At 71.7% G+C, this 113,568-nt stretch carries 114 protein-coding genes and 2 tRNA genes (2 of these 116 cut by a window edge); 57 read left to right on the top strand and 59 right to left on the bottom strand.

What is annotated here, in order from left to right; all coding sequences use genetic code 11:
* The 3 genes from HP445_RS16195 to HP445_RS16205 all read left to right on the top strand — a co-directional run.
* Positions 1–45, top strand: a tRNA-Val gene (locus HP445_RS16195); it begins 30 nt to the left of the window's first position.
* A 123-nt stretch (positions 46–168) separates the two neighbouring features.
* Positions 169–549 (top strand): hypothetical protein, encoded by a 381-nt coding sequence (locus HP445_RS16200; RefSeq protein ID WP_128779876.1) that lies wholly within the window; start codon positions 169–171, stop codon positions 547–549.
* 139 nt (positions 550–688) lie between these two features.
* Positions 689–1,873 carry an MFS transporter gene (locus HP445_RS16205; RefSeq protein ID WP_164941104.1) on the top strand — a complete coding sequence of 395 codons (1,185 nt, stop codon included), beginning with the start codon at positions 689–691 and terminating at the stop codon, positions 1,871–1,873.
* A gap of 24 nt (positions 1,874–1,897) precedes the next feature.
* Here the strand turns inward: HP445_RS16205 and HP445_RS16210 are convergent, their stop codons facing one another.
* Positions 1,898–2,365, bottom strand: coding sequence for a hypothetical protein (locus tag HP445_RS16210; protein WP_128779877.1), 468 nt, complete (start codon positions 2,363–2,365; stop codon positions 1,898–1,900).
* Between the two features lie 152 nt (positions 2,366–2,517).
* On the opposite strand from HP445_RS16210, the gene HP445_RS16215 reads away from it, so the two are divergent.
* From HP445_RS16215 to HP445_RS16230, 4 genes are all read left to right on the top strand, one after another.
* Complete coding sequence (locus HP445_RS16215; protein ID WP_164941105.1) at positions 2,518–2,664, top strand: hypothetical protein; 147 nt, start codon at positions 2,518–2,520, stop codon at positions 2,662–2,664.
* A gap of 34 nt (positions 2,665–2,698) precedes the next feature.
* Positions 2,699–2,962, top strand: coding sequence for a hypothetical protein (locus tag HP445_RS16220; RefSeq protein ID WP_128779878.1), 264 nt, complete (start codon positions 2,699–2,701; stop codon positions 2,960–2,962).
* Positions 2,963–3,004: 42 nt separating this feature from the next.
* Positions 3,005–3,499, top strand: a complete 495-nt coding sequence (locus HP445_RS16225; protein ID WP_128779879.1) for a hypothetical protein — start codon at positions 3,005–3,007, stop codon at positions 3,497–3,499.
* A gap of 246 nt (positions 3,500–3,745) precedes the next feature.
* Positions 3,746–4,798 carry a BLUF domain-containing protein gene (locus HP445_RS16230; protein WP_128779880.1) on the top strand — a complete coding sequence of 351 codons (1,053 nt, stop codon included), beginning with the start codon at positions 3,746–3,748 and terminating at the stop codon, positions 4,796–4,798.
* 3 nt (positions 4,799–4,801) lie between these two features.
* Here HP445_RS16230 and HP445_RS16235 read toward each other — a convergent pair whose 3' ends face one another.
* The 7 genes from HP445_RS16235 to HP445_RS16265 all read right to left on the bottom strand — a co-directional run bounded on the left by HP445_RS16235 (position 4,802) and on the right by HP445_RS16265 (position 10,809).
* Positions 4,802–5,302, bottom strand: coding sequence for a GNAT family N-acetyltransferase (locus HP445_RS16235; protein ID WP_241660356.1), 501 nt, complete (start codon positions 5,300–5,302; stop codon positions 4,802–4,804).
* A gap of 30 nt (positions 5,303–5,332) precedes the next feature.
* Positions 5,333–5,635, bottom strand: coding sequence for a DUF4190 domain-containing protein (locus HP445_RS16240; protein WP_111039568.1), 303 nt, complete (start codon positions 5,633–5,635; stop codon positions 5,333–5,335).
* A gap of 35 nt (positions 5,636–5,670) precedes the next feature.
* Positions 5,671–6,309, bottom strand: coding sequence for a DUF1345 domain-containing protein (locus HP445_RS16245; RefSeq protein ID WP_128779881.1), 639 nt, complete (start codon positions 6,307–6,309; stop codon positions 5,671–5,673).
* A 51-nt stretch (positions 6,310–6,360) separates the two neighbouring features.
* Entirely contained in the window at positions 6,361–7,536 is a 1,176-nt protein-coding gene (locus HP445_RS16250) for a zinc-dependent alcohol dehydrogenase (protein ID WP_128779882.1), read from the bottom strand.
* Entirely contained in the window at positions 7,533–7,985 is a 453-nt protein-coding gene (locus HP445_RS16255) for a hypothetical protein (protein WP_128779883.1), read from the bottom strand. The genes HP445_RS16250 and HP445_RS16255 overlap by 4 nt, the downstream gene beginning before the upstream one ends.
* A gap of 303 nt (positions 7,986–8,288) precedes the next feature.
* Complete coding sequence (locus HP445_RS16260; protein WP_128779884.1) at positions 8,289–9,944, bottom strand: catalase; 1,656 nt, start codon at positions 9,942–9,944, stop codon at positions 8,289–8,291.
* Between the two features lie 121 nt (positions 9,945–10,065).
* Positions 10,066–10,809 (bottom strand): HpcH/HpaI aldolase family protein, encoded by a 744-nt coding sequence (locus tag HP445_RS16265; protein ID WP_164941106.1) that lies wholly within the window; start codon positions 10,807–10,809, stop codon positions 10,066–10,068.
* Positions 10,810–11,090: 281 nt separating this feature from the next.
* Between HP445_RS16265 and HP445_RS16270 the strand changes: the two genes are divergently transcribed.
* Positions 11,091–11,684: an HdeD family acid-resistance protein gene (locus HP445_RS16270; RefSeq protein WP_128779886.1), complete on the top strand. Its 594-nt coding sequence runs from the start codon at positions 11,091–11,093 to the stop codon at positions 11,682–11,684.
* On the top strand, positions 11,684–11,974 hold the full coding sequence (locus HP445_RS16275; RefSeq protein WP_128779887.1) for a hypothetical protein: 291 nt from the start codon (positions 11,684–11,686) through the stop codon (positions 11,972–11,974). Before HP445_RS16270 ends, HP445_RS16275 begins: the two co-directional genes overlap by 1 nt.
* Positions 11,975–11,989: 15 nt before the next feature.
* On the opposite strand, the gene HP445_RS16280 is transcribed toward HP445_RS16275, so the two are convergent.
* The gene (locus HP445_RS16280) at positions 11,990–12,871 is read right to left on the bottom strand and encodes an alpha/beta fold hydrolase (RefSeq protein WP_128779888.1); all 882 of its coding nucleotides are present in this window, start codon (positions 12,869–12,871) and stop codon (positions 11,990–11,992) included.
* 56 nt (positions 12,872–12,927) lie between these two features.
* Between HP445_RS16280 and HP445_RS19030 the strand changes: the two genes are divergently transcribed.
* Together HP445_RS19030 and HP445_RS16290 are read left to right on the top strand one after the other, a co-directional pair.
* Positions 12,928–13,341, top strand: a complete 414-nt coding sequence (locus tag HP445_RS19030; RefSeq protein WP_111046070.1) for a MerR family transcriptional regulator — start codon at positions 12,928–12,930, stop codon at positions 13,339–13,341.
* Positions 13,338–14,720 (top strand): hypothetical protein, encoded by a 1,383-nt coding sequence (locus HP445_RS16290; protein WP_128779889.1) that lies wholly within the window; start codon positions 13,338–13,340, stop codon positions 14,718–14,720. The genes HP445_RS19030 and HP445_RS16290 overlap by 4 nt, the downstream gene beginning before the upstream one ends.
* A gap of 19 nt (positions 14,721–14,739) precedes the next feature.
* Here the strand turns inward: HP445_RS16290 and HP445_RS16295 are convergent, their stop codons facing one another.
* Positions 14,740–14,946, bottom strand: coding sequence for a hypothetical protein (locus tag HP445_RS16295; protein ID WP_027465565.1), 207 nt, complete (start codon positions 14,944–14,946; stop codon positions 14,740–14,742).
* 133 nt (positions 14,947–15,079) lie between these two features.
* On the opposite strand from HP445_RS16295, the gene HP445_RS16300 reads away from it, so the two are divergent.
* Positions 15,080–15,151 (top strand) — tRNA-Gly (locus tag HP445_RS16300).
* Positions 15,152–15,435: 284 nt separating this feature from the next.
* On the opposite strand, the gene HP445_RS16305 is transcribed toward HP445_RS16300, so the two are convergent.
* Genes HP445_RS16305 through HP445_RS16315 form a run of 3 tightly spaced genes read right to left on the bottom strand, consistent with a single transcriptional unit; the run spans position 15,436 to position 17,086 of the window.
* Positions 15,436–15,705: a DUF6510 family protein gene (locus HP445_RS16305; protein WP_128779890.1), complete on the bottom strand. Its 270-nt coding sequence runs from the start codon at positions 15,703–15,705 to the stop codon at positions 15,436–15,438.
* Positions 15,705–16,496 carry a ferredoxin reductase gene (locus HP445_RS16310; protein ID WP_128779891.1) on the bottom strand — a complete coding sequence of 264 codons (792 nt, stop codon included), beginning with the start codon at positions 16,494–16,496 and terminating at the stop codon, positions 15,705–15,707. The genes HP445_RS16305 and HP445_RS16310 overlap by 1 nt, the downstream gene beginning before the upstream one ends.
* Positions 16,493–17,086: a molybdopterin-dependent oxidoreductase gene (locus HP445_RS16315; protein ID WP_128779892.1), complete on the bottom strand. Its 594-nt coding sequence runs from the start codon at positions 17,084–17,086 to the stop codon at positions 16,493–16,495. Before HP445_RS16315 ends, HP445_RS16310 begins: the two co-directional genes overlap by 4 nt.
* A gap of 235 nt (positions 17,087–17,321) precedes the next feature.
* Between HP445_RS16315 and HP445_RS16320 the strand changes: the two genes are divergently transcribed.
* From HP445_RS16320 to HP445_RS16355, 8 genes are read left to right on the top strand one after another with little or no spacing between them, the layout of a single operon-like run.
* Complete coding sequence (locus HP445_RS16320) at positions 17,322–18,923, top strand: ABC transporter substrate-binding protein (protein ID WP_128779893.1); 1,602 nt, start codon at positions 17,322–17,324, stop codon at positions 18,921–18,923.
* The gene (locus HP445_RS16325; protein ID WP_128779894.1) at positions 18,920–19,948 is read left to right on the top strand and encodes an ABC transporter permease; all 1,029 of its coding nucleotides are present in this window, start codon (positions 18,920–18,922) and stop codon (positions 19,946–19,948) included. Before HP445_RS16320 ends, HP445_RS16325 begins: the two co-directional genes overlap by 4 nt.
* Positions 19,945–20,832: an ABC transporter permease gene (locus HP445_RS16330; RefSeq protein WP_071244656.1), complete on the top strand. Its 888-nt coding sequence runs from the start codon at positions 19,945–19,947 to the stop codon at positions 20,830–20,832. The genes HP445_RS16325 and HP445_RS16330 overlap by 4 nt, the downstream gene beginning before the upstream one ends.
* On the top strand, positions 20,829–22,616 hold the full coding sequence (locus HP445_RS16335; protein WP_128779895.1) for a dipeptide ABC transporter ATP-binding protein: 1,788 nt from the start codon (positions 20,829–20,831) through the stop codon (positions 22,614–22,616). Before HP445_RS16330 ends, HP445_RS16335 begins: the two co-directional genes overlap by 4 nt.
* Positions 22,613–24,709 carry a CocE/NonD family hydrolase gene (locus HP445_RS16340; protein WP_128779896.1) on the top strand — a complete coding sequence of 699 codons (2,097 nt, stop codon included), beginning with the start codon at positions 22,613–22,615 and terminating at the stop codon, positions 24,707–24,709. Before HP445_RS16335 ends, HP445_RS16340 begins: the two co-directional genes overlap by 4 nt.
* Entirely contained in the window at positions 24,706–25,380 is a 675-nt protein-coding gene (locus HP445_RS16345; RefSeq protein WP_071403870.1) for a TetR/AcrR family transcriptional regulator, read from the top strand. Before HP445_RS16340 ends, HP445_RS16345 begins: the two co-directional genes overlap by 4 nt.
* A 29-nt stretch (positions 25,381–25,409) precedes the next feature.
* Positions 25,410–25,832 carry an SIP domain-containing protein gene (locus HP445_RS16350; protein ID WP_111022884.1) on the top strand — a complete coding sequence of 141 codons (423 nt, stop codon included), beginning with the start codon at positions 25,410–25,412 and terminating at the stop codon, positions 25,830–25,832.
* 52 nt (positions 25,833–25,884) lie between these two features.
* Complete coding sequence (locus tag HP445_RS16355) at positions 25,885–26,388, top strand: Dps family protein (protein ID WP_071244661.1); 504 nt, start codon at positions 25,885–25,887, stop codon at positions 26,386–26,388.
* Positions 26,389–26,474: 86 nt separating this feature from the next.
* Here HP445_RS16355 and HP445_RS16360 read toward each other — a convergent pair whose 3' ends face one another.
* From HP445_RS16360 to HP445_RS16385, 6 genes are all read right to left on the bottom strand, one after another.
* On the bottom strand, positions 26,475–27,137 hold the full coding sequence (locus HP445_RS16360) for a response regulator (RefSeq protein WP_128779897.1): 663 nt from the start codon (positions 27,135–27,137) through the stop codon (positions 26,475–26,477).
* Positions 27,134–28,381, bottom strand: a complete 1,248-nt coding sequence (locus tag HP445_RS19035) for a sensor histidine kinase (RefSeq protein WP_164941107.1) — start codon at positions 28,379–28,381, stop codon at positions 27,134–27,136. The genes HP445_RS16360 and HP445_RS19035 overlap by 4 nt, the downstream gene beginning before the upstream one ends.
* Positions 28,378–29,103: a DedA family protein gene (locus HP445_RS16370; protein ID WP_128779899.1), complete on the bottom strand. Its 726-nt coding sequence runs from the start codon at positions 29,101–29,103 to the stop codon at positions 28,378–28,380. The genes HP445_RS19035 and HP445_RS16370 overlap by 4 nt, the downstream gene beginning before the upstream one ends.
* Positions 29,104–29,196: 93 nt before the next feature.
* Positions 29,197–30,081: a glycosyltransferase family 2 protein gene (locus tag HP445_RS16375; RefSeq protein ID WP_128779900.1), complete on the bottom strand. Its 885-nt coding sequence runs from the start codon at positions 30,079–30,081 to the stop codon at positions 29,197–29,199.
* Entirely contained in the window at positions 30,078–31,571 is a 1,494-nt protein-coding gene (gene rfaE2 / locus HP445_RS16380; RefSeq protein WP_128779901.1) for a D-glycero-beta-D-manno-heptose 1-phosphate adenylyltransferase, read from the bottom strand. The genes HP445_RS16375 and rfaE2 overlap by 4 nt, the downstream gene beginning before the upstream one ends.
* The gene (locus HP445_RS16385) at positions 31,568–33,094 is read right to left on the bottom strand and encodes an aldehyde dehydrogenase family protein (protein ID WP_128779902.1); all 1,527 of its coding nucleotides are present in this window, start codon (positions 33,092–33,094) and stop codon (positions 31,568–31,570) included. The genes rfaE2 and HP445_RS16385 overlap by 4 nt, the downstream gene beginning before the upstream one ends.
* 134 nt (positions 33,095–33,228) lie before the next feature.
* Between HP445_RS16385 and HP445_RS16390 the strand changes: the two genes are divergently transcribed.
* Entirely contained in the window at positions 33,229–34,317 is a 1,089-nt protein-coding gene (locus tag HP445_RS16390; RefSeq protein ID WP_128779903.1) for a glycosyltransferase family 9 protein, read from the top strand.
* A gap of 325 nt (positions 34,318–34,642) precedes the next feature.
* On the opposite strand, the gene HP445_RS16395 is transcribed toward HP445_RS16390, so the two are convergent.
* The 7 genes from HP445_RS16395 to HP445_RS16425 form a co-directional block, all read right to left on the bottom strand.
* Positions 34,643–35,347, bottom strand: a complete 705-nt coding sequence (locus HP445_RS16395) for an SDR family oxidoreductase (protein ID WP_027465581.1) — start codon at positions 35,345–35,347, stop codon at positions 34,643–34,645.
* A gap of 62 nt (positions 35,348–35,409) precedes the next feature.
* On the bottom strand, positions 35,410–36,843 hold the full coding sequence (locus HP445_RS16400; protein ID WP_217499965.1) for a PfkB family carbohydrate kinase: 1,434 nt from the start codon (positions 36,841–36,843) through the stop codon (positions 35,410–35,412).
* Complete coding sequence (locus tag HP445_RS16405; protein ID WP_111022892.1) at positions 36,840–37,463, bottom strand: D-sedoheptulose-7-phosphate isomerase; 624 nt, start codon at positions 37,461–37,463, stop codon at positions 36,840–36,842. The genes HP445_RS16400 and HP445_RS16405 overlap by 4 nt, the downstream gene beginning before the upstream one ends.
* Positions 37,460–38,788 carry a glycosyltransferase gene (locus tag HP445_RS16410; protein WP_128779904.1) on the bottom strand — a complete coding sequence of 443 codons (1,329 nt, stop codon included), beginning with the start codon at positions 38,786–38,788 and terminating at the stop codon, positions 37,460–37,462. The genes HP445_RS16405 and HP445_RS16410 overlap by 4 nt, the downstream gene beginning before the upstream one ends.
* Positions 38,785–39,786, bottom strand: coding sequence for a glycosyltransferase (locus HP445_RS16415; protein ID WP_128779905.1), 1,002 nt, complete (start codon positions 39,784–39,786; stop codon positions 38,785–38,787). Before HP445_RS16415 ends, HP445_RS16410 begins: the two co-directional genes overlap by 4 nt.
* A gap of 87 nt (positions 39,787–39,873) precedes the next feature.
* Positions 39,874–40,953: a glycosyltransferase family 9 protein gene (locus tag HP445_RS16420; RefSeq protein ID WP_128779906.1), complete on the bottom strand. Its 1,080-nt coding sequence runs from the start codon at positions 40,951–40,953 to the stop codon at positions 39,874–39,876.
* Entirely contained in the window at positions 40,950–41,507 is a 558-nt protein-coding gene (locus HP445_RS16425) for a D-glycero-alpha-D-manno-heptose-1,7-bisphosphate 7-phosphatase (protein WP_128779907.1), read from the bottom strand. Before HP445_RS16425 ends, HP445_RS16420 begins: the two co-directional genes overlap by 4 nt.
* Positions 41,508–41,607: 100 nt before the next feature.
* Between HP445_RS16425 and HP445_RS16430 the strand changes: the two genes are divergently transcribed.
* The 3 genes from HP445_RS16430 (at position 41,608) to HP445_RS16440 (ending at position 44,141) form a co-directional block, all read left to right on the top strand.
* Positions 41,608–42,591, top strand: a complete 984-nt coding sequence (locus HP445_RS16430; protein ID WP_111031743.1) for a glycosyltransferase family 9 protein — start codon at positions 41,608–41,610, stop codon at positions 42,589–42,591.
* Between the two features lie 50 nt (positions 42,592–42,641).
* A complete protein-coding gene (locus HP445_RS16435) occupies positions 42,642–42,998 on the top strand; it encodes a PRC-barrel domain-containing protein (protein WP_027465587.1) in 357 nt (118 codons plus the stop codon).
* 105 nt (positions 42,999–43,103) lie between these two features.
* Entirely contained in the window at positions 43,104–44,141 is a 1,038-nt protein-coding gene (locus tag HP445_RS16440; RefSeq protein WP_128779908.1) for an SGNH/GDSL hydrolase family protein, read from the top strand.
* On the opposite strand, the gene HP445_RS16445 is transcribed toward HP445_RS16440, so the two are convergent.
* Positions 44,098–44,967 carry a universal stress protein gene (locus tag HP445_RS16445; RefSeq protein WP_164941108.1) on the bottom strand — a complete coding sequence of 290 codons (870 nt, stop codon included), beginning with the start codon at positions 44,965–44,967 and terminating at the stop codon, positions 44,098–44,100. The two genes, HP445_RS16440 and HP445_RS16445, sit on opposite strands and share 44 nt — an antisense overlap.
* A 181-nt stretch (positions 44,968–45,148) precedes the next feature.
* Between HP445_RS16445 and HP445_RS16450 the strand changes: the two genes are divergently transcribed.
* Both HP445_RS16450 and HP445_RS16455 read left to right on the top strand, forming a co-directional pair.
* Positions 45,149–45,607 (top strand): NUDIX hydrolase, encoded by a 459-nt coding sequence (locus HP445_RS16450; RefSeq protein WP_241660357.1) that lies wholly within the window; start codon positions 45,149–45,151, stop codon positions 45,605–45,607.
* A gap of 208 nt (positions 45,608–45,815) precedes the next feature.
* Positions 45,816–47,897, top strand: a complete 2,082-nt coding sequence (locus HP445_RS16455) for an MSCRAMM family protein (protein ID WP_128779911.1) — start codon at positions 45,816–45,818, stop codon at positions 47,895–47,897.
* A 576-nt stretch (positions 47,898–48,473) separates the two neighbouring features.
* Here HP445_RS16455 and HP445_RS16460 read toward each other — a convergent pair.
* Entirely contained in the window at positions 48,474–49,835 is a 1,362-nt protein-coding gene (locus tag HP445_RS16460) for an MFS transporter (RefSeq protein ID WP_128779912.1), read from the bottom strand.
* 229 nt (positions 49,836–50,064) lie between these two features.
* On the bottom strand, positions 50,065–50,697 hold the full coding sequence (locus HP445_RS16465) for a hypothetical protein (RefSeq protein WP_128779913.1): 633 nt from the start codon (positions 50,695–50,697) through the stop codon (positions 50,065–50,067).
* 375 nt (positions 50,698–51,072) lie between these two features.
* Here HP445_RS16465 and HP445_RS16470 point away from each other — a divergent pair, with 375 nt between their 5' ends.
* Entirely contained in the window at positions 51,073–51,288 is a 216-nt protein-coding gene (locus HP445_RS16470) for a hypothetical protein (protein WP_027465592.1), read from the top strand.
* Here the strand turns inward: HP445_RS16470 and HP445_RS16475 are convergent.
* Both HP445_RS16475 and HP445_RS16480 read right to left on the bottom strand, forming a co-directional pair.
* On the bottom strand, positions 51,285–52,022 hold the full coding sequence (locus HP445_RS16475; RefSeq protein WP_128779914.1) for a YidC/Oxa1 family membrane protein insertase: 738 nt from the start codon (positions 52,020–52,022) through the stop codon (positions 51,285–51,287). The two genes, HP445_RS16470 and HP445_RS16475, sit on opposite strands and share 4 nt — an antisense overlap.
* A gap of 61 nt (positions 52,023–52,083) precedes the next feature.
* Complete coding sequence (locus tag HP445_RS16480; protein WP_110863747.1) at positions 52,084–52,377, bottom strand: hypothetical protein; 294 nt, start codon at positions 52,375–52,377, stop codon at positions 52,084–52,086.
* Positions 52,378–52,443: 66 nt separating this feature from the next.
* Between HP445_RS16480 and ybaK the strand changes: the two genes are divergently transcribed.
* The 17 genes from ybaK to HP445_RS16565 all read left to right on the top strand — a co-directional run bounded on the left by ybaK (position 52,444) and on the right by HP445_RS16565 (position 71,016).
* Positions 52,444–52,929, top strand: coding sequence for a Cys-tRNA(Pro) deacylase (gene ybaK, locus HP445_RS16485; protein ID WP_071244681.1), 486 nt, complete (start codon positions 52,444–52,446; stop codon positions 52,927–52,929).
* A gap of 96 nt (positions 52,930–53,025) precedes the next feature.
* The gene (locus HP445_RS16490) at positions 53,026–55,632 is read left to right on the top strand and encodes an ATP-dependent Clp protease ATP-binding subunit (protein ID WP_128779915.1); all 2,607 of its coding nucleotides are present in this window, start codon (positions 53,026–53,028) and stop codon (positions 55,630–55,632) included.
* 829 nt (positions 55,633–56,461) lie between these two features.
* The gene (locus tag HP445_RS16495) at positions 56,462–56,695 is read left to right on the top strand and encodes a hypothetical protein (RefSeq protein WP_128779916.1); all 234 of its coding nucleotides are present in this window, start codon (positions 56,462–56,464) and stop codon (positions 56,693–56,695) included.
* A 171-nt stretch (positions 56,696–56,866) separates the two neighbouring features.
* Positions 56,867–57,409: an adenine phosphoribosyltransferase gene (locus tag HP445_RS16500; RefSeq protein WP_017887364.1), complete on the top strand. Its 543-nt coding sequence runs from the start codon at positions 56,867–56,869 to the stop codon at positions 57,407–57,409.
* Between the two features lie 123 nt (positions 57,410–57,532).
* Positions 57,533–59,554, top strand: coding sequence for a threonine--tRNA ligase (gene thrS / locus HP445_RS16505; RefSeq protein WP_110863745.1), 2,022 nt, complete (start codon positions 57,533–57,535; stop codon positions 59,552–59,554).
* On the top strand, positions 59,554–60,207 hold the full coding sequence (locus HP445_RS16510) for an HIT family protein (RefSeq protein ID WP_241660358.1): 654 nt from the start codon (positions 59,554–59,556) through the stop codon (positions 60,205–60,207). Before thrS ends, HP445_RS16510 begins: the two co-directional genes overlap by 1 nt.
* A gap of 13 nt (positions 60,208–60,220) precedes the next feature.
* The gene (gene pdxS / locus HP445_RS16515; RefSeq protein ID WP_017887361.1) at positions 60,221–61,141 is read left to right on the top strand and encodes a pyridoxal 5'-phosphate synthase lyase subunit PdxS; all 921 of its coding nucleotides are present in this window, start codon (positions 60,221–60,223) and stop codon (positions 61,139–61,141) included.
* Positions 61,131–61,742, top strand: coding sequence for a pyridoxal 5'-phosphate synthase glutaminase subunit PdxT (gene pdxT / locus HP445_RS16520; RefSeq protein ID WP_111030092.1), 612 nt, complete (start codon positions 61,131–61,133; stop codon positions 61,740–61,742). Before pdxS ends, pdxT begins: the two co-directional genes overlap by 11 nt.
* 119 nt (positions 61,743–61,861) lie before the next feature.
* Complete coding sequence (locus HP445_RS16525; protein WP_017887357.1) at positions 61,862–62,629, top strand: YebC/PmpR family DNA-binding transcriptional regulator; 768 nt, start codon at positions 61,862–61,864, stop codon at positions 62,627–62,629.
* 2 nt (positions 62,630–62,631) lie between these two features.
* The gene (gene ruvC, locus HP445_RS16530; RefSeq protein WP_035808297.1) at positions 62,632–63,279 is read left to right on the top strand and encodes a crossover junction endodeoxyribonuclease RuvC; all 648 of its coding nucleotides are present in this window, start codon (positions 62,632–62,634) and stop codon (positions 63,277–63,279) included.
* Positions 63,276–63,896 carry a Holliday junction branch migration protein RuvA gene (ruvA, locus tag HP445_RS16535; protein WP_128779918.1) on the top strand — a complete coding sequence of 207 codons (621 nt, stop codon included), beginning with the start codon at positions 63,276–63,278 and terminating at the stop codon, positions 63,894–63,896. The genes ruvC and ruvA overlap by 4 nt, the downstream gene beginning before the upstream one ends.
* On the top strand, positions 63,893–64,936 hold the full coding sequence (ruvB, locus tag HP445_RS16540) for a Holliday junction branch migration DNA helicase RuvB (RefSeq protein WP_071403843.1): 1,044 nt from the start codon (positions 63,893–63,895) through the stop codon (positions 64,934–64,936). Before ruvA ends, ruvB begins: the two co-directional genes overlap by 4 nt.
* A 90-nt stretch (positions 64,937–65,026) precedes the next feature.
* Positions 65,027–65,428 carry a preprotein translocase subunit YajC gene (locus HP445_RS16545; RefSeq protein ID WP_111024399.1) on the top strand — a complete coding sequence of 134 codons (402 nt, stop codon included), beginning with the start codon at positions 65,027–65,029 and terminating at the stop codon, positions 65,426–65,428.
* A 91-nt stretch (positions 65,429–65,519) separates the two neighbouring features.
* Positions 65,520–67,271 (top strand): protein translocase subunit SecD, encoded by a 1,752-nt coding sequence (secD, locus tag HP445_RS16550; protein ID WP_110860016.1) that lies wholly within the window; start codon positions 65,520–65,522, stop codon positions 67,269–67,271.
* On the top strand, positions 67,271–68,275 hold the full coding sequence (secF, locus tag HP445_RS16555) for a protein translocase subunit SecF (protein ID WP_071403841.1): 1,005 nt from the start codon (positions 67,271–67,273) through the stop codon (positions 68,273–68,275). The genes secD and secF overlap by 1 nt, the downstream gene beginning before the upstream one ends.
* Positions 68,275–68,622 (top strand): rhodanese-like domain-containing protein, encoded by a 348-nt coding sequence (locus HP445_RS16560; protein WP_071403840.1) that lies wholly within the window; start codon positions 68,275–68,277, stop codon positions 68,620–68,622. The genes secF and HP445_RS16560 overlap by 1 nt, the downstream gene beginning before the upstream one ends.
* A gap of 69 nt (positions 68,623–68,691) precedes the next feature.
* Positions 68,692–71,016 (top strand): RelA/SpoT family protein, encoded by a 2,325-nt coding sequence (locus tag HP445_RS16565; protein ID WP_228513657.1) that lies wholly within the window; start codon positions 68,692–68,694, stop codon positions 71,014–71,016.
* Between the two features lie 313 nt (positions 71,017–71,329).
* Here HP445_RS16565 and HP445_RS16570 read toward each other — a convergent pair whose 3' ends face one another.
* The 3 genes from HP445_RS16570 to deoC all read right to left on the bottom strand — a co-directional run bounded on the left by HP445_RS16570 (position 71,330) and on the right by deoC (position 73,930).
* Positions 71,330–71,902, bottom strand: coding sequence for a type IV toxin-antitoxin system AbiEi family antitoxin (locus tag HP445_RS16570; RefSeq protein WP_164941109.1), 573 nt, complete (start codon positions 71,900–71,902; stop codon positions 71,330–71,332).
* Positions 71,903–72,098: 196 nt separating this feature from the next.
* On the bottom strand, positions 72,099–73,052 hold the full coding sequence (locus HP445_RS16575) for an ROK family protein (RefSeq protein WP_128779920.1): 954 nt from the start codon (positions 73,050–73,052) through the stop codon (positions 72,099–72,101).
* A 146-nt stretch (positions 73,053–73,198) separates the two neighbouring features.
* The gene (deoC, locus tag HP445_RS16580; protein ID WP_111223670.1) at positions 73,199–73,930 is read right to left on the bottom strand and encodes a deoxyribose-phosphate aldolase; all 732 of its coding nucleotides are present in this window, start codon (positions 73,928–73,930) and stop codon (positions 73,199–73,201) included.
* A gap of 43 nt (positions 73,931–73,973) precedes the next feature.
* Between deoC and HP445_RS16585 the strand changes: the two genes are divergently transcribed.
* From HP445_RS16585 to HP445_RS16600, 4 genes are read left to right on the top strand one after another with little or no spacing between them, the layout of a single operon-like run.
* Positions 73,974–75,506, top strand: a complete 1,533-nt coding sequence (locus tag HP445_RS16585) for an SDR family oxidoreductase (RefSeq protein WP_175330830.1) — start codon at positions 73,974–73,976, stop codon at positions 75,504–75,506.
* The gene (locus tag HP445_RS16590) at positions 75,503–76,087 is read left to right on the top strand and encodes a GDSL-type esterase/lipase family protein (RefSeq protein ID WP_071403838.1); all 585 of its coding nucleotides are present in this window, start codon (positions 75,503–75,505) and stop codon (positions 76,085–76,087) included. The genes HP445_RS16585 and HP445_RS16590 overlap by 4 nt, the downstream gene beginning before the upstream one ends.
* Complete coding sequence (locus HP445_RS16595) at positions 76,087–76,518, top strand: DUF6804 family protein (RefSeq protein WP_128779921.1); 432 nt, start codon at positions 76,087–76,089, stop codon at positions 76,516–76,518. Before HP445_RS16590 ends, HP445_RS16595 begins: the two co-directional genes overlap by 1 nt.
* A gap of 48 nt (positions 76,519–76,566) precedes the next feature.
* Complete coding sequence (locus HP445_RS16600; protein WP_071403837.1) at positions 76,567–78,120, top strand: stealth conserved region 3 domain-containing protein; 1,554 nt, start codon at positions 76,567–76,569, stop codon at positions 78,118–78,120.
* A gap of 471 nt (positions 78,121–78,591) precedes the next feature.
* On the opposite strand, the gene HP445_RS16605 is transcribed toward HP445_RS16600, so the two are convergent.
* The 5 genes from HP445_RS16605 to ctaE form a co-directional block, all read right to left on the bottom strand.
* Positions 78,592–79,551 (bottom strand): phosphodiesterase, encoded by a 960-nt coding sequence (locus HP445_RS16605; protein WP_128779922.1) that lies wholly within the window; start codon positions 79,549–79,551, stop codon positions 78,592–78,594.
* A gap of 167 nt (positions 79,552–79,718) precedes the next feature.
* Positions 79,719–81,407 (bottom strand): cytochrome bc1 complex cytochrome b subunit, encoded by a 1,689-nt coding sequence (gene qcrB / locus HP445_RS16610; RefSeq protein WP_071403835.1) that lies wholly within the window; start codon positions 81,405–81,407, stop codon positions 79,719–79,721.
* Entirely contained in the window at positions 81,407–82,471 is a 1,065-nt protein-coding gene (qcrA, locus tag HP445_RS16615) for a cytochrome bc1 complex Rieske iron-sulfur subunit (protein WP_128779923.1), read from the bottom strand. The genes qcrB and qcrA overlap by 1 nt, the downstream gene beginning before the upstream one ends.
* A gap of 33 nt (positions 82,472–82,504) precedes the next feature.
* Complete coding sequence (gene qcrC / locus HP445_RS16620) at positions 82,505–83,314, bottom strand: cytochrome bc1 complex diheme cytochrome c subunit (RefSeq protein WP_071403834.1); 810 nt, start codon at positions 83,312–83,314, stop codon at positions 82,505–82,507.
* A gap of 21 nt (positions 83,315–83,335) precedes the next feature.
* Positions 83,336–83,974: an aa3-type cytochrome oxidase subunit III gene (ctaE, locus tag HP445_RS16625; RefSeq protein ID WP_027465617.1), complete on the bottom strand. Its 639-nt coding sequence runs from the start codon at positions 83,972–83,974 to the stop codon at positions 83,336–83,338.
* A 70-nt stretch (positions 83,975–84,044) separates the two neighbouring features.
* On the opposite strand from ctaE, the gene trpD reads away from it, so the two are divergent.
* The gene (gene trpD / locus HP445_RS16630; RefSeq protein ID WP_128779924.1) at positions 84,045–85,100 is read left to right on the top strand and encodes an anthranilate phosphoribosyltransferase; all 1,056 of its coding nucleotides are present in this window, start codon (positions 84,045–84,047) and stop codon (positions 85,098–85,100) included.
* A gap of 499 nt (positions 85,101–85,599) precedes the next feature.
* Here the strand turns inward: trpD and glpK are convergent, their stop codons facing one another.
* Both glpK and HP445_RS16640 read right to left on the bottom strand, forming a co-directional pair.
* Positions 85,600–87,111, bottom strand: coding sequence for a glycerol kinase GlpK (glpK, locus tag HP445_RS16635; RefSeq protein ID WP_017887334.1), 1,512 nt, complete (start codon positions 87,109–87,111; stop codon positions 85,600–85,602).
* Positions 87,112–87,195: 84 nt separating this feature from the next.
* Positions 87,196–87,921 (bottom strand): MIP/aquaporin family protein, encoded by a 726-nt coding sequence (locus tag HP445_RS16640; RefSeq protein ID WP_071244695.1) that lies wholly within the window; start codon positions 87,919–87,921, stop codon positions 87,196–87,198.
* Between the two features lie 316 nt (positions 87,922–88,237).
* Here HP445_RS16640 and dhaK point away from each other — a divergent pair, with 316 nt between their 5' ends.
* The 3 genes from dhaK (at position 88,238) to dhaM (ending at position 90,715) form a co-directional block, all read left to right on the top strand.
* A complete protein-coding gene (dhaK, locus tag HP445_RS16645) occupies positions 88,238–89,239 on the top strand; it encodes a dihydroxyacetone kinase subunit DhaK (protein WP_071403831.1) in 1,002 nt (333 codons plus the stop codon).
* A 118-nt stretch (positions 89,240–89,357) separates the two neighbouring features.
* Positions 89,358–89,984: a dihydroxyacetone kinase subunit DhaL gene (gene dhaL, locus HP445_RS16650; protein WP_128779925.1), complete on the top strand. Its 627-nt coding sequence runs from the start codon at positions 89,358–89,360 to the stop codon at positions 89,982–89,984.
* On the top strand, positions 89,981–90,715 hold the full coding sequence (gene dhaM, locus HP445_RS16655; RefSeq protein WP_128779926.1) for a dihydroxyacetone kinase phosphoryl donor subunit DhaM: 735 nt from the start codon (positions 89,981–89,983) through the stop codon (positions 90,713–90,715). The genes dhaL and dhaM overlap by 4 nt, the downstream gene beginning before the upstream one ends.
* 71 nt (positions 90,716–90,786) lie before the next feature.
* Here dhaM and HP445_RS16660 read toward each other — a convergent pair whose 3' ends face one another.
* A complete protein-coding gene (locus tag HP445_RS16660) occupies positions 90,787–91,365 on the bottom strand; it encodes a TetR/AcrR family transcriptional regulator (protein WP_128779927.1) in 579 nt (192 codons plus the stop codon).
* A gap of 54 nt (positions 91,366–91,419) precedes the next feature.
* On the opposite strand from HP445_RS16660, the gene HP445_RS16665 reads away from it, so the two are divergent.
* Positions 91,420–92,640, top strand: a complete 1,221-nt coding sequence (locus tag HP445_RS16665; RefSeq protein WP_128779928.1) for a beta-ketoacyl-[acyl-carrier-protein] synthase family protein — start codon at positions 91,420–91,422, stop codon at positions 92,638–92,640.
* On the opposite strand, the gene HP445_RS16670 is transcribed toward HP445_RS16665, so the two are convergent.
* Complete coding sequence (locus HP445_RS16670) at positions 92,627–93,460, bottom strand: helix-turn-helix domain-containing protein (RefSeq protein ID WP_164941110.1); 834 nt, start codon at positions 93,458–93,460, stop codon at positions 92,627–92,629. The two genes, HP445_RS16665 and HP445_RS16670, sit on opposite strands and share 14 nt — an antisense overlap.
* A 102-nt stretch (positions 93,461–93,562) precedes the next feature.
* On the opposite strand from HP445_RS16670, the gene HP445_RS16675 reads away from it, so the two are divergent.
* Positions 93,563–94,243 (top strand): SDR family NAD(P)-dependent oxidoreductase, encoded by a 681-nt coding sequence (locus HP445_RS16675; protein WP_128779929.1) that lies wholly within the window; start codon positions 93,563–93,565, stop codon positions 94,241–94,243.
* Positions 94,244–94,273: 30 nt separating this feature from the next.
* On the opposite strand, the gene HP445_RS16680 is transcribed toward HP445_RS16675, so the two are convergent.
* Positions 94,274–94,714, bottom strand: a complete 441-nt coding sequence (locus HP445_RS16680; RefSeq protein WP_111103591.1) for a GNAT family N-acetyltransferase — start codon at positions 94,712–94,714, stop codon at positions 94,274–94,276.
* A gap of 204 nt (positions 94,715–94,918) precedes the next feature.
* On the opposite strand from HP445_RS16680, the gene HP445_RS16685 reads away from it, so the two are divergent.
* Positions 94,919–95,950, top strand: coding sequence for an alcohol dehydrogenase catalytic domain-containing protein (locus tag HP445_RS16685; protein ID WP_128779930.1), 1,032 nt, complete (start codon positions 94,919–94,921; stop codon positions 95,948–95,950).
* A gap of 15 nt (positions 95,951–95,965) precedes the next feature.
* Here the strand turns inward: HP445_RS16685 and HP445_RS16690 are convergent, their stop codons facing one another.
* The 6 genes from HP445_RS16690 to HP445_RS16715 form a co-directional block, all read right to left on the bottom strand.
* On the bottom strand, positions 95,966–96,607 hold the full coding sequence (locus HP445_RS16690) for a copper resistance CopC family protein (RefSeq protein WP_128779931.1): 642 nt from the start codon (positions 96,605–96,607) through the stop codon (positions 95,966–95,968).
* Positions 96,608–96,782: 175 nt separating this feature from the next.
* Positions 96,783–96,938 carry a hypothetical protein gene (locus HP445_RS16695; protein ID WP_163343611.1) on the bottom strand — a complete coding sequence of 52 codons (156 nt, stop codon included), beginning with the start codon at positions 96,936–96,938 and terminating at the stop codon, positions 96,783–96,785.
* A 108-nt stretch (positions 96,939–97,046) separates the two neighbouring features.
* Positions 97,047–97,331 (bottom strand): DUF4190 domain-containing protein, encoded by a 285-nt coding sequence (locus tag HP445_RS16700; RefSeq protein ID WP_017887321.1) that lies wholly within the window; start codon positions 97,329–97,331, stop codon positions 97,047–97,049.
* A gap of 123 nt (positions 97,332–97,454) precedes the next feature.
* Complete coding sequence (locus HP445_RS16705; RefSeq protein WP_175330831.1) at positions 97,455–99,848, bottom strand: ATP-binding cassette domain-containing protein; 2,394 nt, start codon at positions 99,846–99,848, stop codon at positions 97,455–97,457.
* Positions 99,849–99,938: 90 nt separating this feature from the next.
* Positions 99,939–100,391, bottom strand: a complete 453-nt coding sequence (locus HP445_RS16710; protein WP_128779932.1) for an NUDIX hydrolase — start codon at positions 100,389–100,391, stop codon at positions 99,939–99,941.
* A gap of 10 nt (positions 100,392–100,401) precedes the next feature.
* Positions 100,402–101,163 carry an SDR family oxidoreductase gene (locus tag HP445_RS16715; protein WP_111024422.1) on the bottom strand — a complete coding sequence of 254 codons (762 nt, stop codon included), beginning with the start codon at positions 101,161–101,163 and terminating at the stop codon, positions 100,402–100,404.
* Positions 101,164–101,317: 154 nt separating this feature from the next.
* Here HP445_RS16715 and HP445_RS16720 point away from each other — a divergent pair, with 154 nt between their 5' ends.
* Both HP445_RS16720 and HP445_RS16725 read left to right on the top strand, forming a co-directional pair.
* Positions 101,318–101,791: an NfeD family protein gene (locus HP445_RS16720; protein ID WP_071244706.1), complete on the top strand. Its 474-nt coding sequence runs from the start codon at positions 101,318–101,320 to the stop codon at positions 101,789–101,791.
* Entirely contained in the window at positions 101,788–102,990 is a 1,203-nt protein-coding gene (locus HP445_RS16725; protein ID WP_111024423.1) for an SPFH domain-containing protein, read from the top strand. Before HP445_RS16720 ends, HP445_RS16725 begins: the two co-directional genes overlap by 4 nt.
* Positions 102,991–103,062: 72 nt before the next feature.
* Here HP445_RS16725 and HP445_RS16730 read toward each other — a convergent pair whose 3' ends face one another.
* The 9 genes from HP445_RS16730 to HP445_RS16770 all read right to left on the bottom strand — a co-directional run.
* Positions 103,063–103,413 (bottom strand): RNA polymerase-binding protein RbpA, encoded by a 351-nt coding sequence (locus tag HP445_RS16730; protein ID WP_027465636.1) that lies wholly within the window; start codon positions 103,411–103,413, stop codon positions 103,063–103,065.
* Between the two features lie 110 nt (positions 103,414–103,523).
* Positions 103,524–105,116 (bottom strand): apolipoprotein N-acyltransferase, encoded by a 1,593-nt coding sequence (gene lnt, locus HP445_RS16735; RefSeq protein WP_241660359.1) that lies wholly within the window; start codon positions 105,114–105,116, stop codon positions 103,524–103,526.
* Positions 105,117–105,127: 11 nt separating this feature from the next.
* The gene (locus tag HP445_RS16740) at positions 105,128–107,566 is read right to left on the bottom strand and encodes a DEAD/DEAH box helicase (protein ID WP_128779933.1); all 2,439 of its coding nucleotides are present in this window, start codon (positions 107,564–107,566) and stop codon (positions 105,128–105,130) included.
* Positions 107,563–108,315: a twin-arginine translocase subunit TatC gene (gene tatC / locus HP445_RS16745; protein ID WP_111054254.1), complete on the bottom strand. Its 753-nt coding sequence runs from the start codon at positions 108,313–108,315 to the stop codon at positions 107,563–107,565. Before tatC ends, HP445_RS16740 begins: the two co-directional genes overlap by 4 nt.
* A gap of 635 nt (positions 108,316–108,950) precedes the next feature.
* Positions 108,951–109,922 carry a helix-turn-helix transcriptional regulator gene (locus HP445_RS16750; RefSeq protein WP_111030116.1) on the bottom strand — a complete coding sequence of 324 codons (972 nt, stop codon included), beginning with the start codon at positions 109,920–109,922 and terminating at the stop codon, positions 108,951–108,953.
* The gene (locus tag HP445_RS16755; RefSeq protein ID WP_071403785.1) at positions 109,915–110,967 is read right to left on the bottom strand and encodes a helix-turn-helix transcriptional regulator; all 1,053 of its coding nucleotides are present in this window, start codon (positions 110,965–110,967) and stop codon (positions 109,915–109,917) included. Before HP445_RS16755 ends, HP445_RS16750 begins: the two co-directional genes overlap by 8 nt.
* 71 nt (positions 110,968–111,038) lie before the next feature.
* The gene (locus HP445_RS16760; RefSeq protein ID WP_084740364.1) at positions 111,039–111,959 is read right to left on the bottom strand and encodes an FKBP-type peptidyl-prolyl cis-trans isomerase; all 921 of its coding nucleotides are present in this window, start codon (positions 111,957–111,959) and stop codon (positions 111,039–111,041) included.
* Between the two features lie 42 nt (positions 111,960–112,001).
* Positions 112,002–113,138 (bottom strand): tRNA (adenine-N1)-methyltransferase, encoded by a 1,137-nt coding sequence (locus tag HP445_RS16765; RefSeq protein ID WP_128779934.1) that lies wholly within the window; start codon positions 113,136–113,138, stop codon positions 112,002–112,004.
* Positions 113,135–113,568 carry the 3' portion of an HAD family hydrolase gene (locus HP445_RS16770; RefSeq protein WP_232750091.1) on the bottom strand. It continues 316 nt past the right edge of the window, so only the last 434 of its 750 coding nucleotides appear in the window; the start codon falls outside the window, past its right edge; the stop codon is at positions 113,135–113,137. Before HP445_RS16770 ends, HP445_RS16765 begins: the two co-directional genes overlap by 4 nt.

A 113,568-nucleotide genomic window follows, 5' to 3' on the forward strand; every position in this document is an offset into this window, starting at 1 on the left:
CTGACACGGAAGAGGTCACTGGTTCGATCCCAGTATCGCCCACCACGACGAAGCCCCCGGCAGGACCACCAGGTCCGGCCGGGGGCTTTCTTCGTTCCGGTCTGCTCGCCGTTCCCAGTCCGCCAGGACCGCGATGTTCCGTGGACCCCGCCCGGTACGGTGGTGGTCATGCAGATCGGCCGGAGGCGGAAGCGTGCCCGACGCGGCACCACGCCGGTGCTGTTCCACAAGGTCTGCGAGTGGCAGCGGGACGATCGGGACCCCGGTGACGTCGTCGTCGAACGAGGAGTCTGGCTGGCGTTCACCGCGCGCCGAGTCGCGGTCTACGAGTTCGACGGCCGTGACACCCACGCTGCCGTGCTCGAACTGGACGAAGTGCTCGGTCCGACGTGGCAGGAAATGATCGACGAGGCGCCGGCAGACTGGCTCCTGACACACCTGGAACGATTCGCGAGCGGTGTGGACGTCCGCCGGGCGGTGTTGGACGACTACGCCCTCCGACACGGCGGCGGAGCACCGCCGACCATCGAGTGGGCGATCCGGCTGTAGCGACGGAGTTCCCTCGACGGCGACTGGAATGGCCCAGATCGAGTCAGCCGGCCTCGTCGCAGGGCGCGCGGCGTTCGCTGGCCCGCGTGTCGACCACGAGGGGCTGGTGGACCAGTGCGCGGTCGGCCAAGGTGAGCACGTGACCGCCTCGTCGACGACCACTGCCCCTCGGCTCGCTCCGCTGTACGCCGCGGGGTTCGTGACCGCCTTCGGGGCGAACGGCGTCGCCGCGGCGGTCGGCGGCGAGCACCTCGAACTGGGCCTGACGCTCGCGTGGCTCGGGCTCTTCCTGGCGCTCTACGACGTCGCCGAACTCGTCCTCAAGCCGGTCTTCGGCGCACTGTCCGACCGCATCGGCCCGCGACCGGTGATCGTCGGCGGACTCATCGTCTTCGCGGCGGCTTCACTCATTGGCGTCTTCGGGACCGGTCCGTTCTGGCTCGGGCTCGCCCGCCTGCTGCAGGGTGCCGGCGCCTCCGCGTTCTCGCCGGCATCGTCCGCCGCAGTTGCCCGCCTCGTGCCGGCGCACCGCCGCGGGACGTACTTCGGTCGGTACGGCTCGTGGAAGGGTCTCGGCTACGCCGGGGGACCGGTCATCGGTGCAGTCGTGGTGCAGTTCGGCAGCACGCAGTGGCTCTTCGGGATCCTCGTCGTGATGGCCCTCGTGACGGCAGTGGCGGTGCTCGTCGCCGTCGAACCGATCGTGCCCCTGCCCCGGCAGCGGGCCACGCTCGCCGTGATGGTCCGAGCGGCCACGGACCGCCAGTTCCTGATCCCGGTCGTCGTCCTGGCCGTCGGCAGCGCTGCGATCGGCGCGCTGACCGGGATGCTCCCCGCGCTCGGTACCGAGCTCGGCATCCCGCTCCTGGTGTCGACGCTCGCGGTCGCCGTCCTCGCGGTGACGTCGTCGCTCGTGCAGCCCGTCGCCGGGCGGCTGCACGACGCCGGGCGCCTCGGTACCGGGGTGGCGGGTGTGGCCGGGACGGCCGCGGTGGCCGCTGCGTTCCTGGTGGTCGCCGTCGCACCCTCGGCGGTGGCCGTCTTCATCGCGGCGCTGCTCGCCGGGGCCGGTGTCGCCACGCTGACACCCGTCGCGTTCGCGCACCTCGCCGGGACGACTCCGCCGGATCGGCTCGGTCGCACCATGGGTTCAGCGGAGCTCGGGCGTGAGACCGGGGACGCCGTCGGGCCACTCGTCGTCGGTGGTGTCGGCAGCGCGATCGGGCTGCCGTTCGGGTTCGCGGCCTTCGCGGTGGTGGCGCTCGTCGGGACGCTCGTGGCATCGCGGTTGCCGTCGAAGACCAACTCGGCACAGGACGCGTAGGGGATCGACGAACCCCATCGAGAGCTACGCGTACGGGTCAGCCGACACCGTCCCGTAGGCATTCGTCCGACGTCGACGATCGCGGTGCGCAGCGACCCAGCGAGCCGCCGCGAGCGCGAGCAGCGCGGCGGACACCCCGGCGAGCAGCCACAACCACCCGTCGTCGTCCTCGATGAGCAGGCGCAGGGCCAGCACTCCGAGCGGTGCTGCTACCAGGATGCGTCGGAGCTCACGCCACGACGGCTTCCAGAGCGTGGTGAGGCCCTTCCTCCACCGACCGACCACGACGTACGCGATCACACATCCTGGGATGCAGAGGGCGAGCCAGTTCGCGACCGCCCGCACCCCGTCGTCGTAGAACGGATGCGCCACTTCGCGGAGGACGCCGCCAGCAGCAGCCGCGACGAGCAGCACCCACATCCGCGCCTCCCAGCGGCGAGGGTGCCACCAGGGTGTGCGCCACAACAGCACTCGCTCACGGACCACCGGCATCGCGACTCCTCCCCGGTCGGGCGTCCAGCCTATGCGCGACGTCGATCGACGACGGGACCGAGAGGCTGCCGTCCCTGGCGGGAATCCGGCCCTCCGCGTACGGTGTGACGGGACGAGACCGACACCGCAGGTCGGTCCGACGAGGGGGCACCATGAAGATCTTGAGCATCGTGGCACGGGGGCTCGGAGCGTTGCTCACGACGGTCGCCAAGACGATGGGCGGGATGCTGGGCGCGAAGCCGTACATCGATTCCCACGCGGCGGAGCTCTTGCCGCGTCGCAAGGACTACCGCCCCTAGATCGTGCGCGCCGGGCCACTGGTTGGATGGCTGCATGACGATCGCTCCCGGGACGGCTCCGCACCGGGGCGCAGTGGTCCTGCTCACCGTGCTGGTGATCGCGTCCTGGACGGCGACTGTCGTACTCCCGCTCCTGGTGCTGCATTTGCTCCTCGGCGTCGACGCACCCGCCGACAGGGCGTTGCCGATCGCGCTCGGGTGGTTCGTGGCCCCAGCACTGACAGCAGCCGGGCTGACCGTGGGACTGGTCATCCTCCGCCGATCGCGGAAGTCCGGAGCGCGTCAGCCGTCACCGTAGGATCGTCGAGCCGCATGCAGCGGAACGACGGGGGAGCACCTGATGGAACAGCACACTGAACAGCGCACGCGACCGCGGGTCGTCACGATCGCCGTGGCGCTCTGGTGGGCGTCCGTCATCATCAGCCTCGTGGCCGCCGCGCCCGGCATGGTCGTGTCCATGCGCGAAGCCGGCGGCGCGATCATCGGGGCGTCGCTCGGGCTCGTCATCGTCCTCGCCTGGTCGGCACTGTTCGTGTGGCTGGCGACGCGGATGGGACGAGGCTCCGGGAACGCGCGTCTCTGGCTCGCGATCATCGCCGGGCTGAGTGCCTGCAGCACAGTGTTCGCCATCGCCACCGACGGCGTGGACTGGAGCTTCATCGAGGCCGTCTGCGTCGTCGTCGCCGCGGTTCTCAGCTACCTGCCCAGCGCCCGTCCGTTCTTCCCGCGGGACGAACGACGCCCGCGATCAGCGGAACCCCGCACCATCGGGTGGGACCCGACGACGGGCGAGCGCATCTTCGAGACGCCCCCGTCGGGCGACCGCGCGCACTGACGCGGACCCCGAGGTACGTTCGGAGAACGTACGTTCCCCGTAGTGGGGGTACCGCCGACGAGCGCTGGATGGTTCCATTCAGAGGTCGGCATCCTCCGGGTGCCGAACAGCCACGGACCGTCTTGCGTCGCAGTGAAGGTGGTCGCCGCTGGTTACGGTGACCACGAGGTGCCGTCGAGTCGATTCGGGTTCGACACGGCGGCGCCTCCCACACACCGGGGGACCGTCCGACCAGGAAGCAGCACCATGCGATCGCTCGTCTACACCAGCACCCAGACCCGTCCGATCACGGATTCCGAACTCGCCCAGATCCTGGCGGTCGGTCGCGAGAAGAACACCCGGCTCGGCATCACCGGCATGCTCGCGCACCGCGATGACAACTGCATCGGGATCATCGAGGGCGAGGACGACGTCGTCCGGGAGCGCTTCGACCAGGTCCGGGCCGACCCGCGGCACACGAACGTCCGGGTGCTGCTCGACGAGCCGATCGCCCAGCGCTCGTTCCCGGACTGGTCGATGGCGTTCCAGTCCCTCGACCCGCTGATGCACGAAGTTCCGGGGTTCAGCGACCTGTTCAGCCCGGGTCGCCCGACTGATCCGGCGTTCGGGGCCTCCCGCGCTCGCGCCCTCCTGGACTGGTTCCGGAAGCACCCGCTGGCACCACTGACGAACCAGAACGCCGCCGACGAGGAAGTCCCGCGCACGCGGGCGATCAACGGTGCGATCGCGGTCATCCACGACGGGGGACTGTCACGCTTCTCGCTCGAGGGCGTCGCGTCCCGGTCGGGGATGCGGCAGGCCGAGATCCTCGAGCTCTTCCCCTCCGAGCACGCACTGCTGGCCGCCGCGGTGATGCGGTGGACCCGCGCGGTGTCGGCACCGCTGCTGCCGCTCGCCGGTGAGAAGGGCACGGTGGCGTTCCTGCACGCGCTGCTCTCCGCCCACGCCGAGGACCCGTCCCTCATGCGTCTGATCGCCGCGACGCTGGCCATCTCGACCGACCCGTCGACCGACGGCGCCGACTACTACCGGTCCGCGTACCTGCAGTTCCGCGAGACCGTCCGCACCGCGCTGCAGGAAGACGTCCGCACCGGCCGCGAACCGGCGACGATGGACCCGATCCGCGGGGCACAGCAGCTGCTCGCCCTCTACGACGGCATCCGCCTGCAGGCGCTGCTGACGCCGGACACCGACGTCGTCGACGCGTTCGACCGTGCCGCCGCCCGCATGCGCCGCGGCTGGTCCGAGCAGTACGAGGAGACCACCGTGTGGGACATCTCCGCGCCGGCCGTGGACTGACGTTCAGCGCACCAGACGCACGGTCCGGGGGATGGGTCCGAACGCCGACTCGGCACCGTCGGGCGTGAAGCCGTTCCGCCGGTAGAAGGCGTGCGCCCGCGGGTTGTCCGCGGCCACCCACAGCGACGCCGGACGATCGGCGAGCACGGTGTCGAGGAGTGCCTGGCCGGCTCCGGTCTCGTGCGCACGTGCCAGGACGTAGAGCGTCGTCAGCTCCTCGGGGCGGACGGCATCCGGCTCTGGGGTCGTCTGCGCCGCGGCGAAGCCCACGACGCCGGTGCTGTCGAGGGCGACCTGGACGGCTTCTCGGACGTCGGGACTCTCGAGCGTCGACCGCCACATGTCGACCCGGCGACCCGCGTCGAACCACGGGCTCGTGTCCGGGTCGTCGACGAACCGGCCGTACGTCTCTCGCCACGACACCGTGTGCACGTGGGCGATCGCATCCGCATCAGCGAGCGTGGCCGGGCGGATCAGCGTCGAGACATCAGCATCGTTCCCCACTCGATCAGGGTAACGACCGGCGTCCGGTGCTCAGAGCTGGAGGTCCAGGTCGAAGAACCCGGCACCGCCGAGGAACAGCGGCACGATGACCCCGAACAACGTCAGCGTCGCCCCGATCAGGATCGCCGCGAACGCGATGCCGTCACCCCGCTCACCGGTCAGTCGCACGTCCCGGCGCGCGATGAACCCGACGACGAGACCGCCGATCGGTGCCACGAACGCGAGGGCGATCGCCACCACCGCGAGCAGGCTGAGGGGCGGGAGCGGCACGGCTGCCGATGCGGGGGACCCGGCGGCGCTCGGCGCGGTCTGGTCAGGAGCGAGGTCGGTCACGTCGGCCAGCCTAGGGTCGACGAGGATCCCTCTGCTCACCCCTGACCGAGGTTCGTCACCAGGTTGATGGCGACCGCGATCAGCACCGTCCCGAAGAAGTACGACAGCAGCGCGTGCGGCAACGCCTTCCGCCGGGTCTCGCTGTCGTCCGGCTCGACCTCTGGTGCCGCGTACGACATGCCGATCGTGAAGGCGAAGTAGGCGAAGTCGCTGTAGGTCGGCCGCCCGTCCTGCTTGACGTCGAACCCACCGCCCCGGTGGTCGAGGAAGAACATCCGGGCGTACTTCAAGGCGTAGACCGTGTTGACCAACGCCCACGCCACCATCGTGCCGAGCACGCCCAGGATGACCGCCGCGACGGAGGCCGGATCTCGCGCCTGGCTGGCTTCGCTCAGCGCCAGGACGACGGCGGCGAGACTCGCGAAACAGGCCACGATGAGCGCGTTGTCACTGACCCGTGTCTCGGACTCCTCGCGTGCGAGACGCTCGGTGCCGTCGGCGTCCTGGCGCCAGCACTTGTGCCAGACCTGGACCAGCGCGATCAGGCCGGCCGTGCACCAGGCCGCGAGCGGCCCGAGGGACGGAGCCCCGGTGAAGGTCAACGCGACCCCGACCAGGACCCCGACCCCCACGATGAGGAGCGCCCGGCGCGTGGAGAGTATCCGATCGTTCATCGTCGTGCCTTCACGATCGTTCCTTCCTCCTGTCCGCTGCGTGGTCGGTCGTCACACGCCGGGGGCGAAGACGGCCCTGACGCAGCCGTCGTCCTTGTTCTTGAACATCTCGTACCCGCGCGGCCCTTGCGACAGTGGCATCACGTGCGTGGCGAGGTGCTCGGTGCTGATCTCTCCCGCGGCGATGCGGTCGAGGATCATCGGGATGTAGCGGTGCCCGTGCTGCTGGGCGCCGCGGACCGTCATGCCCTTGTTCATGATCGCGCCGAACGGGAACTTGTCGACGAGCCCACCGAAGACCCCGAGCGAGAACAGGCTGCCGCCCTTCCGGCAGGCGTAGATCGCCTCGCGCAGGGCGGTCGGCCGGTCGGTCTGCAACCGCAGCTGCTGCTTGGCCTGGTCGTACAGGTACAGCGGTCCGGTGCCGTGCGCTTCCATGCCGACGGCCTCGATGCACACGTCGGGACCCCGACCGCCGGTGCGTTCCTTGAGTTCCGGGAGCACGGCGTCGCCGGTGTAGTCGAGCGTCTCGGCACCGATGTGCTCGCGCACCTGTCGCAGCCGCTCGGGCAGACGGTCGATCACGATCACCTGCTCGGCGCCGAGGAGCATCGCCGCACGAGCGGCCATCTGGCCGACGCCACCGGCGCCCCACACTGCGACGGTGTCACCCGGTGTGATCCCGGCCAGGTCGGCTCCGGTCCACCCGGTGGGTGCGGCATCGGAGGCGAACAGGGCGGCCGTGTCGGACACGCCGTCGGGGACCGTGAACGCCCCCTGGTCGGCGTAGGGCACGCGGACGTACTCGGCGTGGCTGCCTGCGAACCCGCCGAGCGCGTGGCTGTAGGCGAAGCAGCCGCCGATCGACGACCCCCACATCGCCTCGGTCAAGCCCGGGTTCGGGTTGCCGTTGTCGCAGAGTGAGAACTGTCCGTGGGTGCAGTACCAGCACTGCCCGCAGGCGATGAACGAGCAGACGACGACCCGGTCGCCCACCTTGTGCTTCGTGACGGCCGATCCCGTCTCGACGACTTCTCCCATGAACTCGTGCCCCAGGACGTCACCGGAGCGCATGCTCGGGATGTACCCGCCGAGCAGGTGCAGGTCCGAGCCGCAGGTGGTGCTCAGACGCACCTTCAGGATCACGTCGTGATCGTTGAGGATCTTCGGGTCCTCCACCGTCTCCACCGCGGTCTCGTTGACCCCGGTCCAACAGAGCGCCTTCACAGCACACCCTCCTCGTTGCTCCGTTTCGTCGCCACGTCCACCAACGCGCCGGTGGGTGTGGCCTTCCGTCGGCCGTGGGGGACCGGATCCACCCGGAGCACCTCGCCGACCTCGATGAGTTGCTTCGCTTCACGTAGAGCGGCCCGCAGCCGACCCTGAGAATCCGGGCCGCCGCCACGGAACCGGGCACGGAGCTCGGTGCCACGATCGCCGGGCGCGGGACGGGCCTCCACCTCGACGTCCAGCCCGAACGCCGTGAGCGGCGCGGGGATCCGCCCGCCTGGCAGCACCGCGTCCTGCCCGCGGTTCACCGTGACCGCATGCCAGCCGGAACGCGGTTCGGCCAGCACCTTCCGTACGGGCCCGGGTGCGCCGCGTCGGCGGCGCGAGACGACGATGCCGACGGCAGCCGTGACCATCGCAGCGGCGGCGAGGTTCCGGGCCCTCATCGTGGTGTCCCAGCGAGGAGTCGGTGGGCAGCGGACGCGTTCGCGTCACACCGCCGGGGATTCGTGTGTTCCATCGCGGCCTCCTTGAGTCGCATCGGTGCGGATCAACGGGACGGGAGCGACGACCGCGCGATCGTGCCGGTCGGGACCACGGAGTCGCTCCTGTCGATTCACCTTGAGCGTGGCTGCCCTGGTGCCGTCCCGGGTTGTCCGCGATGCGCTGCGGCAGGTGACGGCAGCGAGACGGACGGGAGGCCCGGTGCCAGCTGGCACCGGGCCTCCCGTCCGTCCTGGGGTCGCGTCTCAGACTCGCACGGCGCGTTCGTCGGGGACGCAGTGCGTCATCATCAGGCCCTCGACGTCGCGGGAGCCGTTGTGACCGAGGTTCGCGAGGCGGGCGAGCTCGTCGTCGCTGAGCGTCTGGGACTGCAGCGGGGGCAGGTCCTTGACCTCGTCGAGGGCGATGCCGAGCCCCTCGCCGACACGACGACCCAGGTCGTCCTCGACCATGTAGAAGTGCCAGAGCATGCGCTCCTGCACCGGACGGGCCGCCTGCGAGATGAGGTCGACGAAGTTCGCGACGAGGTCGTCGCGCTCCCAGTCCTGCAGGAGCAGGTACCGCTGGCCGGCCTGGGTGTAGTCGTTCGTCCGGGGGATCCGCTTGCGGGTGAGACGCCCGACGATCTCCGGTCCCTGGTCGTCGTGGGTCGGGTACTCCGCCTCGCGCAGGCCGCCGGTGATCGACGGCTCGTAGTTGACGTGCGGGTTCTCGCCGCCGTGGTCCTGGTGGTACGCCATCTGCCCGTCGCGCTGGTTGGTCGCGACGGCGCCGTTCTTCGGGGCGTTCACCGGCAGCTGCAGGTAGTTCGGGCCGACGCGGTAGCGCTGCGTGTCCGAGTACGAGAACGTGCGGCCGACGAGCATCTTGTCGTCGGAGAAGTCGAGGCCGTCGACGAGCACGCCGGTGCCGAAGGACAGCTGCTCGTTCTCGGCGAAGTGGTTCGTGACGTTGCGGTCCAGGACCATCTTGCCGACGGGCTTCGGCGGGAACTCGTTCTCCGGCCACACCTTCGTGTCGTCGAGCGGGTCGAAGTCGAGCTCCGGGTGCTCGTGGTCGTCCATGAGCTGCACACGGAGCTCCCACTCGGGGTACTCACCACGCTCGATCGCCTCGTACAGGTCCTTCGACGCGTGCCCGAGGTCGCCGGCCTGCACCGCGGCGGCGTCGGCCTCGGTCATCGAGGACACGCCCACCGACGGGATCCAGTGGTACTTGACGAGCTTGGTGTCACCGTCCGCGTTCACCCACTTGTAGGTGTTCACGCCGAAGCCCTGCTGCGTGCGGTAGTTCGCGGGGATGCCACGTGGACTGAACAGGTTGACGAGCATGTGCATCGACTCGGGGGTCTGCGACATGAAGTCGAAGATGCGCGCGGGCTCCTGGCGGAAGGTCACGGGGTCGGGCTTGAGGGAGTGGATGACGTCGGGGAACTTGATGGCGTCGCGGATGAAGAAGACGCCGAGGTTGTTGCCGACGAGGTCCCAGTTGCCGTCCTCGGTGTAGAACTTCACGGCGAAGCCGCGCGGGTCGCGGGCAGCCTCGGAGGAGTCTCTGCCGCCGATCACGGTGGAGAACCGGATCGCCAGGTCGGTGCGCTTGCCGGCCTCCTGGAACAGCTTCGCGCGGGTGTACTGCGCGATGGGTTCGTCACCCCACGTGCCGGTGGCCTCGAAGTACCCGAAGGCGACGGCACCGCGGGCGTGCACGACGCGCTCCGGGATCCGTTCGCGGTCGAAGTGGCTGATCTTCTCGAGGAACTGGTAGTTCTCGAGCGTCGCCGGGCCACGGGCCCCTACGGTGCGCTGGTTCTGGTTGTCGGAGACGGGGTGGCCCTGGCGGTTCGTCAGGATGCGGCGGTCGTCGCCCTCGGCGGGCGGTTGGCTGGAGACGTCGGTCATGTCTCGTCCTCTCTGCGGTCGCGGTCGGCTCGGGTTCCCGACCGAGTGTGGACCGGGCGCGGGCACGCCCTCTCAGCGGCGTCGAGGACGCGGACGAGGACCGGTCGCCGCTGACGACCCGTCAGTACGAGGTGCGACCGGTGGCTGCTTCGCCGAGCACCGTGGCCGCTCCGTGGGCCAGCAGGGTCCCGTCGGTGACGACGGCGACGCGGTCGAAGCCGAGTGCGCGGAGACGTTCGGCGCGGGCCAGGTCGCCGGCGAAGGCGCCGGTGTGCTTGCCAGCGCGGCCGGCTGCGGAGACGATCGCGGGGAGTGCGCCGTCGTCGTGCAGCAGTACGTCCAGCTCGATGCCCAGTCCGATCGACAGGTCGAAGGGACCGACGAACACCGCCGAGACGCCCGGGACCGCCAGGATCTCCTCGGCGGCACGGAGGCCCTCGGGTGTCTCGAGCATCACCCACACCTCGGGGTCGGCAGCGACGGCGGACGGTGCCGAACCGCCCCAGAGTCCCGCCATCGGCCCCCAGCTCCGCCGGCCCCGCGGTGGGTAGTGCGCGGCACGGACGGCGTGCTCGGCCTGCTCGACGGTCTCGATCATCGGGACGATCACGATGTCCGCGCCGAGGTCGAGCGCACGGCCGATGGCCGCGTCCGAGCCCTCGGCGACCCGGACGGCCACGGGGACCTGCGGTGCGACCGCGGCGAGCGCCGGCATCGTCGCCAGGAGCGTGGCGTCGTCGAAGGCGCCGTGCTGGGCGTCGAGGCCGAGCCAGGCGAACCCGTTCTGGGCGATCTGCGCGGTGGTCCGGGGTTCGCCGAGCGTGCACCACACGCCGTCGGCGCGGCCGTCTCCGAGTGCTGGCACCGTGGTCCTCCATCTGGTCTGCCGTCGCGGGCGTCGGCGTTCGGTCGTCCGGCGCGTCAGGCTACCGCCCACGGGGAACTCGACGCGCACGCGGCGGCGCCGGGGACGGGCCGGGCCGGGCCGGGCCGGGGGATGGCCTCATGCGCACGCATGGGACATGGACAAGTGCTCACCTTCGGGTGTAGTCCTGTGCGCAGGACGCACTGCACGGGCGATCACAGGTCGCCAACACCCACCAGCACCGCAGCACCAGCCGGGACCTGCAGGGAGGTCGGACGGACATGCGTGACGAACGTGACGTCGGCCAGCGGACGGGCTCGCGTCCGCCGGCCGGCGACGGGATCCGGGTGGCGTTCGGGATCGTCGGCGCGGTGGGCGTGCTCGCCGGGCTCGCTGCGATCGTCCTGCCCCACGCGACGCTGTTCGCGGTGTCGTGGGTCTTCGGGACCTACCTGGTCGTGTCGGGGGCGGCGCTGGTCGTCCGGGGACTCCAGGTGCACCCTCGGGTCTGGTGGCGTCAGATCGGGCTGGTGGTCCTCGGGGCGCTGGTCGCCGCTGGCGGTGTCGTCGCGATCGTGTTCCCGCCGATCGGGGCGCGATGGGTGGCACTGCTGCTCGGGTTCGCCTGGATCCTCGAGGGCATCGCACTCATCTACGCACCGTGGGTGGGCCGCCGTGCGCTGACCGTGGTGCTCGCCGTGCTCAGTGTGCTGAGCGGCATCCTGGTGATGAACCTTCCGGGTCTCGGCGCGCTCGTGACGGTGGCCGCTGTGGGGAGCGTGCTCATCGTGTTCGGTGTCGTCCAGCTCGTCGTCGCGTTCAGCTGGCCGCGTGGGGTGGGGGAGCGGGCCGGCCTGCCGGTCCCGGGCCCCTGATGCTCGCCGTCCGCTGGGAGCAGCAGGGACCGAAGTCGTGGGTGGCGCGCGACCACGGGACCAGCCTGGGGATCGTGCTGCACGTCCGTGAGCGGTTCCTGGCGTTCGACCAGGACGACCGCCCGCTCGGGAGCGCGGCGTCCCTGGCGGCGGCCCAGCAGCTCGTCGCCGGTGCCGTCCGCGCGAGCGCCCCGGCCCGGCGGGACACCGTCGCGGTGGTGCTGTCGGTGCTCGCGGCGCTGACCGTCGGGGGAGCGGCCGTCGTGCTCGCCGCCCGCGCCCTGATCTGAACGGCGCCGTGCGGGTCACTCCGAGCCCACCGGACGGTGTACCCACTGCCGGAGTGCGGCCGTGACCGCGACGTGGTCCTCCCACGGCGCGAGGTGCCCGACGTCGTCGAGCACGACGACCTCGGGGTGCCCCGGCAGCGCCGTCTGCAGGTCGTACGCCTGGTGCAGGGGGATCCAGGGGTCCTGCCGCCCCCACCCGATCCGTGTCCGGCACCGCACGGAGCCCAACAGCTCGGCGACCGCGCGGGTGTCGTCGGGGGTCAGCGCGGCGATCTGGAGTGAGAACGCGACCTGCCCCTCGGGGCCGGCCCAGGGCCGCGCCAGGGCCTCGAGGTCCGCCGGCGAGAAGCCCCGCGCCGAGGCACCGTCGATGTACTGCCGCACCAGGGCGGCGTGCAGGTCGCCGGGGAGTCGGTCGAAGACGTCACGGTGCTCCGCCACCAGCCGGAAGAACGGAGAGCCCCACGGGTCGAGCACGACGGCGTCCCAGAGGAACAGGCTCGCGTACTCGGCACCGTGCAGCAGGTGTGCCCGGAGCGCCACGGCGCCGCCCAGGTCGTGTGCGACCAGGTGGGGTCGATCGAGGCCCCACCGGTCGAGGAGCGCGCCGAGACGGGTCGCCTGCGCTCGGAGCGTGGCGTCCACGGTCGGCCCGCGGTCCGAGTCGCCGTACCCGGGCATGTCCCAGAGGAACACCCGGTGGTCCTGCGCGAGTGCCCGGCCGACATCGGCCCAGACCGCGGACGACCAGGGGGTGCCGTGGCACAGGACGACGTCGCCGCGTGCCGGTCCTGCCGGCTCGAGGACCCTCGTGGCGATGGTGGTGCCGTCCACGACGACCGGGACCGGAGCGGGGAGGAGGACGGGTACGGGGAGGGGCGCTCGGCGTGGCAGCATGGTCGCACGCTAGGACCTCAGGTCGACCTGAGGTCAAGAGGAACGAACGGGGCGCGGTGCGGATCGGTGCAGCAGCTCGGCGGGTCGGCGTCGAGGTCCACGTGCTGCGGCACTGGCACGACACGGGGGTCGTCGTCCCCGATCGAGCGCCGTCGGGTCACCGGGAGTACTCCGAGGAAGACGTCCGTCGCCTGCAGGTCGTCCGGGCCTGCCAGGGCGTCGGCATGAGCCTGGCGGAGATCCGGCTGGTGCTCCGACGGAGTGCACCCGACCGGTCCGGCGTGATCACCGAGCGTCTCCGCCAGATCCGGGCGCAGCGTGACCAGCTGGCCGATGCCGAGCGGTTCCTCGAGCACGTGATCGACTGCACCCACGACCTGCTGACGCGGTGCCCGTCGTGCTCCGCCTACGCCTCCTCGGGCACGCGGCTCCGGTCGGGGCCCTCCGCACCGGTACCGTTGCGTCCGTGAACGACGACCCCGATGCCGCCATCGCCCAGCACGTCCACGACGCCTGGGACGGTTCCCTGCGCCTGGTGCACATCACGATCTCGGACGAGGACGGTGACGCCTACCCCGGGCAGGACGTCGACCGGTGGGTGATCGACGTCCGCGTCCCGATCACCGACGACGACGAGACCGAGGCGGTCTCCGTCGCCGAGGTCACCGCCTTCACGAGCCGTGCACCGGAGTCGCTCGAGGCCCTGGTGCTCGGCTACCAGGTCTCCGACGTCGCGGGGTCCTTCGCGTCCGCCGTCGCCGCACAGGACGCGACGGGGGAGACGTTCTTCTCGCTACAGACCCACGCCGCCGAGATGCTCGGCAAGCCCGACCTGCTCGCCGTCGACCGACTCACGGTCCGTCCCGCCTACCGAGCGCTGCCCGGACTGGTGCCGGCGATCGTCGACGCGGTCCGCCACGGTCCGGCCGGTCGCACCGCATCGTGGGTGCTCACGGACCCGACGGTGTGGGACGTGCCGTTCGGCGAGGACGACCGTTCCGCCGGCGGGTTCGTGCAGTGGGCCGACACCGCGGTGCTCACCTCGATGAACGCCGCGCCGGACGACCTGGAACACCTGTCGCTCGCGCCGCCGACCGGTGGCATCGTGATGGGGTCCCGGGCGGACGAGGTGCACCTCGGCGACGCGATCGACCACGCGATGACGCAACCCGCGATCGCGGTGCCGTTCGACCTGCCGCCGAAGCTCCCCGCCAGCATCTGGGCCGCCGCGCCCGAGGACGTCCACGGCGTGCACCCGGACGAGACCACCGGGTCGATCACGGTGGAGACGCACGACGAACAGCTCGAGGTCGTCGGTTCGCCCGGCACCGCACCGCAGCTCGTGGGGATCTCGGCCTCGGCCGACGCCGCGACCCAGGAGTGGCTGCGCACCGTGCACCAGCGCTGGTGGCAGTACGAGCCGGACCTGCACGCCCGCATCCACGACGTCGTCGACGAGTACCTGTCCACCGGACACATCGAGTCGGCGTCGGACGAGCTCGCCGGGCACCTGCACGCACCCGACCTGCCGCCGTACCGGACGGAGTGGCCGGGCACCGGCACCGTCCTGCTCGAGGAACTCGGTGAGGACACCGAGCCGATCGTCTTCGACGCCGTGCTCGAGGACGGCACCCGGCACGAGCACATCGGCGTGGTCGTCGTGCACGAGTCCGGACACGTCCGCGCGTTCCTGCACGACGAGTGGGAGCCCGGGTTCCCGGCCGCCGAGGCCGCGGTCGCGCACCTCATCAGCCTCGGTGCCGGCGAGTTCTTCGCGGACGCCCTGCACGACGAGCTGTCAGCGGGTGTCGAGCACGCGATCCTGACGGGAGACGTCCGCGGACACTGACGGGCCGCCCTGGGTCGGCTCAGACCGGGCGGTAGATCGCGATCGGCGGGGTGTCGTCGTCGCCCGCGTCGTGGGCGTCGCCCGTCGCGAGCCAGGTGCGGCCCTCGTGCTCGATCGTGGTCGGCAGGTCGCCGTGCACCAGGATCCGGATCGCGGGGGCGTCGCCGTCGACCAGGTCGACGCCGTGGGCCTCGGTCCCGCCGGGATTGTCGTGCACGTAGCTCATGGTCTGATCGAACTCCGTCGACCTGACGGACCGCCCGCGCCGCGCCGGACACGCCCGGAACCTCCACCGGAACCGGTGCTGCCGCCCTTCTTCGGGTAGAGTCATCTCCGCACGGCCAGGACGGCGTGTGAATGCGGATGTGGCGCAGTGGTAGCGCATCACCTTGCCAAGGTGAGGGTCGCGAGTTCGAATCTCGTCATCCGCTCAGAACAGGAAGACCGGAACCCCCGTCGCTCGGAAGAGCGGCGGGGGTTCCGTCGTTGCGGGGCGTCGCGGCACCGAAGGCGTGGGGGCCCAGCGGGCGCAGGCTTCGGGTTCCCGCGCCCACCGGGCGCGGAGGCGACCCTGCCCCCACTGGCACGCGCCGGGTGGGTGGCCCGGCGCAGTTCCGAGGATGTATCCGGAGCCGTCCCCCGTTCGGGTGGGAACCGGATCCAGGGTTGCGGGAACCCGCAAGAAACCCGCACGACCCGCCGCGCGAGCCTTGTGCTACTCGATGCCGTCCGGTATCGGCGCCGACATCGTGCGGGCGCCGGGCAACCCGACCCACCGCCGGGCCCCGGATTCCACGACCGTGACGAGCGCCGTGTCGCACCCGCGGCAGCGCGCCACCGACCCCATGGCGGTGCGGTAGACGGTGGTCTGCCCGAGCACCCCGAGCGACCCGCACCCGGCGCACAGCAGGGCGACCACGGTCGGCTCGGGCCCCAGGCTGTCGGCCAGCGTCCCCGCCAGCGCGTTGCCGTCCACGACGACCATCAGTTGCCCCCGAACCGTTCGGCGCGCACGTCGCTGGTGTCGTGCCCGAGCTCGGTGAGCCAGCGCAGCACCTGCTCGACGAACGGCGTCGACCCGCACACGTAGACCAGGGCACCCGCGTCCGGCGGGAACACCGCGGCAGCGAGCGTGTCCCGCGTCAGCCGGCCGGCCGGCACGGACGAGCCTGGAGGCACGGTGCGGCTGTACACGTGGGTCACCTCGAGCGGTGCCCGGCTCGCGAGCGCCTGGTCGAGTTCCGGACGGAAGAAGACGTCGTCCGGTGTGCGGACGGCCGCGAGGAGCCGGAAGGGCGCCGGGTCGTCCGCCTCGGCGTGGGCGGTCACCATCGCGACGAGCGGCACGATGCCGGAGCCGCCGGCGATGAGCTGCACCGGACGGGTGGACTCGCCCGGCCGCCAGACGAACCAGCCACCCAGGGGTCCGTGGACCTCGAGCGCGTCGCCGACCTCGACGGCATCGACGAGGAACGGGGAGACCTCGCCGCCGTCCACCCGGTCGACCGCGAGCACGACGTCGGTCGCGGGGCCGGCCGACGCGATCGAGTACGAACGCTGTGCCTGGTAGCCGTCCTCGGCGGTCAGCCGCAGGTCCAGGTGCTGCCCGGGGTCGTTGCCCGGCCAGGTGGGGACGTCGAGGACGATCCGCCGCGCGTTCGTCGTCTCGCGGCCGACGGACGCGACGGTGGCGGCGTGCCAGGCCGGCCGCCTGCGGGTGGCGGGACGAGCGACGGGGGTGATCCGTGCCTCCAGGCCGGTGTCGGGGAGCGTCACCAGTACCGCTCTTCCTTCCACGGGTCGCCGTGCAGGTTGTAGCCCGCGTTCTCCCAGAAGCCGGGCTCGTCGTCGGACTGCATGACGATGCCGCGCACCCACTTGGCGCTCTTCCAGAAGTACAGGTGGGGCACCAGCAGGCGGGCGGGCCCACCGTGCTCGGGCGTCAGGGGCTCGCCGTCGGCCTCGAACGCGATCCAGGACTTCCCGTCGAGCAGCTCGTCGAGCGGGACGTTGGTCGTGTAGCCGCCGTAGCTGTGCACCATGCAGTAGTCGAGTTCGGTCTCGACGTCCTCGAACAGGCGGTCGAGCGGGACACCCCGCCACGGCATGTCGAGCTTGGTCCAGTGCGTGACGCAGTGGATGTCGACGGTGACGTCCTCGACGCCGAGTGCGTGCACCTCGTCCCAGGTCCACTGGTGGAGGCCGGACTCGGTGCGGATCGAGAAGGCCCAGTCGGTCGACTCGATGTCGGGCGTCGCCCCGGCGGACAGGACGGGCCAGTCGCGGACCAGGGTCTGACCGGGCGGGATGCGGGTGTCGTCGCGGTCGTCGCGGCGACCGCCGAACCCGCGGGTGAACGTGGCCATGGTCCTCCTCGGGGACGTCGGTGCGTTCCCGATCATGCCGTGTGCCGGGCGGTGCCGTGTAACGGGTTGGTAAACGTTCCACCCGTGTACGGAACGGTCGTGCGCGGCGGCGGATCCGCGCAGGCTCGCCGATCGGGTCGGACGCGGTGGTGATCCGCGCGTCAGGAGCGGGCTTGGGGGATCGGCCCGGGACCTCTATCGTTCACCGGAACGATTACAGGAGGGGTCACCCCGAATGCAGCCCATCGTCCCCGAACCCCGCAATGCCCACGGTCCGAGCCGTCGGGCGCTCATCACCGGCGCCGCCGGTCTGGCCGGCCTCGGCCTGCTCACGCTCGCCGGATGCAGCTCCGGTGCGACCGCCGGCACCCCCACGATCCCCGAGGCCGCGGCCACGGGCGTCGCCCGTCGCGGCGGACGCCTGCGCATCGCACGGCCCGCCGCGTCCGCCGCCGAGACCCTCGACTCCGCGAGCTCGCTGTCGGCCTACGAGTACCTCGGCGCGCTGTACAACCGGCTCGTCAAGCTCGACCAGCAGGGCACCCCGGTGCCGGACCTGGCCGAGGAGTGGTCCGCGAACGCCGACGGCACCGAGTGGACGTTCGCGCTCCGCCGGGGCGTGACCTTCCACGACGGGTCCCGGTTCACCGCCGACGACGCCATCGCGAGCATCCGGCACATCCTCGACGAGAAGACCGGCAGCCCGCAGGCCGGGGTGCTCGGCGAGGTCATGGACGCCGACTCGATGCGCGCCGTCGACCCGTACACGCTGCGCTTCTCGCTGACCAAGCCCAACGCCGAGTTCCCGTCGCTGCTCACCGCCTACCAGTGCTACATCGTGCCGGCCGACGCCGTCGCCGACATCGGCCGCACCGGGATCGGGACGGGGCCGTTCCGGCTGTCGTCGTTCACCCCCGCCGGTGCCGGCAGCGTCGAGGCGTTCCCGGACCACTTCGCCGGCCGCCCGGCGCTCGACGGCATCGACTTCTACTCGATCCAGGACACCACCGCGCGGGTGAACGCCCTGCTCGCCGGACAGATCGACCTCATCTCGCAGACCAACCTGGACTTCGCAACCGCCCGGGTGGTCTCGGCGTCCGACCGCGCCACCGTCGCCCGGTCGAAGAACGCCCAGTGGTACACGATCCCGATGCTGGCCACGAGCGACGAGTTCAGCGACCCGCGGGTGCGCCAGGCGATGAAGCTCGCCTACGACCCCCGGAAGATCGTCGACACCGCACTGCAGGGCACCGGTTCGGCGGGTTGGGACAACCCCGTGCCGCCGCAGCTCGCCGCGTTCGTCGACGACCACCGCGAGTACGACCCGGACAAGGCCCGGGCGCTGCTCAAGCAGGCCGGGCGCGAGGACTTCCGCGCCGCGATCTACACGTCGAGCTACGAGTCGGTGTTCACCCCGATGGCCGTCGCCTACCGCGACGCCGTCGCCGACGCGGGCATCCGCCTGACCGTCCGCAACGCGAGTTCGGACTCGTACTACACGCAGATCTGGATGCAGAAGCCGCTCATGGTGAGCTACTGGTTCACGGGGCGGCCGATCGACCAGCTGCTCAACCAGATCTTCCGCTCTGGGTCGTCGTACAACGAGAGCGCCTGGTCGAACGAGACCTTCGACGGGCTGCTCGACGACGCCCGCGCCGAGATGGACGACGCCAAGCGGCTCACCCTGTACCAGGACGCCCAGCGGCTCGTCGTCGAGGACGGTGCCGACATGACGCCGATGTTCGGCGACCGGCTCGTGGGGTTGTCCCGCGACGTCGTGAACTACTCGGAGTACGGCTTCGAGTTCGACTACCTGCGGATCGGACTGCGCCGATGACGACCACGAACACGCCGTCGGACGTCCTCGTCCCCGTCCTCCGCCGCGTCGGCATCGCCGTGCTGACCGTGGTGCTCGCCTCGCTCTTCGTGTTCCTCGCGGTGCAGGCACTCCCCGGTGACGTCGCCCAGCAGCTGCTCGGGCAGAACGCCACCCCCGACGCCGTCAAGCAACTGCGCGAGACCCTCGGCCTCGACCAGAACGTCTGGCTCCGCTACCTGCATTGGCTCGGCGGCGCGGTGCACGGCGACTTCGGCACCTCGCTCGTCAGCGGCGAACCGGTCGCCCCGACGCTGTTCACGGCCTTCCGGAACAGCATGCTCATCGCCGTGCCCGCGATGCTCGTCGGCGTCACGGTGTCCCTGACGCTCGGTGTCGTCGCCGGTGTCCGCCGCGGCCGTCCGAGCGACAAGGTGATCTCGATCGTCAGCCTGGTCGTGATGAGCGTGCCGGAGTTCATGGTCGCCACCGTGCTGGTGCTGCTATTCGCGATCGGCCTGCCGGTGTTCCCCGCCGTCGTGCTGCGGGGGAGCGACGCCACCGTGGCCGAGCTGCTGCCCACCATCTGGCTGCCGATCATCGTGCTGACCCTCGCGATGGCCGCCTACATCGTGCGGACGGCCCGCTCGTCGACCATCGACGTGATGGCGTCGGAGTTCGTCACGACTGCCGAGCTCAAGGGCCTGACGATGCGCCGGGTGGTGTGGAAGCACGCGGTCCCGAGCGCTCTGCTGCCGACGCTCAACGTCGTCGCGCTCAACGTCGCGTGGCTGCTCGGCGGTGTCGTGGTGGTCGAGAACGTCTTCAACTACCCGGGGATGGGCAAGCTCATGCTCGAGTCGGTGTTCAACCGCGACCTGCCCACCATCGAGGCGATCGCCCTGCTGAGCGCCCTGATCTACGTCGTGTGCAACCTGGCCGCCGACCTCGTCGCGCTCGCACTCGACCCGAAGCTGCGGACCCGCCAGCGACGACCGCGCACGCGCACCCGCAGCGCCCGCAGCACCAGGAAGGCCGCCGCATGACCGCCACCGCACCCCGCCGCCGCGTCGGACGCGACGTGCTCGCCGGCGCGCTCGCACCCCTGCGCGGGTCGACGGCGCTGAGCATCGGCCTCGGCCTCATCGCCCTGCACGTCGTCCTCGCCCTGCTCGCGCCGGTCATCGCCGGGCACGACCCGGTCGCCACGAACGCCGGCGACGTGCTCGCCGGTCCGACGTGGACGCACTGGCTCGGCACCGACCAGTACGGGCGTGACGTCCTCTCCCGCACCCTGAACGGCGGCCGGTACGCGCTGTCCGTGACCTTCCTGGCCACCACGATCGCCGTCGCGGTCGGCACCGTGCTCGGCTGCGTCACCGCCTACGCCGACAACTGGTTCGACGAGGTCGTCATGCGCGTCGTCGACGCCCTGCTCAGCGTGCCGTCGATCCTCGCGCTCCTGGTCGTCGTGACCGTCTTCGACGCCGGCCTCTGGGTCATCGTCCTCGCCGTCACGGTCGTCTACGCCCCCGCGGTGACCCGGGTCGTCCGCGGCGCCGCCCGCACCGTGATCACCCAGGACTACGTCACCGCGGCCCGCGCCCGGGGCGAGCGGCCGCTGTCGATCGTGTTCCGCGAGATCCTGCCGAACGTGCTCGACGTCGTGCTCGTCGAGTACGCGATGCGGGCCTCGTGGATCGTGCTGCTCGTCGCGTCGCTGTCCTTCCTGGGCTTCGGCGCGAACCCGCCGACCCCGGACTGGGGCCTGATGGTGCAGGAGAACCGCACCGCGCTCACCGTGGTGCCGCTCGGCACGCTCGCCCCGATCGTGGCCCTCGCCACGCTGGTGATCGGACTGAACCTCGCGGCCGACGGCCTGAGCAAGTCGCTCGGCGTCGACCGCGCCAAGCAGGGAGTCAGCGCATGACCCGCACCGACACCGGCACGACGTCCGCCGCGACGGCGACCGTGCCCGACGCGATCGTCCGCGTGGACGACCTGTCCATCTCGTACGCCGCCGGCAAACGGCGCGTCCCCGTCGTCCGGGGTGTCTCGTTCGCGATCGAGGCCGGTCGCACCCTCGGCCTGGTCGGCGAGTCCGGCAGCGGCAAGTCCACCGTCGCGCGGACGCTCCTCGCACACCTGCGCGCCGGGTCGGCGATCGACGGCGGGACGGTCCGCGTCGACGGCGCCGACGTGTTCGCCCTGTCGCCGGCCGGCCGCCGGGCGCTCCGCGGCGGCACCGCCTCGGTCGTCGCCCAGAACGCCGGGCAGGCACTCACCCCGTCGATGCGCGTCGGCGAGCAGATCCGCGAGGCCCTCCGCGCCCACGGCGAGCCCGACGGCCCCGAACGCGTCGCCGAGCTGGTGCGCATGGTCCGGCTGCCGGACCCCGACGCGATCGTCCGTCGGTACCCGCACCAGTTGTCCGGCGGGCAGCAGCAGCGCATCGCCATCGCGATGGCCGTCGCCGCCCGACCGCGCGTGCTCGTCCTCGACGAACCGACCACCGCCCTCGACGTGGTCACGCAAGCCGCGGTCCTCGACCTGGTCGCCGACCTCGGTCGGCAGCTCGGCATGGCCGTCCTGCTCGTCAGCCACGACCTCGGGGTGGTGTCCGCCATGGCGGACGAGATCGCCGTGATGCGCGACGGCGAGGTCGTCGAGCACGCCGCCACCGCGGCGCTCTTCGCCGCGCCGCAGCACGAGTACACGCGCGCCCTGCTGGCCGCGGTGCCGGACGGGCGGCGGCCTGGAGGCGCGGGGCACGTGTCCGACGACGCGACCGTCCCCGGGACGGTCAGCTCCACGGCCACCGGCACCGTGCCTCCCGGAAGTCCCGCCCGCCCCGTGGTGACCGCGGACGACCTGGTGATCCGCTACGGCCGCGGCCTGCCGGCCGCCGTCGACGGCGTCTCGTTCACGATCGCCGCGCACGAGACGCTCGCCGTCGTCGGCGAGTCCGGCAGCGGCAAGTCGACGCTCGCGACGGCGCTGGCCGGCCTGGTGCCGGCCGAGTCGGGGACGTTCACGTACGACGACGGCACGACCCGCGGCGACCTGCGCGAGCCGATCGCCGGCCGCGCGCCCGACCTGCGGCGCGCCGTGCAGCTCGTGTTCCAGAACGCGGACACGTCGCTCAACCCGCGGCGCACCGTGGGTGCAGCCGTCGCGCGGCCGCTCCGGCTGTTCAGCGGCTCGTCCTCGCGCGAGCGCGTGGGCGCCCTGCTCAGCCAGGTCGGGCTCGGGCCGGAGTTCGCCGACCGCCTGCCCGCGCAGCTGTCCGGTGGGCAGCGCCAGCGCGTCGGGATCGCGCGCGCACTCGCGGCCGAGCCGTCGCTCGTGATCGCCGACGAGATCACCACCGCGCTCGACGTGCAGGTGCAGGCGGGGATCCTCGCGCTGCTGGCCGACCTGCAGCGCGAACGAGGGCTCGCCTGCCTGTTCATCAGCCACGACCTCGCCGTGGTGCGGGGCGTGGCGGACCGGGTCGCGGTGATGACCGGTGGTCGGATCGTCGAGATCGGACCGACCGAGCGGGTGTTCACCGGCCCGAACCACCCGTACACGTCGACGTTGCTCGCGGCGACGCTCGAACCCGGCAGCACGACCCTGCCCGACGTCGGTGACGGGGTGCCGCGCTGGCGGCACGCCGACGGCTGGACCGACCACGGCGACGGACACCGCACCCGCAACTGGGAGGACGCATGACCACCGACGACGGCACCGACCACGGCACCGCCGCCACCACCTTCACCGCCATCGGCGACCCTGGCTCGCTGCCCGCGGGCGTGACGGTCCGCGACGAGTGGATCCCGATGCCCGACGGCGTGCGGCTGCACGCCCGGATCTGGGCACCGTCGCAGTCGCCGACGCAGCCGGGTGCGCCCAGCGACCCGACGCCGGTGCTGCTCGAGTACCTGCCGTACCGGCTCGACGACTGGACCGCACCGCGCGACTCGGAGCGGCACCCCTGGTACGCCCAGCACGGCTATGCCTCGGTGCGGGTCGACATCCGCGGCACCGGGTCGTCCGACGGGTTCTTCGACGACGAGTACAGCGAGCAGGAGCTGCTCGACGGCGAGACCGTGATCGCCTGGCTCGCCGAGCAGCCGTGGTCGACCGGTGCCGTCGGCATGTTCGGCATCTCGTGGGGCGGCTTCAACGCCCTGCAGCTCGCAGCCCGGGCACCCGCCGCCCTCAAGGCCATCGTGACGGTCTGCTCGACGGACGACCGGTACGACAACGACGTGCACTACGTCGGCGGCGCCGTGCTCGGCATCGACATGGCGGCCTGGGGCGCGACGATGTTCGCCTTCAACTCGCGGCCGCCCCGGCCCGAGGTCGTCGGTGCCGGGTGGATCGACCGGTGGCGGGAACGCCTCGAGGCGAACCGCCCGATGACGCCGGTGTGGCTCGCGCACCAGGAGCGCGACGACTACTGGCGGCACGGCAGCGCGGCCGAGGACTACGACGGCATCCGCGCCGCGGTGCTCGCCGTCGGCGGGTGGGCGGACCCGTACCGGGACGCCGTGCTCCGGCTCGTCGACCACGTCAGCGCCCCCGTGAAGGGCATCGTCGGCCCGTGGTCGCACCAGTACCCGGACCGTGGACTCGCGCCGGGGCCGTCGATCGGGTTCCTGCAGGAGACCCTGCGGTGGTGGGACCGCTGGCTGCGCGGGGTCGACACCGGCGTCGAGGACGACCCCGCACTGCGGGCCTGGATCAACGAGGGCGAAGCCCCCGCGCCCTACTACGCCGGTCGCCGCGGTCGCTGGATCGGTGCCGAGGCGTGGCCCTCCGCCGCGACCCACGAGCGTGTCCTGCCCCTCGCCGCCCTGCGCGGCGGTGACCTCGGGCCGGTCGTTGTGCGGTCGCCGCAGCACACCGGGGTGGACGCCGGTCGGTTCTTCCCGTTCGGCAACGCCACCGACCTGCCGACGGACCAGCGCGCCGAGGACGGCCGGTCGGTCACCTTCGACCTGCCCGTCGGCAAGGCGTTCGACCTGCTCGGCAACGTGCTCGTGCGGCTGTCCGTCACGAGCGACCAGCCCCGGGCCACCCTGACCGTGCGGCTCTGCGACGTCGCACCGGACGGCTCGTCGACGCTCGTCACGCGCGGGGTGCTGAACGCCGCGAAGCGCGACGGGATGGACCGCGACGACGTGCTCGTGCCCGGGACACCCGCCGACCTGCCCGTGCGCCTGGTCTCGACCGGACACCGGTTCGCCGCCGGACACCGGCTGCGCATCGCGGTCTCGTCGTCGTACTGGCCGTGGGTGTGGCCGCACGGCGTCGAGGCCACCGTGACGATCGACCCGACCGCCTCGAGCGTCACCCTGCCCACCTGGACCCGGTCGGCCGACGACGGGGTGGTCTTCGCCGAGCCCGAACGGTCCGAGCCCCTCGTGATCGAGCGCGTCGCGCCGGCCGACCCGCTGCCGCAGCGCACGGTGACGCACGACGTCGAGACGGGGGAGTGGACGCTCGACGTCGACCCCGGGTACGGAGGCGGACGCGTCTACCCGGACGGCCTCGTGTTCACCGAGGACGCTCGCGAGACGTACCGGATCCGCTCCGACGACCCGACCAGCGCACGGGCGAGTTCCCGCTGGGCGATCGGGCTGACGAAGCCGGAGTGGGCCGCGCGCCTCGAGACGACGTCCGAGGTCACCGCCGACGCCGACACCTTCCACGTCGTCAACACCGTGCGCGCCTGGGCCCGCGACGGCGGACCCGACGAACCCGAGGTGCTCGTCACCGAGCGGACCTTCGTCGACGACGTCCCACGGACCTCGGCGTGACCGCGGCGGCACGCGTCCGGCAGCGGCCGGAGGTCCGACGCGCGATGATCGTCGAGGCCGCCCGCGCGGTGATCGTCCGGAACGGCGTCGGCGCCACCGGGCTGCGTGACATCGCGGCCGAGGCCGGCGTCTCCGTCGGCACCGTGACGTACCACTTCGGCAGCGTCGCGGAGATCCTCAACGAGGTCGTGGTGCTCGAGACGGAGCGCTTCTACGGCGCCATCGTCGCAGCGGTCGACGCCGAACCCGACGTGCTGGTGGGGCTTCGGATGCTCGTCGCCCCGCTGTTCGGCGACACCGAGCAGGTCCGGCAGCACTGGCGGATCTGGTCCGACTACTGGACCGCGGTGGTCCGGCGGCCCGAGGTCGCCGCCGAGTACGCCGAACGCATCCGCGTCTGGGAGGCCTGCCTGGTGCGGGTCATCCGGCGCGGGGTGGACGCCGGGGTGTTCGGTGGCACACGCCAGGGCAGCGACGGCGGCGACCCCGTCGACGCCGACACCGTCGCGCTGCAGCTCGCCGCGTACAGCGACGGCGTCGCGACCCAGATCGCCCAGGGCGTCCCGGGGCTGACGAACACGGTCGCCCTGTCGTGGATGTGGCGGTTCCTGTCGCACGAACTCGGTGTGCCCGCTGTGGACATCGCCGGAACCGGTCGTTCCCCCTTGTGATGAGGTAAGGCTTCCCTTACCGTTGCCACATGGCACGGACCCGGCGACAGCCCAGCGAACGCATCCTCATCGCGGGCGGTGCCGAGGACCTCGTCGAGATCCACCGCCAGCTCGAGGAACTCCCCGAGAACACGTACGGGCAGGTCTTCGTCGAGGTCGCCCTCGACGAGCAGATCCGCATCCTGCCGGCCCCGCCGCGCGTCACCGTGACCTGGCTGGTCCGGAGCGCCCGCAGCTCGGCCGTCGCCCCGCTGGTCTTCGCCGACCACGGCGAAGCCCTCGCACACGCCTTGACCGGGTGGGCCGCCGAGTGGTGCGTGACGGGCTGCGAGCCCCGCACCTCGGTGTGGATCGGGTGCGCGGACAGCCCGTGGATCGAGCGCGCTCGGTCCATGGTGCAGCTCGAACTCACCGACGCCGGCCAGCAGGTCCAGGTCGAGTACGGCGGGTAAGGGCAGCCTGCTCTTCCTTGCAATGTGCAAAAGACGGGGGCATGGTTGTGCCATGACCACGCAGAGCAGCACCACCACCCCGAGCACCACGTCCCCGTTCTCGACCACGCCGGAGCTCGCAGCCGGGGTCGCCCAGTTCCTCGCCCCCGTCGTCATCGACCTCGAGGCGCTCGTCGTCAACGGCAAGCAGGCCCACTGGCACGTCCGTGGCCGCAACTTCGTCGGCGTGCACGAGCTCCTCGACGAGATCGTCGAGCACGCGCAGGACTACGCGGACAAGGCTGCGGAGCGCATCGTCGCCCTCGGCCTGCCGGTCGACTCGCGCATCGCGACCGTCGCCGCGAACACCACCCTGCCGCCGCTGTCGCAGGGCTTCCAGAACTCCGACGTCACCATCACCGAGGTGATCGCCCAGATCGACGCCGCGCTGCTGCAGGTCCGCCGTGCGGTCGACGGCCTCGACGAGGTCGACCTCAACAGCCAGGACGTCGCGATCGAGATCGAGCGCGCGCTGACGAAGGACCGCTGGTTCCTGCAGGCGCACCTCGCCGCCTGAGTCGCGACCACCCCGCTGACGGGAGGCCCGGTGCCAGCTGGCACCGGGCCTCCCGTCCGTCTCGGGTCGCGCTCCGGGCCCGCACCTCACGCGGACGGCGTGACCAGCCCGCTCTCGTAGGCCAGCACCACGGCGTGCACCCGGTCCCGCAGCTGCAGCTTCGCCAGGACGCGGCCGACGTGGGTCTTCACGGTCTGTTCGGCGATGAACAGCTCCGCCGCGATCTCCCCGTTCGACCGCCCCCGCGCCATCAGCAGGAACACGTCACGCTCCCGGTCGGTCAGCACGTCGAGCACCTCGGTCCGCGGGGCCGCCGGCTGCGGACCGGCGACGAAGGCCTCGACGAGGCGCCGGGTCACCCTCGGTGCGAGCAGGGAGTCGCCGGCCGCGACGGTCCGCACGGCCTGCACGAGCTCCTCGGCGCTCGCGTCCTTGAGCAGGAACCCGCTCGCCCCGGCACGGAGCGCGTCGAACACGTAGTCGTCGATGTCGAACGTCGTGAGCATCACCACGCGGACGGGCGACTCCGCGGGCGCCGCGGTGATCCGCCGGGTCGCCTCGATCCCGTCGAGCTCCGGCATCCGGACGTCCATCAGGATCACGTCCGGCCGGAGCCGGATCGCCATGACGACCGCGTCGGCACCGTTCGCGGCCTCGCCGACGACCTCGACGTCGTCCTGGGCCTGGAGGATCGCCCGCAGTCCGACACGGAACATCTGCTGGTCGTCGACCACCATCACCCGCGTCATCGGCTTGCCCCGTCGGCCGTCGGCTGCGACGTGGTCGCGGTGGGCCGGGTGGGCAGACTGACGGCGACGCGGAAGCCGCCGTCCGGGTCCGGTCCGTGGTCGATGGTGCCGCGGAGCGCGGCGACCCGCTCGCGCATGCCCGCCAGACCGAAGCCGCCGTCGTCCGGCGGCGCACCGGGCACGCTGCCGGCCGGTGGCGCGGCGTTGGCGACCTCGACCGTGAGGGCCGACCCGTGCCTCCCGACCGTCACGACGGTGGTCGCACCGGGCGCGTGCCGGGCGACGTTGCCGAGCGCCTCCTGCACGACCCGGTACACGGCGAGCTGTGCGAGCCGGTCGACGTCGTCGAGGTCCGGGTCGAGCCCCTCGTCGAGTCGGAGCTCGACGGGGATGCCGGCCGCGCGGGTGGCCTGCACCAGTGCGGGCAGGTCGGCGAGCCGCGGCTGCGGCGCACGCTCGGCGTCGGCGTCGCCACGCAGGGTGCCGAGCAGCTGCCGCATCTCCCGCAGGGCCGTGCGCGAGGTCTCGGCGATCGCGGCGAACTCGGTGCGGGCGTCCGGCGGCAGGTCCGCGACGCGGTACGGGGCGGACTCGGCCTGCATGTGCACGACGGACATGCTGTGGGCGACGACGTCGTGGAGCTCGCGGGCGATCCGGGAGCGCTCCTCGACCGTCCGGCGTCGGGCCTGCTCGAGCTCGGTGTCCCGGCGGGCGGCGGCGAGTTCCTCGCGCACGGTCCGGCGCTGCCCGATGACGACCGCCGCGGCGGCCACGACGAGGGTGTCGCCGGCGCTCACCACGAAGCTCGTCGCCCAGACGTCGACCTGCCCCCACCGGTCGGGGGTCACGCCGATGAGCAGCAGGGTGAGCAGTGTCGCCGCGACCCAGACCACCGCGGTGAGCCGCCAGGTGGTGCGGACACCCAGCACGACGAGCAGCACGCTGAGGCCGACGATGCTCGTGACCGAGACCGGCCAGGGCCCGATGGTGCCCGGTGCCGTCAGGACCCCGAGGCCGGCGAGGGCGACGAGGTGCGCGACCGACGCCGTGCGGGGGAAGAGCGGTGCGAGGCCGATGCTCGCCGAAAGGACGGCGGTCACGAGCAACGCGAGCGGCACGGGGACGCCGTAGAACACCGCGGTCACGGGTGCCGCGACGGCGAACAGGGACACCGCGACGACGACGAAGCCGATCTGCACGGCGGGCCGGACCCAGGTGGGTCGGGGCTTCGGGACGACGGTCACTGGCGGGCGGTCTCTCCGGTCCGGGCGAGGCAGGGTTCGGGGGCGATGGCGATGGCGGTGGCTGTGGCGGGTGTGGCTGCGGTGGCTGTGGCTGCGGCTGCGGCTGCGGCGCGGGCGTCACGGGCTTCGCGCCTGCGGCTGATGGTACCGAGCACCCGGTCGACCGCGATCCCGAGCCCGGCGGCGACCACCATCGACACCAGGGCGGCGACGATCGGTTCGTGCAGCACGCTCGACGCGGCCAGGGCGATGCCGATCGACACTGCCGACCACGCCAGCCCCGCGATCGCGCTGATCGCCAGGAACCGGCGGTAGGGCAGGCCGGTCGCGCCGGCGGTCATGTTGACCGCGACCCGGCCGACCGGGATGAAGCGCCCGGTCAGGATGAGGCTGGCGGAGCGGCGCTGCATCTGCCGCTCGGCGAACGCGAAGGCCGCCGCGATCCGTGGTCGCTTCGAACGGGCCAGCCGGGCGAACCCGATCCGGCGTCCGATCCAGTACGCGATCGAGTCGCCGGCGATCGCTCCCAGGGCGGCGGCGACGAGCACCACGGCGAGGACGGGCTGTCCGGACGTCGCGGCGATCGCGGCGACCGCGACCAGGGCGGACTCGCTCGGCACCGGCGGGAAGAAGCCGTCCACCAGGCACAGGACGAAGAGGACGACGTAGACGAGCGGACTCGCGGCCAGCTCGACGACGAGCGGGGTGATCTGGTCGAACACGGGGTGCTCCCTCCCGCCGACGGAACTCGCCGACGAGGACGACGCTACGGAGCCGACGCGCGCTGGCCATCCCGCGGCGGTCTCGACCACCCCCTACCGCGGTATGACGTTCCCGTCCGCGAAGACCACGTCGGGTGCGTCGACACGGCGGTCGAGGACGGTGGTCGGGGCTTCCAGGTGCACGGCACCCGAGGGCATGATGCCCGCACCGCCGAACCGTTCCATCACCCGCCACTGCGCGACGACGTCCTCGCCGGCGTGGTCGGGCGGCAGGGTGTCCCAGAACCGGAAGCCGCCGACCTCCTCGAGCGCACGGCGGTCGTACAGCGCGCAGGCGCCGACCCATGCGACGCGGTAGGGCACCCACTCGCCGGGGTGCAGGTCGAGGTCGGCGGCGACGTGCGTCGGGTTCGCGGCGTTGTGCAGTGACCAGCGGTCGAAGCCGGGGGTCCCGCGGCGCACCACCTCGGGCACGACGGGGCCGTCCCACCGTTCGAACACCGAGGTCTCGTGCGGGCGGCGGTCCTGCAGGTACGACAGGCCCTGCACGGCGCTGCCGACGAACCCGCAGCCCAGGGTGCGGAGCGCGTCGAGCATCCGCGCGATCGACCCCGGCTCGAGCCAGACGTCGTCGTCGAGGAACAGCACCGCAGGTGCCTGGGCGTGGTTGAGCAGGAACTGCCGGTGCTCTGCCAGGCCACGCCGTTCCGGGTGGGTGAGGAGCGTGACGGGGCGGCCCTGCGCCTCCAGGACGCGGAGCATCGCGGCGACCGCCGGCGCGCTGGCGGCGTCTCCGTCCGCGGACTGGTCGCTCAGCACGACGCGCAGGTCGACGTCGGTCTGGGCGGCGAGGCCGGCGAGCGTCGTGGCGAGCTCGGCCGGCCTGCCGACGGTCGGGATGAGCACGTCGACGTCGACCGTGCTCGTGTCCGCTGGATCGGGGGCCTTCGCCCAGGACCCGGACCAGCGGGCGGTCACGGTGCCGGGTCCGGTTCGGGCCGCGCAGCGGCTTCGCGGATCCGGCGCACGACGGCGCTGGTGGAGTGCTCGGGCACGTAGTCGACCATGACGACCTCGCCGCCGTAGCCGCGCACGACCTCGGTCTCGGTCAGCATCTCGGGGGAGTAGTCGCCGCCCTTGACGTAGACCTCGGGGCGCAACCGTTCGATGAGCGGGATGGGGGTGTCCGTCGCGAACACCGTCACCAGGTCGACGCAGGCCAGCGCGGCGAGCACGCCGGCGCGGTCCTCGGCCGGGTTGATCGGCCGCTCCGGGCCCTTCAGCCGGCGCACCGAGTCGTCGTCGTTCAGCGCGACGACGAGCAGGTCGCCCAGGTCACGGGCCTGGCGCAGGTACGTGGTGTGCCCGCGGTGCACGACGTCGAAGCAGCCGTTCGTGAAGACGACGCGGCGGCCCGCCTGGCGAGCGGCCTCGACGGCGGTGGCGAGCTCGTCGTGGTCGACGACGGTCGCCGCCGGCGCGGTCACCGAGTCGAGCAGGGCCGCGGCGCTGCAGACGGACGTGCCGGCCTCGCGGACCACGACGTCGGCAGCGGCCTGGGCGACGGTGACGGCATCGCGGAGGGGTGCCTGCACGGCGAGGGCGACGGTTGCGGCGGCACAGAAGGTGTCACCGGCGCCGGAGGCCTGCTGCTCCGAGGCGGGCGTCGCACGCGTGCGGAACCCCTGGTCGGAGCCGGGCTCGAGCAGCACGGTGCCGTCGCGGTCGAGCGTGACCACCGCGGCACGGGCGCCACTGCGGGCGAGCACGTCGGCGCGGGCTGCGACGACGGTGCCGACGCGGTCGGAACCGGTGCCGAGCTCCGTGCCGAGCAGTGCGGCGGTCTCACCGGCGTTCGGCGTGACGAGGTCGGGGTGCAGCGCGGCCCAGCGGGTCAGGTCGTGCGCGTCGACCACGACGGCGCCGGGGCGGTCACGGTCGAGCATCGGCACGACGTCCTCGGCGCGGACGCCCAGGCCGTAGTCGCACACGACGGCGGCGTCGGCGCACCGGACGGCACGGGCCACCGAGCGGGCGAGGCGTTCGCCGTGCTCGGCGGTCGGGGTCGCGGCGAGCTCGTCGACCCGGACCACGACGCGGTCACCGCCGACCACGCGCGACTTCGTCGTGGTGCGGGCACCGGGGATCTCGACCAGGAACGACGTGTCGACGCCGGCAGCCTCGAGCCGCTGGCGCAGGACCTCACCGGCCTCGTCGTCACCGATGAGCCCCACCATGCGGACCCGGGCGCCGAGGGCGCGGGCGTTCACGGCCGTGTTCGCCGCGCCGCCCGGCACCGCGATGGTCTCGGTGACGCGGACGACGGGGGCCGGCGCCTCGCGGGAGACCCGCTCGGCCTCGCCGACGGTCCAGCGGTCCAGGATGCAGTCGCCGATGACGACGACGAGGGGTTCGCGGTCGTCGATCGTGGCGACGAGGTCACGGACCAGCCGGACGTCGGCGGTCATCGGGTGCCTCCCACGGTGTCGGCGCTGCCGGCGGTGGCGCCGGCAGCGGCTGCGGGGCCGGCGGTGCCTGCTGCGGCGCCGGTGCTGCTGGTGGCTGCGCTGCTGCTGTCTGCTGCCGTCGACGGCTCGGCGGTGCGGCGCGGCGGGGCTGCCTCGAGGTGCACCACCGTCGTGGTCGTCATCTCGTCGAGCAGGTGCGGGCCGTACCCGAACCCGGCGCCCGAGGCACCGCGGGGCTGGGCGCTGCCGCCCGGAGCGCCACCGAACACGGCGTTCACCTTGACGGTGCCCACGGGCAGTTCGGCCGCGGCGCGGAGCGCGTGCGCGGTGTCGTTCGTGAGCACCGTGGCCGCGAGGCCGTAGCGGTCGGCCGCGGCGAGCCGGAGGCCCTCCGCGAAGTCCGACACGATGCGCACCGGAGCGATCGGGCCGAAGGTCTCCTCGGTCAGCACGAGCATGTCGTCCGTGCAGTCGGTCAGGACGGTCGCCGGGTAGAACGATCCGAGCCCGCCGGGCGTGACGCCGCCGGTCCGGGCCGAGGCGCCGCGGGCGATCGCGTCATCGACGTGGTGCTGCACGAGCTCGCGCAGCCGGTCGTCCACGAGCGGCCCGAACTCGGCGGCGGGTGCGGCCGTGCGGCGCTCCGCCTCGGCGACGAGCGCGGCGACGAAGGGCTCGGCGACGTCCTGGTGCACGTACACCCGCTCGACGCTGGTGCAGATCTGGCCGGTGTTCGCGAACGCGCCGAGGGCGACCTGTGCGGCGGCCCACTCCGGGTCGACGTCGGCGTCGACGATGACCGGGTCGTTGCCGCCGTTCTCGCGGATGACGTGGGCGCGGGTGGTCGCGGCCACCTCGCTCAGGCGGTCGCCGGTCGCGGTCGACCCGACGTGCGCGTAGACGTCGGTGCCCTCCTGCGCCAGGAGCAGCTCGCCGGTGGTCGCGTCGCCGTCGACACCGATGAGCACGCCGTCCGGCAGGACCTCGGCGAGCAGCGCGTTGAGTCGGGCGAAGGTCGCCGGGCAGCGTTCGCTGCCCTTGTGCACGACGGTGTTGCCCGTGACGATCGCTGCGCCGAGGATCCCGCAGGCCACGGCGACCGGGTCGTTCCACGGCGTCAGGGCGAGCACCACGCCGCGCGGGTGCGGCACCGACCAGTCGGCGGCACCGAACTGCCCGCGCAGGGCCTCACCGCGGTGCACCGGCCCGAGCTCGGCGTACTGCACGAGCGTGCCGATGCCGGCCTCGACCCCACCGAGGGCGTCGCCGGGCACCTTGCCGGTCTCGCGGGTGTTCAGGTCCGCCAGCTCCTGCGCGTGCGCACGGAGGTGTTCGGCTGCGGCGTGCAGCAGAGCACCGCGCTCGGCCGGCGCGGTCCGAGCCCAGGCACCGGCAGCGGCACGGGCGCGGGCGACGGCGTTGCGGACGTCGTCCTCGGTCGAGCGGCGCACGGTGGACGCGATCGATCCGTTCACGGGGTCGGTCACCACGAGGTCGTCGGCGGCGGGGGGTGCGATCGTCATGGGGTCCTTCCGGAGGCGGGCGGGGCCTCACACGGTGCTCGTGCTCCGCTGTGTGCGGTCACGGCATCGCGCTTCTCGTCCATACGGGGGCGCTGCTGGGCGTCCGGACGGGTCCGACCGGTAGACGTGGAGCTGTGCAACAGATCGGTGTGGGCGGAGAACGGTTCGACGGTGTCAGCGAGATCGCGGTGCTCCGCGGCGGGGGACTGGGCGACCTGATGTTCGCCCTCCCGGCAGTCGAGGCCCTGGCCGCCGCGTACCCAGGAGCCCGGATCACGCTGCTCGGGGCACCGTCAGCGCGGCCGGTGCTCGAGGGCCGGAGCGAGGCCGTGCACGCCTACGAGGAGCTCCCCGTCGTGCCCGGCGTCCGGGACTCGGGCGAGGGCGCACCGACCGCACGGGACTTCTTCGAGCGGCTGCACGGGCGCTTCGACCTCGCTGTGCAGCTGCACGGCGGCGGCCGGAACTCGAACCCGTTCCTGCTCCGGCTCGGGGCCCGTCACACCGTGGGCACCGCCACCGAGGACGCCGAGGTCCTGGAGCGCTGGGTCCGCTACGTCTACTACCAGCACGAGGTCGTCCGGGCGCTCGAGGTGGCCTCGCTCGCCGGCGCCGAACCGGTCACCCTCGACCCCCGACTGCACGTCCCCGAGGCCACGCGGGCCGGGGTCCGGCAGCGCCTCGGCGTCCGCGGACGACTCGTCGCGATCCACCCCGGTGCCACCGACCCGCGTCGCCGCTGGAGCCCCTCGCGCTTCGCCGAGGTCGCCCGTGCCCGGCTCGCCGCCGGGGACGACGTGGTGCTCGTGGGTGACGACTCGGACGTGCCGGCGGCGTCCGCCATCGTCGCTTCGCTGCCGCTGGAGCTGCGGGAGCGTCTGCACGACCTCACCGGGTCACTGCCGCTCCGTGAGCTCCCCGACGTCCTCGCCGCTGCCGACGTCATGGTCGGCGACGACTCCGGCCCGCGGCACCTCGCCGTTGCCGTGGGCACCCCGACCGTCGGCGTGTTCTGGTTCGGCAACGTGATCAACGCCGGGCCGTTCGACCGCGGTCGGCACCGCGTGCACCTGTCCTTCGTGACGCAGTGCCCGGTCTGCGGCATCGACGTCACCCAGGTCGGCTGGACCGCCGAGCGGTGCGAGCACGACCCGTCCTACGTGGACCAGGTCGAGCCGGAGGCCGTCCTCGCCGACGTCGAGGACCTGCTCCGCACGACCTGACGCTGTGCGCGGCACCACAAGCGCTCGGTGCGAGGTTCCCCACTCCGTGCGACGCTCCGGCCCTCGCACGGAGTGCGGAAGCTCGCACCGAGCGGTGAACGCGACCGTCGGACGGCCTGGAGGCGCGGTGCCAGCCCGGCACGCGCCTCCAGGCCGCGCCGTGGCGCGTCACGAGCGCCCGGTGCCAGGTTCCACACTCCGTGGCACGCTCCGGCCCTCGCACGGAGTGCGGAAGCCCGCACCTGCGCCCGGCACACGCACACACGGGAGGCGCGGTGCCAGCCGGCACCGCGCCTCCCGTCCGTCAGCGGCAAGCGGCGAGCGGCTACGGCCAGCTCGGCTCCGTCGCCGGCATGATCGACAGCTCGCGGATCTCGCAGCCGGCCGGCTGCGACAGCGCGAAGATGATCGAGTTCGCGACGTACTCCGGCTCGATGAGCTGCGCGTCCGGGCCCGGCTTGTACTGCTCGGTCCGGTCGGCGAAGAAGTTCGTGCGCATCCCGGCGGGGATGATGTTGGTCACGCCGATGCGACCGGCGGTCTCGGCGGCCAGCGCCTGCGAGAACCCACGGACGCCGAACTTCGACGCCGAGTACGCGGTGCCGTCGCCGACGCCGCGCAGGGCGAGCGACGACGAGATCGTGACGACGCGGCCGTGCGTGGCCTCGAGGGCGGGCAGGGCGGCGCGCACGGTCGAGGCGGTGCCGATCAGGTTGACGCCGACGATCTGCTCCCACTTGCCGGACGAGATCGCGTCGATCGGGGCGGGGGTGTCGATGCCCGCGGCGGTGACGACGGCGTCGAGGCCACCGTGCCGCTCGGCGGCGTCACGGACCGCCTGCTCGACGGCGTCGGTGTCCGAGACGTCCACGGCGACGGCGTCGACGCCCTCGGGGACGGCGTCGATCCGCAGGTCGAGGACGATCGGGGTGCCGCCGGCCTCGGTGACGGCGGCCACGACGGCGGCGCCGAGTCCGGAGGCGCCGCCGGTGACGAGGACGCGGCCGATGGGGGTGGTGGGGACGGGCATGGATGTCCTTTGCGTAGTGGAGCGGGAAGTGGTCGAGCTGGTGTGGAACGGCGAGCGAACGCTCAGCCGACGCGTTCGATCGCGGCGGCGAGCCGGGTGGTCGAGCGGCCCGGGTGGAACGGCACGGTGACGACGCGGCCACCCCACTCGGCGAGGGTCGCCGTCTCGGGCAGTTCGCTCGCGGTGTAGTCGCCGCCCTTCGCCCAGACGTCCGGTCGGAAGCGGCGCAGGGCCTCGTCGGGGGTGGACTCGTCGAACACCACGACGGCGTCGACGCAGTCGAGTGCCAGGAGCAGCTCGACCCGGTCGTCCTGGGTCATGATCGGCCGGTCCGGGCCCTTCAGAGCGCGCACCGACGAGTCCGAGTTCAGGCAGACGACCAGGCAGTCGCCGAGAGCGCGGGCGGCCGACAGGGTGCGGGCGTGCCCGGCGTGCAGCAGGTCGAAGCAGCCGCCGGTCGCGACGACGGTGCCGCCGGCGCTCCGGACGTCGTGCACCAGGCGCATGGCGTCCCGGTCTGCCCCGGGCACGGCGAGCGGCGCGGGGCCGTCGTCGGCGAAGAGCGCGGTCACGCCGCCGGCGGCCAGGTACTCGGACGCGGCGACCACCCCGGCGGAGACGGCGTCGGGGACGTCCGCCCCGGACGCCAGCGCGACGGCGACGCCCGCGGCGAGCCGGTCGCCGGCACCGCAGGGGTCCCCGGCGCTGACGGACGGAGCCGGCACGAAGCGGCTGTCGCCCTGGGCGTCGGCGAGCAGTGCGCCGCGGTCACCCATCGTCACGGCGACGGCGCCGGCCTGCCACTGCTCAACGAGCCGGGCGGCTGCAACGGTCGCGAAGGGCACGCCGTGTCCCTCGACGTCCGTGAAGCGTCGTGCCTCGGCCGCGTTCGGGGTGGCGACGGTGGTGCCGGGGACGGGGGCGGCGCCCTTGGGGTGCGGGTCCCAGACCACCGGCAGGCGCTCGGCCGCACGGGTGAGGGCCTCACGGAGGGCCGGGGCAGCGGCGACCCCGCGGCCGTAGTCGGCGACGACGATCGCGTCGACGCCGTCGAGGGCGGCGGTCATCGCCTCGGTGGCACCGGGCACGGGCGGGGTCGCGCAGCCCTCGTCGATCCGGACGAGGGCGTGGTCGACGACGCGCACGCGGGTCTTCACGGGGGTGGGGACGCCGGAGGGTCCGGCGACGATCGTGACCTCGGGGAGCAGGTCACGGATCTCCTGGGCACGGCCGTCGTCGCTCAGGACGGTGACCAGGGTGACGTCGTGGCCGTCGCGGGCGAGCATCGTCGCGACGAGTCCGGCACCACCGGCACGGCGGTCGTCGGTGGCGACGTCCACCACGGGGACAGGGGCGTCCGGGCTCAGCCGCTCGCTCGTGCCGGACACGTCGACGTCGAGCAGGGTGTCCCCGACGACGGCGATGCGGAAGCGCGGTCCGGCGGCACGGCCACCGGCGGCACCGGAACGCGGTGCGACTGCAGCGGGCCCGCTCATCGACGGCCCCCGCGACGCAGCGTCGGCTCCATCGCCTTGCAGAGCGCGTGCACCAGGACGAGCTGTGCCTCCTGCACGTTGGCGGACGGCCCCTCGATGCAGATCGCGTCGTCGACCAGGTCGGCGAGTGGGTTCGGCCCGGAGCCGGTCAGCGCGAGGGAGCGGGCACCCACGGCACGTGCGGCCTCGGCGGCCCGCAGCAGGTTCGGGCTCTTGCCGCTCGTCGACAGCAGCACGAGGACGTCGCCGGCCCGGGCGTGCGCCGACACCTGCCGCGCGAACACCTGGTCGTAGCCGTAGTCGTTCCCGATGGCGGTCACGGCGGAGGTCTCGGCGTGCAGCGAGATGGCCGAGTACGCCGGCCGGTCGCCCTCGAAGCGGCCGGTGAGCTCGGACGTCAGGTGCTGCGCCTCGGCAGCCGAGCCGCCGTTGCCCGCGGCGAGCAGCCGACGCCCGGCGACGAGCCGCCCGGCGATGTCGTCCGCCCACTCGGCGATGTGGTCCTTGTGGTCGACGAGGGAGGCGATCACGGGGACCGACGCCGCGACGTGGTCGACGACGACGCGGGCGCTGTCGGTGACGGCGCGGTCCTCGAGCCCGGTCTGCTGGTCGATGGTCATCGTGCGGTCCTCTCCGTCGACTGCGCGGCGCGGGTGACCCGGCCGGCGTGGGTGGTGCGCGAGCGGCCGGCGGCGGGCCCGGTGATGCTGGCGGACGAGGTCGTGCCGGCGAGCAGGCGCTCGTAGACGCGCTCGCTGTCGGCCGCGACCTTCTGCCAGGTGTAGCGGGACTCGGCGCGCTGTCGACCGGCTCGGCCGTACGCCTCGCGGCGCTCCGGGTCGTCGAGCAGTGCGCCGACGGCCTCGGCGACCGCGGTCTCGTCGCGCGGCGGCACGTGCAGGCCGGTGGCGTCCTCGACGACGGTGTCGATGAGCCCGCCGACGCTCGACGCGACCACCGGGCGGCCGCAGGCCATCGCCTCGAGCGGCACGATGCCGAACGGCTCGTACCAGGGGGCGCAGACGACGACGTCGGCGCTGCGGTAGACGGCGGGCATGTCGTGCTGCCCGAGCTGCCCGCGGAACGTCACGTGGTCGCGCACGCCGAGCGACCGGGCGAGTGCGTCGAGGCGCTGGTACTCGGGGTCGTCCACCAGGTCGGCACCGGCGACACCGGCACCACCCACGACGACGAGCTCGACGTCACGGCCCTGTTCGACCAGTGCTGCGAGAGCGGCGATGGTCGTGCCGACGCCCTTCCGCTGCACGAGTCGTGAGGCGGTGAGCACCCGGAGCGGACGGTCGCGCTGCTCGACGGGGCCGTCCGGACGGAAGAGTGACACGTCGACGCCGCACGGCACCACCGAGATGCGGTGCAGCGGGACACCGAGGGCCTTGAGCTCGAACGCCTCGTCCGAGCAGGTCGCGACGACCTGGTCGACGCTCCGGCCGACGGCGGGTTCGACCCACTCGCGCTCGGCCGGGCTGGTGTCCGCGGCACCCTGGTGCCGGCGCTTCACGACACCCAGGGCGTGGAAGGTCTGCACCACCGGGATCCGCACGCCACCGGTCCGGGCCTGCACCTGCGTCACCGCGTCGAGGGCGGCGTGGCCCGACATCCAGAAGTGCGCGTGCACCACGTCGGGGCGGTCGAGGAACCACTCGGCGGCGAGCACCGACGCGAACGTCCCCATGAACGGGAACAGCTCGTCCTTCGGCACGGCACGCGCGGGACCGGCGTCGACGTGCACGACGTCCACACCGGGGCGCAGGGGCACGCGGACGGGCTGCGACGCGTCGTCGCGCCGCGTGTAGACGGTCACGTGGTGGCCGCGGTCGGCCAGTGCACCGGACAGTTCGGCGACGTGGACGTTCTGCCCACCGGCGTCGACCCCGCCGAGCACGGCGAGCGGACTCGCGTGCTCGGACACCATGGCGATCTTCATCGCAGGCTCCCTTCGAGCGCGGCTCCCGCCGCACGGTTCCGTCGCGCACCGCGCGCGACGGCGTCGTCGAGCAGGTCGTCCCAGTCGGCCAGGAACCGACCGAGCGCGTGCCGTGCGAGCACGGCCTCACGCGCCACGAGCCCCCGTCGGCGCGCCTCGTCCGGGTCCTCCAGCAGCAGCCTGGAGGCCCGCACCAGCTCCTCGACGTCGGTCGCGATCGCCCCGGCCTCACCCGGGACCGTGCGGGCCACGTCCGTCGTCGCGAGCACCAGGACCGGCATGGCCATGTGCATCGACTCGATGAGCGACAGGCCGAGCGAGGTCCAGCGGTTCGGGTGCACGTAGGCCCGCCGTTCGGCCAGCGCCGCGTGCATGGGGTCGGCCTGGACATCGCCCTGCGCGACCACGCGGTCGCCGAAGCCGAGCTCCGGCAGCCGTTCGGTGCCGATGCCCCAGACGTCGACCGGGGCGACCTCGGCGAAGCGGGGGAGCAGGTCGGTACCGACGACACGGTTGCGCCGGACGGGTTCGTTGATGACGACGCCGAGGCGCTGGAGCGCACCGGTGTACAGCGGGCCGGGGTCGACGACGCCGTGCTCGACGACGGTGGTCCGGGTGGTGCCGCAGTCCCACATCAGGGCGTTCCAGTGCGTCACGTGCGCGATCGTCAGGTCGTCGCGGTCGCGCATCGGGTGCAGGCTGTTCGGCACGTCGACCCGGGGGGCGTTGTGCTCCACGAAGACGATCGGGACGTCACGGCCACCGAGCAGACGACGGGCTTCCTCGAGCTCCTCGGTGCGCTGCAGGACGACCACGTCGACCTCGGCCTCGGCGACGTCGGCCGGGTCGATCTCGATCGCGGAGTCCGGCCAGGCGCGCCCGCCGCGGCCGAGTCCCCAGGCGTCGCGCGCCGGGGTGGTCGGGATGAGGTACTCGTGGGGGCCGCGGACGAAGGCGTCCATCCAGCCGCCGTGCACGTGCCACACGAGGATCCGCATGCAGGGCCTTCCGGTCGGTGTCGATGGGCTCGCTCCCCGCCGCTGCCGGAGCAGCAGGAGAAGGAGCAGGAGAAGCAGTGGCGCACGCTACGCAGCGCCTTCTGGGCCGCCCCGCAGACTTCTCCGATCAGTCCGCGAAACGCGGTCGAGGAGCCGCTCGTGGGCCTCCAGGACGTCCGCGATGCGCACTCCGGACAGGCACGGGTGGCCGGGGACCGGGCACTCGCGAGCGCGGCTGAGTCGGCACGGTGCGGCCTGGTCCCCGAGCAGTTCGACGAGCGGGGCGTACGGCGCCCACTTCACGGCGGGGACGACCGGCGAGAACAGACTCACGATGGGCGCCCCGACGGCTGCGGCGAGGTGGGCCGGACCGGTGTTCCCGACGACGACGACCTCGGCTCCGGCGAGGACGGCCGCGAGTTCGGCGGGGCTGGTGCGGCCGCCGAGGTCGATGCCGGTGTCGCCCGCCACGGCGGCGGTCAGCGCGCGTTCGCCGGGGGAGCCGGTGACGACGACGGGGACGCCGCGCTCGGCGTAGGCGGCGACGAGCGCACGGTGGTGGGCCTCCGGCCACGACCGTGCCGGGACGCTGGCTCCGGGGTGGACGACGACGTAGCGGTCGAGGCCGGCCACGGGCGGGGGCAGGACGGCGTCGTGGCGCACCGCGAGCCTCCCGTCGTCGTCCGGCGGCAGCCGGAACCCGGCCGCCTCGGCGATCCGCAGCGCACGCTCGGGCTCGGGGAGGTCCTCGGGCAGGTCCTCGCCGGGGCGCAGCCGCACGTCGAGCAGTGACCCGGGGTGGTCGACCGAGGCCCCGGAGACCCGGGGGACCCCGGCCAGGCGCAGGAGCAGGGCGAGGGGCAGGGGCGACTGGTGGAAGGACGTCAGGACGACGGCCTCGTCGGGCTGTTCCTCGGCGACCAGCGCGCGGAACTCGGCGAGCAGGGCGTCGTCGATCGGGCGTGCGGTCTCGGTGACCCACGGTGCCGCCCACACCCGCACCCGGTCGATGCCGGGCAGCAGGTCGGCGGCCGGTGCCCCCTGCGGTCCGCACAGCATCGTCACGTGCGCGGCACCGGCGGCGACCGCGCGGACCGCGGGTCCGGCGACCAGGACGTCGCCGAACGAGTCGAGCCGGGCGACGAGGACGCGCCGACCGGCGCTCACGCCCGGTCCGCCACGCTGCCGACGTGCTCGAGCACCAGGGTGACGGCCTCGTCCAGGTCCGCGGCGACGGTGTCGGCCTCGTCGATCTCCTGAGCGCGGGTGCGCGGGGTGGGCACGAGGATCCCCTGCGCGCCGGCGTTCCGCGCGGCCTGGACGTCGGCGCCGATGTCACCGACGACGACGATCGACTCCGGCGGGATGCCGAGCCGCTCGGCGGCGTCGAGGACCATCGCGGGCCGGGGCTTCCGGCAGGCACAGTCGTCACTGGCGTCGTGCGGGCAGACGCACCACACGTCGAACGGGCCGACGAGCTCGTCGACCCGGGCGTTGGTGGCGTCGACCTCTTCGCGCGTGGCCATGCCCTTCGCGATCACCGACTGGTTCGTGACGACGCCGAGCTGCAACCCGGCGGCACGCGCCCGGTCGACGGCGCGGCGGGCACCGGGGACGGGGACGACCAGGTGCGGGTCGGCGTTGTACGGGACGTCCACCACGAGGGTGTCGTCGCGGTCGAGGAGCAGGCCGCGGATGACGCGGTCCGGTGCGAGGGCCATGCTCCGTGACTACCGGTCCACGGCCGGGGACCGCCCCAGGAAGAGCCGCGGAGCGCGGTCCCGGCAGGACCGTCAGCGTGTCGGGTCTACCGTCGCGGCGGTGACCGCCCTCGAGAACCTGCCCGACCCCGACGGACGCCCGGAACTGCTCGTCCTCCGTGCCATCAAGCTCGGCGACCTGCTCGTCGCCGTCCCCGCACTGCACGCGCTCCGCCGCGCGTTCCCCGACCACCGCATCACCCTGGCCACCACGGCGTGGCTGGCGCCGGTCGTCGAACTCGTACCTGCGGTGGACGTCCACCTGGCCCAGCACGGTCTCGACCACCCGATCGCGGTGCCGCACGGTGCCGTCGACATCGCCGTCAACCTGCACGGTGCCGGCCCGGAGTCCTCGGACCTCGTCGCCGCACTCGCCCCGCGCCGGGTCATCGGGCACGCCGACCCGACCCACGACTACGAGGGCCCGGAGTGGCCGGACGACGTGCACGAGCGCGACCGCTGGGCGGACCTGCTCACGTGGCACGGCATCCAGGCGGACGCCACCGAGGTGCACATCGACCGCCCCGCCGAGCCGCCGGTGGTCGCCGACGCGGCCGTCGTGCACGTGGGTGCCTTCCACGGTGCGCGGCACTGGCCGACGGACCGCTTCGCCGACGTGGTGCGCGGGCTCCGGGCGCGCGGTGCCGACGTGGTCCTGACGGGAGGCTCGGACGACGTCGTGCGCGCCCGTGCCGTCGCCGACGCGGCCGGCCTGGCGCCGGAGGCGGTCCTGGCCGGCACCCTGGACCTGCAGGCCTTCGCCGCGGTGATCGCCGCGGCGCGGCTCGTCGTCACGGTCGACACCGGCGCTGCGCACCTGGCGACCGCGTACGGGGTGCCGTCGGTCGTGCTGTTCGGCCCGGCCCCGCCCGAGGCGTGGGGCCCGCCGTCGACCGGTCCGCACATCGTGCTCACCGACGCCTCGGTCCGTCGCGGCGACGTCTTCGCCGAGGACCCGGATCCGGCGATCCTGGCCGTGACCGCGGACGACGTGCTCGGCGCGGTGGACCGGCTCCGGGTGACCGCTCAGGCGGCCGGGCGGTAGCGTCGACCGAGAGCCTCCCGGACCTGCCGGATGCTCGGAGGGAGTCCTTCGTGTTCGAAGCCGCGAACATCCGTGACTGGATCGGTCTGCCCGTCGTCGACGAGGCCGACGACAAGGTCGGCACGCTCGAGAGCATCTACTACGACACCGCCACGTCCGAGCCGGCGTTCGGTGCCCTGACCACCGGCATGGTCGGGTTCCAGAAGCTCGTCTTCGTCCCGCTGTTCGGCGCCACCGTCGCCCCGAAGCACCTGCGCGTGACGTTCCCGAAGAAGCTCGTCAAGGACGCCCCCTCGATCTCGACCGACGGGGAGCTCGACGCCGCGACCGAGCCCGAGCTGTTCCAGCACTACGGGCTGGAGTACCGCACCGGCAGCGGTGGCGAACGCCGTCTCGGACGCCGCTGAGCCCGTCCCGCCCCACCCGACCGACCCCACCCGACCGACCGATCCGCCGCACCCGCCCGGAGGCCGCAACTGCTCCGCACCGCCCGTACGACGCTGCTCGCCGCCTTGGCGGCGGTCGCCGTCGTCGGGCTGGTGGTGGCCGGGGTCGCGGCACCGGGGCCGGTGGAACCCGCGTCGGCCGCGCCGATGTGGCCCGTCCCGCAGCCCTACCCGGTGCCGGACGACCCCACCGAATCGCTCGCCGACCTCCCGCCCGGCAGCGAGTACGTCGCCCTCGGTGACTCGTACTCCGCCGGCTACGGCCTCGGCGACCGGACCCGGCTGCCCACGAGCGCGTGCGTGCAGTCGGCCCGTGACTACCCGCACCGGCTCGCGGCGCGCTTCGGCCTCGACCTGACCGACGTCACGTGTGCGGGCGCCACCAGCGAGGACGTCACGACCGGACACCAGTTCAAGGGCGTCCCCCCGCAGATCGAGTCGCTGTCGTCGCGCACCCGGCTCGTGACCCTGACCATCGGCGGCAACGACGCGGACCTGTTCGGCACCGCCGCGTCGTGCCTGGCGATCTCGGCCGACGGCCCGGTGTTCTCCGGACGTGACGCGCCGTCGTGCGAGAGCACGCTCGTGCAGGACGGTGAGGACCAGCTCAGCGTGAAGATCCAGTCGCGGGTCGCGCTCGGGATCGCCGACACCCTCGCAGCGGTGCAACGGGCCGCGCCGAACGCCGTCGTCGTGTTCCTCGGGTACCCGGCGATCTTCCCGGACGCCGAGCACACCCCGGCGAAGGGCTGCTTCCGCTCGGCGCTCGACCTCGGCACGCTCGCGGGGTCGTTCCCCTCGGACACCTTCCCGTTCACCGACGACGACGTGGCGTACCTGCACGGTGTGCAGGAGGAGCTCGACGCCGTGTCCGCATCCGCCGCCGACGCCGCCGGGGTGCGGTTCGTCGACGTCCTCGAACGCACCGAGGCCCACTCGGCCTGCGCCCCGGCGGACGAACGCTACGTCGCCGGGGTCAGCCTGACCGGCTCGAGCGACCTGCGACGCATCGACCTCAAGGCCGGCGCCCTGCACCCGAACGGCCGCGGTGTCGCGTACCTCACCGACCAGATGGCCGACGCGATCCGGGAACTCGCCGGCTGACCCCTCCGGACCCCGCGCTGTCCGTGTGCGCCGCCGGAGGGACGACACACACCGGAGCCGCCGTCTCACGGACGACGTCGTGGAGCAGTGCGCCGGACAGCACCCGCACGTGCCCCCGTCCGAGCACCACGAGCGACGCCCGCCGGGTGCGCGATGCGATGGCGTGCCCCGGGTGTCCCTCCACGAGCAGCGGCCGGATCCGCACCGCCGGGAACCGCGCGGTCAGGTCCTCGGTGACCCGCTGCAGCAGTTCGGCGTTCCGGGCGCGCCACCGCAGGGGATCCTCGGCGAAGTCGGTGAGCCCGGTCCGGGTCAGCACGGGCATCTCCCACGCCCGGAGCAGCGTCAGTCGCCGGTGCAGCCGGACGGCCTCGGCGACGGCGATCGAGACGGCCCGTTCATCGGTCGGTTCCTCGACGGCCAGCACCACGTCGCCGTCGATCGGGTGCGGTCCCTCGGGGACGATCACGGTCGGCACCGCCGCGCGGACCGCGACCCGCGCCGGGTCGCCGCCGGCGGTCGAACCCCGTCGGCTCCGGAAGGTCCCGATCACCAGGAGGTCACCGCCGTCGGACTCCTCGACCAGGGCGGTGGCGAACGGCCCCGCGTGCCGGTGCACCTCGACGGTCACTCCGGGCAGGGCGGCGCGCGCGGCCTCGGCCAGGCGGTCGGCCACCGGTCCGGGGCCCTCGATCGCCGGGTCGGCACCGATGATCCGGATCCGCTCGATCCCGCTGTCCGCGCGGGCGGCGATCCACCGCAGCGCCTCGTCGTGCGCCATCGCGGCGTCCGCGGCCAGCGTCACCGTCGTCCATCGTTCGTCCATCCCGATCGGCCTCCTCCATCGCAGGTCCTCCGGGGGCGTCACACGGCGCTCCGTGCGCCACACGGTACTCCCGGGCGGGCGTGGGGAACCGGCGGTGGAACCGGCCACATCGGGTCGTGCGCCGTGCGCGGGCGGTGATCCGGGCCTCCCGGTCGGGTCTGCGTAGTCTCGGGGCGTGGTCGTGAGCGCCGGACTGTTGCTGCACCGGACCGGCCCGTCCGGGCCCGAGGTCTTCCTCGCGCACATGGGCGGGCCGTTCTGGCGGAACCGGCCGCGTGCCTGGTCGATCCCGAAGGGGCTGGTCGAGGCGGGCGAGGAGCCGCTCGGCACCGCGCTGCGCGAGTTCGCCGAGGAGATCGGCGTGCCCGCACCGGTGGCCGCCGCCGACCTGACCGACCTGGGGGAGTTCCGGCAGGCGTCGGGCAAGCGGGTGCGGGCCTTCGCGGCACGGGCGTCGGGGTTCTCGGTCGACACCGTGCGCAGCAACACCGTGCGGCTCGAGCTGCCGCGCGGGTCAGGACGGTTCGTGGAGGTACCCGAGGTGGACGACGCACGGTGGGTCGGCCTCGACGATGCGCGGGAGCTGGTGGTGGCCGGGCAGGTCGCTGCGCTCGACGCCCTGGTGGCGCTCGGTTCCTGACGCGCCGTTCGGTTTGGTCGAGTGGTCACGAACTGTCGTCCGGCGGCCCTCCAGCCGACACTTCTCGGCCACCCGGCGACCGCCACGCGGCAGGTCGTGACCACTCGGCGAGACCTTCTTGCTCGTGTCGTGCCCCGGACACGAGCCGCGCCCGCTGGATAGTCTGAGGGGGTGTCGGGTTCTCCGGCGCCACAGCAGGGGAGCACACATGCGGCGCTGGCGCGCGGTCACGGCTGGGCTGACGGCCCTGGCACTCGGAGCAGGACTCGCGATCGGCGGCGCGACCAGTGCGTCGGCGGAGCCGGTCGGCAACTGGGGGACCTTCACCCTCAGCGGAGCGAGCCGGGCCTACACCGGCACGATGACGCTCGCCGGGTTCCCCGAGACGACCTTCACGTCGGACTCCCGGCAGTCGACCGTCGTCAGCGGGGCATCGACCTGGCAGTCGGCGTCGACCCCGTCGGGCGCGGTCTACGGGACGAGCCGCGGCAAGACCTACATGAACCAGCGGCCGAACGTCGACTCGCCCACGACCGGCGCATCGACGACCACCTACACGTTCGCCGAGCCGACGCCGGGTGCCCAGAGCTGGTCGTTCGTGCTCGGCGACGTCGACGCCGACCGGGCGACCATCTCGGCCACCGTCTCCGGGGGCGGCGCCGCGACCGCGGAGCAGCTCGGCTACGTGAGCTCCTACAACTCGTGCTCGGCCGCCGTCGCCGGAGGGCCGTCGTGCACCGCCGACCCCGACGGCACGACCGGGCAGGACCGGCCCACCTGGGACCCGGCCACCCGGACCCTCACGGGCAACACCGGCGCGGTCGACACCGCCGGCGCGACGGCCTGGTTCACGCCGACCGTGTCGCTCACCAGCCTGACGATCACGTACCAGCAGCGCAGCGGGTTCCCCGTCTACCAGACCTGGTTCGCCAACCGCACGGCCGCGATCACCGGCACCGCGACCCTCGACGGCGCCCCCATCCCCGGCGCGATCGTCCGCGTCACCGCTCCGCGCGGCACCGTGTACACGACGACGACCAACCCCGACGGCACCTACGCGTTCCCGCAGCTGCCGGTGATCGCGAACTACCGCGTCGAGATCACCCCGCCGGACGGTGCCGAGGGCCCCGTCCAGCCCACGAGGGTCTCCCTTGCCCAGGCAGGCTCACCGGGCGGCGTGGACCAGCAGGCCGATTTCGCGTTCACGTCGCCGGAGGACACCGTGTCGGTCATCGGCACCGTGGTCGACGAGGACGGCCGACCGGTCTCGAACCTCGAGGTCGTCATCACCGACCCGGACTCCGGGGACGTCCTCGTCGACACCACGACGAACAGCGACGGCGTCTACACCGGCTCGGACCTGCCGGCGGACACCGACCTCGACGTGTCCGTCGCCGACGAGCCGCCCGTGACCATCACGACCGGCGACGTCGACGCGGCACCGGCAGTCCCCGAGGAGATCGATGTGCCGGCCGCCGTCGTCGCGACGGTCGCCGGTGTGGTTTCGCTCGACGGTTCCCCCGTGCCCGCCGGCGCGGTGGTCGAGCTCCTCGACGGCACGGGCATCGTGGTCGCATCGACCGAGACCGATGCCGACGGTCGCTACGTCTTCGCCACCGCGGCGGGCACGTACACCGTGCGGACCGAACGACCGGAGCCGGGGGCGACCGGGGCGACCTCGAACACCGGTGTGACGGCCGTCGCCGGCGAGCGTGCTGCGTCCGACCTGCCGTTCGCCTCCGCAGCCCCCGCAGCCGAGGTCACGACCGACCAGCCCGGCACGGTCGTCGACACGAACGGCGAACCCGTTCCGGACGTCGAGGTCGTCGCGACTCCGACGGACCCACGGGCCGGCGATCCCGTGTCGGTCGTCACGGACGACGACGGTGCGTTCGACCTGACCGGCCTGGAGCCCACGACCGAGTACGTCGTCTCGGTCGACGTCGAGGGGGCCGAGACGGCGACCGTCGTCACCCCGGAGTCCGGGGCCGCGACGCCGCTGGCGTTCGTGGTGCGGGCCGCGGCGGGTCCGGCTCCCGCGCCGTCGCCGTCGCCGTCTCCGAGTGGCTCTCCTTCGGCGGCTCCGACCGGCCCCGCTGCCGGCTCGGGCTCTGGCTCCGCGCCGGTGTCGGGCCAGGGCGACGCGGGGGACGGTCGACCGTTGGCGTACACGGGGGCGGACCTCGGCCCGGGGCTCATCGCCGCCGGGGTGCTCGTGCTGCTCGGTGCGGCGCTGCTGACCTACCGCGCGGTGCGCAACCGCCGCCGCACGGACCACCTGCAGGACTGACCGCGCTGCGGCCGCGGGGGGCGGGGGCGGCGGTCGCACGACACGCCCCCCGCGTCTGCCGAGGGGCCACGAACCACCGCCCGCCGCCCCCGCAGACGACAGTTCGAGCGACCCCGACGCCCCACCAACGGCATGTCGTGACCACTCGGCGCCAGGCCGCCCGCCTCCACCGCGGTCGCACAACACGCCGCCCGCGTCCGCCGCGGTCGCACAACACGCCGCCCGCCTCCGCCGCGGTCGAACAACACGCCGCCCGCCTCCACCGCGGTCGCAGAACACGCCGCCCGCGTCCGCCGAGGGGTCACGAACCGTCGCCCGCCGACCTGCCAGACGACAGTTCGTGCGACCCCGACGCCGCGCCAACGGCATGTCGTGACCACTCGACGGCCGGCCGCGGGCCGTCGCCGCGGTCGCACAACACGCCGCCGGCGTCCACCGAGTGGTCACGAACCGTCGCCCGCCGACCCGTCAGGCGACAGTTCGTGCGACCCCGACGTCACGCCAACGGCATGTCGTGACCAATCGGCGGGCTGACACGCCGCTCGGGCGCCGACCGCCCGCCGCCCGCGCCAGCCCCTACCGCGTCCGCGGCCGCCGCACCGAACCCGTGACGACGCCGATCGACCCCGTGACCGTCTGGATCGCCCGCCCGACGACCGGCACCGACGTGGTGACGACCGCGAGCGACGACGTGATCGCCTCGATGGACGAGGTCGACAGGTGCTCCTGCGCGTGCGAGTGCACCGGGAACCCGCGGCGTGCCAGCACGACGACCCCGAGCGCTCCGACCAGCACCGCGGCACCGGCGAACGGCAGGTACTGCAGCCCGACGATCCCGAGGGCCTGCCCACCGAACGCCGCACCACCGGCGATGCCGATGTTCGACGCGCCGTTGACCAGCGCGCCGGCGATGTCGGGGGAGACGCCTCCGGCACGGATCGCCGCGGCCATGAAGAGCGTGCCGGTCGTGCCGTTCGCGGCCATCCAGATGCCCGCGACGACCATCGTCCCGATCAAGGAGCCGTGCACGAACGGCATCGTCGCGAAGGCCACGGCCATCACGGCGACCGAGGCGATCAGCGTCTGCCGGGGCGCACGGTCGACGAACATGCCGGCGAGCCAGAGCCCGACGACCCCGGTGCCACCGAGCACGAGCAGCGCCCCGCTGACCATGCCGGCGTCGAGCCCGGCGTCGATCGCGTACGGCCCGATGTAGGTGTAGACGACGTAGTGCCCGCCGAACAGGAGCATGTCGGCGATCACGACGGACAGCAGTCCGGTGCGCGCCCAGGCCTTCGGCGACCCGATGTGCGGCGACGAGGCACCGCGGACGGCGGGCAGGAACAGCAGCGCGACGACCGCGAGTGCCGCTGCGGCGACCCCGACGGAGAACACGGCCTGCCGCCAGCCGATGTGCTGCGCGACCCAGGTCGCGACGGGCACGCCGAGCACGAACCCGAGCGAGCTGCCCGAGTACACGAACGCGATCGCGCGCCCGGCCAGCCGCGGCGGCACGATCCGGGTGGCGTACGCCGAGGCGACCGAGAAGAACAGTGCGTGCGCGATGCCGCCGACGACGCGTCCGGCGCAGACCACGGCGAACGACGGCGCGAGCGCGACCATCAGGTTCGACACGGTGTAGCCGACGAGCGTGGCGACGAGCACGGTCTTGCGGGGCAGCTTCGCGGTGAACGCGGTGAGCGGCAGCGCGAGGATCGCGACGGCCGCGGCGTACACGGTGATGACGATGCCCATGGTGGCCTCGGTCACGCCGAGGTCGGCGCTCATCGTGCCGAGCAGCCCGACGGGCATGAGCTCGGTGGTGATGGCGAAGAACGTGGCCAGTCCGAGCACGGCGATGCCGACGATGGACTGACTGGTGACGGTGATCGGCCGCGTGTGGGTCGACACGGCCGAGGTGGTGGTGTTGGTGGACACGCTGCTGACCTCCTCCGAGGCACGGTGGAGCGCGCGACGATGCCGATCGTTCTGACGGCGGTGACCGGGAGGGTCTGCGGGGCGCGCTCGCTGGCGGATGTGGATGATGTGGGTACGACTCCACGACGAGTGCGCTCATCCAGTGTTGCACGATGGAACGACTCTCGCGAGGGCATCCAGCAAATACATCGGAGCGCTCCAACGAAACACTCAGCTACACCGTCGCCGCTCAGTACTCGTTCGTCACCCGGCCCTGGACGCCGCCGCCGCGCAGCTCGATCGTCAACGTGCCGCTCCTGGACTGCGCCGACATCGACACCGATCCGTGCAGCGCCGCCTGCCGCGGGAAGCACGCCGTCGACGACTCGATGCGGTCCGCCGTCGCCACGAGACAGATCGTCGACCGGTCGGTCCCGATGCCGGCCCAGACGTTCCAGGGGGTCTCGGCGGTCCCGCCGTCGAGCGCCCGGTTCGTGAAGACGAGTCGCGTCGTGTGCAGGCTCACCGGCGCAGCGACCGGCCCCGGCAGCTGGTCGGCGTACGTCTGCGGGACGTCGAGCAGCTGTTCGAGCGTCACCGTCCCCGCCGTCGGCGTGACACTCGGCGCCGCGGCGACGTCGGGCTGCGCGGTCCCGACGAGCGTCCCGGCGGCGAACGCGACACCCACCGCCGCAGCCGCGCCGCCCGCGATCCAGGCGCGTGGTCGCTCCGTCCACAGCCACCGCCCCCACCGCGATCGCTCGGTCGGCACTGCCTGGAGGCCCGGCTCGTCCCCGCCGTCGCCCCGCGCGTCGTCGACGTGGTCGCCCCCACCGCCGTCGGCCGCCTCCGGCACGTCGGCTCCGGCAGGCACGGCAGCCATGCCGGCGGGCGAGGACACGGGACCGGGCGCGGGCGCCTGCTTGGGCACGGACGCGTGCCCTGGACCCGACCGCCTCGCGGACGGGACGAACGTCCGGACCGGACCCGGGCCTCCCGGCAGGGGATCCCGCGCCGTCGACCCCGCACGCACGCGGGGTCGTCGTCCGCGTTCCAGGTCCTGCAGCGCGATCCGGGCGCGCGCCGCGTCCGCCGGGCTCGATCCTGCTCCCCAGGCGACGGCCTCGAGCCGTGCCCGTTCCGCTGCCACGTCATCGTGGGCCATGCGCACTCCCGCTCTGCCGGTCGCGTGGACAGGTCCATCGTGGCACCGCCGAGCCGTGCGCGCGCACCCAGAACGAGGGAGTAGGCGTGGTGCATGAGCACCGACCCCATGCCGCAGCACGACGCCGACGCCGAGACCCTCGAGCCGCTGAGCCACGACACCCAGTCCGGCGAGGCCGACTACGTCGCGACCAGCCCCGGCGGTGCCGGCACGGAACGCCACGTGCCGACCGCCGACGAGGAGCAGGGCCGCGGCACCGAGTACGACCCGGTCGACCAGGGACCGCAGCAGGAGGGCCAGGGCGGCTAGCGGACCACCCGGCGCAGCACGGCGCGTTCGCCGTACGTCCAGATCGCACTCGTCACGACGTAGAGCGCGGCGGCGAGCGGTGCGATCGCCGCGAACACGACCGTGACGAACGGCACGTACCGACCCACGGCGGCGGTCGCGGCGGCTCCGGGGACGCCCGGTTCCGGTGCCGGCACCGGGTTCCAATGGGCATTCGACCGGCGGCTGAGCTCGACGACGACCGCGAGCACCGCCAGCAGGACCAGCACCACCCAGGCGTGCACCCACAGCGGCGACGTCAGGGTGACGACGAGCGAGTGGCCGAGCGGGACCCCGACGAGCGTCGCCTCCAGCAGGGCGTTCGTGGTGCCGCCGATCGAGGCGTGCGTGAACAGGGCGTAGACGAGCGACACGACGGGCGCCTGCGCCAGGACGGGCAGGCAGCCGGCCAGCGGCGAGACCTTCTCGTCGGTGTACAGCTGCTGCATCGCCCGCTGCAGGCGCTGGGTGTCGCGGCCGTACCGCTTCCGCAGCGCCGCGAGCTGTGGTGCGAGGCGCCGACGGTCGCGCTCGGCCCGCACCTGCAGCACGGACAGCGGGACGAGCACCAGGCGGACGGCCAGGGTGAGGAGCACGACGGCGATCGCCGCGGCGAACGAGCCGGCGACTGGGGAGAGCGCCGCGGTGAGGGCGGCGACGAGGTCCGCGCCGCCGTGCAGCAGCGGGCCGACGAGGGGCAGGGTGGACAGGTCCATGACGGTTCCGATCGGTGGTGGGTCAGCGGGGTGCGCGAGCGGCCCGGCCACCGGTCGGTGGTCAGGCCGGGGTCGCGACCCCCGGCGCCCGTGAGCGGACGTGCCCGTCGGCGTCGGGGTGGCTCCACCCGATCCGGGTGACCAGGTCGGGCACCGCCGACCGATCCGACACGGATGCCGAGCCGACCCCGAGGACGGCCGCCAGCACCGCGACGAGCAGCCGGGCGACGACGACGGTCACGGCGACGGCGGTCAGCCCGAGTGCCGCCACGGCCAGCAGGGGCAGCACCCCGGCGGCCGGGTCGCCGAGCACCAGCGCGGCGGTGGCGCGGAGCAGCAGCAGGACGGCGGTCATGGTCCGTTCAGCGTAACGCCCGCGTGCCGTCGAGGACCGGAAGGTGCGGCGGGGGAGGATCACGGCATGACCGCAGGTTCGCCGAGCACCCCAGCGACCGTCGCGCTCGAGGCGGCCGGGGTCCCGTACACGCCGCACGTGTACGAGCACCACGAGAGCGCCACCAACTTCGGAGAAGAGGCGGCCGCCGCCCTCGGGCTACGCGAGGAGCAGGTCTTCAAGACCCTCGTCGTCTCCGTCGACGGCACCCTTGCCGTCGCGATCGTGCCGGTGGCGAACCGGCTCGACCTCAAGGCGATCGCCGCCGCGGTCGGGGGCAAGAAGGCGACGCTGGCCGATCCCGCCCTCGCCGAGAAGCGCACGGGCTACGTGGTCGGCGGCATCAGTCCGGTCGGCCAGAAGACCCGGCTCCGCACCGTGCTCGACGAGTCGGCGCTGTCGTACGCGAGCATCTTCGTGTCCGGCGGACGTCGCGGCTTCGACGTCGAGGTGGCACCGACGGACCTCGCGCGGATCACCGAGGCGGTCGCCGCACCCATCGCGCGGACCTGAGTCGAGTCGCCGCAAGTTTTTTCGGCACCCGGGAATGACCCGAGCCCTCCTGCGTTGCATTGAGTCGAAGGCACTCAAGTTCCCCAGGAGGTCCCTTTGCCAGAGACGTTCGGCCCGACCGGTAGCAACGACTCGTTCGACGAGTTCCTCGCCCGCCTGCTCGCGGCACAGCGCACCGGTGACCAGCAGCGCGTCCGCGCGTTCGGTCGACCGGTCGACATCACCCGGCTGCTCAGCCGCCGGACCCACGAGCTGCTCCAGCACACCGCCGAGTACGCGGTCGCGCAGGGGCAGCGCGAGATCGACGCACTGCACATCCTGCAGGTGCTCGTCCGCACCGAACCGTTCGACGCCGTCGTGCGTTCCGCCGGGGTCGACCCCCAGCGACTCGCCGAGGAGATCGAGCAGCGCCTGCCGATGGCGCACGAGCCACTGGCCGAGCAGCCCGGCCGCCCGGCACTGACCGGCACCGCCCAGCGCATCCTCGTCGAGGCGACGCAGGCAGCGCGGGGCTTCGGCAGCACCTACACCGACCCCGAGCACGTCTTCTTCGCGCTCGTGATGGACCAGGAGACCGTGACCGGCCAGCTGCTCGCCAGCGCCGGGATCACCCCGCAGGTCATGCAGGACTACGCCCAGCAGGCCGCGGCAGCAGCACGAGAGGGGCGTCCCATGCCCGGAACGAACGACGCCGTCGGCACTGACCAGGCCACCGACAGCGACACCCCGACGCTCGACCAGTTCGGCACCGACCTGACCGAGCGCGCCCGTGACGGGCACGTCGACCCGGTGATCGGCCGCGCCGACGAGATCGAGCAGACCGTCGAGATCCTGCTCCGCCGCACCAAGAACAACCCGGTGCTGATCGGTGAGCCCGGCGTCGGCAAGACCGCGATCGTCGAGGGCCTCGCCCAGCGCATCGTCGACGGTGACGTCCCCGCCCTGCTGCAGGGCAAGCGGGTCGTCGCACTCGACCTGCCCGGCATGCTCTCCGGCACCCGCTACCGCGGCGACTTCGAGGAGCGCCTCACCAAGGCGATGGACGAGATCGCGGCGCACGCCGACGAGCTCATCGTCTTCGTCGACGAGCTCCACACCGTCGTCGGCGCCGGTGGCGGCGGCGAGGGCGGCTCGATGGACGCCGGCAACATCCTCAAGCCCCGGCTCGCCCGCGGCGACCTGCACCTGGTCGGCGCGACGACGCTCAACGAGTACCGCCGGATCGAGAAGGACGCCGCGCTCGAGCGCCGGTTCCAGCCCGTCACGGTGAGGGAGCCGAACGTCGAGGACGCCGTCGCGATCCTGACCGGCCTCGCCCCGCGCTACGAGGAGCACCACGGCGTCGGCTACACGCCCGAGGCACTCCGCGCCGCCGTCGAGCTCTCGCACCGCTACGTGACCGACCGGCACCTGCCGGACAAGGCCATCGACCTCATCGACCAGGCCGGTGCACGCCGTCGCCTCGCCCTGTCGGGCGACGTCGACGTCGAGGCACTGCGTGCCCAGGTCGCCGACCTGACGGCCCGCAAGGACCGCGCGGTCGCCGAGGAGCACTACGAGGAAGCGTCCGACCTGCGTGACGAGATCGTCGGACTGGAGGCCCGGATCACCGCCGCCTCGTCGGCGGACGCAACCCGCCCCTCCCGTCAGGAATCCGCGGACACGTCGATCACGGAGGCCGACATCGCCGCCGTGGTGTCCCGTGCCACCGGGATCCCGGTGACCCGCCTCGGCTCGGCCGACAAGACGCGGCTCGCCGCGCTCGAGTCCGAGCTGCACGACCGCGTCGTCGGCCAGGACGACGCCGTGCGGGCGATCGCCAAGGCGGTGCGGCGCAGCCGGACCGGCATGGGCGACCCGCGTCGTCCGGTGGGCAGCTTCCTGTTCCTCGGCCCGACGGGCGTCGGCAAGACGGAACTCGCGAAGGCCCTGGCGTCGTCGCTGTTCGGTGACGAGTCCGCCATGCTCCGCTTCGACATGAGCGAGTTCGGCGAACGCCACACCGTGTCCCGCCTGGTCGGTGCCCCTCCCGGGTACGTCGGCTACGACGAGGCCGGCCAGCTCACCGAGCGTGTCCGCCGCAACCCGTACTCGGTGATCCTGCTCGACGAGGTCGAGAAGGCCCACCCGGACGTCTTCAACCTGCTGCTGCAGGTCCTCGACGACGGCCGGCTCACCGACGGGCAGGGGCGGACGGTCGACTTCCGGAACACGGTCGTCATCATGACGTCGAACATCGGCTCGGAGTTCCTGGCCTCCCGCTCGGGCGCACTCGGGTTCTCCCCGGTCGGTGCGACGGACGGCTACGCCGAGGACGACCTGCGGGCCCGCGTGATGGGCAAGCTGCGCGAGGCGATGCGGCCCGAGTTCATCAACCGCATCGACGAGATCGTGCTGTTCCGCAAGCTCGACCGGTCCCAGATCGCGTCGATCGTGTCGCTGCTGCTGCAGGACACGGCGCTCCGGCTGGTCGCACAGGACATGCTCCTGTCGGTGTCCGACGCGGCGGTCGACTGGCTCGCCGAGCACGGGTACGAACCGGAGTACGGCGCCCGCCCGCTCCGTCGGCTCATCCAGCGCGAGGTCGACGACCGCATCGCGACCCTGGTGGTCGAGGGCGGGGTCACCGCGGGTGACACCGTGCGGATCGACGTCGAGGGCGATGCCCTGACGGCGAGCGTCGCGGAGCACGCGGCGGTCTAGTCCGGTCGCACGCACACACGAGGGCCCGGTACCGATTCGGTACCGGGCCTTCGGCGTGCGCGGACCGCCGCGGTGCGCGCCGCCGCCGCGCACCGTGCGTGCTCCGTCACGCGGTGCGAGGTTGCCCGCACCGTGCGCGCCTGCGATCCGGCACCGAGCGCGCAAGCTGCCACCGGTCCGCCGGCGGCGCACGGTGCAGCCGGGAGGCCCGGCGCCGGTGCGCGACGGGAACTCGGCACACAGCCGGCGAGTCGACACCAGAACACCAACCTCGCACCGTGATCAGCCTGTTCGGGAATGCAATTCCGGACGTTTTCCGGAAAAGGGGTTGCGCTCCGAATTGCGGTGCCGATAGTGTTCACTCGTCGCGAACGGTCGAACATTCGACCCGGACGACTCCGCCAGCTCGAGACCGAAAGGGGGCCGACCATGATGATCTCCGCAACCACTCCGTTCCGTGGAATCCGTGGACGCGTCGGTACCCCGTTCCGCGTCCGCTGACCCGGAGGGTCCCACTCTCCTGACACCTGTGCCTCCGGGCACCGTGCACTGAGCCGATCAGGCTCGTGCAGCACCGGTTCGTTCATCCGCTGAACGGCTCGACGGCTCGTTGATGCAAGCCGTCCGATCTGCGCGGACGACGCCGGAACAATGTCGGTGGACAGTGCGACGCTCTCGGTGTCGACGAGCATTCCGCGATCGTTGTCCGAACATTTCCGGACCATCCCGGAGTGCATTCTCACGCATTCAATTCCTGCTGCCCGCAACCCGGGCGGATTCGTCCTGCCCGACACCCGGGCAGCTCTGCCGTGCCCTGAAGGGGAACACCGTGACCACGAAGACCACCACCCGTCCACCCGATACCCGCGCGGTGCGCCGCCGGGTCTCACTCGCCGACCGCATCGCACTCCGGGTCGGGATGTCGCTCATCATCTGGAGCCGACGCACCCGCAAGGAGCGGCCCGAGGTCGACCTCGCCACGCTGGCCCGCCTCGAGCGGGAGCGCCAGCAGCGCGAGGCCGACTGGATCACCCAGGGCGCCGCCATGCGAATGTGGCGCTGACCCGTGGCGCTGCGGCGCCGGCGCCACACGCTCGCACGCATGGTGCGAGGTTCCGCACTCGGTGACCGCCCCTCGGGGTGGCACCACGTCCGGGACCTCGCACCATGCCGGGCACCCCTCGCACCGTGCGGGGCGTCCGGACGCACCCCGGGCCTCCCGTACCGTTGGCGGGTGACCGAAACCGCAGCTGCACTCGTCGAACGCCTCACCGCCCTCGTGCCGGACTTCCCGAAGCCGGGGGTGCTCTTCCGTGACGTGACGCCGGTGTTCTCGGACGCCGTCGCGTTCGGCCGCGTGTGCGAAGCACTCGCGGCACCGTTCGCGGTCGGAGCCGGGTTCGACGCGGTCGCCGGCATCGAGGCCCGCGGCTTCGCGCTGGCCGGGGGCATCGCCGCCCAGCACCAGGTCGGCGTGCTCACCGTGCGCAAGGCGGGCAAGCTCCCCGGCGAGGTCCTCAGCGAGCAGTACGCCCTGGAGTACGGCGAGGCCGAACTCGAACTGCGCCCCGGCCAGTTGCCGGCCGGCACGCGGGTGCTCGTCGTCGACGACGTCCTGGCCACCGGGGGGACCGGCGCTGCGACCATCACCCTGCTCGAACGCGCCGGCTACCAGGCCATCGGGTTCGCCGCCCTGCTCGAGCTCGACGGCCTGAACGGGCGCGAGCGTCTCGAGCCGCGCCTGCCCGTCGCGACGCTCGGCGCCGTCCCGGCCTGAGCGCGGGCAACCGCGCGGTCGGGGCGGCATCCGTTCTCTCCACAGGCGCGTCCCTGGCGTCCGCACGCGAGCACGTCTCGCACTAGTCTTGACGCACCATTTCGATCGAGGAGTCCCATCATCGTGACCGAGTCAGTCGCACCCGCGCCCGCCGAGCTTCCCCAGGCACCCGAGCCCCGGACCGCGACGACGACCACGACCGGCACCGAGCTCTTCGACGGTGAGCGCGGCGTCGTCGCGATCCGCGTCGACGGCGTCCTGAAGGACCTGGCGGCGGACGTGCAGGCCGGCGAGACCGCCGAGGCCGTCACCCTGCAGGAGCAGGACGGGCTCGACATCTTGCGGCACTCGGCAGCCCACGTGCTGGCGCAGGCCGTGCAGCAGATCAACCCGGACGCCAAGCTCGGCATCGGGCCGCCCGTCACCGACGGCTTCTACTACGACTTCGACGTCGCCGAGCCCTTCACCCCCGAAGACCTCAAGGCGATCGAGAAGGGCATGGACCGCATCGTCAAGCAAGCCCAGCGCTTCCGTCGCGTGGTCGTCACCGACGAGCAGGCACGCGAGCTGATGGCGGGGGAGCCCTACAAGCAGGAGCTCATCGGCCTCAAGGGTGCGGCGTCCGACGGTGACTCCGGCGAGAGCGTCGAGGTCGGTGCCGGCGAGCTCACCGTGTACGAGAACGTCGACCCGAAGTCGGGCGAGGTGCTCTGGCAGGACCTCTGCCGCGGCCCGCACGTCCCGCACACCCGCTGGATCGGCAACGCCGCCAAGCTCATGCGCGTCGCCGCTGCGTACTGGCGCGGCTCCGAGAAGAACCCGCAGCTGCAGCGCATCTACGGCACCGCCTGGCCCGACAAGGACCAGCTCAAGGCGTACCTGGTGCGCCTCGAGGAGGCCGCCAAGCGCGACCACCGCAAGCTCGGCGCCGAACTCGACCTGTTCTCGTTCCCCGATGAGATCGGTTCCGGCCTGGCGATCTTCCACCCGAAGGGCGGCATCATCCGCCGCGAGATGGAGGACTACTCGCGCCGTCGGCACGAGGAGAACGGCTACTCGTTCGTCTACACGCCCCACATCACCAAGGGCGACCTGTTCGAGACCTCCGGGCACCTCGGCTGGTACAAGGACGGCATGTTCCCGGCCATGCACATGGACGAGGCGAAGGACGAGGACGGCAACGTCACCCGGCAGGGCGCCGACTACTACCTCAAGCCGATGAACTGCCCGATGCACATCCTGGCGTACCGGTCGCAGCCCCGCTCCTACCGCGACCTGCCGCTCCGGATGTTCGAGTTCGGCACGGTGTACCGCAACGAGAAGTCCGGCGTCATCCACGGCCTCACCCGCGTGCGCGGCCTGACCCAGGACGACGCGCACATCTTCACCACGCAGGAGAAGATGAAGGAGGAGCTGACCACGACCCTCGCGTTCGTGCTCTCGCTCCTGCGCGACTACGGCCTCGACGACTTCTACCTCGAGCTCTCCACGAAGGACCCGGAGAAGTACGTCGGTGACGACGAGGTCTGGGACGTCGCGACGGAGACCCTGCGCCAGGTCGCCGAGGAGTCCGGTCTCGAGCTCGTGCCGGACCCGGCCGGCGCCGCGTTCTACGGCCCGAAGATCTCCGTGCAGGCCCGCGACGCCATCGGTCGCACCTGGCAGATGTCGACCGTGCAGCTCGACTTCAACCTGCCCGAGCGCTTCGGCATCGACTACACCGCTGCCGACGGCTCGCGCCAGCGTCCGGTGATGATCCACCGCGCGCTGTTCGGCTCGATCGAGCGCTTCTTCGGGGTCCTCACCGAGCACTACGCGGGCGCGTTCCCGGCGTGGCTGTCGCCCGTCCAGGTCGTCGGCATCCCGGTCGCGGCCGAGTACGGCGACTACCTCGACGAGGTCATCGCGAAGCTCCGCGCGCACGGCGTCCGCGCCGAGGTCGACCACTCGGACGACCGCATGCAGAAGAAGATCCGCACGCACACCAAGGCGAAGGTGCCGTTCCAGCTCATCGCCGGCGGCGACGACCGTGACGCCGGCGCCGTCAGCTTCCGCTTCCGCGACGGCCGCCAGGACAACGCGGTGCCCGTCGACGAGGCCGTGGACCGCATCCTCACCGCGATCCGCGAGCGCACGCAGGTCTGATGGCACAGTCGGGAGGCCCGGAGCAGGTCCCGGGGACCGGTCACGTCGACGACGTGACCGGCCCCACGGCCGCCGCGGGCTCCGAAGGCGCGGACACCGATCCGCTGGTGATCCGCGACGCGGCCACCGGTGCAGCCGTCCCGGACGCGTTCCAGCGGCTCTGGAACCCGCACCGGATGGCCTACATCGACGCCGGCCGCGAAGGCCGGGGACGCGGGCACGACGACGACTGCCCGTTCTGCGAAGCCCCGCGGAAGTCCGACGAGGACGCCCTGATCGTGGCCCGCGGTGAGCACGCCTACGTGCTGCTCAACCTGTTCCCGTACAACAACGGGCACCTGCTCGTCTGCCCGTACCGGCACGTCCCGCTCTACGACGAGGCGACTCCTGACGAACTGCGCGAGATCGGCGAGCTGACCCAGACCGCGATGCGGGTGCTGCGCGAGGTCTCGCACTGCGACGGCTTCAACATCGGCATGAACCAGGGCGAGGTCGCCGGTGCCGGCGTGGCCGCACACCTGCACCAGCACATCGTCCCGCGGTGGCAGTCGGACGCGAACTTCTTCCCGATCATCGCCCGGACGAAGTCGATGTCGCAGTTGCTCGGCGAGACCCGTCGACTCGTCGCCGACGGGTGGCCCCGGGCGCACTAGACTGGTCGGCATCATGAGCGACAGCACCAGCACCTCCGGCACCCCTGGCACCTCGATCACCGGCTCCGACCGCGTCAAGCGCGGACTCGCCGAGATGCTCAAGGGCGGCGTGATCATGGACGTCGTCGACGCCGAGCAGGCCCGCATCGCGGAAGAAGCCGGTGCGACCGCCGTCATGGCCCTCGAGCGCGTCCCCGCCGACATCCGTGCGCAGGGCGGCGTCGCCCGCATGTCCGACCCCTCGATGATCGAGGAGATCATCGCCGCGGTGTCGATCCCCGTCATGGCGAAGGCACGCATCGGCCACTTCGTCGAGGCGCAGGTGCTGCAGGAGCTCGGCGTCGACTACATCGACGAGTCCGAGGTGCTGTCGCCGGCCGACTACGTGAACCACATCGACAAGTGGAAGTTCACCACCCCCTTCGTCTGCGGTGCCACCAACCTGGGCGAGGCGCTCCGTCGCATCACCGAGGGCGCGGCCATGATCCGTTCCAAGGGCGAGGCCGGCACGGGTGACGTGTCCGAGGCCACCAAGCACATCCGCACCATCACCAAGGAGATCGCGGCGCTCCGCAACCTGCGTGACGACGAGCTCTACGTCGCCGCCAAGGAGCTCCAGGCCCCGATCGACGTCGTGCAGGAAGTCGCCCGCACCGGCAAGCTCCCCGTCGTCCTCTTCACCGCCGGTGGTGTCGCCACCCCGGCCGACGCCGCCATGATGATGCAGCTCGGCGCCGACGGTGTCTTCGTCGGTTCCGGCATCTTCAAGTCCGGCGACCCGGCAGCGCGTGCCGCCGCGATCGTCAAGGCGACGACCTTCCACGACGACCCCAAGGTCATCGCCGAGGTGTCCCGTGGTCTGGGCGAGGCGATGGTCGGCATCAACGTCGCCGACGTCCCCGCACCGCACCGCCTCGCCGAGCGTGGCTGGTAGTCCGACGAGCGGCGCTCGGCCCCGCATCGGGGTCCTGGCGCTGCAGGGTGACTTCCGCGAGCACATCGCCTCGCTGACCGAGCTCGGCGCCGACGTGGTGCCCCTCCGTCGCCCGGAGGAGATCGAGACCCTCGACGGTGTCGTGATCCCCGGGGGCGAGTCGAGCGTGATGGACAAGCTGTCCCGCGCGTTCGGTGTCGCCGAGCCCCTCGCCGACGCGATCCGCGGTGGCCTGCCCACCTACGGCACCTGCGCCGGCATGATCATGCTGTCGTCGCGGATCACCGACGGCATCAGCGGCCAGCAGACCCTCGACGTGCTCGACACCACCGTGCGCCGCAACGCGTTCGGTGCACAGAACGACTCGTTCGAGATCGACATCCCGATGCCCGACCTCGGCGAGGCCCCGGTGCACGCGGTGTTCATCCGGGCCCCCGTCGTGGAGCAGCGCGGCGACGACGTCCACGTGCTCGGCGCACTGCCCGACGGCCAGGTCGTCGCCGTGCAGCAGGGCAACGTCATCGCGAGTGCGTTCCACCCCGAGGTCGCGGGCGAGGACCGCTTCCACCGCCGGTTCCTCGACCTGGTGCGCAGCGCCTGAGGCGTGACCGCCCACCCGCCGCACCGGCGGGACGGAAGCCGCGCCGCGCCTCCAGGCCGGTGTTCGGCCCACAGGGCCGCTAAACTGAGCGGGACTTTCCGCAATACGCAAGGAGAACCGTGTCCGGGCATTCCAAGTGGGCAACGACCAAGCACAAGAAGGCGGTCATCGACCAGCGCCGTGCCAAGTCGTTCGCCAAGCTGATCAAGAACATCGAGGTCGCCGCGAAGATGGGCGGTGCCGACATGTCCGGCAACCCGACCCTGGTCGACGCCGTGCAGAAGGCGAAGAAGACCTCGGTCCCCAACGACAACATCGACCGCGCCGTCAAGCGCGGTGCCGGTCTCACGGGCGAGACCATCGAGTACACGACGATCATGTACGAGGGCTACGGCCCCAACGGCGTCGCGATGCTCATCGAGTGCCTCACGGACAACAAGAACCGTGCTGCGGCCGAGGTCCGGACCGCGATGTCGCGCAACGGCGGCACCATGGCCGACCCGGGCAGCGTCGCCTACAACTTCTCGCGCAAGGGCGTCATCTCGGTCACGAAGACCGACGGCCTCGACGAGGACACCGTGATGACCGCGGTGCTGGACGCCGGTGTCGAGGACGTCATCGACCAGGGCGGCGGCTTCGAGATCATCACCGAGGCGAGCGACCTGGTCGCCGCCCGCACCGCCCTGCAGGACGCCGGCATCGACTACGACTCCGCCGACGCCGAGTTCGTGCCCGGTCTCAAGGTCCCGGTCGACGCCGAGACCGCCCGCAAGGTGTTCCGCCTGATCGACGCGCTCGAGGACTCGGACGACGTGCAGAACGTCTACTCGAACTTCGACATCCCCGCGGACGTCCAGGCCGAGCTCGACGAGGACGAGGGCGAGTAACCGTGCTCCGTGTGCTCGGGGTGGACCCCGGGCTCACCCGGTGCGGCGTCGGCGTCGTCGAGGTCGCACCGAACCGGCGCGCACGGCTCGTCCACGTGACGGTCGTGCGCACCCCGCCGGACATGCCGCTCGAACAGCGGCTGCTCCGCATCGCCGACGGCATCGCCGCCGAGATCGACGAGCACCACCCGGATGCGGTCGCAGTCGAGCGGGTGTTCGCGCAGGCGAACGTCCGCACCGTGATGGGCACCGCGCAGGCCGCCGGCCTGGCGCTGCACGCCGCGGCCGCCCGCGGCCTGCCCGTTGGCCTGCACACCCCCTCCGAGGTCAAGGCCGCCGTCACCGGCTACGGCAACGCCGACAAGCGTCAGGTGCAGACCATGATCGCGCGCGTGCTCGGTCTGGACGAGGCCCCGAAGCCGGCCGACGCCGCCGACGCGCTCGCGTTGGCCGTGTGCCATGCCTGGAGGCTCGGATCACCCGACGCCGCCGGCTCGCGTGCCACGAACCTCACGCCGGCACAGCGCGCCTGGCGGGACGCCCAGGGCGGCACCGTCGACTCGCCGCTGGCCCGCGCGGCGGCCGCCGCGGCCCGCCCGCAGCGTGGCAGGTCGGCGTCGTCGGTGGGCGGCCCTAGGCTCGGAGCATGATCGCGAGTCTCCGGGGCACCTGCATCGACATCGCCGGTACGGCCGTGGTGATCGAGGTCGGGGGAGTCGGGTACGCCGTCACCGTGACCCCCGCGCACGCGCTGACGATGCGCCACGGGTCCGAGGTGTTCGTGCGGACCGCCATGATCGTGCGCGAGGACGAGCACCTGCTCTTCGGGTTCGAGTCGACCGACGCGCTGCAGGTGTTCGACCTGCTCCGCGGGGTCTCCGGCGTCGGCCCGAAGTCCGCGATGGGCGTCCTGGCCCACATGGACCCGGCGCAGATCGCGAACGCCGTCGCGAACGAGGACGACGGTGCGTTCCGCAAGGTCTCCGGCATCGGCCCGAAGACCGCCAAGCTCATCATCGTCGCGCTCTCCGGCAAGCTCGTGGCCTTCGAGCAGGCCGCCGTGGTCGCGGCAGCACGGGGGACCGCAGTGCACCCCGCCGCGGTCGACGTCGTCTCGGCGCTCATCGGCCTCGGCTGGCGCGAGGACGCGGCACAGTCCGCGGTCGACGACGCCGTCGCCAACGAGCCCGGTGCCGCCGCGATGGGCACCCAGGCCCTGCTCCGTGCCGCCCTCGGCGCACTCCGACCCGCGGCAGCCGGCCGGTGAGCGGCATCACGTCCGCCGGCGCCGAGTCGCAGGAGGAACTCGCGTTCGAAGGCGCGCTCCGGCCGCGCTCGCTCGACGAGTTCGTCGGGCAGCGCAAGGTCCGCGGGCAGCTCGACCTGCTCCTCAAGGCCGCGGGCATGCAGGAGCGCACGCCCGACCACATCCTGATGGCGGGTCCTCCCGGCCTCGGCAAGACCACGCTCGCGATGATCGTCGCGCACGAGACCGGGCGACCGCTGCGCATGTCGAGTGGCCCGGCGATCCAGCACGCCGGTGACCTCGCCGCCGTGCTGTCGTCCCTGGTCCCGGGCGAAGTGCTGTTCATCGACGAGATCCACCGCATGGCCCGCTCGGCAGAGGAGATGCTCTACCTGGCGATGGAGGACTTCCGCATCGACGTGATGGTGGGCAAGGGTGCGGGTGCCACGAGCATCCCGCTCGACCTCGCACCGTTCACGCTCGTCGGCGCCACCACCCGGGCCGGCCTGCTGCCGAACCCGCTGCGCGACCGCTTCGGGTTCACCGCCCACCTCGAGTTCTACGAGAAGGACGAGCTCGAGCAGGTCCTGATCCGTGCGGCCCACCTGCTCGAACTCGACATCGACCGGACCGCCCTGCGCGAGATCGCCGGACGCTCCCGGGGCACCCCGCGCATCGCGAACCGCCTGCTCCGCCGGGTGCGCGACTACGCCCTCGTGCACCGCACCACCGACGGCATGGCCGCGGTCCAGGGTGCACTCGACCTGTACGACGTCGACGAACTCGGGCTCGACCGGCTCGACCGGGCCGTGGTCGAGATCATGCTGACCCGGTTCGACGGGGGCCCGGTCGGTCTGAACACCCTCGCCGTCTCCGTCGGCGAGGAGTCCGAGACGATCGAGTCGGTCGTCGAACCGTTCCTCGTCCGGGTCGGTCTCGTGACGCGCACGCCCCGTGGGCGCATCGCCACACCACGTGCCTGGCGGCACCTCGGCCTCACTCCCGGACAGGCCGACGGCGGGCAGCCGGGGCTCTTCGACGACCAGGACACCGACGACTGAACGCCGATCAGTCGAGTGACATGCCACGGACACCGGCGTGCCCTAGACTGCTACGGCCCGAAACCGAGCAACCAGAGAAGGCAACGCATCATGGGTCAAGAAGTCATCCTCATCGTCATCGTCGTGGCGTTCGCGGCCTTCATGTTCTACAACAGCCGCAAGCGCAAGAAGCAGCAGGCCGAACTCGTGGACAAGATGGTCCCGGGTGCCAAGGTCATGCTGTCCTTCGGCCTCTACGGCACGCTCCTCTCCGTGAACGAGGAGAAGGTCACCGCTGACGTCGAGATCGCACCGGGGACCGTCGTCACCGTGCACCGCCAGACCCTGTCGCGCGTCGTCGACGACAACGCGTCCGACGTCGAGACCACCACGACCACCGAGGACGAGCCGAAGCCGGTGGCCGAGCTCAACGGTGAGCCGGTCTACGGTGAGCGTGTCGACACCGACCGCGTCGACGAGACCGACGCCACGAAGCGCAAGTCCGACGACTGACGCCCTCGGCCGCCGGGTCGTCTGACCCGGCGGCTTCCCTCTGCCGTCGCACGGTGTGCCGACGGTCCTGAACAGAAAGACGAGACGACCGGTGGCACGATCGACACCCGTCAAGAAGGCGCTGCGCTCGCTCACCTGGTTGGTGATCCTGATGGCGATCCTCGCCGGCGTGAACACCGCCGCGTCGATCCTCGCCGGCTCTTCGAAGGACGACACCGACAAGTGGTACCAGGGCGCGAGCTGGGTGCCGGAGCTGGCTCTGGACCTGCAGGGCGGCACGCAGCTGACCCTCGCGGCGCAGAACACCGAGGGCGACTCCGTCACCTCGCAGCAGCTGCAGCAGGCGGTGAACATCATCCGCCAGCGCATCGACGCCACCGGTGTCTCCGAGTCCGAGATCAACACCCAGGGCGCGAACAACATCGTCGTCTCGATCCCGGGTCGCCCCGACAAGGCCACGATCGACCGCATCGAGGCAGCCGCCAAGCTGACCTTCCGCCCGGTGCTCTTCACCGAGGCCGCGACGAACTCCGCCGTCGGTGACGACGGCAAGGGCACCGCATCGGCCACGCCGTACTCGCCGCCGGCCTCGCTCGCCGCGACGCCGAGCGCGAAGCCGACGAACGCGAGCGACCTGAATTGGGTCACGCCGAAGCTGCAGGACCTGTACACCAACTACAACTGCGCGGCTCCGGACGACGTCACCACGGCGCCGGACGACGAGCCCCTGGTCACGTGTGACCAGGACGGCGCGGGGAAGTACATCCTCGGTCCGGTCGAGGTCTCCGGTGCCGACATCAGCAACGCCACCTCGGGTCTCGCCACCGACTCGCAGGGCACGTCGACGGGCCAGTGGGCCGTCAACCTGACGTTCAACGGCGAGGGCTCGAAGGACTTCCGCACCGTCACGAACCGTCTCGTCTCGCTCCAGCAGCCGCAGAACCAGTTCGCGATCGTGCTCGACGGTTCGGTCATCACCGCACCGACGACGAACTCCGCGATCACGAACGGCAAGGCGCAGATCACCGGGTCGTTCACGGCCGAGTCGTCGAAGACCCTGGCGGACCAGCTCAAGTACGGTGCGCTGCCGATCAACTTCCAGGTGCAGTCGAACGAGAACATCTCGGCGACGCTCGGCACCGCGCAGCTCATCGGTGGCCTCGTCGCCGGTCTGATCGGTCTGATCCTGGTGATCATCTACTCGGTCATCCAGTACCGGGCCCTGGCGTTCGTCACCGTGCTGTCGCTCGGGATCGCCGCGGTGCTCACCTACCTGGTGATCGCGATCATGTCGTGGCGCGTCGACTACCGCCTCTCGTTGGCCGGTGTGGCGGGTCTGATCGTCGCCATCGGCATCACGGCGGACTCGTTCATCGTCTACTTCGAGCGCATCCGTGACGAACTCCGTGACGGCCGTGCCCTCGAGAGCGCGGTCGAGTCCGGCTGGAAGCGTGCCCTCCGCACGATCCTGGCGTCCGACGCGGTGAACTTCCTCGCCGCCGTGACGCTCTACGTGCTCGCGGTCGCCGACGTGAAGGGCTTCGCGTTCACGCTGCTCCTCACGACCCTCATCGACATCGTGGTGGTCGCGCTCTTCACCCACCCGATGATGCAGCTCATCGCCCGCAGCCGGTTCTTCGGCGAGGGGCACCGGTTCAGCGGTCTCGACCCGGCAGCACTCGGTGCCGTCTACCGGGGGCGCGCACAGTTCCGCGCACCCGTCGTGGACGGCAAGCGCCAGCGCAGTGCCGGTGAGGCACAGCGCCGACAGACGATCGCGGAGCGGAAGGCCCAGCAGGCCTCCGGCGACAACGGCTCGACGCCGGACGGGAAGGACGACTGATGGCCAGCTTCAGCCAGTTCGGCAGCGACCTTTACACGGGGAAGCGGTCGTACGACATCATCGGGCGCCGGAAGACCTGGTACCTCATCGCCCTCGCGATGATCCTGATCTCCCTGGTCACCCCGTGGCTCCGTGGCGGGTACCAGCTCGGCATCGAGTTCACCGGCGGCTCGGAGTTCACGATCTCCGACGTCAAGACGCTCGACCAGAACATCGCCACCGAGACCGTCGAGGACGTCGTCCCGGAGTCGATCCCGCGCGTCTCGCAGCTCGGCACGCACGGCATCCGGGTCCAGACCGGGCAGCTCACCGACCGGCAGACGACCGAGGTGCAGGACGCCCTGGCGAAGGCCTACGACGTCCCGGAGAGCCAGGTCGCCGCGACCTTCATCGGCGCGACGTGGGGTGCCGACGTGCTCGCGCAGGCCATCCGTGGTCTCGTGATCTTCCTCGCCCTCGCCGCGGTCTTCATGACGCTGTACTTCCGCACCTGGAAGATGTCGCTGTCCGCGATGGCGGCGCTGCTGCACGACCTGCTCATCACGGCCGGCGTGTACGGCATCGTCGGGCTCGAGGTCACGCCCGCGGCGGTCATCGGCTTCCTGACGATCCTCGGGTACTCGCTCTACGACACCGTGGTGGTCTTCGACAAGGTGCGTGAGAACACCGCGCAGGAATCGATCCGGACGTTCAAGCAGTCGGTCAACCTCGCGGTCAACCAGACCCTCGTCCGATCGATCAACACCTCGGTCGTGGCACTGCTGCCGGTCGCGGCGATCCTCTTCATCGGGTCGTACGTGCTCGGCGCCGGTACCCTGCGCGACATCTCGCTCGCGCTGTTCATCGGCATCATCGTCGGCACCTACTCGACGATCTTCATCGCGTCGCCGATGTACGCGCAGCTGCGCGAGAACGAGCCGAAGATCAAGGAGTCCGACGCCAAGAAGACCGCGGCGGCCGAGAAGCGCCGGCGTGAGGTCGACGCAGCGGAGGCGAACGTCTGATGCCCATCGAGATCCAGGAGATCGACGTTGCCGAGGCCCAGCGCCGCATCGACGCCGGAGCCCGCCTGTTCGACGTCCGCGAGCAGGGGGAGTGGGACGAGGTCCACGCTCCCCAGGCCACGCTCGTTCCGATGTCGGAGTTCGTGGACCGCTGGCAGGAGATCGACGGCGGCGACCAGCCGGCCATCATCGTCTGCCACTCCGGCGGCCGTTCGTCGCGCATCGTCGCGGCGCTCGAGCAGTCGGGGGTCCCGGCCGTCAACCTCTCCGGCGGCATGCTCGCCTGGGAGCAGGCGGGGGCCCCGGTGGAGCGCGACGCCCAGGGCGAACCGCGTCACGGGCACTGACCGGGGACGCGTAGTCTTGTCGGATCGAGCTCGGATCGAGCTCTCGGACCGAGTCCTGGGAGGCGCATCATGACGGACACCCGCGAAGAGCCGTCCGCGCCGAGCCGCCCGGGTTCCGCCCCGCGGCCCTCGAGCCCGATCGGTCCGAACACCACCGGCAACCTCGGTTCCCTCCGCTCGCTGCTGCCGCGCCTGTTCTCGCGCGCCCAGCCGGCCGGCGCCGTGGACACACTGATCCGCACGGTCCGCTCGCACCACCCCAAGGCCGACGTGACGCTCATCGAGCGGGCGTACTCGGTCGCCGAGCGTGCGCACGACGGGCAGAAGCGCAAGTCCGGTGAGCCGTACATCACGCACCCCGTCGCGGTCGCGCAGATCCTGGCCGACCTCGGCATCGGCACGATCACCATCGCGGCCGCCCTCCTGCACGACACGGTGGAGGACACCGACTACCAGCTCGACCAGCTGCGGGCCGACTTCGGCGACGAGATCGCGATGCTCGTCGACGGCGTCACCAAGCTCGACAAGGTCAAGTACGGCGACAGCGCCCAGGCCGAGACCGTCCGCAAGATGGTCATCGCCATGTCGAAGGACATCCGCGTCCTCGTCATCAAGCTCGCCGACCGCCTGCACAACGCCCGCACGTGGGGCTTCGTCGAGTCGACCTCCGCCACACGCAAGGCGAAGGAGACGCTCGAGATCTACGCGCCGCTCGCGCACCGGCTCGGCATCCAGATGATCAAGCTCGAGCTCGAGGACCTGTCGTTCGCGGTCCTGCACCCGAAGCTCTACGTCGAGATCGACAGCCTGGTCAAGGAACGCCAGCCGAAGCGCGAGCAGTTCGTCCAGAACGTCATCGGGACCCTGAAGAAGGACCTGAAGGCCGCCAAGGTCCGTGGCGACGTCATGGGCCGGCCGAAGCAGTACTACTCGATCTACCAGAAGATGATCGTGCGGGGTCGCGAGTTCGACGAGATCTACGACCTCGTCGGCATCCGTGTGCTCGTGCCGACCGTGCGCGACTGCTACGCCATGCTCGGATCGGTGCACGCCCGTTGGACCCCGCTGCCCGGTCGCTTCAAGGACTACATCGCGACCCCCAAGTTCAACCTGTACCAGTCGCTGCACACCACGGTGCTCGGACCGCAGGGTCGTGCGGTCGAGATCCAGATCCGCACGCACGAGATGCACCAGCGCGCCGAGTTCGGTGTCGCCGCCCACTGGAAGTACAAGCAGCGCGCTGCCGGCCGTGACGCCGGTACCTCGTCGACCACAGACGACCAGGACATGGCGTGGCTCGCCCACATCACCGACTGGCAGGCCGAGACCAGCGACCCGGGCGAGTTCCTCGACTCCCTGCGCTACGAGATCGGCGCCAAGGAGACCTACGTCTTCACGCCGCAGGGCAAGGTCATCGGGCTCCCCGCCGGTGCCACCCCGGTCGACTTCGCCTACGCCGTGCACACCGAGATCGGCCACCGCACGATGGGTGCGAAGGTCAACGGCCGCCTGGTGCCGCTCGAGAGCCAGCTGTCCAGTGGCGATGTCGTCGAGATCTTCACGTCGAAGAACCCCGACTCCGGCCCCTCGCAGGACTGGCTGCAGTTCGTCCGCAGCCCGCGCGCGCGCAACAAGATCAAGCAGTGGTTCACCAAGGAGCGCCGCGAAGAGGCGATCGAGCAGGGTCGCGACGCCATCGCCCGGGCGATGCGCAAGCAGAACCTGCCGCTCCAGCGCATCATGAGCCAGGACAGCATCGCCGAGGTCGCCTCGTCGATGCGGTACGAGGACGTCTCCGCGCTGTACGCCGCCATCGGCGAGGGCCACGTCTCGACGCAGTCGGTGATCGAGAAGGTCCTCGGAAACGTCCAGACCGAGACCGAGACCGACGAACCCGAACTCGCGTTCCCGCGCCAGGTCACCAGTCGCCAGCTGCGCACGAGCGACAGCGGCGTGCTGGTCCGCGGTGCGCCCGACATCCTCGTGAAGCTCGCGAAGTGCTGCACGCCGGTGCCGGGCGACCAGATCGTGGGCTTCATCACCCGCGGCCAGGGCGTCTCGGTGCACCAGTCGTCGTGCACGAACGTCAAGTCGCTCATGAACGAGCCCGACCGGATGATCGAGGTCGAGTGGGCCCCGTCGTCGAAGTCGGTGTTCCTGGTGCAGATCCAGATCGAGGCCCTCGATCGGTCGGGCCTGCTCAGCGACGTCACCCGGGTGCTGACGGACCACCACGTGAACATACTGTCCGCGACGGTTTCGACCTCGTCCGACCGTCTCGCGCTGAGCCGGTTCGTGTTCGAGATGGGCGACACCATCCACCTCGACCGCGTTCTCAACGCGGTGCGACGCATCGACGCCGTCTACGACGTCTACCGCGTCAGCGCCGGCTAGGACGGCAGCGCCCCGCGCGGCCCGTCCGCCGACCGGTCACGACTCGTCGGCTGCGGCCCTGCCAACCGACGGTTCATGACCACTCGGCGGACGTGAACGGGGTGTTCTGACCGCCCGCACGCGCCGGACCGGGAGGCCCGTGGCGGCCCCGCCCCGCGCCTCCCGCCCGCCGACCGGTCACGGACCGTCGCACGGGCACCGCCGAGCGGTCACGAGCTGTCGCCTGCGGCCCCGCCAACCGACGGTTCATGACCACTCGGCGGACGTGAGCGGGGTGTTGTGACCGCCCGCGCCCATACCCCGCGCGCGACCCCTACCGGACAGCACCCCCAGCCACGCCCTGCAGCCCCCGCAACCGCCGCTCGGCCTGCCGCACCATGGGGATCGTCCCGAGGGACCTCAGGCGCGCCCGCAGCTCGGCAGCGGTGACCGCCTCGATCGCGAGCAGCCCGCGCACGGCCGTCGCCTCGGCCTCCCCGAACGCACCGGCCGTCGGCCCCGGCGTCCGGAGCAGGTCGACCGCGGTCCGCGCAGGCACCGTGACCCGCAGCCGCGAGCGCTCGACGGTGTCGTCGACGTCGATCCGGACCTCCCGCAGGCGGACGTCCGGCCCGACGTGGACGCGGATCTGCGGCGGGATGCAGGCCTCGAGCGGCACCGGCGGCCGCGACACCGCACCCCAGATCCACGCGGCGGTCAGGGTGCAGGCGATCAGGCGCGCGTCCCGCAGGACCCAGGCGGCAGCGGCGGCGCGCAACGACGGCGTCTGCGGCTCAGCGGGGGAGGCCCAGCAGGGACCGACGGCGACCAGCTCACCGGCCAGGACCGCTGCACGCAGCTCGGGTTCCGGCCAGTCGTCACTGGTCAGCAGTCGCGGGCGGGGCACCCGCACATCCTGCCCGACCTGCGGCCGCGACCGACAGGCCTGTGGACAAGCCACCGCCCGGCCGGGAGGCCCGTGGCGGGCCCGCACCGCGCCTCCAGGCCGTCGCCGGTCACGTCCACGGCGTTGGCCGCGTCGACGACGCGACCAGCCGACGGCCGCGCGCCGGATCGGACGCGGCCGGGCGCGACGCGCGCGCTCAGCGCAGGACGTCGGCGCGGTGCACGAGCGCCGCGGCACCGATGAGCGGACCGTCCTGGGACAACCCGGTCGGCACGATCTGCACCTTCGTGACGAAGCCGAACTCGACACGCTCCGCCACGGCCTGCCGGGCGTACTCGAACAGGTCCGGCGTGACGTGTGAGAACCCGCCGCCGATGGCGACGATCTCGAGGTCCACCAGGCTCGTGGCGGCGGCGATGGCCTGCCCGAGGGCACGGCCGCTCCGCTTGATCGCTGCGACGGCGGTCTCGTCGCCGGCGGCGTACGCGGCCGAGAGCTCCTCGCCGGTCGTGCCCGCGAAGCCCTGACGACGTGCCCAGGCCACGGTCTTCGGGCCGCTGGCGATCGCCTCGAGGCAACCGGTGCCGCCGCAGGCGCAGGGGTCGTCGTAGCCGCCGCACTCGACGTGGCCGATGTGGCCGGCGTTGCCCGTCGGTCCGCTGACGGTACGACCGTGCAGGATCAGCCCACCGCCGACACCCGTGGAGACGATCATGCCCATGACGTGCTCGTAGCCCTGGGCCGCGCCGACCCAGTGCTCGGCGAGGGTGATCGCCAGGCCGTCCATGCGGAGCGTCACCGGGACGTCGTCCGGCACGAGCGCCGCGATCCGGTCGCGCAGCGGGTGGCCACGCCAGACCGGCATGTTGAGCGGGGAGACGAGGCCGTGCTCCTCGTCGACCGGGCCGGCGGAGCCGACGCCGACGCCGACGAGCGTCGCGTCGGCCGGAAGCGCGCCGAGCGCGGCCGTGACGACCTCGTCGACGGCGGCCTGCAGCTCGTCCGAGGTGCGCTGCGGCCCGGTGGGGCTGCGGAACCGGGTCGCCGGCAGCACGACGCCCTGGTCGGTGACGAGCGCGGCCTCGACCTTCGTGCCGCCGAGGTCGACGGCCAGGGCGAGGGCGGGGGACTGGGGTGCGGTGCTGGACATGCGCGCTCCGATGCGGCGGTCTGGAGGCACGGTGCGGGTCGCCGACGCGTCGTCGCGTCCGGTGGGCACCGGCCTGGTCGTGGTGGGTCGTGCTGGGTGCGTGGGCTGAGTCGGGTGGGCTCAGCGCCGTGGGTCAGCCCCGTGGGTCAGTAGGACGTCGTGTCGTCGCCGAGCGCCGACGCGGCGCCCGTCTCGGCGCGGTGCGCGACCTCGTCGAGGATGCGGGCCGAGGCGCTCGTGCCGATGCGGTCGGCACCCGCCTCGACCATCTCGAGCAGGGTGTCGAGGCCGCGGACGCCGCCGGAAGCCTTCACGCCGGTGTCGGCGCCGACCGTGCGGCGCATGAGGGCGATGTGCTCGGCCGTCGCGCCACCGCCGGCGAACCCGGTCGAGGTCTTCACGAAGGCGGCGCCGGCGGTCTGTGCCGCACGCGAGGCCGCGACGATCTCGTCGTCGGTCAGGAACGCGGTCTCGAGGATCACCTTGACGACGGTGTCGCCGGCGGCGTCGACGACCGCGCGGACGTCCTGCTCGACGCGCTGCCAGTCACCCGACTTCGCGGCGCCGATGTTCTGCACCATGTCGAGCTCGAACGCGCCGTCGGCCAGGGCCTGCAGCGACTCGGCGACCTTCGCCGCGGTGGACGTGGTGCCGTGCGGGAAGCCGATCACGGTTCCGACGCCGACGCCGGTGCCCGTGAGGCGCTCGACGGCGTGGGCGACGTCGCTCGGACGGACGCAGACGCTGAAGACGCGGTGGGCGGCGGCTTCGTCGAGCTGGGCGTCGACGTCCGCGCGGGTGAGTTCGGGCTTCAGGATCGCGTGGTCGATTAGGCCACGGACGGCATCGACGGTGACGGGGAAGGCTGCGTTGTCCACCCGGCAAGCCTACCCGTCAGGCGTGCCGCGTAGCGTGCAGGGCATGCAGGTCCTCGTCACCGGCGCCACCGGGTACATCGGTGGTCGTCTCGTCCCTCGTCTCCTCGAAGCCGGCCACTCCGTCCGGGTGTTCGTGCGCAACCCCCGGAAGCTCCAGGACGTCCCGTGGAGCAGTGAGGTCGACGTCGCGGAGGGCGACCTCCAGGACGCCGAGGCGGTGCGCGCCGCCGTCGACGGGATCGAGGCGGTCTACTACCTCGCCCACGCGATGGGCGCCGACGGCGACTTCGAGTCGGCCGAGCGCGAAGCAGCGGAGACCATGGCGCGCGAGGCGAAGGCGGCCGGCGTCAGCCGGTTCGTCTACCTGGGCGGGCTGCACCCCGACGGCGAGCTGTCGAAGCACCTCCGCAGCCGCAAGGAGGTGGGGGAGATCCTCCTCGGCTCGGGCGTGCCGACGGTGGCGTACCAGGCCGGGGTCGTGATCGGCTCGGGCAGCACCTCGTTCGAGATGATCCGGCACCTGACCGACGTCCTGCCGTGGATGCCCGCGCCGCGCTGGGTCCGCAACCACATCCAGCCGATCGCGGTCCGCGACGTCCTGTACTACCTGGTGGCCGCGCTCGACGTCCCCGCCGACGTCAACCGCACCTTCGACATCGGCGGCCCCGACGTCCTGCGGTACGGCCAGATGCTGAACGGCTACGCGGTCGAGGCGAAGCTGCCCCAGCGCCCGATCACGGTCCTGCCGGTGCTCACCCCGCGCCTCGCCGCACACTGGTTCAACGCCGTCACCCCGATCCCGCGCAAGCTCGCGACGCCGATCATCGAGTCGCTGCAGTTCGAGTGCGTGCAGCGCGAGCACGACATCGACGACGTCGTGCCGCAGCCCGAGGGCGGGCTCACGTCGTACCGTCGAGCCGTCCGCCTCGCGCTCAACAAGATGCGCAGCGGTCAGGTCCAGACGAGCTGGCGCAGCGCGACGCTCTCGAGCGCCTCGGCCGACCCGATGCCGAACGACCCCGACTGGGCCGGGCACACGGTCTACGTCGACGACCGGAAGCGGCACTCCAGTGCCTCCGCCGAGGACGTCTGGCGCGTCGTCGAGTCGATCGGCGGCGACAACGGCTGGTACTCGTTCCCACTCGCCTGGGTCGCCCGCGGCTGGATGGACAAGATCGCCGGCGGTGTCGGCCTGAACCGCGGCCGGCGTGACCAGCAGCGCCTGGAGCAGGGCGACGCGCTCGACTGGTGGCGCGTCGAACGACTCGAGCGCGGCCGGTACCTGCGACTCCGCGCCGAGTTCAAGTCGCCCGGTCGTGCCTGGCTCGAGATGACCGTCACACCGAACCCCGACGGCGGCAGCGACTACCACCAGCGGGCCATCTACTTCCCGCAGGGCCTGGCCGGGCGGCTGTACTGGTACGGCATCCTGCCGTTCCACGGCGTCATCTTCCCCGGTATGGTCGAGCGCATCACCGCCGCCGCCGAGCGGGAGTCCGACCACACCGAGTCCACGCAGCGCAACCGGACGCAGCAGACCGGGACCCCCGAGCCGGCGCACGAGGAGGCAGCATGACCGACGACCGCAGCCCCGTCCTCTTCCTGGGGGACAGCATCACCGAACAGGGCGACTGGGACACCTGGCTCCCCGACGAGCACACGCTGAACCAGGGCATCGGTGGCGACACGACCGACGGTGTACTGACGCGCCTCGACGCCGTCGTCGCCGAACAGCCCGAGGTGATCGTGCTGCTCATCGGCACGAACGACTTCGGCAACCACCGCGCCAGCGCCGAGCACGTGGTCCGCAACGTCGAGACCATCCTGGTCACGCTCCGCCGCGAGCTGCCGGGCGTGCGCCTGCTGCTCGTGTCGATCCTGCCCCGGCAAGCCGAGTACGCCACGAAGATCGAGCAGGCCAACCGGCACCTCCGGCAGTTCGTCGCCACGTGCCACGCGCAGTACCTCGACGCCTGGCCCGCCCTGGCCGACGGCGACCACCTGGACGCCCGCTTCACCGAGGACGGCCTGCACCTGACCGAAGACGGCTACCGTGCGCTGGTCGGCGAGCTGGTGCCGGCGCTCGAGCGCGTCCGCGACCTGCCGCCGATGTCGCGATCGATCCAGGCGATCGACCTCGACGGCTCCGCGGACTGATGGCCGCACGCAAGGGGCGGCCCCCGGTGGGGTCGTCCCAGCACGGCGTGCCCGCAGGGTCCCCGCGACCCGCAGCCACCGCACCGGCCAGCGGTACGCGTGCCACGCCGCCCTTCACCCGGCCCGCGCTGGCGCCGTCGATGATCGCGGCGATCGTGCTGCTGGCCTGTGTCGCCATCGTCGACTCGTCGGGCTTCGTCTTCGCCCGCTGGGGCGTCACGGTGCTCGCGTTGATCGTGCTCGTCTTCAGCGTGCGCGGGAAGGTCTGGTGGGCCGCCCTGCTGATGGCCGCCGTCGCCGTCTGCTGGAACCCGCTCGTCACGGTGCCGATCCCCGGACAGGTGTGGGCGGCACTGCAGCTGGTGGCCGCCGCGCTGTTCATCGTGGTGGGCATCGTGGTCAAGGTGCCCCGCGAGTCGGACGGACGGTAGGATCGGCAGGTCGGGTACAGGACCCGGCCGCACACCCGAAGGGCATGGATGAACGACGAGACCGAGCCGGTGACCGAGAGTCCTCTGCTGAACCCTCGACCGTCCTCCGGCGGTCTCGACCGATCCGACGTCGTCGTCCGCAAGGGGCGGCTGACCCTGATCAACGGACACCTCACGCCGCAGCAGTCGATGATCGAGGACCTGCTGTTCCTCGACGACGCACTCACCGCGGCTGACGTCGACCACCTGCTCATCCGCGGCAACGACCAGCGCCCGGTGATCGCCCTCGACGAGCGTGACCGCCAGCGCGCCGAGAGCGCCGTGATGTCCGCGGCCGTCAACGAGCCCTTCTACGCGAAGCCCCCGGGCAAGCCGGCCGTGCTCGTGCAGGACGACGGACTCGGCTCCGTCGAGGAACCCGTACTCCGCGTGTTCCGCCCGCGGCTCGAGCCGCTCGGACGCCTGCGCTACGGCGCCGAGACGAGCGTCCAGCTCGAGTTCTGGCGCGTCACCGACATCGAGGTCCTCGCACCCGTCGAGAACGCCCTGATGCGTCGCAGCCTGCCGATCGACGAGTTCGTCCTCGTCGACATCGAGCGCTACGGCCGCACCTGGCGCACCGTCGAGCACATGTTCGACGACCACGTCTCGGACATCCGGTTCCCGATCGACATCGTCTTCTCGTGGGTCGACGGCAACGCCATCGAGTACCAGCGCGCCCGCCAGGCCGCACAGTCGAACGCGGTCCTGGGCGAGGGCGACGACGCCCCGGCCCGGTTCCGCCAGATCGACGAGCTGAAGTACGCGCTCCGCTCGGTGCACACCTTCGCACCGTGGATCCGCCAGATCTACATCGCGACGGACTCCCCGGCGCCGCACTGGCTCGCCGAGCACCCGAAGGTCCGCATCGTCCGCAGCGAGGAGTTCTTCGCCGACCCCTCCGTGCTGCCGACGCACAACTCGCAGGCCGTCGAGTCGCAGCTGCACCACATCCCGGGCATCAGCGAGCACTTCATCTACTCGAACGACGACATGTTCTTCGGGCGCCTCGTCGACCCCTCGGTGTTCTACAGCCCGGGATCGGTCACGAAGTTCATCCTCGCGTCGACCCGGATCGGCCTCGGCTCCAACAACCCGGCACGCAGCGGTTTCGAGAACTCCGCCCGCGTGAACCGTCGCCTGCTGCAGCAGCGCTTCGGTGCGGTGACGACCCGGCACCTCGAGCACGCCCCGACGCCCCTGCGCGCCTCGATCATGACCGAGATGGAGCACGAGTTCGCCGACGAGTTCGCGGCCACTGCGGCGTCCCGCTTCCGAGCCGCCGACAACATCTCGGTGACGAACTCGCTGTACCACTACTACTCGCTGCTCACCGGTCGGGCGATCATCCAGGAGAACGCGGCCGTCGGGTACATCGACACGACCATGGTCTCCGGACTCAAGGCCCTCGACGAGCTGCTGAAGAAGCGGAACGTGGACTTCTTCTGCCTGAACGACGGCAGCTTCCCGGAGGTGAGCGACGAAGAGCGTACGCAGCGCGTGACGGGCTTCCTGGAGCGCTACTTCCCGTTCCCTGCGCCGTGGGAGCGCCCCAGCGCTTAGGACGCGCCAGCGGCCTGCTGGGGCGCTCCGGGCGAGCCTGCGAGCCCGGACCCACGGAGCGTCTAGGACGCGCCAGCGGCCTGCTGGGAGCGTCCCAGCGCTCAGGACGCGCCAGCGGCCTGCTGGGGCGCTCCGGGCGAGCCTGCGAGCCCGGCGCCGGAACCCAGCCAGCTTGTTCGCACGCCACCGCACGCCGACCGGTCACGACACCCCGCCACCCCCACGCCGAGCGGTCACAACCCGTCGCCTCCGCCGCCCCCAACCAACAGAACATGACCACGCGACGCAGCACCCGCGGTGAGTCGTGACCACCCCGCGGGCCGGGAGGCGCAAGTCGGCCCCGCCACGGGCCTCCCGGCCGCCTCACGGTGGGTCCACCACCGCGGGCGCGCCCGCGCACACGCTTCGTGAGCACAAAAGGTCGGGTCCGCATGACGGACCCGACCTCTTCTGCACGCGAAGTGCGCGGCGCTACCGGTGGACGGGGGAGACGGGCACCGAGTCGAGCGTGAACACCGGGATGCTCGAGGTGACCGGTGCCGGCTCGACGGCCGCGGGGATCGTCACGCCGTGCGCGGCGAGCTTCGCCTCGGTCTCGAGCGCGGAGACGGGCTGGCCGACGGTGGCGTAGTGCCCGATCGGCACGACCGAGTGCACCACGTTGTGGCCGTAGACGTGCACGAGGTTGAACGACTGCGCACCGTCTCGTCCGCGGGTGCCGCCCTGGTACTCCGTGAGGTCCTGCGTGTAGCAGGTGGCGCTGGCGACGGACACCGGGATGCCGGCGAAGACGGCACTGGTCGAGTAGTGCAGGTGCCCGGCGATGATGGCGAGGACGTCACTGCCCTCGACGACCTCGGCCAGGGCCTGCTGGTCGCGGAGCTCGACGAGGACGGTGAGGTCCTGGACGCTCGGCACCGGCGGGTGGTGCATCGCGAGGATGGTGCCGTGCGGCGCGGCCTCGGACAGGACCTCGGCGAGCCAGTCGAGCTGCTCGGGGGAGACCTCACCGTGGTGGTGACCCGGCACGCTCGTGTCGAGGGTGATCACGCGGAGACCGTCGACGTCGTAGACGAAGTCGACCGGGCGATCGGTGGGCTGCAGGCCGAAGAGCTCCTGGCGGAAGGCGCCACGCTCGTCGTGGTTGCCCATCGCCCAGATGACCTGTGCACCGATGCGCTGCGCGGCCGGTTCGAGGATCTCGCGGACGCGGGCGTACGCGCCCGGCTCGCCCTTGTCGGCCACGTCGCCGGTCACGACGATCGCTTCGGGACGCGTGCCCGAGGCTTCGATGTCCGCGACGATCTGCGTGAGCCGTGCGGCGGAGTCGACATCGCCGTACAGGTTGCGGTCCCCGGAGACGAGGTGCGTGTCGCTGAGGTGGAGGAGGAAGTGGTTCGGCCTGGGGTGTTCGGCCGTCCGGCTGTCCATCGGGGTCTCATTCCGTTGGCGGATGCGTGGTGCAACACGTTGCCACACCGTCCTGGACGAGTCCAGCACGCGAGAGTGAACCAGCCGTGAACTGGGGGCGGCGTGTTGCCCTGTGCACGAAGAAACCCCCGCCACTTCGTGACGGGGGTTGCTTCGTGCGCTACCGATCAGTGATCGCCGGGGCCGACCTGGGGAGCCTGGTGGCCGCCCTCGAGGTTCGGGCCGTGGTGCGCGGCGTGTGCTGCCTCGAGCTCTGCCTTCGATACCGGCTCGATGCGGTCTTCGAAGAAGAAGCGGGAGACGCCGGCGCGGACCTTCTGCAGACCCGTGATCTTGCCCTTGGCGTTCGGGCGGATCATCAGCGGCTTGTACTCGTTGAACTGCAGGAGCTTCCAGCGCTCGTACTCGTCGAGCTGCTCGTGCACCTCGATGTACTCGCCGTGGGGGAGTCGGACGATGCGGCCCGACTCGTAGCCGTGCAGGACGATCTCGCGGTCCTTCTTCTGGAGGGCGAGGCAGACACGCTTCGTGATCCAGAAGGCGATGAACGGACCGAGGACCGTCGTTGCCTGGATCACGTGGATCACGTGTTCGATCGACACCAGGAAGTGCGTCGCGATGATGTCCGACGAGGCTGCTGCCCAGAGGCTGGCGTAGAGCGTGATGCCAGCGGCACCGAAAGCCGTGCGCGTCGGGGCGTTGCGCGGGCGGTCGAGGATGTGGTGCTCACGCTTGTCGCCCGTGACCCACGCCTCGATGAAGGGGTAGAGCAGGATCGCCAGGATGAGCAGCACCAGGACCGCGATCGGCGCCAGGATGTTGAACGACACCGTGTAGCCGAACCACACGACCTCCCAGTGCGGCGGGACCAGTCGGAGCGCGCCGTCGGCGAAGCCGATGTACCAGTCGGGCTGGGTACCGGCGGACACCGGGGAGGGGTCGTACGGGCCGTAGTTCCAGATCGGGTTGATCGTGAACAGCGACGCGATGAGAGCCAGGATGCCCGCGACGATGAAGAAGAACCCACCGGCCTTCGCGGCGAACGCCGGGAGGATCGGGACACCGACGACGTTCTCGTTGGTCTTGCCCGGACCGGCGAACTGCGTGTGCTTGTTGATCACCACGAGCACGAGGTGGACACCGAGCACCGCGACGAGGATCGCCGGCAGCAGCAGGATGTGCAGCGTGTACAGGCGGCCGACGATGTCGGTCCCCGGGAACTCGCCACCGAACAGCAGGTAGGCGATCCAGACGCCGATCACCGGGACACCCTCGATCATGCCGACGATGATCCGCAGACCGTTTCCGGAGAGCAGGTCGTCGGGGAGCGAGTAGCCGGTGAAGCCCTCGGCCATGGCGAGGACCCAGAGCAGGAAGCCGAAGACCCAGTTGAGCTCACGCGGCTTGCGGAAGGCACCGGTGAAGAACACGCGGGCCATGTGCAGCATGATCGACGCCACGAACAGCAGGGCTGCCCAGTGGTGGACCTGGCGGACGAAGAGCCCGCCGCGGATGTCGAACGAGATGTCGAGCGTGGACTGCAGGGCCGTCGACATCGCCACGCCCTTGAGCGGGACGTACGAGCCGTTGTAGACGACCTCGGTCATGGACGCCTGGAAGAAGAACGTCAGGAAGGTCCCGGAGAGCAGCACGACGACGAAGCTGTACAGCGCCACCTCGCCGAGCATGAAGCTCCAGTGGTCCGGGAAGATCTTGCGGCCGACTTCCTTGACGAGGCCCGAGATGCTGGTGCGCTCGTCGATGTAGTTGGCAACCCCGCCGATGATGCGGGATCCGCGCTCCGGCGCCGGCTTGTTCGTCGACGTGTTCGGTGCGGTGGTGGTGGTGCTGGTCATCAGCGTTCACGCTCCCAGAAGGACGGTCCGACCGGCTCGTGGAAGTCGCTCTGGGCAACCAGGTAGCCGTCGTCGTCGATCGCGATCGGAAGTTGGGGGAGGGGGCGTGCTGCCGGACCGAAGATGACCTCGCAGTTGTTCGAGACATCGAAGGTGGACTGGTGGCACGGGCACAGCAGGTGGTGCGTCTGCTGTTCGTAGAGCGCGACGGGGCAACCGACGTGGGTGCAGATCTTGGAGTACGCGACGATGCCGTCGTAGCCCCAGTTCTCGTGGCCCCTGGACGGGTTGAGGTCCTTCGGGTCGAGACGCATGAGGAGGACGGAGGCCTTGGCCTTCTCCTCCAGCATGTGCTCGGACTCGAGCATGCCCTCGGGGATGACGTGGAACACCGAACCGATGGTGACGTCGGAGGCCTTGATCGGCAGACCCGTCGGGTCCTTCGTCAGGCGCAGCCCCTGCTTCCAGAAGGTGTGGCGGAGCAGCTCGTTGGGGTCCTCGGCCGGAGCGAGGTCGCGGACCAGGACGATGCCGGGGAGGGGGAACGCGGCCAGGGCGCCGATCATCGAGTTGCGGATCAGCTTGCGACGGCTGAAGCCCGACTCCTTGTCGGCGAGCTGGAACGCCTCGACGGCCTTGGCGCGGGTCGCGTCGGTGCCGCGGGTGCCGTGACGGAGCTCGGTGATCTCGCGGTCGACGACGAGCGACTTCGACCAGTAGACGGCGCCGAGGCCGAGGGCGAGGAGCGCGAGGGCGATCGACAGGCCCAGGAAGAGGTTCGCGGTGCGGACCGTCCCGAAGTCGCTCGGGTCGATCGGGAAGGCGACGTACGCAGCGATCGACAGGACGCTGCCGACGATCGACAGGTAGAAGTACGCGGCGACCTGGCGCTCGGCCAGACGCTGCTTCTTCGGGTCGACGTCGGTGCGACGCGGGCGGTGCGGCGGCTCGCCCGGGTTCTCGAACGGGTCGACGGGGAGGACCGCGATCCCGGGGGAGGTGGTCGTGCCGTGCTTCTCGACAGCCGAGGACGAGTTCAGCGTCTCGTCGTCGTGCTCTGCCATGGTGTTCCCTTCAGTGTCGTTCGACACGGACGATCAGTTGGACTTCGCGGTCAGCCAGACGGTCATCGCGACGACCGCGCCGAGTCCGAAGATCCAGATGAACAGACCCTCGGCGACCGGCCCCAGGGAGCCGAGTGCGAAGCCACCGGGGGACTTGTTGTCCTGCACGTACTTGAGGTACGTGATGATGTCGGCCTTCTGCTCCGGCGTCAGGTTCAGGTCGTTGAAGACCGGCATGTTCTGCGGGCCGGTGAGCATGGCCTCGTAGATGTGCTTGCCGGAGACCGTCTCGAGGTTCGGAGCGTACTTGCCCTCGGTCAGCGCACCGCCGGCGCCGGCCACGTTGTGGCACATGGCGCAGTTGATGCGGAACAGCTCGGCGCCTTCAGCAGCGTCGCCGTCCTCACCGTTGGTGAGCTCGGTGGAGGGGACCGACGGGCCGGGGCCGAGGGAGGCGACGTACTGCGCGAGTGCGTCGACCTGCTCGTCCGTGAACTGCGCGGGCTTCTCTTCGGCCTGCGGGCCCTGAGCGGCCATCGGCATGCGGCCGGTGCCGACCTGGAAGTCGACCGACGCGGCGCCGACACCGATGAGGGACGGACCCTCGCTCGTGCCCTGCGCGGAGAGCCCGTGGCAGGTGGCGCAGTTCGACGCGAAGAGCTTCTCGCCCTCGTTCACCTGCGACTGGCTCGAGGCGGCGACGGTGTTCGTGCTGTCGTCGGCGTTCGCCGTGGAGCTGAACAGTGCGTACGCGCCACCGGTGGTCATGAGACCCACGACGATGAGCGACACGGTCGCCATCGGTGAACGGCGGCCCTTCTTGGACTTGGTTCTGTTGAACATGTGCTGGGGGGTGTCCAGTTCCTACTTGAGAAGGTAGATGACGGCGAAGAGGAAGATCCACACGACGTCGACGAAGTGCCAGTAGTACGACACGACGATGGCGGTGGTCGCTTCCTTGTGGCCGAAGTTCTTGGCGGCGAAACCGCGGCCGAGCGTCAGCAGGAAGGCGATGAGGCCACCGGTCACGTGGAGCCCGTGGAACCCGGTGGTCATGTAGAACGCCGAGCCGTAGGCACTGGAGGAGAGCGTCACGCCCTCGTGCCAGAGGTTGGCGTACTCGAAGATCTGGCCGCAGACGAAGATCGCACCCATCGCGTAGGTGACGAAGAACCACTCCGTCATGCCCCAGTGGCGCGGGTTCCAGCTCGTCCGGTGCACCTGGAAGCGCTCCGCGGCGAACACGGCGAACTGGCAGGCGAAGCTGGACAGCACCAGGATGATCGTGTTCACGGAGGCGAAGGGCACCTCGAGCTTCGCGGTCTCGGTCGCCCAGAGCTCAGGGGACGTGCTGCGGAGCGTGAAGTAGATCGCGAACAGGCCGGCGAAGAACATGACCTCGCTGCCCAGCCACACGATCGTCCCCACGGCCACGGCGTTCGGCCTGTTGAGGGCCGGACCGCTGGCTGATCTGGAGAGAGAGGTGCTAGTCACGTCCTCCATTATGGCCGAAACCCCCGACAGTGTTTTCGCAGGAGACTGGCGGGTCTCTCGAATTCACTACGATCGAGCCATGCCTGACGCACTTTCTTGGCCAGCAGTGATCAGCGCGCTCATGGCGCGCGAGGACCTGACGATCAGGCAATCCACATGGGCCATGGAGGAGATCGTGCACGGGCGCGCCACCCAGGCACAGATCGCAGCCTTCGCCGTGACGCTCCGCGCGAAGGGCGAGACCGTCGACGAGGTCGTCGGGTTCCGCGACGCGATCCTGGACGCCGCGGTTCCGCTCGACGTCGACCCGATGGCGCTCGACATCGTCGGGACCGGCGGCGACGTGGTCGGCACCGTGAACATCTCGACCATGGCGGCCATCGTGATCGCCGCCGCCGGGGTCCCCGTCGTCAAGCACGGCAACAAGGCCAGCTCGTCGAAGTCCGGGTCGAGCGACGTGCTCGCCGCCCTCGGACTCGATCTCACGATGGACGCCGCGCGTGTCGCGGACACCTTCCGGCGTGTCGGGCTGACCTTCGCCTTCGCCAACGCGTTCCACCCCGGTTTCGCCCACGCAGGCCCGGTGCGGCGCGAGATCGGCGTGCCGACGGTGTTCAACTTCCTCGGCCCGCTGGTCAACCCCGCACGGTGCGAGGCCAACGCCGTGGGGGTCGCCCAGCTCGACCTCGTCCCGATCATCACGGGCGTGTTCCAGACGCGCGGAGCGACGGCCCTCGTGTTCCGCGGCGACGACGGACTCGACGAGCTGACCACCACCGGGCACAGCCACATCTGGGAGGTCACCGGGGGCCGCGTCACCGAGCACGACCTCGACCCGCGGGACCTCGGCATCGCCCGGGCACGCACGGAGGACCTGCTCGGCGGCGACCCCGAGCACAACGCCGGCGTCGTCCACCGGGTGCTCGCGGGGGAGACCGGACCCGTCCGCGACATCGTCCTGCTGAACGCCGCGGCCGGCCTCGTCTCGTTCCGGCTGGCACAGGACCCGAACGAGTCCGACCGGCCGATCCTGCAGCGCTTCCGCGAGCAGCTGGTCGTCGCCGCCGAGGCGGTCGACTCGGGCGCGGGTGCGCGCAAACTGGCTGATTGGGTCGGCGCAGCTCCCGCCGAGTAGTCCACGCCGCCCTGCGCACCGTGCGCGGTGCGTCACCCGGTGCGGGCCTGACAGTTCGGTGCTGCGCCACGAGCGCGCACCCGGCAGTCACCGCTGCACCCGGTCAACAAGCCCGCACCGTGCCGTGTCGGCAGCCCCCTGCCGGACCGGAGGCCCGTGGCGGGCCCGCCCCGCGCCTCCAGTCCGCACCGTGCGCGGTCCGCGATCCCGTGCCGCTTCCGCGCAAGCCGCACCGTGCGCAGTTCGTCACCCGGTGCGAGCCTGACGGCTCGGTGCGGCCCCATGGGCGCGCACCAGGCGGTCACCCCTGCACCCGGTGAACAAACCCGCACCGTGCCGTGTCGGCAACCACCCCGCACCCACCCAACCAACCGACCGACCACCCGCGACCGACCCGCAGGAGACGCAACGCACAGGAGGCCCGGTGCCGGTTCATGGAACCGGCACCGGGCCTCCTGTCGGTGCGTTCAGTGCACGCGGTCAGCGTGCGCGTGCTTCGTTACTGCACGTCCTCGTCGACCCAGTCGAAGGTCTTCGTGACGGCCTTCTTCCACAGGCGGAGCGTGCGCTCGCGCTCGGCGGCGTCGAGCTGGGGCTCCCAGCGCTTGTCCTCCTGCCAGTTGGCACGGAGCTCGTCGAGGTTGGCCCAGAAGCCGACCGCGAGACCGGCGGCGTAGGCCGCACCGAGCGCCGTCGTCTCCGCGACGACCGGACGGACGACCGGCACGTTGAGCATGTCGGCCTGGAACTGCATGAGCTCGCTGTTCGCGGTCATGCCGCCGTCGACCTTGAGCTCGGTCAGGTCCACGCCGGAGTCGGCGTTGACCGCGTCGAGGACCTCGCGGGTCTGCAGCGCCGTCGCCTCGAGGGCAGCACGCGCGATGTGCCCCTTGTTGACGAAGCGGGTGAGGCCGACGATCGCACCGCGGGCGTCGGGACGCCAGTACGGCGCGAAGAGCCCGGAGAACGCCGGCACGAAGTACACGCCGCCGTTGTCCTCGACGGTCTTGGCCAGGGCCTCGACCTCCGGGGCGCTGCCGATCAGACCGAGGTTGTCGCGGAGCCACTGGATGAGCGAGCCCGTGACGGCGATCGAACCCTCGAGCGCGTAGTGCGTCTCCTGGTCGCCGAGCTTGTAGCCGACGGTGGTGAGCAGGCCGTTCTCGGAGCGGACGATCTCGGTACCGGTGTTGAAGATCAGGAAGTTGCCGGTGCCGTAGGTGTTCTTCGACTCGCCCTGGTCGAACGCGGCCTGACCGAAGGTCGCGGCCTGCTGGTCGCCGAGGATGCCGGCGATCGGGACCTCGCGCAGCAGGCTCGAGGACTCGACGTGGCCGTAGACCTCCGAGGAGCTGACGATCTCGGGGAGCATCGACTTCGGGACACCGAAGTCGGCGAGGATGTCGTCGCGCCACTGCAGCGTCTCGAGGTCCATGAACAGCGTGCGGGACGCGTTCGTGACGTCGGTCTTGTGGACGCCGCCGTCGACGCCACCGGTCAGGTTCCAGAGGACCCAGGTGTCGGTGGTGCCGAAGAGCAGGTCGCCCGCCTCGGCCTTCTCACGAGCACCCTCGACGTTCTCGAGGATCCACATGATCTTGGTGCCGGCGAAGTAGGTCGCGAGCGGCAGGCCGACGATGGCCTTGTACTTGTCGGTGTCGCCGTCGGCGAGCTTGTCGACGAGCGCCTGCGTGCGGGTGTCCTGCCAGACGATCGCGTTGTAGATCGGCTTGCCGGTGGTCTTGTCCCAGACGACGGCCGTCTCGCGCTGGTTGGTGATGCCGACGGCTGCGACGTCGTGGCGCGTGATGTCGGCACGCGACAGTGCCTGACCGATCACCTCGCGGGTGTTGTCCCAGATCTCGGCGGGGTCGTGCTCGACCCACCCGGCGCGCGGGAAGATCTGCTCGTGTTCCTTCTGCCCGGTCGAGATGATCGAACCGGAGTGGTCGAACACGATTGCTCGGGTCGAGGTCGTGCCCTGGTCGATGGCGACGATGTAGTCGGCCATTGGTGCTCCTTACGGGTGTGTTCGGTGCGGGTGCGTGTGCGGTCGTACGGAACGGCCGTCCACGCCTTCGGGGTTGGGGGTGGGTCAGCTGACGATGGGCAGCAGGGCGACGGACAGGCCGGCGGCGAGGGCGCCACCGATCAGCGGTCCGACGACCGGCACCCAGGCGTAGGCCCAGTCGCTCGAGCCCTTGCCCTTGATGGGCAGGATGGCGTGCGCGATGCGGGGGCCGAGGTCACGGGCAGGGTTGATGGCGTAGCCGGTGGGGCCACCGAGGCTGACACCGATCGCGATCACGAGGAAGGCGACGGGGATCGCGCCGAGCGATGCCGGCGTCTGACCGTTCGAGAACGCGATGACCACGAAGACCAGCACGAAGGTGCCGATGATCTCCGTGACGAGATTCCAGCCGTACGAGCGGATCGCGGGGCCGGTCGAGAAGACGCCGAGCTTGGCGGCCGCGTCGGGCTCCTCGTCGAAGTGCTGCTTGTAGGCGAGCCAGACGATGACCGCACCGATGATCGCGCCGATCAGCTGCGCGAGCCAGTAGAGGAACATCTCGCCGACGGTGATCTTGCCGAGCAGGGCGAGCCCGAGGCTGACCGCGGGGTTGAGCTGACCGCCCGAGCTGTAGGAGACGGTGACACCGGCGAAGACCGCGAAGCCCCAGCCGATGGTGACCATCAGGAACCCGGCTCCGAAGCCCTTGGACTTCGCGAGCGAGACAGCGGCGACGACGCCGCCACCCAGGATGATGAGCATCGCCGTACCGACGAGCTCGGACAGGAAATTGACGCCGATGCCGTCCATCGGTGACCTCCAGTGCGTGAGGGTGGGGGTCCGGCCGTGCTGCGCCGCACTCCCCGTTGAGTGATTGAGGCCAACCATAGTGATGCGGTTCACGGCCCGGCGATGAATTCGTGAGCGAAGTGCGGCATCATGCACGAACGTGCAGGACGAGTGTCCCCAGCACGATCCCGAGCCGGTGACGCGTCCTCGGCGCACTGCACGAACGTGCATCGGGAGCGGACGGCTGCCCGTGCCGTCGATGTAGATTGGGTCCACTCCGGTCGACGACGCGCGGTGTGACCGCCACGGTTCGACCCCGTACCCGTGGAGGCACCGCATGAAGAAGCTCATCAACGACCCGCAGGCCGTGGTCGAGGAGACCGTCCGGGGCTTCGCCCGGGCACACGCCGGACACGTCGTCCTGGTCGAGGACCCGATCCACCTGCACCGCGCTGACGCACCCGTCGCCGGCAAGGTCGGGATCGTCAGCGGCGGTGGCAGCGGGCACGAACCGCTGCACGCCGGCTTCGTCGGGTACGGCATGCTCGATGCCGCGGTGCCCGGCCCGGTGTTCACGAGCCCGACGCCCGACCCGATCGTCGCCGCGACGAAGGCCGTCGACGGCGGTGCGGGCGTGCTGCACATCGTGAAGAACTACACCGGCGACGTGCTCAACTTCGAGACGGCGGCAGAGCTCGCGGCGATGGACGACGTTCGCGTCGAGTCGGTCGTGGTGGACGACGACGTCGCGGTGCAGGACTCCCTGTTCACCGCCGGCCGGCGCGGTGTCGCCGGGACCGTCGTGGTGGAGAAGTGCGCCGGCGCCGCCGCCGAGCGCGGGGACGACCTGGACGCGGTCGCAGCCGTGGCCCGGCACGTCAACGACGTCACGCGGTCGATGGGGCTCGCGCTGGCGTCGGGCACCGTCCCGCACGCGGGGGAGCCGTCGTTCGTGCTGGCCGACGACGAGGTCGAGCTCGGCATCGGCATCCACGGCGAGCCGGGCCGCGAGCGGATCGCGATGGCACCGGCGGACGAGCTGGTCGACCGCGTGCTCGAACCGATCCTGACCGACCTCGACGCCCCGGCCGGGTCGTCGCTGCTGCTCCTGGTGAACGGGATGGGCGGCACCCCGCTGTCCGAGCTCTACATCGCCTACCGACGCGCCGCCGAGGTCCTCTCGGACCGCGGCCACCAGGTCACGCGTAGTTTGGTGGGCGACTACGTCACGTCCCTCGAGATGCAGGGGTTCTCGCTCACCGTCACGGTGCTCGACGACGAACTCACGGCCCTCTGGGACGCCCCGGTGGAGACCCCGGCCCTGCGCTGGGGACGCTGACCGACCACGACTGCGAGAGCGACTGCGACCGCGATCGCGACCGCGACCGACCACGGCCGCTCGACCACCGGACCACGACACCGGGCCCCACCGGGCTCGACACACGAAGGGAACCGCATTGGCGCTCGACACCGCATGGGCCATCGACTGGGTCCGTCGCACCGCCGCGACGATCGACGAACACCGCGCCGAGCTCGTCACGCTCGACCGTGAGATCGGGGACGGCGACCACGGCGAGAACCTCGACCGCGGGTTCCGGGCCGTGCTCGAGGCCGTCGACTCCGGGTCCTTCGACACCCCGGGTGCCGTGCTCAAGACCGTCGCGACGAAGCTCATCTCGACCGTGGGCGGGGCGGCCGGCCCGCTCTTCGGCACCGCCTACCTGAAGGCGGCGCAGGCTGCCGGTGACGTGGCCGAACTCGACGCGGACACCCTCGTCGCCGTCCTCACCGCCGCCCGCGACGGGGTCGTGTCCCGCGGCAAGGCCGCGGTCGGCGACAAGACGATGGTCGACGCGTGGAGCCCCGCGGTCGACGCCGCAGCAGCGGCCGCCAGTGCCGGCGACGACCCGAAGGCCGTGCTCACCGCAGCAGCCGACGCCGCCGCGCAGGGTGCGGCGGACACCGAGCCGCTCGTGGCCCACAAGGGCCGCGCGAGCTACCTCGGCGACCGCGCGATCGGGTACCGCGACCCCGGTGCGCAGTCGACCGCGTACATCCTGCGCGCAGCGGTGGACGCAGCGTGACCGTCGGCATCCTGGTCGTCTCGCACAGCGCGGCGATCGCGACGGGCACCGTCGAGCTGGCACGGCAGATGGCCGCGGACGTGCCGCTCATCGCCGCGGGCGGCACGGACGACGGTGGCATCGGCACCTCGTTCGAGGCGATCACCGCCGGCATCGAGGAACTCGCCCAGGCGGACGCCGTCGTGGTGCTGTGCGACCTCGGCTCCGCCTACCTGACGACCGACACCGCGCTCGACTTCCTGGACGACGACGTCCGTGCCCGCGTCCACGTGTCGCAGGCCCCGTTGGTCGAGGGAGCGGTGGCCGCTGCGGTCGCCGCCCAGACGGGCGGTGACGCCGATGCGGTCCTGGCCGCTGCGGCGTCGGCCGCGGGTTCCCAGGCGGACGCGAGCAGCGCCTCCCGTCCGTCCGGTGACCAGCCTGGAGGCACGGGGCCGGCCGACGGGGCTGCCCCCGTCGACGACGCGGCCGGCTCCGACCGCGTCAGCGCGTCGGTCGAGCTGGTGAACGAGACCGGGCTGCACGCCCGGCCCGCCGCGGAGTTCGTGAAGACGGCGGCGAAGTACGACGCGAGCGTGCACGTCAACGGCGTGGACGCGAAGAGCCTGCTGGCGATCATGGCCCTGGCGCTGCCGAAGGGTGCGACGGTGTCGATCGACGCGACCGGGCAGGATGCCCGGGCCGCGGTCGACGCCCTGGTGGAACTGGTCCGGTCCGGCTTCGGCGAGTGACACCGTCGCCGGGCGAGTGACAGCGCCGCCGGGGGAGACCCCGGCGGCGGTGGCCACCCGGGTCACCCGGGTCACCCGATCGAGATCGTCCCCGCCAGGTCGAGGTCCGAGGGGCCGCCGGTGACCCCGGCGTCCGCGAGCAGGGTGGCACCGAACACGGCGCTCCAGAACGTGCGGGCGTCACGGGCGACGCCGCTCGGGCTCGTCCAGCCCTGGTCGGCGAGGACGCGCTCCAGGTAGCGCTCGGACTGTCGGAACAGCACGGCGAGCAGCAGCCGCACGCGCTCACGCTGCGCTCGGTCGTCCCCGGCTGCCCCGAGCGCGCGGACCACGAGCGGGGTCGACGGCATCGCGAGGGCGGTGCGCGCGAGGACCTGCCGGAGCGCCTCCGCCGAGCGGGCACGACGGCCGGCCGCCTGCAGTCGCGTGGTGTCGCGGAGGAACAGCGCGAACGCGGCGTCGAGCACCAGGCGGTCCTTCGAGCCGTAGTGGTGCGTGATCTGGTTCGGGTAGACACCCGCGGCCCGGGCGACCTCGCTGACGGTGACGCTCCGAGCGCCTGCGCTGAGCAGTCCGGCGGTCGCGGCGAGGATCCTCGCCCGTGTCGCCGCGCCGCGAGCCGTGCCGGAGCCGTCCACCGTGGTTGCCATGTCGGAATTGTACGTGGTACAACTCAACTTGTTCAACGTACAAGAGGAGTTCCCGTGGACATCGTCATCACCGGCTTCGGCGCGGTCTCACCCTTCGGCCACGGCGTCGCGCCGCTCTGGGACGCCCTGGTGGCCGGTCGCTCCGGCGTCCGCGCCCTGCACCGCGACGGAGCGCTCTGGGAACAGGTGCCGATCCGGGTCGGGGCCGATGCCGCACTCGACGCCGAGGAGGCGCTCGGGCGGGTCCGCGCCAATCGCCTGGATCGCAGTCAGCAGCTGGCGCTCGTCGCCGCGGACGAGGCCTGGGCCGACGCCGGTGCCCCCGCGGTGGAGGGCGACCGCCTCGCCGTGGTGATCGGCACCGGGATCGGGGGAGTGGAGACGCTCCTCGACGCCCACGACGTGCTCGGTGCGTCCGGTGCCCGGCGGGTCTCACCGCGCACGGTGCCGATGCTCATGGCGAACGGTGCCGCCGCGCAGATCAGCATCGCGTACGGGGCGCGGGGCGGCGCCTACACGACGGTGTCGGCATGTGCTTCCGGCGCGGAGGCCATCGCCGCCGCCGCGCGACTCATCGCCACCGGTGAGGCCGACGTCGTCATCACCGGCGGGACCGAGGCCGCCGTCACCCCGGTGACGATGGCGTCGTTCGCCCAGTCGCAGGCCCTCGCGAAGCCCGACGGCGACGACCCCACGACCCTGTCACGACCGTTCGACGCCGACCGCCGCGGCTTCGTCCTCGGCGAGGGCGCCGGCATCGTCGTGCTCGAACGTGCCAACCACGCCGCCGCCCGGGGTCAGCGGTCGCACGGCACGCTCGCCGGGTGGGGGATCACCTCGGACGCGCACCACATCACCGCACCGCTGGCGGACGGCAGCGAGCAGGAGCGGGCCATGCGCGCCGCGATCCGGATGGCGGGACTCACCGGCGGCGACGTCGACCACGTGAACGCGCACGCCACCGGCACCCCCGTCGGCGACGTCGGCGAGGCGGCCGCCATCAGCCGTGCGGTGGGGACCGGAGCGCTGATCACCGCGCCGAAGAGCGCGATCGGGCACATGTTCGGCGCTGCCGGCGCGGTCGAGGCGATCCTGACCCTGCGGGCGCTCGAGACCGGGACCGTGCCGCCGACCCTGAACCTCGACCGGCTCGACCCCGCGGTGGACCTCGACGTCGTCTCCGGTACCGCCCGGACCGCGCCGCTCCGTGCGGCGTTGAACAACTCGTTCGGGTTCGGCGGTCAGAACGCGTCGCTGGTGTTCACCGCGGCGTGAGCTCCTGCAGGCCGGTGACCCGAAGCAGGTCGAGCTTCGCGGCGTCCTCGGAGCCCGGGACGACCGTGTAGACGACGATCCGCAGGTCACCGCCGGGGACGCTCAGCACGTCGCAGTCGATCTCCACCGGCCCGACCGGCGTGTGCACGACCTTGCGGCTCGCACGGTGCTCGGCGATCCGGCCGGTCTCCCACCGGCGGGCGAACTCGGGGGACTCCCGCAGCAGCCGTTCGACCAGGTCCGCCAGGTCGCGATCCGCCGGGTAGCGGCCGAACGCCTGCCGCAGGTCAGCGGCGAGGTCGCTCGAGAACTCCTCCTGGTGCTCGTCGTCCCAGTCCACCCCGTCGCGCTCCTGCATGAAGTGCCGCCACACCAGGTTGCGCTCGAGCCCGACGTACCGCGAGGGGTCGCCGTTCACCGCGGCCCACAGCTCGTTCCAGAGCACGATGTCGTGGGTCGCCGTGAACACCGCGAGCGGGACGTCGCCGAGCCGGTCGACCAGCCGTTGCACGCCGGGCGTGATGTGCCGCGGCACGACCTGACGCGACGGCGGGGCGACGCCGGCCACCCGGCACAGGTGGTCCCGCTCCTCGGACGACAGCCGGAGCGCCGTCGCGAGGGCACCGAGCAGCTGCGGCGACGGGTTCGTCGCCCGGCCCTGCTCGAGGCGGACGACGTAGTCGACGCTGACGCCCGCCAGCGCGGCGAGCTCCTCGCGACGGAGACCCGGGGTCCGTCTGCCGGGGCCGGCCGGCAGGCCGACCGCCTCGGGACGCACCCGGTCGCGCCAGGAACGCAACACGTTCGCGAACTCGCTCATGTCCACCATCATCGCCCCGCGCCTCCAGTCCGTCCTGGTACTGCCGGTCCCACCGTCGCACCGTGCCTGGGGGAGCCGGGCCGGCGGGGGCAGGCTGGGCGCATGACAACGACACTCATCACCGGGGCCAACCGCAGCCTCGGACTCGAGACCGCACGCCGACTGCTCGAAGCCGGCCACACCGTGTACGCCGGCATGCGCGACCCGGCGAGCGGCGACGACGCCCGCGCACTCGGCGCCCACGTCGTGCAGCTGGACGTCACCGACCAGGCCAGCATCGACGCGGCGATCGCGACGATCCCCGAACTCGACGTCCTGGTGAACAACGCCGGGATCCTCGGCAGCTCGTTCGGGGTCGACGACCTCGACGCGAGCGCGATGGCGACCGTGCTCGACACCAACGTCACCGGCATCGTCCGGGTGACCCAGGCCGCGCTGCCCCTGCTGCGACGTTCGGCGGCACCCGTCATCGTGAACGTCTCGTCGGGGGTGGGGTTCCCGCGCTGGCTGACGACACCGGGACACGACGAGTACGGGGTGCCGGCGGTGCCGTACGCGGCGTCGAAGGCGGCCGTGATCGCGTTGACCGTGCAGTACGCGAAGAACCTGCGCGGGTTCCGGGTGAACGCGAGCGACCCGGGCTACACCGCGACGGAGTTCAACGGGTTCGGCGGACACCAGACGATCACCGAGGGCACCGACGCCACGGTCATGCTCGCGACGATCGGCACCGACGGGCCGACGGGGGAGTTCCACAACCGCGAGGGCCGCATCGAGTACTGAGGGCAGCGCTGCGCGTGCACCCGCGCCCCGTCAGTCGTGCACGTCGGCGCCGAACCCCGGCCCGGGACGCATCATCCAGCCGTCCGGATCGGGCAGCGGGCGGAACCCGAACCGCTCGTACAGCCCGTGGGCATCCGCGGTGAACAGGGCAAAGCGCTTCAGGCCGAGCGGCTCGACCGCCTCGGTCACGCCGCGCACGAGTGCGACCCCGACGCCGCGGCCCCGGGCGTCGGGGTCCACGAACACGTCGGCGAGCCACCCGAACGTCACGCCGTCGGTGATCACGCGCGCGTAGCCGAGCTGCTCGCCGGTCGTCGCGTCGTACACGCCGAAGTTCCGGGAGCCGGCGATGATCGCCTCCTGCGTCGCCCGGTCACGGCCGCGGGCCCAGTACGACTCCTCGCTCAGCCAGCGGTGCACGCGGTCGACGTCGAGGTCTTCGGGGTCGGCGGAGAAGCGCAGATCGGTCACGTGACGAGTCAACCGGTGGACGCGCCTGGGGCGCAACGGCCGATCGGGGTGCGGTGGACCGCTCGCGTGGTCGGGTGGTCGGGTGTGGCCGTCGGCCTGGAGGCCCGTGGGGACCCCGGCGCGCGGGTCGCGTCGGGCGGTCGGTCGCGCTGGCCCGGGTCGGGCGTCAGTCGTGCTTCGTCCAGCGTCTGTCAGGATGGCCGCATGCGCGCCGTCCAGTACGCCCAGTTCGGTTCCGTCCCCTCGATCGTCGACCTGCCGGAGCCCGTGGCCCCGGACCACGGCGTCGTCGTGCGGGTCGCTGCCACCGGTGTCTGCCGCAGTGACTGGCACGCGTGGAAGGGCCACGACGACTCCGTCCGGCTGCCCCACGTCCCCGGCCACGAGTTCGCCGGCGTCGTCGCGGCGATCGGCACGGGCGTCCAGCGCTTCGCCGTGGGTGACCGGGTGACGGCCCCGTTCGTGTTCGCCTGCGGGACCTGCGCCGAGTGCCTCGACGGCGCCACCCAGGTGTGCACCGCCCAGCAGCAGCCCGGGTTCGACCTGCAGGGCTCGTACGCGGACTCCCTGGTCGTCCCGCACGCCGACCTGAACCTCGTCGCGCTGCCCGACGCCGTGGACTTCGCGGTGGCGGCGGCGCTCGGATGCCGATTCGGCACCGCGTTCCACGCCCTGCACGCCCGAGGGCGCGTCATCGCAGGGGAGTGGGTCGTGGTCTACGGGTGCGGGGGAGTCGGACTCTCCTCGGTCATGGTCGCCGTGGCCGCCGGCGCGCACGTCGTCGCCGTCGATGTCTCCACGGCCGCACTCGAACGCGCAGCAGCCCTGGGCGCCGACACCGTGCTGATGGACGCCGATGCCGTCACCACGGTGCGGTCCCGCACGGGTGGCGGAGCGCACGTCTCGCTCGACGCCTACGGCAGCCGTGCCACCTCGGTCGCCGCCGTGGCGTCCCTGCGTCCGCGCGGCCGGCACGTGCAGGTCGGGCTGCTGCTCGACGACGAAGCCGCTCCGGCGATCCCGATGGGGCGGGTGATCGCGGACGAACTCGAACTGCTCGGCAGCCACGGCGCGGCGGTCGGGGAGTACGGCGCGATGCTGGACGCCATCGTGGCCGGACGACTGCGTCCGGAGGAGACGATCGGCCGCACGATCGGCTTCGACGACCTGCCCGAGGCACTCGTCGCGATGGACCGCCCTGCGACCTCGTCGGGCATGACCGTCGCGGTGTTCTGAGGCTCGGGCGTCCCGTCAGCCCTCGGTCCGCGCGTCCGCGCCCCGGCGGATGCGGAGCACGACCGCGCCGATGACGAGCACTGCCAGGATCCCGACGACCCCGACCAGGAGTGCCGGGCCGCCGTGGCCGTGCGCGTGCGTTCCGGCACCCGTGTTCGGTGCGGCTCCTGCTGCCGCTGTCGTCGGTTCCGAGGATGATGTGGGCGCGGTCGTCGGGCTCGTCGTCGTGGGTGGGACGGTCGGGGATGCGACCGGTTCCACCGAGAACGCGAGCTGCCCCTCGATCGGATGGCCGTCGGGGGAGACGTACCGCCAGACGAGGGTGTGCGGGCCGGGGGAGAGCGACACCGCCTTGGACATCGAGGTGCCTTCGACCGTCACCGCTCCGGACGACTCGTCGGCACCACCGTCGTCGCGGACCTCGATGCGCAGACCGGCTTCGAGTCCGGCCAGCGGCGCCTCGCTGAAGATGAGTGTCACTCGCTGAAGATCGGCAGCCACCGTGGCGCCGTCCGCCGGATCACTCGAGGTCAGTGCTGCGTGCGCCGATGCAGGTGTCGTGCCGATCAGCACGAGGAACGCGGACAGGGCGACGGCGAACAGGGCCCGGGGCGTCGCAGCTCGTGAGCGGCGGTGGTCATCTCGGTGATCGTGCACGGATCCAGGCTAGGGAAGCGATGTCGAGCGTCCCGTCAGCCGAGCGGGGCCACTCGCAACCTCTGAGTTGACATAATATGCATTATCGGCGCACCGGTGAAGATGCTTCGTGAGCAGAAAAGGTCGAGTCCGCTGCACGGACTCGACCTCTTCTGCTCACTGGATGACGACGGCGTCAGTCGGCGGGCTTCGTCGGGACGTCGTCGGCGTCGATCTCGAGCGCTGCCGGCTCACCGCCCTGTTCCTCCAGGGTGTCCTGGTCGGTGTCGGGCTGTTCCGGCGACTCGCTCTGGGTGGTCTCTTCGGCTGGGTCAGGCTGGCTGTAGCTCATGCGCCGGACGGTACGCCCGGGTTCCTGGACACGTACCAGCGGCGCCGGAGATCGACAGCGGGCGCGTGGCGACTCCGCCACGCGCCCGCTGTCATGCGGCGATCAGCCTCAGTTGTTCATCGCGGGAACGACGATCGTCAGAGCGACGATGATGAAGATGATCGAGAGCACGAGGCCGATGACACTCAGGATGATGCCGGCGAGCACCATGCCTCGGGTACCGGCGTTGCGACGACGGGCGACGAAGCCCAGGACCAGGCCGATGATGCTGGCGATGAGTCCGACCCACACGAAGAGGAACGAGAAGACGACGCCGACGATGCCGAGGACGAGCGAACCGACGGCGATTCCGTTGCCGCTGTTGGTCGCGGGTGCGTTGCCGGGGTTGGACATGGTGATGCTCCTTCTGGTCAGGACGCCGATCCAGGCCGGGGAGCCGATCGTGAGCGTCAGTCAGAACGGTAGTCCTCACACACGGCTGGTGCCCAGATTCGCCGTCCGAGCCTGTCCCCCGGCTCAGGCTCCGACGTACGCCGCCAGGTGCTGCCCGGTCAGCGTCGACCGTGCCGCCACGAGTTCAGCGGGCGTCCCCTCGAACACGATCCGCCCGCCGTCGTGGCCGGCACCCGGTCCGAGGTCGATGATCCAGTCGGCGTGCGCCATCACGGCCTGGTGGTGCTCGATCACGACGACCGTCCGGCCGGCGTCGACGAGCCGGTCGAGCAGGCCGAGCAGCTGCTCGACGTCGGCCAGGTGCAGGCCCGCGGTCGGCTCGTCGAGCACCACCACGCCGCCCCGGTCACCGAGGTGCGTCGCGAGCTTGAGCCGCTGCCGCTCTCCCCCGGACAACGTGGTGAGCGGCTGGCCGATCGTCAGGTACCCGAGCCCCACGTCGGCGAGCCGGGCGAGGATCGTGTGGGCGGCCGGCAGTGCGGACTCCCCCGCCGCGAAGAACGCCAGCGCGTCGGCGACGGACATGCCGAGCACCTCGCTGATGTCCTTGCCGCCCAGGTGGTACCCGAGCACGGACTGGTCGAACCGCTTGCCGTCGCACTCGACGCAGGGGCTCGCGACGCCCGCCATCATGCCGAGGTCGGTGTACACGACGCCGGCACCGTTGCACGCCGGGCAGGCGCCCTCCGAGTTGGCGCTGAACAGTGCGGGCTTGACACCGTTGGCCTTCGCGAACGCCTTGCGGATCGGCTCGAGCAGGCCGGTGTACGTCGCCGGGTTGCTCCGCCGTGAGCCCCGGATGCCGCTCTGGTCGATGGCGACCACGTCGTCGCGCCGGGCCAGCGACCCGTGGATAAGCGTGCTCTTGCCCGAGCCGGCGACCCCCGTGATTACGGTGAGCACCCCGGTGGGGACGTCCACGTCGACGTCCCGCAGGTTGTGGGCCGAGGCGCCGCGGATCTCGATCGCCCCGTCCGGACGACGGACCTCGGACTTCACGGTGACGCGGTCGTCCAGGTGCTGACCGGTCACGGTCCCGCTGGCACGCAGCCCGTCGACGGACCCCTGGTAGCAGAGCGTCCCACCGCCGGAACCGGCACCGGGTCCGAGGTCGACGACGTGGTCGGCGATCGCGATGACCTCGGGCTTGTGCTCGACGACCAGGACGGTGTTGCCCTTGTCGCGCAGCCGGACGAGCAGCTCGTTCTTCCGCTCGATGTCGTGCGGGTGCAGCCCCGTGCTCGGCTCGTCGAAGACGTACGTGACGTCACTGAGCGAGGAGCCGAGGTGCTTCACCATCTTCACGCGCTGTCCCTCTCCCCCGGACAGCGTGCCGGTCGGACGGTCGAGCGACAGGTAGCCGAGTCCGATCTCGACGAAGGACTCGAGCAGGTCGCGGAGCCCCTCGAGCAACGGCCCGACCCCCGGGTCGTCCAGACCCCGCAGCCAGGCGACGGCGTCGGTGATCTGCATCGCGCAGACGTCGGCGATGCTGCGGCCCGCGATCTTCGACGAGCGGGCCGTGTCGTTCAACCGGGTCCCGTCGCAGGCCGGACACGTCGTGAAGGTCACCGCACGGTCGACGAAGGCCCGGATGTGCGGCTGCATCGCCTCGCGGTCCTTCTGCAGGAACGATCGGCGGACCCGGTGCACGAGCCCCTCGTAGGTCATGTTGATGCCGGCGATCTTCTGCTTCGTCGGCTCGCGGTACAGGAAGTCCTGCCGCTCCTGCTCGGTGAAGTCGCGGATCGGGGTGTCCCGGTCGAAGTAGCCCGACTCGGCGTACAGCCGTACGTTCCACCCGTCGGTCCCGTACCCCGGGATCGTGAGCGCGCCGTCACCGAGCGACTTCGTGTCGTCGAACAGCTGCGTCAGGTCGATGTCGTTCACCAGCCCCCGACCCTCGCAGTCCGCGCACATGCCGCCGAGCCGTGTGAACGAGACCTTCTGGGCCTTCGCGTCCGCACCCTTCTGCACCGTGATCGCTCCCCCGGCCGTCACGGTGGCGAGGTTGAACGAGAACGCGTTCGGTCCCCCGATGTGCGGCTGACCGAGTCGGCTGAACAGCACGCGCAGCATCGCGTTCGCGTCCGTGGCGGTGCCGACGGTGGAGCGCGGGTCGGCGCCGATGCGCTCCTGGTCGACGACGATCGCGGTGGTCAGGCCGTCGAGCAGGTCGACGTCCGGACGCGCGAGCGAGGGCATGAACCCCTGCACGAACGCGCTGTAGGTCTCGTTGATCATCCGCTGCGACTCGGCGGCGACGGTGCCGAACACGAGCGAGCTCTTGCCCGAGCCGGAGACCCCGGTGAACACCGTGAGCCGGCGCTTCGGCAGGTCCACGTCGACGTCGCGCAGGTTGTTCGCACGGGCACCGCGCACCCGGATCCGGCCGTGCCGGTCGGCAGGGTGCGCGTCGGCGCCGGTGGGGTCGTCGTCGACCGGATCGGTGTGCATGCGGGTCAGCGTACCGACGGGAGGCCCGTGGCGGGGCCGCCACGGGCCTCCCGTCGGTCCTGGGTCGGCCGTCAGGCCGTGGTGCGGTGCTCAGTCGCCGTGCCGGCGCACCAGGTCCGGCAGCTCGGCGGGTTCGAACTCCTCGTCGGTCGCGTCGAGTTCGTCGGCGGTCCACCACCGCGAGGCGAGGATGTCGACGCGCTCGTCGTCGGTCCACTCGGCGTCGGACAGCTCGAAGCCCGGCGTGCGGACGACGTAGAACTCGGCGTGCCCGCGGTCGTGGTCGGCGAGGTCCCACTCGACCGTGAAGTCCCAGGACCAGACCGGTTCGCCGGGTTCGTCGATGACGATCCCGGTCTCCTCGCGCAGCTCGCGGATCGCGGCGTCGCGGTGGGACTCCCCCGGGTCGACCCCGCCGCCCGGTGTGATCCAGCGGTGGGCACCGTCCGACGAGGGCGACTTCGTGTCCATCAGGAACACGCGGCCCTCGGGGTCGAGCAGCAGGATGCGGGAGGTGCGGCGCAGGCCGGGCTTGGCGGTCACCCGCCCGACGTTAGCCGACGAAACCGCTGACGTCGCCGACCAGCTTGGTGTGGTCGGCGGGGATCGGCTCGACGGCGGCCAGGGCGATCTCGGCCGCGAACTCGGACACGCTGTAGAGCTTGCCGACCTCCTGCCGACGACCCTCGATCGCGCCGGGGTTCAGGCGGTTCAGCAGCGTCGCGGTGATCGTGCCCTCGATCATGTCGCCGGAGACGACGACGAACTCGATGCCGGCGGCCTCGAGCTGCGGGATGAGCTCACGGAGGGCGAGTTCTCCGGCACGCTTGCTCTTGGCGACCGGGACGTACTCGTCCATCGTCTCGGCGGTCTCGACGAAGTGCGCCTGGTGGCTCGTGACGAACACCACACGGGACCCTGCGGGCATGTGCGGCACGGCGGTCTGCAGCATGTCGACCTGCGCGTCGCGGTTCAGGCGGAGCGCGTAGTCCTCGCCGACGCCGGACTCCATACCGCCGGAGGCGTTGAGCACGAGCAGGTCGATGCCGCCCCACTCCTGGACGACGGTGTCGACGAGGGCCTGCACGGAGTCGTGCTCGGTGAGGTCGGCGCCGACGGCCAGGGCGGAGCCACCGGCCTCGACGATCTTCTCAGCGATCTGCTCCGCGCGCTTGGCCTTGTTGCGGTAGTTCACGACGACCTTCGCACCGGCCTCGGCGAGGTACCCGACGGTGTCGGCGCCGATGCCACGGGACGAACCGGTGACGACGGCGCGCTTGTCGGTGAGGGATCCGGGGGCGAGGGGGTTGCTCACAGTCGTGTTCTCCAGGTCTGGTTCCGGCCGGTCGGGCGCACCGAGCCTACCAATCGCCTGCACGACCGTCGGACGGCCCTGATATGTTGAACGGAGTTGTACCGGCTGTCGCGACGCAGCGAGCCGCCGCGCGCGACCGAGGGAGGGAGATCGCGTGAACGGAATCGATTGGATCCAGAGCACCGTCTGGATCGGCCTGGTGTTGCTCCTGGGCGTGGTCGAGATCTTCACCCTCGACTTCATCTTCATCATGCTCGCGGCGGGTGCCGCCGGCGGGTTGATCGCCGCACTGCTCGGCGCCCCGTGGTGGTTGTCCGCCATCGTCGCCGCGGTGGCCGCACTCGTGCTGCTGTCGCTCGTCCGACCGCGCCTGCTCGTGGCGCTCGGCCGCGGGGCCGACCCGCACCGCACCAACGTCGAGGGGCTCATCGGGCTCGCCGGCACGGTCGCGGTCGCCTTCACCTCCTCCAGTCCTGGTCAGGTGCGCCTGGCCAACGGCGAGACCTGGAGTGCACGGTTCGCCGCGGACTCCGTCGACCGCACACCGCCACTCGGGACCCCCGTGGTCGTCGAGTCGATCGAGGGGTCGACCGCGGTCGTGCGCCTCGCAGAAAGGGCCACCTCGTGACCAGCATCTCCCCGGGGACGATCGCACTGCTCGTGCTCGTCCTCGTCGTCGTCATCTTCGTGATCGTCGTCCTGGCGAAGGCGATCCGGATCGTCCCGCAGGCCACCGCGGGCGTCGTCGAACGACTCGGCAAGTACCACAAGACCCTCAACCCGGGCTTGAACCTTCTCGTCCCGTTCATCGACCGCCTGCGGCCGCTGCTCGACATGCGTGAGCAGGTCGTCTCGTTCCCGCCGCAGCCCGTGATCACCGAGGACAACCTGGTGGTCTCGATCGACACGGTCGTCTACTTCCAGGTGACCGACGCCCGCGCCGCGACGTACGAGATCGCGAACTACCTCGGCGCCGTCGAGCAGCTCACCACCACCACGCTCCGGAACGTCGTCGGTGGCCTGAACCTCGAAGAGGCACTGACCAGCCGCGACAACATCAACGGCCAGCTCCGCGTCGTCCTCGACGAAGCCACGGGCAAGTGGGGCATCCGCGTCGGCCGAGTCGAGCTCAAGGCGATCGAGCCGCCCGTGTCCATCCAGGACGCCATGGAGCAGCAGCTCCGTGCCGAGCGCAGCCGACGTGCCGCGATCCTCCAGGCCGAGGGCACCAAGCAGTCCCAGATCCTCGAGGCCGAGGGACAGCGACAGGCAGCGATCCTGGCCGCCGAGGGTGACGCCAAGGCACAGGTGCTCCGTGCCGAGGGTGAAGCCCAGGCCATCGCGACCGTGTTCGAGGCCATCCACACCGGTGACCCGGACGAGAAGCTGCTGTCCTACCAGTACCTGCAGACCCTGCCGAAGATCGCCGAGGGCACGTCGAACAAGCTCTGGATGATCCCGAGCGAGTTCACCGAGGCCCTGTCCGGCATCGCGAAGGGCTTCAGCGCCAGCCGCGGTGGCGGCGCCGGTCCGGTCGCCGGCGGTGCCGGTGGCACGGACTTCCTGTCCCGCATCTCGAAGCTCGCGAACGAGAGCCTGGCGAACACCGCAGCCGCGGACACCACGATGCCGCGTGCAGACGCCACCGCCGCGGACATCGTCCCCGAGTCCGACCTCGACGCGCGCCTGGCGGAGTCGAACCGCAGTGTCGATGCACACCTCGCGGCGGCCGACGACGCGACCGCTGAACAGGTCGCCGACACTCCGCCCACGCCGGGCGACGACGCCTCCGGTCACCGCACCAGCGACGGCTCCGGTCGGCGCTGACGCTCCGGCACCAACGAACGACGACGCCCGCCCCAGGGAACCGGGGCGGGCGTCGTCGTGTGTTCGGTGGTGTCAGGCGCCGCGTCGTGCGCGGAGGACCTGCAGGCGCTCTTCGAGGAGCTCCTCGAGTTCCTCGCGCGAGCGGCGCTCGAGCAGCATGTCCCAGTGGGTACGGGGTGCCTTCACGTCCTCTTCGGCGACCTCGACGGGGATCCCGTCGTCGCCGAGCAGGCGGCCCTCGCGACCGGAGCGCGGCTCCGACCAGGTCTGGGGGACGTCCGCATCGGCCGAGAAGACGATGTCGAATGTCTCACCCGAATCCGTCTGGTAGACCGCGCGCTTGCGATCTGAGAGCTCGACGCCCTCTTCGCTCTGGAGACTCTGACTCCCGAGCCGCATGCCGCGGAGACTCCGATCAGCCATGTGTGTGCTCCTCTCGCTCGTCTGCCCTCCACAACACTGTCCCACGCCCCATCAATCCCGTACCGGCGCATTCACAGTCCGTTCCCAGTGGCTGGGCGCGGCGGGCCCGATCAGGAGCGGGTGCGACGGCCCCAGGGCGCGCAGGCGAGGAGCACGAGGAGTCCGCCGAGGGAGAGCATGAGCGTGATCGAGCCGGACAGGATCGACGCCGGGGTGGTGGACGTGCCGAGCGGCACGTCGGTCACCATCGACGTCGCGGTGTACTCCGGCACCCGGTCGATCGTGCGGCCGCTCGGGTCGATGACCTGCGACGCTCCGACGGTCGAGATGTTCACGAGCGACCGGCCGGTCTCGATGGCCCGCATCCGCGCGATCTCGAGCTGCTGCAGGTTCTCGTCGGTGCCAGAGAAGTCGGCGTTGTTCGTCTGCGCGAGGATCACCTGCGCTCCCCCGCGCACCATGTCGGCGGTCAGCCCGTCGTCGACGATGTCGAAGCAGATCGAGATGCCGGCACGGATGCCCGCGACGGAGAGCACGTTCGGCTTCGTCCCCGGCGTGTAGTCGCGCTGCAGCAGACCGATCAGCGACGGTGCGAGCTTGGAGAAGAACCAGCGGTCGGGCACGTACTCGCCGAACGGCACCGGTCGCTTCTTGTCGTAGGACGACTGCCAGCCGTCGGCGGTCCACACGAACGACGTGTTGTGCAGCACCCCCGACGGGGTCTGCGTGATGGCACCCGCGACGATCGGGGCGTCGAGCGAGTCGACCACCGAGTCGAGGGCGGAGGCGATGACCGGCTGCTGCCGCGGGTCGTACTCCGCACCTGCCTCCGGCCAGACGACCAGGTCCACACCCTTCGCGTCCACGTCCGTCGCCGCCACCTGCGCTGCCAGGACGTCGCCGGGCTCCGCACGGTCGAAGTAGCCCGCGGGACCGTTGCCCTGCACCGACTCGACCCGGATCGTGCCGCTCGTGGCGGTCGGCCACGCCGGCACGGCCAGGACCGCCGCGACGAGCAGACCCGCCGTCGCCACCCGCACGGGCAGCCGGAGCGTGACGCCCGGCACACGGGGTGCCACGAGCGCGAGCGACACCACGACCGCGACGCAGTACACGACGATGAACGTCAGCCCGAGGACGCCCACGTACGCGGCCAGGTGCGTGAACGGCCCCTGCGACTGCGACAGGCCGACCCGACCCCAGGCGAAACCGCCGTACGGCCAGCTTCCCGAGAACCACTCGCGTCCGGTCCAGAGTGCGGCGACGACGGCCGGGAGGCCCCACACGCGTCCGGCGGTCGAGGGCACCACGCGGGCGACCCAGCGGTACGCCAGGGCGATGGCGACGCTGCCGAGCGCGAAGAACGCGGCTTCGAGCAGGGCGAGTGCGAACCACGGGACCGGGCCCAGGTAGCGACCGGCCCACGAGATGGCAGGGATCCAGAACGCCGCGCCGGCGAGGTAGCCGATCCACGCCGCACGCCGCGCCCGCTGTCCCATCACCGCGAGCAGCATGCAGGCGAGTGCCGGGTAGGCGAGGAACCACCACCCGGGCGACGGGAACGCGAGGGCGAAGAGGATCCCGCCGATGACGGCCAACGGCACCGCGGTGCCCAGCGGCAACGCGGCGAACGGGCCGGTCGCGACCGCCCCGCGGCCGACGCGAGCGGGCAGCCCGCGCACACTGGTCTCCGGAACCGGCACCGGGCCTCCCGTCAGACCGCCGCGTAGGCGACGATGCCGCGGCGAACCGCGTCCGTCGCCCGTCGGGCGGTCTGGGCGAGTTCGTCGTCGCCGGCGTTCCGGATCTGGTCGAGCAGGTCGATGACCTGCTTCGACCAGCGCACGAAGTCGCCGGCCGGCAGGTCGAGGGTGCGGAGGACGTCGTCGAGGGCCGAACCCGAGGCCCAGCGGAACATGCCGACGGCCATCGCCGGGGTCGGGGGCTGCGAACCGGCCAGGCGCGCCGCACGCTCGATGTCGTCGAGGCGCGACCAGATCGTCAGTGTCTCGTCGAGCGCAGGGCGGAACCCACCGCGGGGCAGGGCGTGCTCCGTGCCGGGCGCGTCCTCGCGGCGGGGCTGGTAGATGATCGTCGCGGCCATGGCGGCGAGCTGTGCCGGGGTGAGGTCCTTCCAGACTCCCGCCTCGAGGCACTCGGCGACCAGCAGGTCGCGGTCGCCGTAGATGCGCTGCAGGCGACGGCCGCCCGCTGCCACCGTGGCTTCGCCGTTGCCGGCGTCCACCAGGTAGCCGAGCTCGAGCAGGACCTCGGTGACACGGTCGAACGTCGTGGCGACGGCGCCCGTGCGGGACCGGATCTGCTGGACGAGCTTGTCGTTGGCACGCTTGAGCTTCCACCAGCGCTCGGACCAGCGGGCGTGTGCCTCGCGTTCCGGGCAGGCGTGGCAGGGGTGGCGCTGCAGCTGGCGGCGGACCGCCGTGATCGCGGCCTGGCGTTCCTGGCGGGCGCCGTGCGACGCCTCGCGACCGCCGGGCACGTTCGTGCGCTCGAGGTCGGAGAGCTCACGGCGGAGTGCCGAGTACTCGGTGAAGTCGCCGAGGTGGCACTGCATCGCCTCGCGGTAGCCGTCGAGCGATTCCTGCTGCGAGCGGACCTTGCGAGCGAGGTCGACCACCGACCGGTCGGCCTGGAACTGGGCGAACGACGTCTCGAGGACCTCGCGCGTGCGCTGCCGGCCGAACTGGTCGATCAGGTTGACGGCCATGTTGTAGGTCGGCTTGAACGACGAGTTGAGCGGGTACGTGCGACGGCTGGCCAGCGACGCGACGGCCTGCGGGTCGAGCCCGTCGGTCCACTGGATGACCGAGTGCCCCTCGACGTCGATGCCACGACGACCGGCACGACCGGTGAGCTGCGTGTACTCCCCCGGGGTGATCGGCACACGGGCTTCGCCGTTGAACTTCTCGAGCTTCTCGAGCACGACGGTGCGCGCCGGCATGTTCACGCCGAGTGCCAGGGTCTCGGTGGCGAACACGACCTTGAGGAGCTTGCGCTGGAAGAGGTTCTCGACGACCTCCTTGAAGGCGGGGAGCAGGCCGGCGTGGTGCGCCGCGACCCCGCGCTCGAGCCCTTCGAGCCACTCCCAGTAGCCGAGGACGGCCAGGTCTTCGTCGAGCAGGGTGCGGCAGTGGTACTCCGCCGTCTCGCGGATCTCGTTGCGCTCCTGCACCGTCGTCAGGGACAAGCCCGAGCGCAGGACGTTGCGGACGCCCTGGTCGCAGCCGTTGCGGCTGAACACGAAGAAGATGGCGGGCAGGAGCATCCGCTCGTCGAGCATGTGCGCGATCTGCTCGCGGTGCACCTTCTCGGTGCGGGGCCCGCGACGCTCGGGGTAGCCACCACGACCGCGCCGGCCGCGGTGGCCGCCGCCGTTCCGCTCGCTCCGCGAACCGCCGCCGACCATGCGGAGCAGTTCCGGGTTCACGCGGTTCGTCGCCGCGGCACCGCTCGAGTCGAACAGGTCGACCATCTTCGAACCGACCAGGACGTGCTGCTCCAGCGGCACCGGGCGGTCTTCGGAGACGATGACGTCGGTGTCGCCGCGGACGGTCTGCAGCCAGTCGCCGAACTCCTCGGCGTTGGACACCGTGGCGCTGAGCGAGACCAGGCGGACCTCGGTCGGGAGGTGCAGGATGACCTCTTCCCACACGGCACCGCGGAACCGGTCGGCGAGGTAGTGCACCTCGTCGAGGACCACCCAGGCGAGGTCGTCGAGCAGGTCCGAGTCGGCGTAGATCATGTTGCGGAGCACTTCGGTCGTCATCACGACGACGCGGGCGCGGGGGTTCACGTTCGTGTCCCCGGTGAGCAGCCCGACCTCGGATTCGCCGTAGACGTCGACGAGCTCGGCGTACTTCTGGTTGCTCAGTGCCTTCATCGGCGTCGTGTAGAAGACCTTCGCCGTCGGCTGGCGCATGGCGAGCCAGATGGCGAACTCGGCCACGATGGTCTTGCCGGCTCCGGTCGGGGCGGCGACCAGGACGCTGCGGCCCTGGTCGAGCGAGTCGCACGCGGCGAACTGGAACGGGTCGAGGTCGAACCGCAGGTCCGTCCGGAACAGCTCGAGGTTGCGGGACCGGTTGCGCACCTTGGCCGCGGCGAACCGCTCGGCCGCACTCGTGCCGCTCACAGGTCGTACTCCTCGTCGAGCTTCGCCTGGCGCTTGGCCAGACGGCGGTCGTGGATCCACGCGATGAAGCAGGCCGCGATGTAGAGCACGGTCATCGGGATGGCCAGCAGGAACATCGAGATGACGTCGGCACTCGGGGTGACGATGGCGCAGAAGACCAGGATGCAGAGGATCGCGACGCGCCAGCTCTTGATGATCGCGGAGGCCGACAGCACCCCGACGAAGTTCAGCAGCACGATGAACACCGGCAGCACGAACGCGATGCCCACCGCGACGATGAGCTTGATGACGAAGTCGTAGTACGCCTTCGCATCGACGATCGAGGTGTCCTGGCTCGACACGAAGCTGCCGAGGATGCCGACCACGTGCGGCAGGATGTACCACCCGAAGTAGCACCCGGCGAAGAACAGCGGGATCGCGGTGCCGAGGAAGCCCCAGACGTACTGCCGCTCACGCCGGACGAGCGCGGGCACGATGAACGCCCAGATCTGGTACAGCCAGACCGGGCTCGCGATGACGACGCCGATGGTGATCGCGATCTGCAGCTTCAGGTCGAACGCCCCGGTGATCATCGGGAAGTTCAGCTCGGCCGTGTGTCCACCGACCTTGGCGAGCTCGGTCACCGGTGCCCGGAGCGCGTCGAGCACCCACGGGGTGAGGAACCAGCCGCCGATCGCACCGACGACGATCGCCACGACTGCGCGGAAGAGACGGTTGCGCAGCTCGATGAGGTGCTGCCCGAGCGACATGCGGCCTTCGGCGTCGGTCTTCTGGCGCCCCTGCCGCTTCGCTCGCCCGCGCGCGGTCGTCGAAGCCATGTGCTCGATCTTACGGGGTCGGGACCGACAGTCCGCCGGGGGTTGGCGCGGCCGCGTGGCGGGTGGGCGGTGGGAGGCGGCGCGTGGCAGGCGGGCGGGCGGGCGGGATCGGGTGTACCTGGCGAGATCGGGCGTACGGGGTCGGAAGATCGCATCAGGTACGCCCGGAACGACCAGGTACCCGAGGTTCACCGTGCGAGATCGGGCGTACCTGGCGAGTGCGGGCATCCCTGGCGAGGTCGGGCATACCGGGTCGGAAGATCGCACCAGGTACGCCCGGAACGACCAGGTACCCGAGGTCCACCGGCGGGATCGGGCGTGCCGTGCGACATCGGGCTTACCTGGCGAGTTCGGGCATACCTGGCGGGAACGGGCATACCGCGTCGGAAGATCGCACCAGGTACGCCCGGAACGACCAGGTACCCGAGGTCCACCGTGCGAGGTCGGGCGTACCTGGCGGGAACGGGCATACCTGGTCAGAGCAACACACCAGGTACGCCCGGAACGACCAGGTACCCGAAGCTCACCGGAACGTGCAGCGCTCGGACCGGCCGCAGCGGCAGACGTCAGCCCGCGGCGAGGGCCGCGGCCGCGAAGTCGCGCACGGCGTCACGAGCGGCGGGCGGGTCGAGCACCACGGCACGACCGGGCAACCCCGCGACGAGCCGGACCACCCCGTCGAACCCGTGCGACGCCGCGAGCCGGATGCGGACACGGCCGTCGGAGTCGGGCGCGTCGGCCGTGTCGGACAGGAAGTCGGCGACCAGGGGCAGCGACGTCGAGTCGAGTTCCACCGTGACGATGACGTCGTCGGCGGCCTGCTGGAACAGCGTGTCCGGGATGACGACCTGGTCGATGGTCTTCTCGGCCGCGCGGTCGTCGACCCGGGCCTCGGACATCCGGTCGAGCCGGAACGTCCGGAGCGCCTGCCGGTCGAGGTCCCACGCGCGCAGGTACCAGTCGGTGTCGATGGACTCGACCCGGAGCGGGTCGACCCGTCGGGTGCCACCCTGGGTGCGCGGTCCGGCGTACTCGAAGACCAGGCCGCGGCCGTCGGACATCGCCCGCCGGATGGTGGCGAGGGCGACGTCGTGCAGGTCCTGCCCGACGGCGACGGTCGACGCCGCTCCCCCGGCACCGCGGGAGAGCTTGGCCATGAGCGCGCGGATCGCGTCACGGTCGGCGGCCTCGGGCAGGGCGGAGAGGTACTGCAGACCAGCGATGAGCGCCGACGCCTCACGAGCCGACAGCCGCGGTGAGTCGTCGATCGCCACCAGGTTGGTCAGCACGATCATGTCGTTCTGGTCGAAGTCGTCCCACGCGATGTCGAACAGGTCGCCGTGCTGGTACTGCATCGTCTCGCCGGGCACCCCGGACACCGCGATGAGTTCGACGGCACGACGGATCCGGGCCTCGGGCACACCGAAGTGCCGAGCGGCCTCGGCCACCGAGACCCGCTCGCGGTCGATCAGGTACGGCACCAGGGCGAGCAGGAACGCGAGCTTGTCCTGCGCCTGCAGGGGTTGGGCGTCAGCCACGAACGGGGTCCTCTCCGGGGGCTGCTGCAGGGTCGTCGTCGGTGTGGTCGCGCACGAGTGCACGGAGGCGCTCGTCGACCCGTGACCGCAGGTCATCGGGTTCGAGCACCCGGACCTCGGGCCCGAAGGCGGCGAGTTCCTCGGCGAGGATCTGCGGGTCGACGTGGTGCAGCACGAGCGCGCCGTCGGCGTCGGTCTCGGTGTCGCGGCGACGGGTGAGTCGGCGTTCGGCGTCGGAACCCGGCGTCACGGCGATGCGCGCAGTGCGCTCGGCCCAGATCCGCTCGAGCTCGGCGAGGGTGCGCTCCCCCGCGCCGACGGGAGCGGTGTGCTGCCCGACCTCGTACTGGGTGACCGGTCCGACGATGCGGGCCAGCAGGTAGTTCTTGTCCGAGTCCGTTGCGAACTCGTGGGCGGCGAGCATCCACCGGCCGCCGTGCTGCACCAGGGCGAGCGGAGCCACTTCGCGACGACGGGCGTCGTGCTGACCGGGCGTGATGTAGTCGAAGCGCACGGCTGCACCGCGGTCGAGCGCGGAGCGGAGCGGCTCGAACGACGCATCACGGGCGCGGAGCCGCGGGGCGTACGCGTCAACTCCGAGCTGCAGGGCACCGTCGTCGTCCTCGGCGCCGGCCGAGCGGACCTTCAGCAGGCCACGGCGGGAGTCGGCGGACAGTGCGCCTTCACGCCAGGCCATCGCGGCCAGGGAGAGCAACGCGGACTCGTCCGGGGTGAATCGGACGTCGACGGGCAGGTCGTACTCACCCTTCGGGATCCGGTACCGGAGCGTCTGGTTGTTGCCCGCGGCACCCGGGGTCTCGATGGTCTCGAGGGGGATGCCGAGCTCGCGCACGTCGTCCTTATCGCGTTCGAACTGGCGCTCGAGCGAGGCGTTGTCGCCACCGGTCGAGAACCGCTGCCGGTACCCCTGCACGTTGGCCAGGATCTCGGCCTTGGTCAGCCCGGACTCCGTCGAGAGCAGCGCGAGCACGAGGCTGAACAGCCGCTCCTCGGCGGGCACACGGGGCACACGGGTCGCTGGCACGAGCCGATCCTACGGCAGCGCGGGTGCACCGGAGTGCACCCGCGCCGCGGTCCGTGGACGGTCGGACCGGGTCAGTTCGAGATCGCCCCGAGGACGTCGATCACGTACGCGTACGCGGTCCCCTGCTGGTTGACGATGGCCAGGACCTGGTCGCCGACGTGGTGCCCGACGATGGCGGTCCGGACACCCTCGTCGACCTGGCCCTTGGTGAGCGGGATGGCCTGCGCGCCGGAACCGTCGGTCCAGCTGGAGCCGGCGACGGACGGGTCGGCACCCCAGGTGACGGCGGTGTACTTGATGACCGCGGTGTCCTTCGCGGTGAGCTCGCGACCGTCGCCCTTGCGGAGCAGGTGCGTCTCGTTCGACTTCGGCGCGCTCCACGACGGGATCGTGATGCCGGGGGCGCCGGAGGGTGCGAGCACCACGGCCGGCATCTTGTCGCCGGCGAGCTGCGGGGTGCCGGTGGCACGGGCGTCGAACGCGCGCTTGACGTCGATGACGGCGATGACGGCGTCCTCGGTCTTCTTCGACGACGAGCTGCCAGCGGTGCCGCCGGTGCTGCTCAGGGCGCTCTTCGGCAGGGCCACCGCCAGGCGGTCGCCGACCCGGGCGCACTGCAGCGAGGCGCCGAGGGCCCCGTAGTTGCTCGCACCGGCGGTGATCGGTGCCGTCTGGCCCGAGTAGCCGCTCGTCTGGGCGACCTGGCCGGTGGAGCCGTCGACCAGGGTGTACTCGACCAGGACGGGGGTGCCGTCGTCGATCGTGCGACCGGAACCCTGCTGCAGCACGGACACCTGGGTGCCCTTGGTGGTCAGGCCCTTCGGCACGTTGACCTTCGGCTCCGAGCCGAACTTGCCGGTGGCGGTCACCGCTTCGGACGCGGCGCCGGGGGCGGCACAGCTCGAGGGCGTGGTGCCGGCACCGTTCGAGGCGCAGGCGGTGAGGGACACCGCGAGACCGATGGTGACCAGGAGTGCGGGGATGGTGCGCACGGACCCTCTTTCCGTTCGATGCAGGACGGGCACGCCGTCAGCCTACCGTTCGTCCTCGACGGCCTCGGACGGAGCCACAGCACCGTCCACCGCCGACGACGCCTCGGCCGCCGCGACCTTGCGCGCCTGCGCCGCCGACTGCCGGGCGACCTTGCGGAGCTTCTTGTCGCTCGTCGCCCGCTCGCCCACGGCACCGGGGGTCCAGGCCTCGATGTCCTCGTCCGAGAACTCCGCCTTGCCTGCGCGGCGCTTCAGGTTCGGCAGCACGGTGCCGTCGGCCAGGCGTCGTGCCGTGATGAGGAACCCGGTGTGCCCGACCATGCGGTGGTCCGGGCGGACGGCGAGACCCTCGACGTGCCAGGTGCGCACCAGGGTCTCGCTCGGCATCGGGTCGGTGAAGCGCCCGGTGTCGCGCAGGGCCTCGGCCGTGCGGGACAGCTGCGTGACGGTCGCGACGTAGCAGACGATGAGTCCGCCGGGCACGAGGGCGTCGGCCGCGGCGTCCACGCACTCCCACGGCGCGAGCATGTCGAGCACGACCCGGTCGACGCTCTGCGGCTCGGTCGCGTCGGGCAGCGACTCGACCAGGTCACCGACCGTGACGGACCAGTTGTCCGGGACGGCCCCGAGGAAGGTGCCGACGTTGCCCTTCGCGATCGCCGCGAACTCCTCGCGGCGCTCGAACGACTGCAGCTGCCCGGTCGGGCCGATCGCGCGGAGCAGGAACAGCGACAGCGCCCCCGAGCCGACGCCGGCCTCGACCACGCGGGCCCCGGGGAAGACGTCCGCGAAGGCCACGATCTGCGCCGCGTCCTTCGGGTAGACGATCGCGGCGCCACGCGGCATCGACATCACGTAGTCGTTGAGCAGCGGACGGAGCGCGAGGTACTCGTCACCGGTGCTCGCCCGGATGACGGAGCCGTCGGGCTGGCCGATGACGTCGTCGTGCCGGAGCACCCCGCGGTGCGTGTGGTACTCACCCGCGGTCTCGAGCGACAGCGTCGTGAGCTTGCCCTTCGGACCGGTCAGCTGCACGCGGTCGCCGGCCCGGAACGGGCCGCGCGGCGGCGTGTGCGGAGCGCCGCCCGCGGTGTGCGGGAGGGCTGCGGTTGGGTCCGCGGTCGGACTGGAGGCGCTGCTCGCGTCCGCCTCGTCGCGTGCGTCGTCGGTGTGGCTCATCGGGTGACCCCTTCGGTGTCCGCAGCGTGCGCCGGGTCCGGCACCGCGCCTCCAGCCCGTGCGGCCAGTGCCGGCGTCGTCAACTCGACCAGCCGGTCGACGTCGACGCCCGCCAGGGTGGTCAGGTGCACGTCGCCGCCGGCGATCTCGGAGAGCGGGACGATGTGCTCGACGGCGACCGTGACGGCGCCGGAGGCGACGGCCGACGCTACGCCGGTGGCGGAGTCCTCGATCGCGACGCACGCGGTGGGCTCGACGCCGAGCTGCGCGGCGGCGGACAGGTACGCGTCCGGGAACGGCTTCGGGCGGTCGACGTCGTCGCCGGCCACGACGACGCGGAAGCCGCGCTCACCCAGGGCCTCGGCGGCGACGAGCGCCATCTTGCGACGAGACATCGTGACCAGGGCGGTCGGGATGCCGCGGGCGTGGA

It is taken from the genome of Curtobacterium flaccumfaciens, from assembly GCF_013359815.1.
In the GTDB taxonomy this organism is placed as follows: domain Bacteria; phylum Actinomycetota; class Actinomycetes; order Actinomycetales; family Microbacteriaceae; genus Curtobacterium; species Curtobacterium flaccumfaciens.

Excerpts from the sequence above, each read along its gene's own strand:
- HP445_RS16400 (WP_217499965.1), bottom strand. The coding sequence starts at position 36,843 with ATGAGCGGGCCCGCTGCAGTCGCACCGCGTTCCGGTGCCGCCGGTGGC.
- tatC (WP_111054254.1), bottom strand. The coding sequence starts at position 108,315 with ATGTCGCTCGGGCAGCACCTCATCGAGCTGCGCAACCGTCTCTTCCGC.
- HP445_RS16600 (WP_071403837.1), top strand. The coding sequence starts at position 76,567 with ATGAACGACGAGACCGAGCCGGTGACCGAGAGTCCTCTGCTGAACCCT.
- dhaK (WP_071403831.1), top strand. The coding sequence starts at position 88,238 with ATGAAGAAGCTCATCAACGACCCGCAGGCCGTGGTCGAGGAGACCGTC.
- HP445_RS16445 (WP_164941108.1), bottom strand. The coding sequence starts at position 44,967 with ATGGACGAACGATGGACGACGGTGACGCTGGCCGCGGACGCCGCGATG.
- HP445_RS16405 (WP_111022892.1), bottom strand. The coding sequence starts at position 37,463 with ATGACCATCGACCAGCAGACCGGGCTCGAGGACCGCGCCGTCACCGAC.
- HP445_RS16355 (WP_071244661.1), top strand. The coding sequence starts at position 25,885 with ATGACCACGCAGAGCAGCACCACCACCCCGAGCACCACGTCCCCGTTC.
- HP445_RS16595 (WP_128779921.1), top strand. The coding sequence starts at position 76,087 with ATGGCCGCACGCAAGGGGCGGCCCCCGGTGGGGTCGTCCCAGCACGGC.
- HP445_RS16280 (WP_128779888.1), bottom strand. The coding sequence starts at position 12,871 with ATGCTGCCACGCCGAGCGCCCCTCCCCGTACCCGTCCTCCTCCCCGCT.
- HP445_RS16565 (WP_228513657.1), top strand. The coding sequence starts at position 68,692 with ATGACGGACACCCGCGAAGAGCCGTCCGCGCCGAGCCGCCCGGGTTCC.
- HP445_RS16415 (WP_128779905.1), bottom strand. The coding sequence starts at position 39,786 with ATGCGGATCCTCGTGTGGCACGTGCACGGCGGCTGGATGGACGCCTTC.
- HP445_RS16305 (WP_128779890.1), bottom strand. The coding sequence starts at position 15,705 with ATGGTCGTCGTGGACGGCAACGCGCTGGCGGGGACGCTGGCCGACAGC.
- HP445_RS16275 (WP_128779887.1), top strand. The coding sequence starts at position 11,684 with ATGCTCGCCGTCCGCTGGGAGCAGCAGGGACCGAAGTCGTGGGTGGCG.
- HP445_RS16470 (WP_027465592.1), top strand. The coding sequence starts at position 51,073 with ATGAGCACCGACCCCATGCCGCAGCACGACGCCGACGCCGAGACCCTC.
- ctaE (WP_027465617.1), bottom strand. The coding sequence starts at position 83,974 with ATGGAGGACGTGACTAGCACCTCTCTCTCCAGATCAGCCAGCGGTCCG.
- glpK (WP_017887334.1), bottom strand. The coding sequence starts at position 87,111 with ATGGCCGACTACATCGTCGCCATCGACCAGGGCACGACCTCGACCCGA.
- HP445_RS16245 (WP_128779881.1), bottom strand. The coding sequence starts at position 6,309 with ATGAACGATCGGATACTCTCCACGCGCCGGGCGCTCCTCATCGTGGGG.
- qcrB (WP_071403835.1), bottom strand. The coding sequence starts at position 81,407 with ATGACCAGCACCACCACCACCGCACCGAACACGTCGACGAACAAGCCG.
- HP445_RS16425 (WP_128779907.1), bottom strand. The coding sequence starts at position 41,507 with ATGGCCCTCGCACCGGACCGCGTCATCCGCGGCCTGCTCCTCGACCGC.
- HP445_RS16330 (WP_071244656.1), top strand. The coding sequence starts at position 19,945 with ATGACCGCCACCGCACCCCGCCGCCGCGTCGGACGCGACGTGCTCGCC.
- HP445_RS16545 (WP_111024399.1), top strand. The coding sequence starts at position 65,027 with ATGGGTCAAGAAGTCATCCTCATCGTCATCGTCGTGGCGTTCGCGGCC.
- HP445_RS16350 (WP_111022884.1), top strand. The coding sequence starts at position 25,410 with ATGGCACGGACCCGGCGACAGCCCAGCGAACGCATCCTCATCGCGGGC.
- HP445_RS16385 (WP_128779902.1), bottom strand. The coding sequence starts at position 33,094 with ATGACGATCGCACCCCCCGCCGCCGACGACCTCGTGGTGACCGACCCC.
- HP445_RS16200 (WP_128779876.1), top strand. The coding sequence starts at position 169 with ATGCAGATCGGCCGGAGGCGGAAGCGTGCCCGACGCGGCACCACGCCG.
- HP445_RS16560 (WP_071403840.1), top strand. The coding sequence starts at position 68,275 with ATGCCCATCGAGATCCAGGAGATCGACGTTGCCGAGGCCCAGCGCCGC.
- HP445_RS16475 (WP_128779914.1), bottom strand. The coding sequence starts at position 52,022 with ATGGACCTGTCCACCCTGCCCCTCGTCGGCCCGCTGCTGCACGGCGGC.
- HP445_RS16320 (WP_128779893.1), top strand. The coding sequence starts at position 17,322 with ATGCAGCCCATCGTCCCCGAACCCCGCAATGCCCACGGTCCGAGCCGT.
- qcrC (WP_071403834.1), bottom strand. The coding sequence starts at position 83,314 with ATGTTCAACAGAACCAAGTCCAAGAAGGGCCGCCGTTCACCGATGGCG.
- HP445_RS16210 (WP_128779877.1), bottom strand. The coding sequence starts at position 2,365 with ATGCCGGTGGTCCGTGAGCGAGTGCTGTTGTGGCGCACACCCTGGTGG.
- HP445_RS16410 (WP_128779904.1), bottom strand. The coding sequence starts at position 38,788 with ATGAAGATCGCCATGGTGTCCGAGCACGCGAGTCCGCTCGCCGTGCTC.
- HP445_RS16395 (WP_027465581.1), bottom strand. The coding sequence starts at position 35,347 with ATGCCCGTCCCCACCACCCCCATCGGCCGCGTCCTCGTCACCGGCGGC.
- HP445_RS16575 (WP_128779920.1), bottom strand. The coding sequence starts at position 73,052 with ATGTCCAGCACCGCACCCCAGTCCCCCGCCCTCGCCCTGGCCGTCGAC.
- trpD (WP_128779924.1), top strand. The coding sequence starts at position 84,045 with ATGCCTGACGCACTTTCTTGGCCAGCAGTGATCAGCGCGCTCATGGCG.
- HP445_RS16640 (WP_071244695.1), bottom strand. The coding sequence starts at position 87,921 with ATGGACGGCATCGGCGTCAATTTCCTGTCCGAGCTCGTCGGTACGGCG.
- HP445_RS16675 (WP_128779929.1), top strand. The coding sequence starts at position 93,563 with ATGACAACGACACTCATCACCGGGGCCAACCGCAGCCTCGGACTCGAG.
- HP445_RS16295 (WP_027465565.1), bottom strand. The coding sequence starts at position 14,946 with ATGAGCTACGTGCACGACAATCCCGGCGGGACCGAGGCCCACGGCGTC.
- HP445_RS16465 (WP_128779913.1), bottom strand. The coding sequence starts at position 50,697 with ATGGCTGCCGTGCCTGCCGGAGCCGACGTGCCGGAGGCGGCCGACGGC.
- ruvA (WP_128779918.1), top strand. The coding sequence starts at position 63,276 with ATGATCGCGAGTCTCCGGGGCACCTGCATCGACATCGCCGGTACGGCC.
- HP445_RS16695 (WP_163343611.1), bottom strand. The coding sequence starts at position 96,938 with ATGAGCTACAGCCAGCCTGACCCAGCCGAAGAGACCACCCAGAGCGAG.
- HP445_RS16335 (WP_128779895.1), top strand. The coding sequence starts at position 20,829 with ATGACCCGCACCGACACCGGCACGACGTCCGCCGCGACGGCGACCGTG.
- HP445_RS16605 (WP_128779922.1), bottom strand. The coding sequence starts at position 79,551 with ATGGACAGCCGGACGGCCGAACACCCCAGGCCGAACCACTTCCTCCTC.
- ybaK (WP_071244681.1), top strand. The coding sequence starts at position 52,444 with ATGACCGCAGGTTCGCCGAGCACCCCAGCGACCGTCGCGCTCGAGGCG.
- rfaE2 (WP_128779901.1), bottom strand. The coding sequence starts at position 31,571 with ATGACCGCCGACGTCCGGCTGGTCCGTGACCTCGTCGCCACGATCGAC.
- HP445_RS16660 (WP_128779927.1), bottom strand. The coding sequence starts at position 91,365 with ATGGCAACCACGGTGGACGGCTCCGGCACGGCTCGCGGCGCGGCGACA.
- HP445_RS16700 (WP_017887321.1), bottom strand. The coding sequence starts at position 97,331 with ATGTCCAACCCCGGCAACGCACCCGCGACCAACAGCGGCAACGGAATC.
- HP445_RS16225 (WP_128779879.1), top strand. The coding sequence starts at position 3,005 with ATGGAACAGCACACTGAACAGCGCACGCGACCGCGGGTCGTCACGATC.
- HP445_RS16215 (WP_164941105.1), top strand. The coding sequence starts at position 2,518 with ATGAAGATCTTGAGCATCGTGGCACGGGGGCTCGGAGCGTTGCTCACG.
- HP445_RS16455 (WP_128779911.1), top strand. The coding sequence starts at position 45,816 with ATGCGGCGCTGGCGCGCGGTCACGGCTGGGCTGACGGCCCTGGCACTC.
- HP445_RS16765 (WP_128779934.1), bottom strand. The coding sequence starts at position 113,138 with ATGAGCCACACCGACGACGCACGCGACGAGGCGGACGCGAGCAGCGCC.
- HP445_RS16260 (WP_128779884.1), bottom strand. The coding sequence starts at position 9,944 with ATGACCGACGTCTCCAGCCAACCGCCCGCCGAGGGCGACGACCGCCGC.
- HP445_RS16670 (WP_164941110.1), bottom strand. The coding sequence starts at position 93,460 with ATGAGCGAGTTCGCGAACGTGTTGCGTTCCTGGCGCGACCGGGTGCGT.
- HP445_RS16360 (WP_128779897.1), bottom strand. The coding sequence starts at position 27,137 with ATGACGCGGGTGATGGTGGTCGACGACCAGCAGATGTTCCGTGTCGGA.
- qcrA (WP_128779923.1), bottom strand. The coding sequence starts at position 82,471 with ATGGCAGAGCACGACGACGAGACGCTGAACTCGTCCTCGGCTGTCGAG.
- HP445_RS16730 (WP_027465636.1), bottom strand. The coding sequence starts at position 103,413 with ATGGCTGATCGGAGTCTCCGCGGCATGCGGCTCGGGAGTCAGAGTCTC.
- HP445_RS16315 (WP_128779892.1), bottom strand. The coding sequence starts at position 17,086 with ATGGCCACGTTCACCCGCGGGTTCGGCGGTCGCCGCGACGACCGCGAC.
- HP445_RS16340 (WP_128779896.1), top strand. The coding sequence starts at position 22,613 with ATGACCACCGACGACGGCACCGACCACGGCACCGCCGCCACCACCTTC.
- HP445_RS16480 (WP_110863747.1), bottom strand. The coding sequence starts at position 52,377 with ATGACCGCCGTCCTGCTGCTGCTCCGCGCCACCGCCGCGCTGGTGCTC.
- HP445_RS16255 (WP_128779883.1), bottom strand. The coding sequence starts at position 7,985 with ATGAGGGCCCGGAACCTCGCCGCCGCTGCGATGGTCACGGCTGCCGTC.
- HP445_RS16510 (WP_241660358.1), top strand. The coding sequence starts at position 59,554 with ATGGCACAGTCGGGAGGCCCGGAGCAGGTCCCGGGGACCGGTCACGTC.
- pdxS (WP_017887361.1), top strand. The coding sequence starts at position 60,221 with ATGAGCGACAGCACCAGCACCTCCGGCACCCCTGGCACCTCGATCACC.
- HP445_RS16220 (WP_128779878.1), top strand. The coding sequence starts at position 2,699 with ATGACGATCGCTCCCGGGACGGCTCCGCACCGGGGCGCAGTGGTCCTG.
- HP445_RS16685 (WP_128779930.1), top strand. The coding sequence starts at position 94,919 with ATGCGCGCCGTCCAGTACGCCCAGTTCGGTTCCGTCCCCTCGATCGTC.
- HP445_RS16705 (WP_175330831.1), bottom strand. The coding sequence starts at position 99,848 with ATGCACACCGATCCGGTCGACGACGACCCCACCGGCGCCGACGCGCAC.
- HP445_RS16585 (WP_175330830.1), top strand. The coding sequence starts at position 73,974 with ATGCAGGTCCTCGTCACCGGCGCCACCGGGTACATCGGTGGTCGTCTC.
- HP445_RS16230 (WP_128779880.1), top strand. The coding sequence starts at position 3,746 with ATGCGATCGCTCGTCTACACCAGCACCCAGACCCGTCCGATCACGGAT.
- secF (WP_071403841.1), top strand. The coding sequence starts at position 67,271 with ATGGCCAGCTTCAGCCAGTTCGGCAGCGACCTTTACACGGGGAAGCGG.
- HP445_RS16590 (WP_071403838.1), top strand. The coding sequence starts at position 75,503 with ATGACCGACGACCGCAGCCCCGTCCTCTTCCTGGGGGACAGCATCACC.
- HP445_RS16270 (WP_128779886.1), top strand. The coding sequence starts at position 11,091 with ATGCGTGACGAACGTGACGTCGGCCAGCGGACGGGCTCGCGTCCGCCG.
- HP445_RS16325 (WP_128779894.1), top strand. The coding sequence starts at position 18,920 with ATGACGACCACGAACACGCCGTCGGACGTCCTCGTCCCCGTCCTCCGC.